A 92450-nucleotide genomic window follows, 5' to 3' on the forward strand; every position below is an offset into this window, starting at 1 on the left:
GGGAGTTCCAGGTGCATCGTTCGTTGTTGTATTAGCAACGTTAGGTTCGATGGGGCTACCACTAGAAGGTATCGCGTTAATTGCGGGAATTGACCGCATTTTAGATATGATTCGCTCATCTGTCAATGTATTAGGAAATGCATTAGCGGCCATTGTTATGTCGAAGTGGGAAGGCGAATTCGATAATGAGAAAGCAAAACAATATGTAGAAACAGTCAAAGAAACAAAAGCAGCATAAGAAATCGTTAAGGAGTGAATAATCATGGCAACATTAACTGAAGTTAAAAATGGTGTTCGAATTGAAAAAGATTTTTTAGGTGAAAAAGAAGTACCAAACTATGCATACTACGGCGTACAAACAATGCGTGCAGTTGAAAACTTCCCAATTACAGGATACAAAATCCATGAAGGCTTAATTAGAGCGTTCGCAATTGTAAAAAAAGCAGCAGCGCTTGCGAATACAGATGTAGGAAGATTGGAATTGAACAAGGGCGGTGCGATCGCAGAGGCTGCTCAAGAAATTCTTGATGGAAAATGGCATGATCATTTCATCGTAGATCCAATTCAGGGCGGAGCAGGTACTTCAATGAACATGAATGCAAATGAAGTCATTGCCAATCGTGCGCTTGAATTATTAGGGATGGAAAAGGGAGACTATCATTATATTAGTCCAAATAGTCATGTAAATATGGCCCAATCAACAAATGATGCATTCCCAACGGCGATTCATATCGCAACATTAAATGCATTAGAAGGCTTATTACAAACGATGGGTTATATGCATGATGTATTTGAATTAAAAGCAGAACAGTTTGACCATGTTATTAAAATGGGTCGTACACATTTACAAGATGCGGTGCCAATCCGTCTTGGACAAGAATTTAAAGCATACTCTCGCGTACTTGAACGTGATATGAAACGAATTCAACAATCGCGTCAACATTTATATGAAGTAAATATGGGGGCAACTGCAGTTGGTACAGGCTTAAATGCAGATCCAGAATATATTGAAGCAGTTGTAAAACATTTAGCTGCAATTAGTGAATTACCGCTTGTTGGTGCAGAAGATTTAGTAGATGCGACACAAAATACGGATGCTTATACTGAAGTATCTGCAGCGCTTAAAGTATGTATGATGAATATGTCTAAAATTGCAAATGACCTTCGCTTAATGGCATCAGGTCCACGTGTTGGTTTAGCGGAAATTATGTTACCAGCTCGTCAACCAGGTTCTTCTATTATGCCAGGGAAAGTAAACCCTGTTATGCCAGAAGTTATTAATCAAATTGCGTTCCAAGTAATAGGTAATGATCATACAATTTGCCTTGCTTCAGAAGCAGGACAATTAGAATTAAACGTGATGGAACCAGTACTTGTTTTCAACTTACTGCAATCGATTAGCATTATGAATAACGGTTTCCGTGCCTTTACAGATAATTGCTTAAAAGGAATTGAAGCGAATGAAGATCGCTTAAAAGAGTATGTTGAGAAAAGTGTAGGAATTATTACAGCCGTGAACCCTCATATCGGTTATGAAGCAGCAGCTCGCGTTGCGAAAGAAGCAATTGCAACAGGCCAATCCGTTCGAGAACTTTGTGTGAAAAATGGTGTATTGTCACAAGAAGACTTAGAGTTAATTCTAGATCCATTCGAGATGACACACCCAGGGATTGCAGGAGCAACTCTTTTAAAGAAAAATTAAAAGAAGAGGGGGACAATCCCCTCTTTTTTGTTTACAATATAGAAATGCTATATATGAATAGAGGTAGGGATGTTATGAGCAAGTTTACAGTAGCTTCTAATGGTGCATTAGAAACAACATTAAGAGGAGCAGAAGTATTATCAACACCACTTTTAAATAAAGGGGTAGCTTTCACACAAAATGAAAGAGAAGAGTTAGGTTTAAAAGGGTTATTACCGCCAGCGGTTTTAACGTTAGAAGAACAGGCACGCCGAGCATACGAACAATTTAGTTCTCAGCCGGATGATTTATTAAAGAATGTATACTTAACTGCGTTACATGATCGAAATGAAGTATTATTTTATCGTATATTAACAGATCATTTACGTGAAATGTTACCGATTGTATATACACCAACTGTCGGTGTAGCAATTCAAAGATATAGTCATGAATATCGTAAACCACGTGGTGTTTATTTATCAATTAACGATCCATCAGGTATCGAAGAAGCATTCACGAATATCGGTGCAACAGCTGAGAACATTGATTTAGTCGTTGTAACAGATGGAGAAGGCATATTAGGAATTGGTGACTGGGGCGTTGGTGGTATTAACATCGCAATCGGAAAATTAGCTGTTTACACTGCTGCAGTTGGAATCGATCCTAGTCGTGTATTACCAGTAATTTTAGATGTAGGTACAAACCGTGAGGAGCTATTAAACAATCCATTTTATATTGGAAATCGTCACCCTCGTATAACAGGTGAAGCTTACGATGAATTTATTGATACGTTTGTACAAGCGGTAAACAAACAATTCCCGAAAGCACTTTTACATTGGGAAGACTTTAGCTCTCGTAACGCACGAAAAATTTTAGATAAATACCGTCATGACGTTTGTACGTTTAATGATGATATTCAAGGTACAGGTGCAGTTTCACTTGCGGCAGTATTATCGGCAGTGAAAGCTTCTGGTGTACCGCTAAGTGAACACCGCGTTGTTGTATTTGGTGCTGGTACGGCTGGAATCGGTATCGCAGATCAAGTTAGAGATGCGATGGTCCGCGTAGGCGTATCTGAAGAAGAATCATATAAGCGTTTCTGGTGTATTGATCGTAACGGGTTAGTTACAGATAATATGGAAGATCTTCTTGATTTCCAAATTCAGTACGCAAGAAAAGAAGCAGAAGTAAGTGAGTGGAAAGAAAATGATGTGATCGGACTTGCTGAAGTTGTGAAACATGTAAAACCGACAATTTTAATTGGTACATCTACTGTTGCAGGTGCATTTAAAGAAGAGATTATTAAAGAAATGGCTTCTCACGTAGAAAGACCAATCATTTTACCAATGTCGAATCCAACGCCACTTGCTGAAGCAAAACCAGCAGATTTAATCGAGTGGACAGAAGGAAGAGCGTTAGTTGCAACAGGAAGTCCATTTGAACCAGTTACATATAACGGTGTAACGTATGTGATTGGACAATCAAATAATGCACTGATTTTCCCAGGTCTTGGTCTTGGAACAATTGTAGTACGAGCAAGTGTCATGACGGATGGAATGTTCGCAGCAGCAGCTGAAGCAGTTGCAAGTATGGTAGATACAAGTCAGCCAGGAGCACCTATTTTACCAGAGGTCGAAGAATTACGTAATATCTCAGAAATGGTTGCAATTGAAGTAGCTAAAGTTGCAGTTGCAGAAGGTGTTGCAAGAGTGAACTTAAGTGATAACGATATCAAGATGGCAGTGCAAGAAGCAATGTGGAAGCCAGAGTATCGCCAAATAAAAGCGGTAGAAAAGGTTAGAATATAGAAAAAAAGCCCGTTTATAACAATAAGCGGGCTTTCACTTTTACTACTGAAAAAAAGTATAGGAAGTGTCACCTTTGAATTGGAATCAATTATGGAAGAAAGATATGTCCCTTTTAATTATATTAATGGTCGTTGTTCCGATTGCTGGGGAGCTGAACTTTCATCCCTTTAATGATACGTTTCGAGTTAGCTTCGGTACACCGCTATTCTTCTTTTTATTATTATTTTTAAGAAGAGTACCAGCAGGAGTTGCAGGTATTCTTGTTGGTATATCTGTAGTCTTATTCCGAGTATGTCTTGACTGGATCATGCAAGGTTCATTTCATATGACAGAATCATTTTATTTGCGTTATCCTGTGTTCTTCTATTATTTTATTTATGGCAGTTTTTTTTCGCTTTGTAGGGTAAATAAGTTCCATCAGAAACCAATCATTATTGGATGCCTTGGAATTTCAATTGAAATTGTTGCAAGTATGTCAGAACTTGCGTTTTATCACATGTTAGTACTAGGTACAACAATAACGATTTCTGAAGTGAATAAACTTATTATTATTGCTATTTTTCGTAGTTTCTTTGCACTTGGTTTTTTAAATATGATGAATTTATATGAAACGAAATTAAAAGAATCGCAAGTTCGAAAAGAAAATGAAAATATGTTAATGCATCTTTCTAATTTATATGTGGAATCTGTTCATTTGAAAAAGACGTTACAAAATGCGGAGTTAATTACACAAGAAGCATATCAACTATATCGAAATTTACAAGTAAGCGCTGATTCAAGTAGTAAAACAGCATTGAAAATAGCGGGGGAAGTGCATGAAATAAAAAAGGATAATCAAAGGATATTTGCAGGATTATCTAAACTGTTATTAGATAAAAATGTGGCTGAATATGTAGAAGGACATGAGTTAGCAGAGATGATTGTTAGAATAAACGAGAAGTATGCTGAAATGCTAGAAAAGGATATACGTTTTTCTAAACATATAGAAGGTGAGCATGCTGCATACCACGTGTATACAGTGCTATCAATTTTTAATAACTTAGTTGCAAATGCAGTTGAAGCAATTGAAGATAAAGGTTTCGTTATTATTAAGCTATATAAAAGAAATCAGCATATATTTTTTGAAGTAATTGACGATGGGCCTGGTATTACACAAAAGTATAAGAAATTAGTATTTAAGCCAGGATTTACTTCCAAGTATGATCAAACGGGAACACCGTCAACTGGTATTGGGCTTTCTTACATAAATGAAATGGTAACAGAGCTAGGCGGAGAAGTGAAATTAGAAGACCGAGAAAATAAAAGAGGATGTAAGTTTATCGTTTGTTTACCAGAGGATAGTTTAAAGCAGGAAGGGGAATAGATTTGTTTTATTATATCGTAGACGATGATGAAGTTTTCCGTTCGATGCTTTCGCAAATTATTGAAGATGGAGATCTTGGAGAAGTAATTGGTGAGGCGGATGACGGAGCTTTTATTGAAGCGGATCAACTAAATTTTAAAAAAGTAGATATTTTATTTATTGATTTGTTGATGCCGATGAGGGACGGAATTGAAACAGTTCGTCACATTGCGTCAACTTTCACGGGGAAAATCATTATGATTTCTCAAGTGGAATCGAAGCAGCTTATAGGTGAGGCATATACACTTGGTGTAGAATATTATATTACAAAACCATTAAATAAAATCGAAGTTGTATCTGTTGTACGCAAAGTGATGGAGCGTATTAGATTGGAGCGTTCTATACATGATATTCAAAAATCATTGAATAACGTGTTTCAGTGGGAAAAACCGCAATTGCGTACTGAACCAGTGCAAGAAGGAAAAAAGATAGGGGATTTAGGACGCTTTTTACTATCAGAACTCGGTATTGCCGGAGAGAATGGAAGTAAAGATTTACTTAGTATGCTGGAATATTTATATGGTCAAGAAAAGGCACAGACATTTGAGTTTGGCTTTCCTGCGTTAAAAGAAATTTTTCATCATATTACGATAAGGAAATTAGGGGATCTAGCTTTAGGTGCGGATATTGATAAAGAGAAAAAAGCGTCTGAACAAAGAGTACGTCGAGCTATTTATCAGTCGTTAAATCAGTTGGCTTCTTTAGGACTAACAGACTTTTCAAATCCAAAATTTGAAAGCTATGCTCCAAAATTTTTCGATTTCACCGTAGTTAGAAAACGGATGACAGAAATGACGAAAGATGAACTCGCATCTTCTGGTCATACGCGAATTAATACGAAGAAGTTTATTCAAGTGTTGTATTTTGAGGCGAAGAGGTTGATGGAGATAGAGTGAAGAAGATGCTTATAAATAAGCATCTTTTTTTGTTAAATCAACATTTTATATTTTCTCGTGGAGCATGTAAAATGTTAAGTAAGAGAAAATGGTTTTATATTAAGGAAGTGTCAAAGCGATGAGTTTCACATTGAATAAATCGATTATTAAAGAAGTGTGCGGAGAGACCTCATATAAAAGAGGTGAAACCTATTATAAATCAAATAAAGTGATAATAGATCATTACGATGAAAATAAAGAAATTTGTGAGGCGACAGTAAAAGGGAACGAGGATTTCCATGTTACAGTAGCAAAAGCCAAAAAGGGTGATGTTGTTGCAAAATGTAGTTGTCCTTCATTAGCGTCTTTTCAAACGTACTGTCAACATGTTGCAGCAGTATTAATACAAATAAACTATAATCAACAAACAGGTGGAATGAGCTCCACTAGTAACAGAAATGATCAATTGACAAGTGGTATGTTTCAGCTGTTTGCAGACAAACCACTGAGGCCAAAAAGTAAACAACACCGTTTTGATACACGTGAAATATTAGATGTTGAGTTTATATGTACACCAGTAGCTACGAGAAGTGGTGGTGCTCTTCTTGGAATTCAATTGAAACTTGCCAAGGTGTATTTCATAAATCATATTAGAGAATTTCTTTCTAAGGTGGAGAAAAGAGAGTCTTTTCATTGTTCAAATGAATTTACATATACACCAGATGTACATAGTTTTAAACAAGAAACGGATGCAATTATTCAGCAGCTCATTAAAATGTATCATAACGAAAAAATGTATGAGGATGCGCTAGAAGTACATGCGAAACAAGATGAAAGTATGATATTTATACCACCAGCTTCATGGAAAGATATGCTCTGTTCACTTTCTAAAGTTGAATATGTACAGCTGAAACAAAATAAACAACTGTTTCAGGGATTACAAGTTTCAAAAGGTTTGTTGCCGTTACACTTTGAATTTACGAAGGGAAATAATGGCGGATTTACACTTCATATAGATGGTCTAAATCGTGTACAAGTTATGGATATGTATAACAATGCACTTTATGGTGGGAAATTATATCACTTACACATTGAAGATTGTATGCGACTTATTGAATTACAAAAGATGATGAGTCGCTCAAATAGTAATCAGTTTTATATTCCAGAAAGTAAGATGGAGCATTTCGTCGCGAAAGTTGTACCAGGATTAATGAAGCTCGGAACTGTACACATTGATGAAGTAATATCGGATCGTGTTGAAACACCTTCGCTAAAAGCGAAATTGTATTTAGACCGCGTGAAAAATCGCTTATTAGCAGGTCTTGAATTTCACTATGGGAACGTCATGATTAATCCGCTAGAAGAGGATGGACAGCCGTCTGTTTTTAATCGTGATGAGAAAAAAGAAAAAGAGATTTTAGACATTATGAGTGAAAGTGCCTTTGCAAAAACAGAAGGTGGTTACTTTATGCATAATGAAGAAGCTGAGTATAACTTTTTATATCACGTCGTGCCAACATTAAAAGGTTTAGTTGATATTTATGCGACGACAGCAATCAAATTGCGAATTAGTAAAGGGGATGCAGTTCCTCTTATTAGAGTGAGAAGAAAAGAAAGAATTGATTGGTTGTCATTTCGTTTTGATATAAAAGGAATACCAGAAGCAGAAATTAAAGGTGTATTAGCGGCCCTTGAAGAGAAACGTAAATATTATCGATTGGCGAACGGTTCGTTTTTGCCGCTAGAGAGTAAAGAGTTTAATGAAATTAATCAGTTTATAAAAGAATCAGGTATTCGGAAAGAATTTTTACATGGAGAAGAGGTAAATGTTCCGCTTATTCGGAGTGTAAAATGGATGAACGGACTTCACGAAGGCAATGTTTTAAGTTTGGATGATTCAGTTCAAGAGTTAGTAGAAAACATTCAAAACCCGAAAAAATTAAAGTTTGCTGTGCCAAATACTTTAAATGCAGAAATGAGAAAGTATCAAGTATATGGGTTCGAATGGATGAAAACACTTGCTCATTACCGTTTTGGCGGTATTTTAGCAGATGATATGGGACTTGGAAAAACGTTGCAAAGCATTGCTTTTATAGATTCTGTTTTGACTGAGATTCGAGAAAAGAAACTGCCAATATTAGTCGTTTCACCATCATCTCTTGTTTATAATTGGTTTAGTGAATTGAAAAAATTCGCCCCGCATATTAGAGCAGTTATTGCAGATGGAAACCAAGCAGAGCGCCGGAAAATTTTGAAAGATATAACGGAATTTGATGTCGTAATCACGTCATATCCATTACTGAGAAGAGATATAAGATTATATGCAAGGCCATTTCATACACTATTTCTTGATGAAGCACAGGCGTTTAAAAACCCTACAACGCAAACGGCAAGAGCTGTGAAAACAATTCAAGCTGAATACCGTTTCGGACTAACTGGTACACCTGTAGAAAATTCATTAGAAGAGCTATGGTCTATCTTCCATGTCGTCTTCCCGGAATTATTACCAGGAAGAAAAGAGTTCGGTGATTTAAGGCGTGAAGATATAGCGAAGCGAGTGAAACCATTCGTATTAAGACGATTAAAAGGAGACGTATTAAATGAGTTGCCAGAGAAAATAGAGCACTTACAATCATCGGAGTTATTACCCGATCAAAAGAGTCTCTATGCTGCTTATTTAGCGAAGTTAAGGGAAGAAACGTTAAAGCATTTAGACAAAGACACGTTACGTAAAAATAAAATTAGAATTTTAGCTGGTTTAACGAGATTGCGACAAATTTGTTGTCATCCCGCTTTATTTGTTGATGATTACAAAGGAAGTTCAGCTAAATTTGAACAACTGTTAGAGATTTTAGAGGAATGTAGAAGTACAGGGAAGAGAATATTAATTTTTTCTCAATTTACGAAGATGCTTTCCATTATTGGTCGTGAGTTAAATCGACAAGCAATTCCATACTTTTATTTAGACGGGAGTACACCAGCGCAGGATCGTGTAGAGCTGTGCGATCGGTTTAACGAAGGAGAAGGAGATCTATTTCTCATTTCTTTAAAAGCTGGTGGTACCGGACTTAATTTAACTGGTGCAGATACAGTAATATTATACGATTTATGGTGGAATCCAGCTGTTGAACAACAAGCGGCTGATAGAGCGTATCGAATGGGGCAAAAAAATACAGTACAAGTTATAAAGCTAGTAGCCCACGGTACAATCGAGGAGAAAATGCATGAACTGCAAGAAAGTAAGAAAAATTTAATCGCTGAAGTGATTGAGCCGGGAGAAGAGAAATTGTCCTCAATCACAGAGGAAGAAATTCGAGATATTTTAATGATTTAATATAAAAAAGCTATGTCTTCAAATGTATGAGGGCATAGCTTTTTTGTTGTAATAATTATATTTTGTTTTGTACAAAGTAAAGAAATCAAATGTTATTTAAATTACTTCTTTGTACCTTTACTTTTGTATGGTTTGGCAGCTGCCTTTTTCTTTGCACTTGATTGCCAACGGTTCCATCCTTTACTTCCTGTACCTTGTCCTACACCTTTTTTCGGTTTTGCTTTCGTTTTACTCATATGATCACTCCGTTATATAAAAATCTTATTTGATAATAGTCAATGATTTAGAAAATACTCTTTATAAATGACTATGATTGCTTTAAGTAAAAATAAACTGCTTGAATGCTATAGTATAACATGAATTTGCAAGTAAACTGAAAGGAATTATAAAGAAAATGAAAATAATAAGAAATACTGCAGATTCTATATTCCGAACGATCACATTAATTGTTGTGTATACGTTAGTTTCGGTCAGTGAAACATTTTTTGGATTGACGAGGCAGAAAAAGTAAAGATGTTAAATTAACAACAATCAATAAAGCCGTAAAATAAAGAATTGAAAAATATTTTAAAACTTTTTGTTGACTTTCTTTATTTTTTGTATAGAATAATCATTAATAAAATGTTTCAGAGATGTGACAACAAAACGACTATGAAAGGACGAGTAGTAGTAGGACGTAGTTTAAGCGAGTCAGGGGTGGTGTGAGCCTGATACGAAGCCTATTATGAAGAACCTCCTGGAGTTGCTAACCGAAATCCTTTATAGGAAAGTAGACTTAGCCGGGAACTTCGCCGTTACAAGAAGAACAGTATCGAGATATTCCATCTCCGTATTGTATAAGTGAGCAACCTCTGTTGCTAATTTGGGTGGTACCGCGGAACCAAAGCCTTTCGTCCCAGTTTTTTGGGAAAGAAGGGCTTTTTTTGTTGGCTTCTTTTCACAACATCCAAACATTTTAGGAGGAAACCACCATGTATCAATCATTAATGACAGTAAGAGAGACTCAAATCGCAATTAAGGAAGTTAAAACATTTTTCGAGGACCAATTAGCAAAACGCCTTGAACTATTCCGCGTATCTGCACCATTATTCGTAACGAAAAAATCAGGATTAAACGATCACCTAAACGGTGTAGAACGTCCAATTGAATTTGATATGTTACATTCAGGAGAAGAATTAGAAATTGTTCATTCACTAGCGAAATGGAAACGATTTGCATTACATGAATACGGATATGAAGCTGGTGAAGGTTTATATACAAACATGAACGCGATTCGTCGTGATGAAGAACTTGATGCAACGCATTCCATTTATGTTGACCAATGGGATTGGGAAAAAATCGTTCAAAAAGAATGGCGTACTGTTGAATACTTACAAAAAACCGTACAAACAATTTATGGAATATTCAAAGATTTAGAAGATCACTTATTTGAAAAATATCCGTTCCTTGGAAAGTATTTACCGGAAGAAATTGTTTTCGTTACTTCTCAAGAATTAGAAGATAAATATCCAGAATTAACACCGAAAGATCGTGAACATGCAATTGCAAAAGAACACGGTGCAGTCTTCATTATCGGAATTGGTGATGCACTTCGTTCAGGTGAAAAGCATGACGGACGCGCAGCTGATTATGACGATTGGAAATTAAACGGTGACATTTTATTCTGGCACCCAGTACTACAATCTTCATTTGAGTTATCATCAATGGGAATTCGGGTTGATAGTAAATCACTTGATGAGCAGTTAACGAAAACTGGTGAAGACTTCAAACGTGAGTATGATTTCCATAAAGGTATACTAGAAGACGTACTACCATTAACAATCGGCGGTGGCATTGGACAATCAAGAATGTGCATGTACTTCTTACGTAAAGCACATATCGGTGAAGTTCAATCTTCTGTATGGCCTGACGATTTACGTGAAGCTTGCAAGAAAGAAAACATTCATCTGTTTTAATAGAAGTAAGGGAATAGCTTAAATATAGAGCTATTCCCTCTTTTTTATAAAACATTACTTATTTATTACCGAGTTCTTCTGCTAAACCGATTAAAATTCCTTCGACTCCACGAATGTAGCAGAGACGATACGAGTTCTCGTACTGAACTACTTCGCCAACGAGCTCTGCACCATGCTTAGTGAGTCTCGATACCATTTCGTCAATATCCTCGACAGTGAACATGACGCGTAGATAACCGAGGGCGTTTACAGGAGCTGTTCGGTGATCTGCTATAGTAGGAGGGGTGAGAAATCGCGAAAGTTCAATTCGGCTGTGGCCATCTGGAGTGACCATCATAGCGATTTCTACGCACTGAGAACCGAGTCCAGTTACGCGACCAGCCCATTCACCTTCGACATTTGCTCGACCTTCGAGATTCAAGCCAATCTCCTCAAAGAAAGAGATTGCGTTATCAAGGGATTCTACAACGATGCTGACATTGTCCATTCGTAGTAATTTGTTTTTTGCCATAGTCTTATCTCCTTATGTATAAAAGTTTATTATTTAATTATCCTCATAATTATACTACTAAGTAGTTACAAATTCCTTTCAGTCAAAAACACCTTGTCACAGTATAGGAAAATGTGACAAGGTGTTTTTTAATATATCATATAGCATCTTGTTAACGAATAGCTTTTTATTTAATAGGAAGGAAGTAGATTGATATGTTTTTTTTATAAGCGTTACTAAACATATCAAATTAGCTCATTTGCACGAAAGGCTCAATTTTCGCCATAAATGATTGATGCAGCGCCTCAACGCCTGTTACTAAATGAAGGCGGTCAATAACGACAGACACTTTAATTTCTGATGTACTTACCATTTTAATATGAATATCTTCTTCTTTTAAAGTAGTGAACATATTTGCAGCGACACCTGGGTTAGATACCATGCCAGATCCTACGATTGATACTTTTGCTAAGTGATTTTCATGTTCTACAGATTCGTAGTGAAGAGTTTCTTGATTTTGTTCCAATACTTCTAATGTTTCTCTTAAATCATTCGAGTGAATGGAGAAGGAGAGATGAACAGTTCCTTCATTTGTAATACTTTGAATGATGATATCTACATTAATATGTGCCGCTGCTAATGTAGAGAAAACAGTTGAAAGTGAACCTTGTTCTAATCCTTTCACTGTGATGCGTGTAATATTATCTTCAAATGCAATACCTTTAACGATTGATTGTTGTTCCATGTTACATTCTCCTTTTACAATTGTTCCGTTTTCTTGTTCCATACTTGAGCGAACTTCTAAAACTACGTTATGATTTTTAGCAAACTCAACAGCACGCGGGTGTAATACGCCAGCACCGAGGTTTGCAAGTTCTAACATTTCGTCATAAGAAATTTCATCTAATTTATAAGCATCTTTTACAACTCGTGGATCCGTCGTATATACGCCGGTCACATCTGTGTAAATATCACATTTTTTTGCGTTTAGTGCAGCAGCTAATGCGACAGCAGTTGTATCAGAACCGCCTCGTCCAAGCGTTGTAATTTCAAAATCTTCACTGACTCCTTGGAAACCAGCTACAATAACAATCGTACCTTCAGCAAGATAAGATTGAATACGATCTGTATGAATGTCAGTAATCCGTGCACTACTATGTACAGATTCTGTCGTAATACCAGCTTGCCACCCTGTTAATGAAATTGCATGATAGCCTTTTGCTTGCAGTGCCATTGTTAATAATGAAATAGTTACTTGTTCTCCTGTAGATAGAAGCATATCCATTTCACGTTTACTTGGATTTTCTGTGATAGCGTTAGCGAGTGCGACAAGTTCATCTGTGCTTTTTCCCATTGCTGAAACGACAGAGACAATGCTATGACCTCGTTCATATTCTTCAATAATTAAATTTGCTACATGTTGAATGCGTTCGACGCTTCCGACAGAAGTGCCACCAAATTTTTGAACAATTGTTTCCATTACAAATTCCTTCTTTCGTCTATTTTTAAGAATAGATTAGGAAATATATAAATCCCCAATACTCCTGTAGTTACCAGAAAGACAAACAAAAAACACCATCTCAAATAAGTGAGGATGGTGCTGTTACAGGAAAAGGGAAACAGAAAACGGAGCTAATAAAAAAACCGCCAAAAAAGGAATATCATAAAAAAATGATATCTCTTTTTTGTAGATAGCTCTTCATACGTACACGTCTGTACATATGACAGTTCTGTTTCTATTCGAAAACAGCCCCAATTGATAAATGCAGAGAAATTTATCAATTTCGGCAATACTTCCTTTCATCTAATTCATAGACATCTCTGTGTCTCCATTAGAATACTCATAAGTATCGCAACCTCTATCTCACGTTTTAGGCGAGAGTGTTTGATTTATGAAGTTGTTGGTAACATTTGTTTTATAATAATTTAAATTTTTCGTGGAATCAAGTGTTTTATATATATTTTAAAAATTCTTTCTTTTTTCTGAGGAAGTTTGTGAAAAATGTAGCAAAATAAATTCATTGCATGTACATTAAAGTTATAGTGCATAGGAGGTGGGGAGAATGAAAAGGAAACAGCCTATTTATGTTGCGACAAAAATGAACACGACGATGGAAAAATTATGGGAATATACGCAAGAACCAGATATACATACAGAGTGGGATGCTCGCTTTACTGAAATTTCGTATTTAGAGAAAAAAGAAGGGGAACCACAGAAGTTTTTGTATAAAACAAAGATTGGATTTGGGCTTGAAATAGTTGGAGAAGGGGAATCAATAGGTGAAATAAGAAAAGATATTTTAATGCAGTTATGCAATTGGATGAAAACGAAAATGAAATTGTAGATTATTTTGGTGAACCACATTTACTCGTTTCTACACTGCATTTTCATATCGATGAGTTAGGGGCAATGCATATTTCTTCAAAGAAACAATGGTTTTATATGTTTGGAAGAAAAATGCCGTTACCAAAATTTTTGTATGGTGAGGCAAAAATTGTTGAAAGTTATGATGAAACACTTCAGTGTTTTCGAATCCATGTACAAGTACGAAACCCGTTAATTGGTTCGCTTTTTTCATATAAGGGAACATTTGTGGAAAGGGAATAAACGATATGAAAAATATAATATTTGGGCTTGCTTGTTATGTTATTTTTCTAATATGTGAGTGGTCAAATATAAATCCTGTTGAAGCAATTATATTATTATCTGTTTTATTATTTATACCAATGTCACTTTGTATTATTGATAAAAGAAAAAGAGATGGATCGCAATTATTATTTTATAAATCCGTATCATTTTTATATCCAATCGCAGCAATTTGTGCAATGCTAGCTTTCGTCACAAATCAATATGTATTTGCGCTAGTTTGGTTTGTATATACAGGAATTGTTGCGTTATTTGGTGTAAGTAGATTGCTAGAAAGAGGATGGAAGCCGTTAGAAGAGATCGCCATAGATAGTGCGTTTATTTATTTGTTTTTAGGTGGTTTTTGGTTTTCTGCTTCAGTAGCAAAACTTTCAATTATGCATTTTAGCTCTGACATTGTTTTACTCACAGCTGCACATTTTCATTATTCGGCGTTTCTATTGCCATTATCAGCTGGTTTAATAGGGAGAAAAAGAGAAAAAAGAAGTAAAGTGTATGATGTTATTATGTTTATCATCATGATTTCACCTATGACAGTTGCAATAGGAATTACATACTCAAGAATATTTGAATTTTTTGCAGTGTTCCTATATTTATGTGCAATTTATGGGTATGGATTTTACGTTTGGAGAGCAAAATTTAATGCTATCAGTGCAAAGATTCTTCTAATCGTTTCGTCTAGTACACTCATGGTTACAATTATGTTCTCGCTTATATATTCATACGGAAATTTGAAGCATGTAATGACGATTACAATTGCTCAAATGGTTTGGATTCATGGTGTTGTCAATGGAATTGGAGTAGCTTTACCGGCATTTATCGGCTGGGTGATTGAAAAGAGTGTTCCGAATTATAAATACTATGGGAAACCAATGAGTAAGTTAAGAGGAAATGTGGCAATTGGTGAGGCTTATTTATATAGCAGCAATTTAGTAGACAGTAAGGAATACAACGGTTTAGTCGATAAAGTAAATGACTTTCATAGTGAGGCATTTGATGTGACGAAGGTTCCTTTAAGTATGATTCATTTTTATGAAAATACAGCAGAGTATGAATTGCAATCGAATATTAAATGGACTCGTTGGTTCCGTCCGTTCGCACTTTGCTATGAGAAAATGAGTAAGCGTGTAGAACAAATACATTTAGGTATGGGCGGCAATTGGGAAACGATGCATGGCTCTATCATTAGTGTAATAGATGAGAAAGACGGAAGAGAGAATGTAAGGGCTTGGATAAGGAAAAATGAAGCAGGTGAATCTATTTTTGTAGCTCTTTATTCAAAGCATACAAATAAGAATGAGACATATATGAATATCGCCTTACCTTTACCTTATTCGAATATGACTGGTATTTTGAGGCTATGTAATGATAATCATGATTTAATCATTACTAGTAAGTTAAGAGAAAATGGTCAGGGAGATGAGGGGGTTTATTTACATACTCGGTTCTTAACAATCCGTTTACCGTTAGCAGAGACTTTCATCATTACAGAGGGTAAGGATAAAATGTTAACAGCTCATCATAGCATGTGGCTATTTGGACTTGAATTTTTACATATTCATTATAAGATTGAAAAAATTGCCCAGAAGTAAGAAAGGCTTGGATGGGTTTTCAAGCTTTTTTATGTATGGGTAATTGTCATAGAAATTTGTTTATTTAGCTCATTATCCCAAACACGTTGAATTTCAAAAGTGCCTGTTTCAAAAAATAATGGGAATCTTTCTTTAAACCAAGTTTGCATAGGTAGCTTTAGTGCTGTATCAATTGGCATCCATAATAATTCACCCTCAGGAGGGTTCAAAAGAAGTTCACCTTCAAATGAGTCTGTCCAATAGTTGAATACCATGTACCGAACATTCCCTTTCGGATTTACATATTCATCTAATCCTTTAAAAGTTAAATTGGAAACAAGTAGTCCAGTTTCTGCTTTTACTTCTCTTATAGCGGCTTGAACGATACTTTCGGGGAAATCTACTTTGCCGCCAGGAGCGATGTAGCCAGGGAAACCTCGATGGTTGGGGCGTTTTATGAGTAAAACTTCATTGTTACGTTGGATCATACACATTGTATAGATCTGGTGTTCGATGTTATGTGAATTTAGAGGCAGAATGATGTATTCTCCTTTATATTTTTTTGATAATTTTACCATAACATAATTGTTTCTTATATAATTAGAAATATAATATTATAAATTTTCAGTCATATATTATGTATTCTATAGTCATTTGAAAAGAGGAGAGAGACATGCAAGGGGAAATACAAAAGGAGAAAAGTTTAGGTTATATTGGAAAATTATTATTACCAGTTAAAGTATCAACGCACTTTAAGTTTTTATGGATTGGACAATTACTCTCGGCCCTAGGTAGTTCGATAACTATGGTCATACTTCCAGTTGTTGTGTATTCATTAACTGGTTCAACAGTTGTAATGGGGATGACGATGGCAATGTACATGCTACCTAATATTCTTGCTTTACCGTTTGCGGGTTTAATTGTAGACCGAATTGATCGGGTTAGGTTAATGTTATTTACGGATATAATCCGCTGTATATTAATGCTATTACTTGCATCGCTTATATTTATGGATTTATTAACAATTACGATTTTATATATTCTCGTTGCCATATACGGACTTATGGAAGGGATATTCCAACCAGCATATTCTGCTGTAAGGGCGAAAGTATTCGTCCCTGAAATTCGTAATGCAGCTAACGCACTCACTCAAATGAGTAATCAAGGTATACGATTAATTGGGCCAGCACTTGGTGGGTTAATCGTATCGGTTGCATCTGCAGGGATAGGTTTCGGACTAGATGCAGCAACGTACTTATTATCATTTTTATGTTTATTATTTTTAAAAGAAATTAAGTTTAAAAAAGTAAAACCCATTGAAAAGAGTAAGCTTAATTACAAACAAGAGTTTATGGAAGGTGTTTTCGTTTTAAAAAGTCATCCGTGGCTGTGGATTACAATTTTAGTTTTTTCTTTTATAAATATTTGTTATGCCGGCATTATCGTCGTATTAATTCCATGGTTATTTAATGTTCATCATCATTTTGAAGCTTACGTGTATGGACTTGGCATGGCCTTTTCTGGTGGTGGGGCTGTAATTGCCGCATTAATATTTGGTGGGAAAGAGCTGTGGCATAAGAGAGGATTACTGGCTTATGGAGGTGTTTTAATGAGTGGCATTGCTTTATTAATTATGCCATTCATTTCTTGGGCACCCGCTTTAATATTCTTAATGGCAATTGAAGGATTTGGCATGATGATATTTGGACTCATTTGGGAAACGAGTTTACAGGAGCTTGTACCAGAAGAAGCATTCGGAAGAGTGGCAAGCCTTGATATGTTGGGTTCTTTTGCTTTATTGCCATTAGGATACGTAGTTGTAGGCTGGTTAGCTACTGTCATAGGTGGCGAGATAACTATTATAACACTAGCTAGTTTAGTAATTTTAACAATTGGAATAGCATTGTCTGTACCGAGTATTCGTCGATTTAATTGATTATATGGGAAAATAGGGCTAGACCTATATAGAAAATAACTTAGCATATAATCAACTAGTATTAATAAAACATCTTTGTAATGAAAAGCCTTCCATACACATTTGGCACAAAAAAATTAGTATGGAAGCAACAAAATTAGAAATCACAAAAGAAGTGACGGAAGCGATACAAGCAGGTTTCAAAAAAGAAGACTAAGCCCTAAAGAAATTAGGACTTAGTCTTCATTAAATACAAATGTTTGTTTCATTTTTTTACCTTCATTTACCGGATGGCCGTTATAAGAGAAATTCTTTTCTTCCCAAGTGATTACAACTTTAAAATTATGACTATTAAAGTCTAATGGGAATACCATGTAGTCAAAGCTTGTATGACTTTTAGAAATATTTTCATTAGGTGTAGTAGGTTTAAAGGTAGCCTTAGAGGTAGGATTGTTATCAAGTATTTCCACAGATACATTTGATACATCATGACCGATGTTTTTTACGAGTAAACTATACGTATCAAATATACCTTGTTTTGGCTGAATTGCTTGCTTGTTTGAGTTATGAGATTTATCAATTTCGACATACCATTGTTTAGACTTTGACGCAATCGGCAGTGACTGAAATGTGTAAGCATTAGCTTGCATTGGTAGTGCTAAACATATAAGCATAAAGAGAGTTAATATTTTTCGTTTCATTTTTTGAGAGCTCCCATTCTTTAATGGATTTACTTGTTATTATCTTCTCTTTTTGAGATAATATACCATACGATTTTAGGGGAGGATATATTGAAAGAACTCATAAGTATGGGAAGCAGTATTTTTTTACAATTATTATTTTTGTATATATTTATTTCTGGTGTTTTATTAGAACTCAATCCATGGTATGCAGTAGTTGCTTATGTAACTATTGCTATAATAAGTCTTCTTCTGGGGGTATACTCGATGATTTTCTCTATGAAGAGAAGGCCGAATACCCTTTTTCTAACACTACCAGGTGGAATTATAATAACATTATTTTCAATTTTAATTATTGGCTTTACAGTATTCGCTTATTTTTTACCAGAAGGAGGTATTCCGCCTGTCATTCGTTTGTAGTATGAGTGAATTGATGGAGTTCCTATTTTTTATTGTTAATCTTTCTAATTAAGCGACATATATATTAAAAAAAGGAAGCTGTGTAGAGATTTTTTGCATAGTCTCCTTTTTTGTTTTTGTAATTAATAATAGATGTGCTTAAGGATGCTTAAAAGTATATCAGTAATATTAATTTATCGATATAAAGAAGAGGTGCGATTGTTTGTCAAAATAAATTTGGATTTGAAAAAAATCCCAATGGATATGTTAAAATAACATTGTCATACAACAAGGGGGATTTGTTTTATGGAAAATGGACATCTTGCTAAAGTAGACTTAACGAAAAAAATTGAATCAAAATCTAAGTACAATAAGAAATTAGAAAAATATCAAAGGCGCTTATTAGCATTACAGCAAATTTTGAAAGAAGAAAAAATCGCGGTTATGCTTGTTATGGAAGGATGGGATGCGGCTGGTAAAGGTGGGGCAATTAAGCGGGTGACGGAACATCTTGACCCGCGTGGGTTCCAAGTAAATCCAATTGGAGCGCCTGCACCTCATGAAAAACGTTACCATTATTTGCAACGTTTCTGGCGCAAAATTCCACAGTACGGGCAAATCACCATTTTTGATCGCTCATGGTACGGTCGTGTGTTAGTTGAGCGTGTTGAAGGATTTGCTACAAAGGAAGAGTGGATGAGAGCATATGATGAGATTAATGATTTTGAAAAACTACTAACAGATGACCATTACATAATAGGGAAGTTCTTCTACCATATAAGTAAAGAGGAACAGTTAAAGAGATTTAAAGATAGAGAGAAAAATCCTTTGAAAAGATGGAAAATTACAGACGAAGATTGGCGTAATCGTGAAAAATGGGATGAATATGTTGAAGCAATGGAAGACATGTTTGAAAAAACAAGTAAGCCAAATGCGAAGTGGCATATTATTGAAAGTAACGATAAATTGTATGCCCGTGTGAAAACGTTAAAAATCATTATTTCATTCATTGAGGATTATTTCTTAGAACATGGTATAGAATTGCCTTCTTATTATTATGAAATGAAAGAGGATATTGAAGTTTTGCAAGATGTAGGTGTGAAAGAGTAAAAAAGAAAATGGTCCTGTGAATTGGTGAAACCAAATTATGGGGCTTTTTTATTTAGAAACATTTTACAATTAACAGAATAAGGTAATCGACAATTATATTAACAATGTTAATATGATTGTTGATTATATACTATGTGGGGGTTTTACTTTGAAGGGAAGAGATGTTGTTTTAGGTTTATTAATGGAAAAGGAATTGTCTGGTTACGATATTAAAATTGTGTTTGAAGACGTATTTACTCATTTTTTTGATGGAAGTTTTGGAATGATTTATCCAACGTTACGACAATTGGAGAATGAAGGGAAAATAAAAAAAGAGGTTGTCATGCAAGAGGGGAAACCGAATAAGAAAATGTACTTTATTACAGATGAAGGACGTGAAGAATTTTATCAATACATGCAGACGCCTGTAGAGAAGGATGTTTTACGTTCGGATTTTTTAATGAGAATGTATTTTGGCAACTATAGTGATGATGTGACAATAAAAAAATGGATTAAAGATGAAATTGAAAGAAAAGAAGCGTACATTGCAGATCTTCGATTGAAATATGAAAAGTGGAGAGTAGGTATTACTTTCGTCGAAGAAATTTCACTAGATGTAGGTATTGCATCGTATAGTGCACAAGTGGAGACTTTGAAGAGAAAATTAGAAGAGTTAGAGGCAAAAGAAAACAATAAAACAGAAGAATGAAAAACGCATTCACAATAAATAAAGGGGTATATAAAGATGGAGCAATCAAAGGGTATTAAGATTGTCTTTTTAATGTGTCTAGGTATCTTTCTTTGTATGATTGATACGACAATTATGAATATAGCTTTACCGGCAATACAATCGAGTGTAAATACTTCATTAGAAAAGATGTCTTGGGTATTAAATGTTTATACAATGACGATTGCAGTACTTGCCATTCCGTTAGGGCGGATAGCTGATATTTTTGGAAAAGCAAAGATGTATATTCTTGGTCTGGTGATTTTTGGTGGTGGATCGGTACTTTGCGCTTTTGCTAATACAGGTGATTTTCTTATTTTTTCTCGTTTTATACAAAGTATTGGGGCAGCGATTTTATTTCCAACAAGTATGGTAATTGGTGTATCAGCTATGCCATTAGCTAAGAGGCATGTTGCGCTTGCGATTTTAGGAGTAACACAAGGATTGTCAGCTGCTATGGGACCAGTAATAGGTGGAATTATTACGCAAAATTTAGGATGGAGATGGGTGTTCTTCGTTAATGTTCCGGTTTGTATAATAGGAATCGTGTTATGTTGCATCATGCTACAAATAAAAAATGAAGAACGTATTATCTCAAAAATAGATTGGATAGGACTACTATTAAGTAGCACAGCAATTTTTTCATTTACTCTCATATTAGTAAAAGGTAATACATGGGGATGGCAAAGTAATATTGCTTTGTCTTGTTATGCAATTAGCACTATTTCTCTTATTCTATTTGTTTTAGTAGAACGAAAGATTCATAATCCAATGGTGAATTTAAAGTTATTTCAAGATCGAATGTTTGTCGGAGCGTCTATCGTTGTTATATTAAGTAATTTATTTTTAATTGGAGTTACTGTATTGCTTCCAACGTTCTTGACGAAACTACAAGGTCGAACGGAAATTGAAGCGGCTTTTTTAGTGACACCTATTTCAGCAATGATATTTTTTGTCTCACCAGTTGCAGCAACTTTAATTAAAAAACTCGGAAAAGTAACTATTATTTTGTCAGGATTTCTTATTATGGGGCTTTCCTACTATTGGTTGCAAATGATTGATGTTCATTCAACAAATATAGAAATTATTATTCCGTGTATGATATTAGGTGTCGGATATGGCTTAGTAGTGGGGCCAATTACAGTTTTAAGTGCGTCTTCGTTTGAAGGAGAATTATTAACTGCTTCTCAAAGTGTTGTATCAATGTTACGACAGGTTGGAATTGTATTGGCGGTCGCAATATTTGTCTCTAACTTAACTCATAATTTAACTGTAAATAAAGAAAAAGTATATCGTTATGCAGAAGAAAAGGTGCGGAATATTCATGTGAATAGTACTGAGCAAACTGAAATTTTACAAATGACTAAAGAAAAAATAGAGAATCAAAGTTTAGAGTCGAATATAAATAAGAAACAAAATGCAATGACAATGGGATTAAGTAAAGAGAAAAAGGAAGAATTGATTCGCGACAAGACGGATGAAATATTAAGAAAAGTTCCAGTAGAATATAGAGATGTAAAAAGAGAAGAAGTTATGAGGCAAGTAACAAAAGAAGTTGAAAAACATGAGGAAATTATAAAGAAAGAGGTACTCACATTTTCGAATGATGTGAATCATTATGCCAAGAATCAGATGGCAATGAGTTTTACAGATTTATATAAAGCAAGTGTGCCAATTATTTTAATTTGTGCTTTCGTAAGTTTGTTGTTTTGGGAAGGAAGAGCTTTGAGTAAAAAGAGCAGGGGAAGATTAGTAGAAGATGCGTAAAGAAAAACAGGCTGCTATTAGCCTGTTTTTTCATTGTTTTCTCCTTGCATATTGTGAATAGTAGTATTTTTAATATGGCATGGGATAAGTCGAGTATGATTAGAAAGTTTTTTAGAATGAAAGGGATGAATGGAAAATGCCATTGAATATGTAACGTTATACATAGTACATTAACAAGAGGGATTAATTTTAAAAGGAGGATGGGGAATTGCTAGATAAGGCAGGGGCTTTAATAGATAATCATGTGTACACAGAAGAAGAGCAACAAAAACTATACAAACGAACGTTAATAATCGTCAGCATTTCACAAATGTTTGGCGGTGCAGGACTAGCTGCTGGTATTACAGTAGGTGCACTTCTTGCGCAGCAAATGCTTGGAACAGATGCATTTGCAGGATTACCAACTGCTATGTTTACATTGGGATCGGCATTAGCAGCTTTCATAGTAGGGAAGCTTTCGCAACGATATGGACGCCGGATAGGTCTTGCAACAGGGTTTATAGTAGGCGGATTTGGAGCAATTGGTGTTGTAATGGCAGCTTTAACAAATAGTATTATTCTTTTACTTATTTCTTTACTTATATATGGTGCCGGTACAGCCACGAATCTACAAGCTCGTTATGCAGGTACAGATTTAGCAGATAAGAAGCAGAGAGCAACGGCTGTTAGTATTACGATGGTAATGACGACTTTCGGTGCAGTTGCAGGACCAAATTTAGTAGGGGTAATGGGAAGTTTTGCTCATTCAATTGGAGTTCCTAAACTTGCAGGTCCGTTCATACTATCGGCAGCAGCATTTATACTGGCGGGTCTAGTTCTTTTTGTTATGCTTCGCCCAGATCCTTTGATTATTGCTAACATAATAGAAAGATATAAACAGGAACATACATATAAAGGACAACCAATAACAGAAGAAGCGAAAGAAAATAAACGAGGTATTACAGTTGGAGCAATCGTAATGATACTTACGCAAATAGTGATGGTTGCGATTATGACGATGACGCCAGTTCATATGGGACACCATGGGCACGGTTTAAGTGCAGTAGGACTTGTGATAGGTTTTCATGTAGGTGCAATGTATCTTCCATCTCTCGTTACAGGAATGTTAATTGATAAAATTGGCCGAACTACAATGAGCATAGCTGGTGGAGTGATTTTACTTGCAGCGGGTGTCATAGCTGCGATAGCGCCAAGTGATTCTTTATTATTATTAATCGTTGCTCTGTCTTTACTTGGGCTAGGATGGAACCTCGGATTGATAAGTGGTACAGCACAAATCGTTGATTCCACAACACCGTCTACACGTGCTAAAACACAAGGGAAAATAGATGTTTTTATTGCGCTAGCTGGAGCTTCTGGTGGAGCAATGTCAGGTATGGTAGTAGCGAATTCAAGTTATGCGGCATTGTCATTGGCTGGAGGCGTGTTAGCGTTATTACTTATTCCTGTTGTGATATGGTCTCGAAAAGGGGCAAGAAATTAAATGAAAAAGAGGTTCTAGTTACTGACTAGAACCTCTTTTTATACACTTAAATTAAATTCCACTCTACAATAAGTCCTAAATGCGTAAGTCCGCCACCAAATCCGTATAGTAAAAGTGTGTCTCCGTTATTTAACCTTCCTTCTTTTATAGCTAAATTTAAAGCGAGTGGAATGGTGACTGAAGAGGTATTCCCCATATATTCCACGCTCGTTAATGTTTTTTGTATTGGAATTTGAGATTTTTCGCAAATAGATTCAATCATTCGTAAGTTAGCGCTGTGGGGTATGAACCAGTCTATATCATCTACTTGCATATTTGCGGTATGTATTAAATCTTTTATGCCTTTTGGCACTGTGCGTGTTGCCCATTTATATACTTCTCTTCCATTTTGAACGATTTTTTCATTTGTTTGCAGTGATGTGCCATTCATAGTAGTAGATAAGTTTGTTCTATATAGATGAATGCCGCCATCACCGTTTGTTCCCATGTGAGCAGCGATAAAGCTTGGGGTGTCTTCATCTCTTTCTAATAAAATAGCTCCAGCACCATCACCGAATAAAATACAGGTCGTTCTATCGCTATAATCAGTAACTTTAGATAATGTCTCTGTCGCTACGACAAGTACTTTTTCATGTGATCCAGAAGTGATTAAGCTATTACCGACGTGTAGTCCATATGTAAAACCAGCACAAGTTGCATTTAAATCAAAAGCTAGTGTATGAGGTATGTTGAAGTATTGTTGTATTTGGCAAGCAACACTAGGGAAAACGTAATCAGCAGTAGTAGTAGCGACAATGATACAGTCGACATCTTCTAAGTTTTTCTTATATGTTGTACATAAATTTTTAATTGCTTTAATGGCTAAGTTTGAGGAGTATTCTTCGTCACTAGCGATTCTTCTTTCCTTTATTCCTGTTCTTTGTACAATCCATTCATCATTCGTATGGACCATCTTTTCTAAATCGTTATTAGACAATATTTGATCTGGAACATAAGTACCAATTGCAGTAATACGAGATTTAGAATGCATAGGAACATCTCCTAACTTTTATTTTTTATAACCTGATACTAATATTAGGTTATAAAAATGTCAATAAAGATTTTTGTTGTATTAAAACGATAATACTTAACTTACTATGAAGGAATTTGGCGAGTGCTGTAAAAATAATATACGAGAAGTTTCTAAAATTGATAATGAAGGGAGTTGAGCTCCTTGAAAAGGATTTCACACATGTTTCCTGTTGTCGTCATTTGTAGCTTTATTCTTATTATTTTTCCAGAGAAATCTTATGCTTGTGATTGTATTAAAGTATCAACAGAAGATGCATTTCCAAAAAATGATGTAGTGTTTGAGGGGAAAGTAATTGAGATTGGAAGGAAAGAAGAGGTTGGCACTGAAGTGTTATTTGAGGTGAAGAAAATTTGGAAAGGGACAACTTCTTCACAAATTATTTTATATACAAATGGTGGTGATTGTATGTTTCGCTTTGTAGAAGGAGGAGAGTACTTAGTATTTTCTACTCAAAGAGGATCAGAAAAACAATTACACACAAATAGTTGTAGTGGAACGAAGAGATTGGATGAGGCAGGGGCGGACAAAGCGGCTTTAAGTCAAATTGCAAAAGTGTCTGTTCCGACGAAGAAAGTGGATTTAAAAGGTGAGATGGTGAGCGGTTTAAATTGGCGGCAAGTTGTTATTATTTCCATTGGTTTGTTATTGATGATTGTTTTTTTTATTTTTGTTGTGAGAAAAACTCGCAAAAAATGACGATTAAAGTAAAAATATAAAGATTTTCTTTCGTGTGATATAGGTTGTTAAACCTTGTGAAAGCGAATTACTTATGCTACACTTTATGTAACTTAAAATGAACGGAGGGGCTTCCTTTGATCTTAATCAGATTACGTCTCAATACTTTGTGCCAATAATTGAATAGCGCTCAAAGGCTCTGTCTGTGTACAGAGTGAACGGGATTGGTCTGCCTATTTTAAAGAAACCCTTTATTAAGCTTATATGTGAAAAAGAGGGAGGGACGAATACGCCCTCTTTTTGTTTTGCCTTTATAAATAGAATGGGATTGTATAGGTGAACGCTTATTGTGGATATGTATACAATCTTGGGACTTTTTGACTATAAAATAGGATGAAAGCATAGCTTTCTTCTATTTCTTTGGTGAACCCTTATCCGTTTACGAAAACACAGGCAGCGACCTGTGTTTTTTATTTTACGTAATCGAAATGGAGGAATAAATATATGGAAGAAGTATTACAAAGAGCAGTTTTAGTTGGAGTAAATGTAGGTAATGAAGATGATTTTGCGTATTCGATGGAAGAGTTAACAAATCTTGCGGAAGCCTGCGATGTAGAGGTAATTGGGCAAGTAACGCAAAATTTACAACGAGTAAATCCGTCGCATTATATCGGAAAAGGAAAGATTGAAGAAGTAGCAGCGTATGTACGCGAAATAGATGCGAATATGGTCATCTTTAATGATGAATTATCTCCTTCACAAATTCGAAATTTAGAAGAGGATTTAGATTGTAAGGTAATTGATCGTACCATTTTAATTTTAGATATTTTTGCGCAACGTGCGAAAACGAAAGAAGCACAGCTACAAGTAGAAGTAGCACATCTTCAGTACATGATGCCTCGTTTAATCGGTCTTCGTGAATCGTTAGGAAGACAGAGCGGCGGCGTTGGTACGAAAAATAAAGGTGTCGGTGAGAAAAAGTTAGAGTTAGATCGTCGTAAAATTGAAGAACAAATTTCAGTTTTAAATAAAGATTTAGAAGCGCTCGTTGCCCAGCGTCAAACACAGCGAAAGCAACGTAAGAAAAATGAAATACCTGTTGTAGCATTAGTAGGTTATACGAATGCAGGAAAGTCAACGACGATGAATGCAATGCTTGAAATTTATAATGGTACAGAAGAAAAGCAAGTATTTGAAAAAGATATGTTATTTGCGACGTTAGAAACATCTGTACGAAATATTGATTTGCCAGATAATAAATCATTTTTATTAACAGATACAGTTGGATTTGTAAGTAAATTACCACATCATCTTGTGAAGGCGTTCCGTTCAACGTTAGAAGAAGTAGCGGAAGCAGATTTACTTATTCACGTCGTAGATTACGCAAATCCAAATTATGAACAATTAATTGATATTACAAATGAAACGTTAAAGAAAATTGGAGTAGAAAATATTCCAACGATCTATGCTTATAACAAATCAGATGTGGTGGATGTTGAAATTCCGAAAGTACAAGAAGACCGCGTGTATTTATCTGCGAAGAAACATGTTGGAATGGAAGAGCTTGTAGAAATGATTCGTTCCCATATTTATAAAGAATATACGAAATGTGAAATGTTAATTCCGTATGATCAAGGACAGGTAGTTTCGTATTTCAATAATCATGCGCACGTTTTATCAACGAGTTATGAAAATGAAGGTACGAAACTAGAAGTGGAATGTAAGACGAGCGATTACGAGAAGTATAAGCGTTTTGCAATTTAATGTAAGAGGCAACCCAGTTTGTGATTGGGTTGCCTTTTTCTATAATGTTTTACTGCTGAAAGTTACAAGGATGCAAGTCAATGATGGGAGTTAAGTTATATTTCTGGAAAAAGAAATGAAAGCAGTATAGAATAGAAATGTTTCAAAAGTCAGAATTTATTACACCTACTGTAATAAATATATTTTTTGTACAGAAAGGAGCGATTCACATATGCAGGCAGTTTCGCAAAAAAACACAGTAGAAACACCGACAATATATCGAATATTATTTGCGATTAGCTTTGGACATTTTTTAAATGATTCGATGCAAGCAGTTGTGCCGGCGTTGTTTCCTATTTTGGAAAAAACGATGAATTTATCCTATATGCAAGTAGGGTGGATTGCGTTTGCGTTAAATATGACGTCATCGATTATGCAACCGGTGTTTGGTATGTATTCAGATAAGAAGCCGTCACCATTTTTATTACCACTCGGCATGTTTTCAAGTATGCTTGGAATGATTGGACTCGCGTTTGCACCAAACTTTATTATTGTTATTATTTCTGTTTTATTTATTGGTTTAGGTTCCGCAGTCTTTCATCCAGAAGGCGCTCGTGTTGCGTATATGGCGGCAGGTGCAAAACGAGGGTTAGCGCAAGCGATTTATCAAGTTGGGGGAAACACGGGGAATTCTTTAGCTCCTATTTTTACAGCGCTAATTTTCGTTCCACTCGGTCAAATTGGTTCATTGGGTTTTACAGCATTTGCAGCAGTAGGAATTGCATTATTAATTTTCGTATCGAATTGGTACAAAAATGAATTAGCAACCGGTGCTGTAAGAAGGAAGAAGAGGGCTGCACTTGAGGCGGAAAATGCAATTGTAAGTACACACATTAAATTCGTTATTATACTTCTTGTTTTTCTTACTTTTGTACGCTCTTGGTACGGTGCTGGCATCGGGAATTTCTATCAATTTTACTTAATAGAGCATTACGGTTTATCTATAAAAAATGCCCAGTATTTCGTATTCGCATTTATGATTGCTGGTGTGTTAGGCACTTTCTTCGGAGGACCGTTAGCAGATCGATTTGGTAAGAAAAATATCATCGTATTTTCAATGTTAGGTTCAGCGCCACTTGCACTGTTATTACCACATGTCTCACTTGTGTGGGTCGTACCGTTATTTTTATGTATCGGTTTTATTAGTTCAAGTAGTTTTAGTGTAATTGTTGTATATGCACAAGAGCTTGTGCCTGGAAAAGTGGGAATGGTGTCAGGATTAATCGTAGGTCTTGCATTTGGACTTGGAGCATTAGGTGCTGTAGTTCTTGGGAAATTAGCAGATGTATATAGCCTGCAATTTATTATGCTATTATGTAGTTGTCTACCATTAATTGGACTCACTTCATGGTTACTGCCAAGTGATAAGAAAACGATAGAATAGGGGATGCGCTATGAAATTGTGTGAAAACGTTACGGAATTAATAGGAGATACACCTGTCGTCCGATTATCTAAATTTATTCCGGAAGACGCAGCAGATGTGTATGTGAAACTAGAAATGTTTAATCCATCGCGCAGTGTGAAAGACCGTGCTGCTTATAATTTACTTCACGTTGCAGAAGAGAATGGTCTCATCAAACCAGGAGATACAATTATTGAACCGACAAGCGGGAATACAGGGATTGGTTTAGCGATGAATGCAGCAGCTAAAGGGTATAAAGCGATTTTAATTATGCCAGATAATATGTCAAAAGAGCGTATTAATTTATTGAAAGCATACGGAGCAGAAGTAGTTTTAACACCAGCAGAACAAAGAATGCCAGGAGCAATTGCGAAGGCGTTAGAACTGCAAAAACAAATACCGAATAGTTTTATCCCGCAACAATTTGAAAATCCAGCTAATCCGAATATTCACCGTTATACGACTGCACTTGAAATTTACGAACAAATGGATGGAGAGCTGGACGCTTTTGTTGCAACGGCAGGAACAGGCGGAACGATTACAGGGACTGGTGAAACGTTAAAAGAGAAATTACCAAACTTATATATTGCAGTAGTGGAACCGAAAGGATCTCCCGTTTTATCCGGTGGTGTACCAGGTCCTCATAAACTAGTAGGAACAAGCCCAGGATTTATTCCGAAAAACTTAAATACAGAAGTGTATAACGAAATTATTCAAATTGCAGATGAAGAGGCTTTAACGACAATGAGAAACTTAGCTAGACAAGAAGGATTATTAGTTGGGCCATCTTCTGGAGCATCTGTTTACGCTGCAATCATGATAGCGAAACGCCTAGGCGTTGGTAAAAAAGTTTTATGTATTGCGCCTGATACAGGTGAACGTTATTTGAGCATGGGGTTATTTGAATAAAAAGGATAGAAACACCTTAATAGTGAATAGCTGCTATTAAGGTGTTTGTTTTATGGAATGAAGAGGGGGAGAAGAACAATGAAACTATTAAAACCAATCCATGAATATAGTGAGCATATTACGGCGTATAGACGAGCGTTTTTACACTCAGGGGAACAACCACATGGAAGTAGTTCTTTACAAAACTTTGATTCTCTTGATGAATGGTTTGAAAAAGTGAGTAAACAAGAACTAGGAGAAAACTTACTAGCTAATCGAGTGTCATCTAGTCAGTTTTTAAGTTTTGAAAAAGGGGAACTTATAGGTTTTGTGAATATTAGACATAGATTAAATCCAGAATTATTACGGGAAAGTGGTCATATTGGATATAGTGTCCATCCGAATAAACGTCGCCACGGTTACGCTACGAAACAACTACAACTTGCATTAGCTGAAGCGCAAAAATTAGGATTGCAGAAAGTATTAATAACTTGCGATAAATCCAATATCGGTTCTGCTAAAACGATTCAAAAGGTTGGAGGTGTGTTAGAAAATGAAGTAGTTTCTTCTCGTACTGGTGAAGTTATTCAGCGCTATTGGATAGAAATATGATTAAGTAGGAATTTGAAAAGGTAATGCAAGCTGTAATATCGAAATAGATAAATGAAATATAGGGGATTACTGCAATTTTAGGGGGAAATGAAATGGGATTAAAAGAGAAAGCGATAGAGATGTCAGAGATTTATAGGAAAAATCCGAAAGTAGAAGCTATTATTTTAGCGGGTTCAGTAGCTAGAAGGCTTGAAGATGAACATTCAGATATAGAATTACATATTTTATGGTCAACACCGCCGGAAGATGAGGATCGTAGGGCCCCTATTTATCATATTGATGGGAAAATATTATCGTATCATCCGTATGAGGAAGAAGAATGGTCGGAAACGTATTTAACGAAAGAGGGAATTAAATTAGAGATTAGTAACTTTTTAACAGAGACAGTAGAGAAAGTGATTTCGGATGTGGTGGATCAATATGATATAAGTTATGAAAAACAATGTATTGTATCATCCATTCATGATGGTGTTAGTTTGTATGGAGAAGGGAAAGTGAATGAATTAAAAGAAAAAGTAGCGGCATATCCAGATGAACTAGCAAAACGGATGATTTCAGAAAATCTATGGTTAAGTAATCGTTGGCACAATCGAAAGGCGCTTTTAAAACGGAAAGATTGGCTTATGCTTTATGACGTTATTTGCGAAGTACAAAGGAACATATTGGGTGTTTTATTTGGTTTGAATAAAATGTACGTACATCATCCAGCGTTTAAATGGATGCCTAATAATGTGGAACGAATGACTATTAAACCTGAAAAATTATATGAACGTATGGCGGACACATTAATAGGGAATCCAGAAAAAAGTGTGCAGGAGTTAGAGTTGCTAATAGAAGAAGTGTTGCAACAAGTTCATACATACGCGCCAGGAGTAAATGTGGATGAGCAAGAAAAATCTATTTTTTATTTTGTGAAATAGAAAATAGTAATAAGGGGGAAGTTATGGGGTTTTTTAATAGGTTTTTTAAAAAAGTTGAAAAAGTAAATGAGCAAGAAGCTACTCTTCATGAATTAAGTGAAGAATTGTATGTTGAATCACCGGTAGAGGAAGCGACTAGTTACTGGGTATCAATGGCACAAAATATAATTGTTAATGCTGTAAAAGCGGCTGACAATGATGTGGAACGTGCCTTCGTGTTATTGAATTTGAAGAAAGGTGAGGCTTCATTTGATATTTTTTATCAAATAAATGGGCAATTGTATTTCTGGGATCAGCTAGAAAATGAGACGATAAGAAATAGAATTCAGAACGAGTTGTTACCGCAAGCTCCAGAAGTTTCAAATGCAGTAAATGAGCAATTTCGTGGAGCTGATCACCCTATAATTTCGTTCGCACAATTGCAGTTTGAATGGGAAACGAAAGCCTGGTTCTCACATATAATTTGGGAAGATAGCCTTGCTGCTCAATTGCCCAAAACTCAAATTCTAAATGAATGGTTTCGTGTAATTAAAGAAGAAACGAAAAATAGACCACTGGATAGTGATGCGAAATTTTCTTGGTATCCATCAAACTCTTAAAAAATGAATACAGAGAGACAGGTTATGTTTCTAGATGATTTGTATTATTGAATAAGTATCAATAATACGTAATTCTTTTTCTATTGCCTGTTAGAATTCGTTATGTACTAAGCTACTTGTTTTCTAAACTAAAACTTATATTTCGAATTTTCAAATAGATTGTAATACATAAAAATTCGAAATATAAGTTGACACTATTTTTAATGTGTGATAAAAATGATAGTAATCAATTCGGAAAATAATATTTGGGCAATGAAAGGGTATAGTAGTGAATATCTCCCTATTTCAGAGAGCTGATGGTTGGTGTGAATCAGTATATAGATTATTCATGAAGTTCGTCCTGGAGCATCTTTCATAAATCTCATATTTTGAGGAAATGAAAGACGGTAGTTTATACCGTTATCAAATAAAGTGGTGAAGATTTTTTCACAACTAGGGTGGTACCGCGATATTTATCGTCCCTACGTATTTACGTAGGGACGTTTTTTATTTAGGTCCTAACTTTGGTGTGGCTTCATAACTAGGGTGGTACCGCGATATTTTATCGTCCCTACGTTTTTGCGTAGGGGCGTTTTTATTTAGGTGGTTTCTTAGTGTTCTTCACAACTAGGGTGGTACCGCGATAATTTTGTCGTCCCTACGTATTTACGTAGGGGCGTTTTTTTATTATTAGGGAGGAAGTGAACGTATTAGAAAAGAGTATTGATAGAACAATATAAATACCGAATTGTAACAAAGAAAAAGAGATAGAGAGGAGATTAACAAATGAATTCACAGCAATGGACATCGAAATTAGGTTTCGTATTAGCTGCAGCAGGTTCGGCAATTGGTCTTGGGGCGATTTGGAAATTCCCATATATGGCCGGCATTGGAGGAGGCGGAGCGTTCTTCCTAATTTTCATCGGTTTCACATTATTAATTGGTTTACCGCTATTATTAGCTGAATTTGTTATTGGAAGAAGTACACAAAAAGAGGCTGTCGATGCATATAGAGAGATTGCTCCTAAAACGTTATGGCCTTGGTTAGGTAAATTAGGAATTGTAACATGTTTCATATTACTTTCTTTCTACAGTGTTGTAGGAGGCTGGATTTTATTATATTTATGGAATGCAATTACAGGTAGACTATGGGAAGGAAATGGAGCATACGAAGCTACGTTTGGTGAAATCATTTCCAATCCATATTTAGCAGTTGGATCACAGCTATTATTCATCCTTATTACTATTTTCATCGTAAGTAAAGGTGTACAAAATGGTGTTGAAAAAGTAAATAAATATTTCATGCCAGCATTATTCGTTTTATTCTTTGTATTAATCGTTCGTGCACTTACATTAGATGGTGCTGGAGAAGGCGTTCGTTTCTTCTTACAACCTGATTTCTCACATGTAACATCAGAAGTTATATTATACGCAATGGGGCAATCGTTCTTCTCATTATCTGTCGGGGTAGCCGTTATGGTAACGTATAGCTCATACTTACCGAAAGAAGAAAGCTTACCACGTTCAGCATTTTCTATCGTAGCCTTAACTCTTGTTATTACATTACTTGCAGGACTTGCAATTTTCCCAGTTGTGTTCGCATTTGGAATGGAACCATCTCAAGGGCCGGGACTATTATTTATCGTGTTGCCAGCTATTTTCAGTAAAATGGCGTTCGGAAAATTATTCTTCATTGTTTTCTTATTACTATTCTTCTTCGCTACGATTACATCAGCAATTTCGATGTTAGAAATTAGTGTTGCATCGTTAACATCAAAAGGTAAAGGGAAACGTGAAAAAATGGCCTTAATCGTAGGGTTATTAATCTTCGTTGTTGGGGTACCATCAGCATTATCATTCGGTATATTAAGTGATCTGAAGATTTTCGGGAAGACAGTCTTTGATTTAGCGGACTATGCAGTAAGTAACGTATTAATGCCACTTGGTGTATTATTAGTTTCTATCTTTGTTCCTTTAAAAATGAAGAAAGATGTATTAATGAAAGAGCTAGGTGTAAGTAAAAATAAAGGTTATAAACTATTCGTATTATGGTTATTCTTACTTCGTTATATCGCACCAATTGCGATTATTATCGTATTCTTAAATGTACTTGGCATTATATAAAAAGAAAGGTAGCGTATCATACAAAGATACGCTACCTTTTTATTTTGCTCTTTTTTGCAATTCATTTACTGTTACGAACTGATAGCCCTTCTTAGATAAAGAATCTAAAATACCTTCAATCGTTTGTAAATTTTCATTAGACTCATCATACATAGAGTGCAGTAAAATGATAGAACCTGGTTTTACATTTTTATTAACGTATTTAATTTTATCAGCCGCAGATTTATAAAAAGTATCGGGCTCAAGATCCCATGTGATTGTTCCGATATTGTTTTTATTTAAATAATATGGCAGCCCTATTAACTTCTTACCGTTAGGGGGCCTAAAATCAATTTCGCCTGTAAATCCTGTTTGGCGGATTAATGAATTCGTTTTTTCTATTTCACCTTTAATAAAAGAAGGTGTTTTGAAAACCATTCTATTATGAGAATATGTATGGTTTCCAAGTTGGTGCCCAGATTGCGCGATAGCTTCACCTAACGATAGATTTTTCTCTAATTCATTTCCAATTAAAAAGAAAGTAGCTTTAGCGTTGTATTTATCTAGTAGCGGTAATATTTGTTTTACATTGTTAGTAGGGCCATCATCAAAAGTTAAAGCGATCACTTTTTCATTTGTTTCTACACGTTGTGTTAAATATCCAAATAATTGAAAGCTTCTTGCGTTCATCAATTTGTATGTTCCGAATAATGCCGTGATAATAAAGAATAGTGTAACGATTGTAATGATAATTTTTTTCTTCATAATGTAACCTCACAATGATTTTTGATTCAATTAAAAAGTATTATATCAAACTAAGTAATTTCGTGCTTTAAGAAGGGTGTGGATGCAAGGAGAAGGAATTTATCATATAATAAAATACAAAAGGTATATTAGGAGGTGTTTATATGGCGATTATAATTCAATTGCCAGACACTGCAACGTCTCATGCAAAGCCAAGTATGGAAATGGCGATACTTTGCGTGAGGTAGACAAGTAATATACAATCGCCTATATGAGCTCGTATCATTTTTTATATTTGGCTTTGCACCTTATTGAAATGAACCATAAAAAATAAGGGGCGAGCAGAAATGAAATACGTAAAAGCTAATGCTGTTTTACCGGAGAGTTTAATTACTGAAATTCAAAAGTATATACAAGGTGAAACAATTTACATTCCGAAACAAGAAACGAAACATTATAAATGGGGTACACGATCTGGCGGAAGAAAACAACTAGATGAAAGAAATAAAGCAATTAAAGAAGCTTTTAAAAGTGGGATTGCTATTCATCAACTTGCAGAAGAATATTTTCTTTCTGGGGAAACGATTAAAAAGATTGTGTATTCTAAATAAGAGGAAAAGAGTCTGATTCATATATTACTTTGAATCAGACTCTTTTTGTTTTATATGTATTGGATATATGAGGTGTGAATGGGCATGATAATAGAAAAAATGTGCCGTTTTTTTATTAAATGGTATACAGAGCATTTGAAAAGTAGAAAGGTGAACATATATGAATCATATTGGACAAATAACGATAGAGCTTTTAGTTGGTTTTTTTGTTCTATTAATTGCTACAAAAATATTAGGGAAAACACAAATATCTCAGCTAACGCCATTTGATTTTATTTCTGCAATCGTCCTAGGTGAGCTCGTTGGAAATTCAATATATGATCCTAAAATTAAAGTATGGTCTATTTTATATTCAGTATTTGTTTGGGTAATTTTAATTTATACTATAGAAGTGATAACACAAAAAGTAAGAGGAACAAGAAGGTTTTTTGAAGGATATCCTTCAATTATTATTCGTAATGGAAAGATTGATCGTGAACAATTAAGCGTAAATCATTTGGATATAAACCAATTACAACAAATGCTTAGGCAACAAAAAGATATATTTTCAATCCGAGAAGTTGAATATATGATATTGGAACCGAACGGAAACATAAGCGTTCTGAAAAAAAGTAAATACGAATCTCCTACTATAAATGATTTAAGTTTAAAACATAAGCCTGTATACTTACCAATTTCATTAATTAGTGATGGAAAAGTAGTTAAGGATAATTTGAGGGAAGCGGGATTTGATGAAGGATGGCTTTATAAACAAATAAAGCAAAAAGGAATTACTAAATTTGAAGACGTATTATATGCGGAATGGAAAACAGATGATGGCTTCTTTTGTCAGGAAATGCAGCGGTAGAGAATAAGTGATATATGTAATGTTTGTTTCTAAGTTATCTTTTACATATCAAAAAACGTAATCATTGTATACAATAAAACTAGATCAACAATTTGTATGGAGTGATAAAGATGGAAGCGTTTATTAGAAGTGATCAATATAATTTTATAAAATCACAAGCTTATATTTTAGCAAACGGGCATGCAACGGCAAATGATAGAGGTGTAATTCAAGCGTTAAAATCGCTTGCGATTGAAAAGATAATACATGTATTTGAGAATTTAACGGATGAACAGAAAGAGTTAATTGATACGGTATTAACAGTTCAAAATAGAGAAGATGCAGAATCATTTTTAATGAAAATAAATCCGTATGTAATTCCGTTTCAAGAAGTTACAGCACAAACATTAAAAAAATTATTTCCTAAAGCGAAAAAGTTAAAACTTCCTGATATGGAAGAAATGGATATGAAAGAAATATCTTATTTAAGCTGGATTGATAAGGGGTCAAGCAGGAAATTTATTATAGCGAAAAATGATAAAAATAAATTTGTTGGTCTGCAAGGAACGTTCCAAAGTTTAAATAAAAAAAGCATTTGTTCGTTATGTCATGGACATGAAGAAGTAGGAATGTTTTTAGTTGAAATTAAAGGCGATGTACCAGGAACTTTCGTTAAAAAGGGAAACTACATTTGCAAAGATGGTGTAGCTTGCAATCAGAATATGAAATCGCTAGATAAATTGAACGATTTTATTGAACGCTTGAAGAAATAACGAGAAAACCTCTAGTATTTAAACTGGAGGTTTTTATTTTTTGAAGAAGTACAATAAGCTTTCTTTGTAAATGTAGATTTATAATGAAATTTGATAAAAATATCTATTATGATACAGTTGCTTATATGCAAGGAGGTAAAACATGGATTACCTTTTATCGAAAGAAAAAGTGAAGCGATGGCCCAAAGATATGATAGCGGCGGGGCGTTGTCATACAGTTGGCCTGAAATCGGATGGCACGGTAGTAGCGGTGGGCCGGAATAAAGAAGGGGAATGTAATGTAAGTGGCTGGCGAGATATTGAAGCAGTCGCAGTGGGCAATGTTCATATGGCAACGAACACGGGTAATGCTCATACAATCGGTCTTACATGTGACAGTACTGCGGTAGCAGTGGGTTGGAATAAGCATGAACAATGTGATGTAAACGATTGGCATAATATTGTAGCGGTTGCGGCAGGGTGGCGTCGTACTATTGGCCTGAAATCGGATGGCACGGTAGTAGCGGTGGGCCGAAATAAAGAAGGAGAATGCAATGTAAGCAGTTGGCAAGGTATTGTGGCAGTCACAGCGGGTGACTGGCATACAGTCGGTCTTAAATTGGACGGCACATTGACGACTGTGGGGAATAATCGATATGGTCAATGCAATGTAAGTAGCTGGCGAGGTATTGTAGCGGTCAAGGCTGGGTATCTTCATACTGTTGGTCTTAAACGAGACGGTACGGTGACAGCAGTGGGGAATGATAAACATAACCAGTGTGATGTAAGTGGCTGGCGAGATATTGTAGCAATAGCGGCTGGTACGAATCATACAATCGGACTTAAATCAAACGGTACCGTGGTGGCAGTGGGTTGGAATGAGTATGGTCAATGTAACGTAAGTGATTGGAGAGATATTGTAGCGATAGCGGCTGGTTGTGCACATACAGTCGGACTAAAATCAGACGGCACGGTGATCGCGGTAGGTAATAATGAATTTGGCCAATGCGATGTAGTTAGCTGGCGCGACATTCGGTTACCTGGCAAATAGTCAATTTACAATAAATCATTAGTAATATTATTCTATTTTAGGAGTAATTATGGAATAGGATATGTAGAAAATAATTAAACTTAAATCTGCTGAATAAGAATCTCTTTTGAAAAGGGATTCTTATTATTTTTCATAAAATGAGGGTGTAAATGGAATTTTTGAACAAATTTTATTTCAAAATTACAGTAGAAGATATAAATTAAAAAGTATAGAGGAGATAAAGGAATGCTTAAAAGGTTTTTACTTTCTTTACCGGATGTTTTACTTATATGTATCGTTCTCTACATAATGTACACAAATTCTTTTAGTTTTGGACAGATGCTAGTAATTTCCATTGCAATCGGAATTATTGGTGGTCTTGCTATTAGAATTTGTAAGGATGTATTCACGTATATAAGATGGACAATTAAACAAAGAAAAAATTGAATATGTTTAATAGTTATTAGGAGGGAATGAAATGACTAAGAAAAAGAATAGAGTGAAAAACGAGATAATACTTTGGTCACTAACAGCAATTGTTCTGTTAATTGTATGGTACTTTTATCAAAAATAAAAACGCAACGTACTAAAAAAGCACGATGCGTTTTTATTATTTTTTTTGCCAATTTTCTTTTATAAAGTCTTCACGCCCAGATTCTTTTTGCTCAGTAGCATATTTCTCTGGATTCTTTTTATAGAAATGTTGGTGGTATTCCTCTGCTTCGTAAAAAGGTGCAGCAGGACGAATTTCAGTCACGATTGGATCTTTAAACATACCGCTTTCTGCAAGAGCTTGTTTTGATTTTTCAGCAAGCCCTTTTTGTGTTTCGTTATGGTAAAAAATAGCGGTACGATAAGATGGACCACGGTCAAAAAATTGTCCGCCATCGTCAGTTGGATCGATTTGTGGCCAATATAAGTCTAGTAATTTCTGATAAGGAAAAATAGAAGGATCGAATGTAATTTGAACAACTTCTAAATGTCCAGATGTTCCAGCTTTTACTTGTTCATATGTTGGATTTTCTACATGACCTCCTGCATAGCCAGAAAGTACTTTATGAATACCAGGAAGTTCATCAAATGGTTTTACCATGCACCAAAAGCAACCGCCTGCGAAGGTTGCGAGTTCGTATGTTTTTTCGGACATTGCTGTAATCCTCCTAAATGTATATGTTTTATATAGTATTATATAAATTGTTTTATTGCGCAATAAAAAAGATTTGAAAATATATGTTTTTTATAAACAAGATCCTCCGCTCACATCAATTAATTGTCCAGTAACCCAGCGGCTGTCTGGAGAAGCAAGGAATGCAGCAGTATCGGCAATGTCTTCTACTTCACCTAAGCGATTGAAAGCGGAAATAGTAGTAGCGTACTGCTTCATCATTGGGTCGCTCAAGAGTTCTGCATTCATATCTGTTTTAATAAATCCTGGAAGTATTGCATTCACCGTTATTCCTCGTGCTCCAAGCTGTTTTGCTAGCGTAAAAGTCATTGTATTAATAGCGCCTTTCGTCATACTATATGCAACAAAATCAGGTGAAGAAATGCGGGTGGCAGCGGATGAAATATTAATAATTCGGCTATTGTCACGTAAACGTGGTAGTGCTAGTTGAATGATAAAGAATGGAGCTTTTGCATTTACTGAAACCATTCTATCAAAAAATTGTTCAGTCGTTTCTTCAATAAAAGCACCAGGACCAATGCCAGCATTGTTTATTAAAATATCAAATTGTGTTTCACCAGTGCGCATTTGTAATTCAGTATCTAAAGCGTTATAAAGGTTTTCTACACCGTGTAAGGATTCTAAATTTGCGCCGATAGAAAAAGCTTGGCCACCATCTGATCGAATTTCATGAACAGTTTCTTCAGCGTCATCTTTTCGATTACCGTAATGAACAGCAACCAATGCACCGTCATTTGCTAAACGTTTAGCGATTGCTCGTCCAATTCCTCGGCTTGCTCCTGTAACTAACGCTACTTTCCCTTTTAACATAGTTTCCTCATCTCCCCATAAACTTTATAAGTTTTTCTTTATGTAGTAATGCAAACATACTTAAGTAATATATGAGTGTATGTAAGTAATGCATTCCAATTTTGATTTGAGAAAAAATAAATAGAATGAATTTTGATTTTTTTGAAAAAACATGTTGACAAGGAAAAGAACAACGTCCTATAATACGTGTAACAAATAAAAGTTAATTAAGAATTTTCTAACTTTACATGTTGTATATGCAAAGAAGAGGAAAGTAGATGATTATGATCGTTTCAGAGAGCTACTCCAAGGCTGTGAGGGTAGTAACAATCGAATCATTGAAGATCACCTCGGAGCATCGCTTGCGAAAGGGAAACTGAGTAGAGGGCGGCGGCATCGTCTCCGGTAAAAGGACGGAGGTCTGATTGGACCTACAAAGCTTATATTTCGTGAGAAGTATAAGGAAGCTGAGTGGTAACGCGAAACTCTCGCCTCAGCAATCAAAGCTACTAAATTGTAGTAGTTGATTGCTGAGGCGAGAGTTTTTATTTTTAAAAATAGAAGAAGAGAATGCGTAGAAGAGGAGAGTAAATGATAAAGATTGTTTCAGAGAGCTGCCCCGAGGCTGTGAGGGTGGTAACAATTCACTCATTGAAAATCACCTTGGAGCACTACTTTTGAAAACTAGTAAAAAGTAGCGGGGTTGTTCCCGATAGAAAAACAAAAGTCTAATTGGACTTGCAGAGCTTATATTTCGTGAGAAGTATAAGGAAGCTGAGTGGTACCACGATTCCCTCGTCTCAGTAATGGATTGCTACAAGTATGTAAGTAATCGATTGTTGAGACGAGTATATTTTTAAGGTTTATATACTGAATATTCTGTTAAAAATACTCATCTCAGCAATCGATGTAGAAATAGATTGCAAAAAATAGAGAAAAAAAGAGGAGCGATGTGAGATGGGAAACCAGTACATTTACATGAATGGGGAATTTGTAGAAAAAGAAAAGGCAGTTGTTTCAGTATATGATCACGGTTTTTTATACGGAGACGGTGTATTTGAAGGGATTCGTAGTTACGGTGGAAATGTATTTTGTTTAAAAGAACATGTGAAACGATTGTATGAATCAGCGAAATCTATTTTACTAACAATTCCAATGACGGTAGAAGAAATGGAAGAAGCAGTTTTACATACACTCCAAAAAAACGAATATACTGATGCTTACATTCGCTTAATTGTCTCAAGAGGAAAAGGTGACTTAGGGCTCGATCCGAGAAGTTGTGTGAAGCCGAGCGTAATTATCATTGCAGAACAATTAAAGTTATTCCCACAAGAATTTTATGATAATGGGCTAAGCGTTGTATCTGTTGCATCAAGACGTAATACGCCAGATGCGTTAGATCCACGTATTAAGTCAATGAATTATTTAAATAACGTACTTGTAAAAATTGAAGCAGCACAAGCAGGAGTGTTAGAGGCTCTTATGTTAAATCAACAAGGATATGTTTGTGAAGGTTCTGGTGATAATGTTTTCGTTGTGAAAGATGGAAAAGTATTAACCCCGCCATCCTATTTAGGAGCATTAGAAGGTATTACGAGAAATAGTGTTATCGAGCTATGTGAGCGACTGAGTATTCCGTGTGAGGAAAGACCGTTCACTCGCCATGACGTATATGTAGCGGATGAAGTATTTTTAACAGGAACAGCAGCGGAGTTAATTCCAGTTGTAAAAGTTGATTCGAGAGAAATTGGAGATGGGAAACCAGGAAGTGTAACGAAACAATTGACCGAAGAATTTAAAAAATTAACGAGAGAAAGAGGAGTACGTGTTCCCGGGCTGACGGAAAGCTTAGCGTAAATAAGGAGAGGAGTTAATGGAAATGAAGCAGCAGTATACAGCGTATGAGAAGTTACAGTATGAAGAAATGACAGGCGCGGGGCACGTGATTCAATGTTTGAAGAAATTGGGTGTAACGACCGTTTTCGGCTATCCAGGCGGAGCGATTTTACCAGTATACGATGCGTTATACGAAAGTGGTTTGAAACATGTTTTAACTCGTCATGAGCAAGCTGCCATTCATGCGGCTGAAGGATATGCGAGAGCTTCTGGAAAGGTCGGGGTAGTCTTTGCTACCTCTGGCCCAGGGGCGACAAATTTAGTTACGGGCTTAGCAGACGCTTATATGGATTCGATTCCTTTAGTTGTCATTACCGGTCAAGTTGCGACGCCTTTAATTGGTAAAGATGGATTTCAAGAAGCGGATGTTGTCGGAATTACAGTACCTGTTACGAAGCATAATTACCAGGTTCGTGATGTGAATCATGTATCACGAATTGTGCAAGAAGCTTTTTACATCGCCAAAAGCGGGCGCCCGGGACCAGTATTAATTGATATTCCAAAAGATGTTCAAAATGCAAAAGTCACCAGTTTCTTTAATGAAGAAGTTGATATTCCGGGGTACAAACCAGAACTTGTACCAGACAGCATGAAACTTAGAGAGGTGGCTAAAGCAATTTCAAAATCTAAGCGTCCACTTCTTTATATTGGAGGAGGTGTCATTCATTCAGGTGGATCCGATGAACTCTTCGAATTCGCAAGGGAGAACCGTATTCCAGTCGTTTCAACTTTAATGGGACTTGGTGCATATCCACCGGATGATCCATTGTTTCTAGGGATGCTTGGTATGCATGGGACATACGCTGCTAATATGGCGGTAACAGAATGTGATTTACTACTTGCATTAGGTGTTCGCTTCGATGATCGTGTAACAGGAAAATTAGAACTTTTTTCTCCGCACTCGAAAAAAGTACATATTGATATTGATTCTTCTGAGTTTCATAAAAATGTAACTGTAGAACATCCGATTGTTGGTGATGTAAAAAAAGCGTTACACATGCTGTTACATATGTCTATTTATACACAAACAGACGAATGGCTTCAGAAAGTAAAGACATGGAAAGAAGAATATCCACTTTCTTATAAGCAAAAAGAATCTGAGTTAAAACCACAGCATGTGATCAACTTAGTAAGTGAATTAACGAATGGTGAAGCGATTGTCACAACAGAAGTAGGTCAGCATCAAATGTGGGCTGCTCACTTCTATAAAGCAAGAAAACCTCGGACGTTCCTTACCTCTGGAGGATTAGGAACAATGGGGTTTGGTTTTCCAGCGGCAATTGGTGCTCAGCTAGCTAAAAAAGAAGAACTTGTCATTTGTATTGCAGGTGACGCTTCTTTTCAAATGAACATTCAAGAACTACAAACAATTGCTGAAAATAACATCCCTGTAAAAGTATTTATCATAAATAACAAATTTTTAGGGATGGTAAGGCAATGGCAAGAAATGTTTTATGAAAATCGTTTATCAGAATCAAAAATTGGATCACCAGATTTTGTGAAAGTAGCAGAAGCTTATGGAGTAAAGGGATTAAGAGCAACAAATTCAACCGAGGCAAAACAAGTGATGTTAGAAGCATTTGCTCATGAAGGTCCTGTCGTAGTTGATTTTTGTGTAGAAGAAGGTGAAAACGTATTTCCGATGGTTCCGCCAAACAAAGGGAATAACGAAATGATTATGAAGAGGTGGGAAGAATGAGTCATACTTTTTCACTCGTTATTCATAACGAGCCAAGCGTCTTATTACGTATAAGTGGGATTTTTGCTCGGCGTGGTTATTATATTTCTTCTTTACATTTAAAAGAAAGAGATACTAGTGGTGTTTCTGAAATGAAACTCACAGCAGTTTGTACTGAAAATGAAGCGACATTACTTGTTAGTCAGTTGAAAAAATTAATTGATGTTCTGCAAGTAAATAAATTATAAGGAGTGTATGGAATATGAAAACATATTATGAAAAAGATGCAAATGTAGAGTTATTACAAGGAAAAACTGTTGCAGTAGTTGGTTATGGATCACAAGGTCATGCGCAAGCACAAAATTTACGTGATTCTGGTGTAGAGGTTGTAGTTGGTGTTCGTCCTGGTAAGTCGTATGAAGTAGCGAAAGCGGATGGATTTGAAGTAATGTCTGTTTCAGAAGCGGTTCGAACCGCACAAGTTGTACAAATGTTATTGCCAGATGAACAGCAAGCTCATGTGTATAAAGCAGAGGTAGAAGAGAATCTTCGTGAAGGACAAATGTTACTTTTCTCACATGGATTTAACATTCACTTCGGACAAATTAATCCGCCAAGTTACGTAGATGTAGCGATGGTCGCACCAAAAAGTCCAGGACATCTCGTTCGCCGTGTATTCCAAGAAGGAAATGGTGTTCCGGCATTAGTCGCAGTACATCAAGATGCTACGGGCACGGCATTAAGCGTAGCACTGGCGTATGCAAAAGGTGTAGGGTGTACACGTGCGGGGGTAATTGAAACGACATTCCAAGAAGAAACCGAAACGGATTTATTCGGTGAGCAAGCTGTACTTTGCGGCGGGGTAACTGCACTTGTGAAGGCCGGGTTCGAAACGTTAACGGAAGGTGGATATCGCCCTGAAATTGCATACTTTGAATGTTTGCATGAATTAAAGCTAATTGTTGACTTAATGTACGAAGGTGGATTAACGACTATGCGCCATTCTATTTCAGATACGGCAGAGTTTGGAGATTATGTAACAGGATCGAGAATTGTTACAGATGAAACGAAGAAGGAAATGAAGCGTGTTTTGACAGAAATTCAGCAAGGTGAATTTGCGAAGAAATGGATTTTAGAAAATCAAGCAGGGCGTCCGACGTATAACGCAATGAAAAAAGCAGAGAAAAATCATCAATTAGAAAAAGTGGGAGCAGAGCTTCGTGAAATGATGAGTTGGATTCATGCACCGAAAGAATTAGTAAAGAAATAGAGTAAGAGAGTATAAATGAAAAATATGTAAGAGGGGATTTGACAAGATGAGAAGTGACATGATTAAAAAAGGTTTTGATAAAGCGCCGCACCGTAGTTTATTAAAAGCAACTGGTTTGAAAGATGAAGATTTTGATAAACCTTTTATAGCGATTTGTAATTCTTTTATTGAAATTATTCCAGGGCATAAACACTTGAACGAGTTTGGGAAACTTGTAAAAGAGGCAGTTCGTGCGGCAGGTATGGTACCATTCGAATTCAATACAATTGGAGTTGACGATGGTATTGCGATGGGGCATATTGGTATGCGTTATTCTCTTCCGAGTCGTGAAATAATTGCAGATTCAGTAGAAACGGTTGTAAATGCACACTGGTTTGACGGCATGATTTGTATCCCAAACTGTGACAAAATTACACCAGGTATGATGATGGCTGCACTACGTATTAATATTCCGACTGTGTTTGTTTCAGGCGGCCCGATGGCAGCAGGAAAAACATCTAAAGGAGAAGTTGTTGATCTGAGTTCCGTTTTTGAAGGAGTAGGAGCTTATCAATCTGGGAAAATTTCAGAAGAAGAATTAAAAGATATTGAAGATCATGGCTGTCCATCTTGTGGATCTTGTTCGGGTATGTTTACCGCGAACTCTATGAATTGTTTATGTGAAGTGTTAGGTTTAGCTCTTCCTGGTAACGGGAGTATTTTAGCAATTGATCCAAGACGTGAAGAGTTAATTAAACAAGCAGCAGAGAAATTGAAAATTTTAATTGAAAGAGATATTAAACCAAGAGACATTGTAACGGAAGAAGCAATTGATGATGCGTTTGCGCTTGATATGGCGATGGGCGGTTCAACAAATACAGTGTTGCATACATTGGCGCTCGCGCAAGAGGCTGGATTAGATTACGATATGAACCGTATTGATGCCGTTTCAAGACGTGTACCACATTTATGTAAAGTAAGCCCTGCTTCCAATTGGCATATGGAAGATATTGATCGTGCGGGCGGGATTAGTGCAATTTTGAAAGAGATGAGCCGGAAAGAAGGAGTACTTCATCTTGATCGAATAACTGCTACGGGGCAAACATTAAGAGAAAATATTGCTGAGGCAGAGATTAAAGATAAGGAAGTTATTCACTCTCTTGAAAACCCTCATAGTGAGGAAGGAGGATTGCGTATATTAAAAGGCAACCTTGCGAAAGATGGAGCGGTTATTAAAAGCGGTGCAACAGAGGTAAAGCGTTTTGAAGGACCTTGCGTTATTTTTAATTCACAAGATGAGGCACTTGCTGGCATTATGCTTGGGAAAGTGAAAAAAGGAGATGTAGTTGTCATTCGTTATGAAGGACCAAGAGGTGGCCCTGGTATGCCAGAAATGTTAGCGCCAACATCAGCAATTGCTGGAATGGGATTAGGTGCTGAGGTTGCATTATTAACGGATGGACGTTTCTCTGGAGCTTCACGTGGAATTTCAGTAGGACATATTTCACCAGAAGCAGCAGCGGGCGGGATGATTGCACTTCTTGAACAAGGGGATATTGTATGTATTGATGTTGAAGAACGTTTGTTAGAAGTAAGAGTGAGTGATGAGGAATTAGAAAAGCGTAAAAAAGAATGGAAACGACCAGAACCGAAAGTGAAAACTGGCTGGCTTGGACGTTATGCACAAATGGTAACATCGGCGAATACAGGGGCTGTTCTGAAAATCCCAAATTTTGATTGAGCCAATTTAAAAGAGATAAGGATGATATATAATGGTGCAAAAGGTAAAGGAGAGAGTGAAAATTGAAGATATCTTAATGGCTCATAATTGCATGAAAGATATCGTTATTAAAACACCGTTACAACGTGATACAGTTTTATCTGAGAAATATGATTGTGACGTTTATGTAAAACGAGAAGACTTACAATTAATTCGCTCTTTCAAAATTCGTGGTGCATACAATTTGATTCAAAGTTTACCGAAAGAAAAGTTACAAAACGGTGTTGTTTGTGCAAGTGCTGGTAATCATGCGCAAGGAGTTGCTTATACATGTAATTTATTGAAGATTCCGTCGAAAATATTTATGCCCACAACAACACCGAAACAAAAAGTATCACAAGTACAATTTTTCGGTGGTGATTTCGCAGAGATTGTATTAGTTGGTGATACATTCGATAGCTCTTTCCAAGAAGCACAGTGTTATTGTGAAGAAAATAGAATGACATTTGTTCATCCGTTTGATAATCCGTATGTCGTTGCTGGTCAAGGGACAGTGGCAGTTGAAATTATGCATGATATGGAGAAACCGGTTGATTATATCTTTACAGCAATCGGTGGTGGTGGATTAGCATCAGGTGTTGGTACATATGTAAAAGGTGTTAGTCCTACTACAAAGGTTATTGGTGTAGAACCGATGGGAGCTGCATCTATGAAAGAGGCTTTTCTTCAAAATGATAATGTCGCATTAGAGAAAATAGATAGTTTTGTTGATGGGGCAGCGGTTAAAAAGGTAGGAAAGTTAACTTTTGAAACTTGTAAAGATGTAATTGATGACATTGTTTTAGTACCAGAGGGAAAAGTTTGTACGACGATTTTAGAACTGTATAAGAAAAATGCGATTGTAGCTGAACCGGCTGGTGCACTCTCTATTGCAGCACTTGATTTATACAGGGATGAAATAAAAGGTAAAACAGTTGTATGTACGCTAAGTGGTGGAAATAATGATATTGATAGAATGCAAGAAATGAAAGAGCGTTCGCTCATTTATGAAGGACTGAAACATTACTTTATCATTGAATTTCCGCAACGTTCAGGTGCGCTAAGAGAATTTCTTGATAAAGGATTAGGACCAGAAGATGACATTACGCGCTTTGAGTATATTAAGAAACATAATAAAGAAAATGGTCCAGCATTAGTCGGAGTAGAATTAAAACATAAAGAAGATTATGAGCAATTAATTACTCGCTTTAAAGAAAATAATATTCAATTTATGGAGCTTAATAAAAACCCTGTTTTGTTTGATTTGCTTATTTAATAGAAGGGAAGAGTTAGCATCTAAATAAAAAAGATAGATACAAGCGAGGAAATATAGTGCTTGTTCTATCTTTTTTATAGTTAAACTAGAACATAAAAGTAGAACTGCTATAGACATTTTATAAATATTCTCTAACAAACTTACATTTTCTAATAAGTCTTTCAGCATGTTTATCACCTATTCTGTAAAGTATATTACAGAGAAATAGATCTTGAACTGTCTAGTTTCGTTTGTTTTTTATTTTCCCTGTATCATCAATTTCTACATCAGTTGAAATTGTTTGTAAATATTGAAGAGCTTTTTTCTTTTCTTCCTCATTTACAGGGGAAACTTGGTTGTTGCGAATGATATAAGGATTGAATGACATTTGGACATCCTTTCCTTTAAAAGTTAAAGTTAATACGCCAGTTTCAGCGCTTTTCCCATTCACATAACTCGGGAATAAAAAGTTACCTAATGAGTAAGCGATAGGAACTTTATTATAATACTCAAATCCTTGTAACCAATGTGGGTGACTCCCGACAATCGCGTTAGCTCCTGCTTCAACCATTTTAGGTACATATTGCTTTTGGTATTCTACCGGACGGTTTGATTTTTCAACGCCCCAATGCATATAGACGATTAAATAGTCTGCATCTTTCTTTTGTTCTTTAATTGTTTTTGTTACAAGATTTAAATCATAGCCATTCGCAACGCCAGGTTTATTTTCACCAGCTACCCAATTAGAATCAGGCATAAATCGAACGAAGGAAAGAAATTTAAATTTTTTCCCTTTTACGGTCATTTCTCGTGCTGTATATGCATCTTTCGCATTTTTTCCGGCTCCAGTGTAAGGGAACTTTAATTTTTCTACGTGAGAAATCGTATCTAATAATCCATCTTGCCCATAATCAAGTGTGTGGTTATTCCCAATATTTACGATGTCATATCCAGTGTTTTTAATAGCTTGTAGTGTAGATGGATCACTTTTAATCCAAAACAGTTGTCCAGGTGCTTTCTTTTCTTTCGTTGTAAATGCCGACTCTAAATTCACAAAAGAAATATCAGCTTTTTTTATTTCTTCTTTTACATGTTGGAATGGGTAATCAGCCCCATTCTTTTCGATTATAGGACGTAATTGCCAATCAAACATTGTATCACCAGAGAAGGTGAGTGTGATTTCTTGGTCTTCTATTTTTTTTTCGCTTTTTGAAGCGGTTTTACTAGATTTGTTTTGTAAATCGGGTTTGTCTTTTGCTTTTGAAATAAAAGAGTAATTGATTAATAAAACAATCGGTGTAATGAAAAAGGCTATTAACAAAAATCGTTTTAGTAAAGTTTTCATGTATACCTTCCCTTTTAATATTATCCCGCAATTAAATTAACACTGAATCTATTAAAGGTAATTAAAGTTACAAAAAATAGCGGGTTATGCAGTGGAAAACATTTGTTAATATTCTCAATATTAAGTTAACATATAGATGACCTGTAAATCAATGTATAAACCAAAATATAGAAATAAAGAATTCGAAGGGTGAAGAATGAGAAATGGTTATATTAGGAGCAGTTGTAAATGGAATTTGTATTATATTTGGTACTTTACTTGGTAAATTATTTAGTAGGATTCCAGAAAGTATGAAAGGGACGATAATGCACGCAATCGGTTTAGCGGTTACTGTGCTTGGGCTTCAAATGGCATTAAAAAGTGAAAACTTTCTTGTTGTCATACTGAGTTTAGTGATTGGTACGGTAATTGGAGAATGGTTACAATTAGAAGAAAAGTTAAAACATTTAGGGGATTGGCTAGAAAATAAAGTTGGATCGAAAGGGAAAGGTAGCATATCAGAAGGTTTTGTAACAGCTACTTTAATTTTTGCAATTGGCGCGATGGGGATACTTGGTGCACTTGACAGTGGGATTCGCGGAAATCATGATATTTTATTTACAAAGGCGATTATCGATGGATTTATTTCTATTATATTAACGACAACTCTAGGAATTGGCGTAGTATTTTCGGCGATTCCAGTTGTTTTATATGAAGGTGGTATTGCAGTTTTTGCAACACAAATTAATAGTTTTGTCTCGAAAGAATTAATGAACCAATTTATAGTGGAGATGACGGCTACGGGCGGCATTATGATATCTGCTATTGGATTGAACTTGCTTAGTATTATTAAAATCAAGGTGGCAAATTTACTTCCAGGTATATTGGTAGTGGGTGTAATTGTTTCAATTATTTATGGTTACGGTTTGTTAGTAAATTAGTAGAGGATGGAAACACATATGGAGGAATTTCAATTTACAAAACGTGTGCATAAAATATTGGAGATTGCAGCAAAAGAGAGTGAGTATAACATAATTCACCCAGTCCATCTGTTTATAGGTATGTGTAAAGAAGGTACAGGAGTTTGCGCTGAGTTATTTATGTATTTGTTTCACAAAGTCGGTCCAGATTTTTTAGAAAAACTTTCGTTACGAAAACAATTCGATTTACATAATCAAGAGTATAAAAAAATAGGGCAATATAAACTATCTTATAAGGCGATAGAAATTTTACAAATAGCGAAGAAACGTATGGAACGCTTTCAGCAAGTAGTAGTAAATGAAGGACATGTTATGTATGCATTATTTCGTGTAGATACAAATATTGGTGGATTTATACATACACAAATGCAAAAAGATATATTACGTATTACAGCTGCACCGAGAGACTTAGCGGTTGATTTAAATCGTTTTAAAGCTATTTATAATACATTATTTTGTCATGTAAGAAGAGTTAGTCCTTCTGATTTTGATAAGTTATCACGATTTGTAGTGGATGAATTTGGTGAACGGTGGTTACAGTCGGTTGATTATGGATTTCGGACATATAACGAAAAGTTACCTATCTATATTGCACAGCAGGAGGAAGTAATAGTTGGTTTCGCCTGTTACGATGTAGTGAGAGGAAAGAAAGGCTTGTTTGGTCCAATGGGCATAGCGAAACAAAATCGTGTGAAAGGTGTAGGAAAAGAATTATTGCATCATTGTTTATATAATATGAAGCAAGATGGATATGAATATGCGATTATTGGACAAGCAGGTCCCATTGAGTTTTACGAGAGAAATTGTAATGCTCGTTTAATACCGATAGATAATAAGTAACCAACTTCATATAGAGGAGTTGGTTTTATTATGAAAATGATGTAGAGATGTATTGGTTTTTACTAGAAAATAGCGGGTTTTGTAGTAAATCTTGCATATAAAGCAAATTACTAAACTTTTTACAAGAAAGGGTGTAGAATGGGTATCTAAAGAAAGAAGGTGTGAAAATGGCCAGCTGGAAACGGAATTTAATGATTTGTTGGCTAGGTTGTTTTACCACTGCAGCCGGTATGAGTTTAGTAATTCCTTTCTTATCTTTTTATATTGAGGAATTAGGAGTAACTGGCACTTCAAGCATTGCACAGTGGTCGGGACTTGCATTTGGTGTAACATTTTTAATGGGTGCGATCGTATCGCCAATATGGGGAAAGCTTGGTGATATACATGGACGGAAATTGATGCTTATTCGTGCTAGCCTCGGTATGGCGATTATTATGACGCTTATGGGGTTTGTAACGGATGTGTATCAACTAGTCGCACTAAGATTTTTAATGGGAGCAGTATCTGGTTTCCTTTCAACAGCGATGACATTTATTGCAGCAGAAACTCCGAAAGAACATTCAGGTTGGGCGATTTCCACAATTTCAACTGGTGGTGTGAGCGGTTCGTTACTTGGCCCGTTACTTGGAGGTTATTTGTCTGAGTTAATTGGAATGCGTCATGTCTTTCTTGTTACAGGAGCTTTTTTATTCCTTTCCTTTCTCATCGTTTTTTTCTTCTTGCATGAAGAAAATCACTCTGCTCAAGCAAAAAAAACACAGCCGAAAAAAGTATGGACGATGGTCCCAGCGAAGCATTTAATTATTAGTTTATTTGTAACAACATTTATTATTCAACTTGCTAATATGTCAGTTCAACCAATTGTTACATTGTACGTGAAAAATTTAGTAGGTCCTCATACTGCACATATTGAAACAATTGCGGGTGCAGTTATGTCAGCGACAGGATTAGCAGTTATTTTGGCAGCACCAAGACTAGGAAGATTATCAGATCATATCGGTCCTCAAAAAACGTTAGTTGTAGCGTTGTTTGCAGCTGGAATTATTTTTATCCCGCAAGCATTTGTAACCTCAGCTTGGCAACTATTAATTCTTCGATTTTTATTAGGTATCGCACAAGCAGGATTATTGCCTTCCGTACAAACTCTACTAAAACAACATACACCAACCCATGTTACGGGACGAATATTTGGATATAATCAGTCGTTTCAGTTTTTAGGAAATATGATTGGGCCAGTGCTCGGGGGACAAATTGCAGCGCATGCAGGCTTCCAATATGTTTTCCTCTCTACATCATCACTATTATTTATTGCGTGTATTTGGGTTTATTTTCATAATAAGAACGAAGAAGTATCAGAGAAACAACGTTTGGAAGTTAGTTAACTAAGTGAATGAAAAAGAAAAAGGATGAAGCAACATGTGCTTCATCCTTTTCTTTAAAATCGAAGACAAAGATAACTTAATGTACCAAGCTCGTAACTACGGTGAATGACTTCACCGCTATTTTCACTACTTCCCATAGCGATAAATAAAGGAACAAAATGTTCTGCTCTTGGTACTGCTAATTGTGCATGAGGAGCATTTTTCTCCCAATTAAACAATGCATCTTTATCGTTATTCTGCATATGTTTAATAATCCAATCATCAAATTCAATTGCCCATTTTTCAGGTGTAGTTTGATTCCATTTCAGTGCTCGTAAATTATGAACGGTAACGCCACTCCCGATTACTAAAATATCTTCTTGTCCGAGTCCTTTAAGTGCTTCTCCAATTTCAAATTGTTCTTTTGCAGAAAGGAATGGATTGACTGATATTTGCACGACAGGAATATTTGCTTCTGGATACATGCGGTGCAGGAGTGTCCATGAACCATGATCTAAACCTCTCGTCATATTATGATGGACTGAAATACCTTTGTTCTTAAATTTTGTTTCTAAAATAGATGCAATATGAGAAGAGCCTTTCGCACGATATTTGATTTCGTATAACTCAGGGGGAAAACCTCCAAAATCATAAATTGTTTCATACTCGTTATCTGATGAGGAAATCGTTAATACTTCACTTTCCCAGTGAGCAGTGAAAATAACAATTGCTTTCGGTTTATATGTTTCTCCAAGTATTTTTAAAAATCGTGTATAGTCTGTATCTTGAATAGCGAGCATAGGCGAACCATGTGCTAAAAATAATGATGGCATCATAATAGTAGAAACCTCCTAAAAATTATATAATTACTTTATGTAAGTAACTATATAATTTTATTTTGAATTCGTCAAGAGATTAGTTTAAAAGCAAGTCTGAAAAATACATCATTTGTCATAATGAAAGCAATTACATATAATATAAAATAAGAAAAGTGAATGGATATTCATTTTCTTAAAGCTATACATAATAGAGTTGGGGGCTGACGAAATGAATGTACAGGAAAGTTTCGTTACGGCATTGGATGGATCGGAAATTTATTTGCGTAAATGGTTACCAGAAGGAGATCCGAGAGGAATTATTCAAATTGCACATGGCATGACAGAGCATGCAGGGGTGTATACAGAATTTGTAGATGCTTTATTGGAAGCAGGGTATGGTGTTTATGCGCATGATCATAAAGGACATGGGAAAACAGTAAAAAAAGAAGAAGATTATGGGCATTTTGAACCAAATATAGGGTGGAATCAAGTTGTATCGGATGTTATCTTTGTTTCAGAAAGGATAAAAGAAGAGCAGTCAAGTCCTTTGTTTTTACTTGGACATAGTATGGGTTCTTTTTTATCAAGACGTGCTGTACAACTTAGGGGTGAACTATACGATGGATTTCTGATTTCAGGAACAGGTGGAAATCCAGGGCTTTTAGGAGCTATTGGTCATAAAGTAGCAACAATCGAAATGAAATTGCGCGGGGCAAAAACGAGAAGTCCAATGTTAAACTTTTTATCTTTTGGAAACTTCAATTCGAACTTTAAGCCAAATCGTACAAAATTTGATTGGTTATCTTCAGATAATAATCAAGTTGATAAATATATTGCGGATCCGTTATGTGGTTTCATTTGTACGACGAGTTTTTACCGAGAATTATTTTCTGGAGTATTAGAAGTAAATAAACTAGAAGAATACAAGAAGACGCCAAAGAATCTTCCAATACATATATTCTCTGGTGATCGTGATCCTGTTGGCGATATGGGGAAAGGTGTAAAAGAAGTATATGAAAACTATAAAAAATGTGGTGTGAAAGACGTGACACTACGTTTATATGAAAATGGTAGACATGAAATGTTTCATGAAGTAAATAAGGATGAAGTATTTAAAGATTTAATTTCGTGGTTAGATGCGCATAATAAATGAGAAAGATAATCCCAAACTGTTTGTAATTTGGGATTATTTATTATACAGAAATAGGGGCAATAAATTCTTAAATTCACTTTACTTAATAAAAAATAAATCTTATTCTATAGTCGTTCAAAAAATAAAGAAATATTGTATGAGAGGAAACCTCACTTTTCTGAAGTGAGGTTTTTTGTAGTAACGAAGTAATAGTGAATAAAACTAATTTTAAAAGTAACCTAAAATCAAACTTTTTATAAAGCAACAGATGCTCGTTCATAATAGTAGTATAATAGTGAATGAGGTGTTAATAGAATGGAAGATAGAACATTAGGTTTATTACTAGATGTTGTTGGGGAATTATTTTCAGATGAAATTTCAATTGCTGTTTCGAATACGAAAGAATATATTTACTATCGGCCAAGTAAACGAATTGATTTAAAGATTAGTGTCGGGGATCCTATAAAGGAAGGAACGATTGCTCATAAAGCGATGGTGATGAATCAAAAAACATCTGAGTTTATGAATCGGGATGTTTTTGGTATTCCTTATCATGGAATGGCTGTACCATTTTCAAACAATGGAAAGCTTGAAGGGTGCGTAACGGCAATTTATCCAGCTTTAACGGATGGAAAGTCAGTCGTTACTTTAAAAACAACAGACGGCTGGATTCCGGTTCCTTTTTCAAAGGTTATGTATTTAGAGGCTAAAGATAAAAAGACGTACGTGAATTCAGAAGAGTTATCAGGAACACATAAATACTCTCTGCAAGAATTCGAATACTTGCTTCCGAAAGATTCATTTATTAGATGTCACCGTTCGTTTATTGTAAATGTTAATCATATTAAAGCGATTTATCCTGATACCCATTCTACTTTTGTACTTTCGATGGATAATGGTGAGAGAGTACCAGTTAGTCAATCATACGCTAGTTATTTCCGTAAGCTTCTAGGATTCTAAATTTTTCTGCTTTAGAACCTAGATTTGCTGTTCTGTCTGAATTTTCGGCATTGTATACTAAAATCCCTATTTTGATAGTGTTAATGTGTAAAATAATTATGAATATTCAATGAGAGAGGGATTACATATGGAGAATAATTTAGATAGAATCAGAGATCAACGTCTAAAAGATCGGGTAGTTACACCTGAAGAAGCAGCCTCCTGGATTCAAAGTGGAATGACTTTAGGCTTAAGTGGGTTTACACGTGCAGGTGATGTAAAAGCAGTCCCATTTGCGCTTGTAAACCGAGTTAAGAATGATGAATCTTTTAAAGTAAATGTTTATACTGGGGCTTCTTTAGGCTCGGATGTAGACAAATTATTTGCTGAGGCAGGAATTTTAGGGAAAAGATTACCTTTCCAAGCTGACGCGACTATGCGAAAAGGAATTAATAACGGAGACTTTTTATTTGTGGATCAACACTTGTCTCATACAGCAGAGTTACTCCGCGCTGACGTTCTGGATATAGATTTCGCTATTTTGGAAGCGGTTGCGATTACAGAGGACGGAATGATTATTCCAACCACTTCAATTGGAAATTCCTTAGCGTTTTCCTTAAATGCTAAGTCTATTATTATTGAAATGAATATGGCTCAATCCGCGCAATTAGAGGGGCTACATGATCTATATGAACCAGGTAAACAAGGGGAGAGGCTTCCAATTCCGCTTGTGAAAACAGATGACCGAATTGGAACAATCGGTATTCCAATTGATCCTGAAAAAGTAAAGGGAATTGTGTTTACGAATCAATTGGATTCGCCATCGACAATTGTTCCTCCGGATGAAGAAACTGTTATTATGGCACAGCATTTAATAGAATTCCTTCGAGAAGAAGTTAAAGTAGGCCGATTAACAAATCGTTTAGCGCCGTTACAATCAGGAATTGGTTCAGTGGCTAACGCCGTATTGCATGGAATGTTAGATTCAGAATTTGAAGATTTAGAAGTATATTCCGAGGTTTTACAAGATGCAGTTTTTGATCTTATGGATGCTGGAAAAGTCAATTTTGCTTCTTGTTGTTCTATCACGCTTTCTGAAGAGAAAATGCAACAAGTATTTTCTAACTTTGAAAAATATCGTGACAAATTAATGATGCGTCCGCAAGAGATTTCCAATCATCCTGAAATCATTCGTCGCCTTGGATTAATCTCAATTAATACTGCATTAGAATTAGATATATACGGAAATGTTAACTCTACTCACGTTTTAGGTACAAAAATGATGAATGGTATTGGTGGGTCTGGTGATTTTGCAAGAAATGCACGCTTAGCTATCTTTGTTACTAAATCGATTGCGAAAGGTGGTAACATTTCAAGTATTGTTCCTTTCGTTTCTCATGTAGACCATACTGAACATGATGTAGATGTTATCGTCACTGAACAGGGGTATGCCGACTTAAGGGGACTTGCGCCAAGAGAAAGAGTGGAACTTATTATTGAGAATTGCGCACATCCAATGTATCGTGATCAACTACGTGCTTATTACGAAGAAGCAAAAACAAGAGGTGGACAAACTCCTCATATTTTAGAAAAAGCTTTTTCTTGGCATACGAATTATGCTAAAAATGGAACAATGCTTGAAGCGGTAGTAGAAACTGTATAGGTTTGTATCGTACAAAATAGTAAAATGAATGAGTGAGTTTGAAGATTAAATTTTAGAAAAAGAGAACGCCAACTTTTAGGGATGGCGTTCTTTTTCTTTAAAAAAATTGTTGAAAATTGTACTGGTTATAATAAAGATTTATAAAAATAATCTCTAATTTATGAAAATAAAAGGTTTTTTGAAGTGCTTTCCGAATCAATTTAGTAGTTTACATATCGAAGGTGAGGAAAAAGAATCATGAAGATAAGAGAAGCGTTATTAAGTGAAGCAAATGAATTAAGTGAACTCGCACTACAATCAAAAGCAACGTGGGATTATAGTGAAGAATTCATACTTGCTTGTAAGGAAGATTTAACAATTACAGAAGAATACATAAAAAATAATTTTGTATATGTTTTAGAAAACGATAATGCGAAGATTGGTTTTTTCTCATTTTTACGTAATGATAAAGCTCTCGATTTCTTGTACATTCATCCTGATTACAAAGGAAAAGGTTACGGGAAAATACTTTGGGAGTATGTAATAGAAAAAGCCAATGAACTAGGATTAAAAAGTTTTACGATTGATAGTGATCCGAATGCAAAAGGATATTACTTGAAAATGGGAGCACAGTTAATAGGAGAGACACCATCAACTGTCTTTAAGGGTCGTGTACTGCCTCTTTTGAAATATGATGTGTAAAACTATTAATAGTAGGGGAAGATTAGAATGGATGATGTAAAGGAAAAAAGAATATATGAAGCACTAATAAAATCGTGGTCGATTGAAACAAGTTCAAAGTGGATAATTGAAAACCCAGCAAAGGGACAATGTGGTGTTACAGCTCTTGTCGTTCAAGACATATATGGAGGAGAAATTAAAAAGACAAAAGTAAGAGAGGTATGGCACTTTTATAACTTTATAGATGGGCAGAGATTTGATTTTACAGAGACTCAATTCAATGGGAAATTGAATTATATGGATGAAAAGTCAAATCGGGAAGAAGCATTTGCAGATACAAATGAAAAACAATATAGCATTTTGAAGGGAAAAATAACGAAAGAATTAAAATTATCTTTTGACTCTTAATCTTTAATAAGTTACTATAATGGTGGTAACTTATTAAAGGGAACTTCATAGAGTTGAAAGGGGAAATACTTTTGAAAACAACTTATGTAAACGCTACAATTGTAACGATGAATGAACAAAACGAAGTGATAGAAAATGGATATATCATTGTAGAAAATGATCAAATTATAGATGTAAAGAGCGGAGAATTCGCTAATGATTTTGAAGTAGATGAAGTAATTGACATGAAAGGAAAGTGGGTTTTACCAGGGCTTGTAAATACACATACACACGTTGTAATGAGTCTCCTAAGAGGTATTGGCGATGATATGTTATTACAGCCGTGGCTTGAGACGAGAATTTGGCCACTGGAAAGTCAATTTACTCCCCAAATTGCGGTCGCTAGTACGGAATTAGGATTACTTGAGATGGTGAAAAGTGGTACAACATCATTCTCTGACATGTTTAATCCAATTGGAGTAGATCAAGACGCAATTATGGAAACGGTATCAAGGAGCGGGATGCGAGCTGCTGTTTCAAGGACTTTATTTAGCTTCGGAACGAAAGACGATGAAAAGAAAGCGATTGAAGAAGCTGAGAAATATGTGAAGCGTTACTATAACGAAAGTGGCATGTTAACTACGATGGTTGCACCACATAGTCTATATACATGTAGTACAGAATTGTTAGAAGAGTGCGCACGGATTGCAGTAGAGAATCAAACAATGGTTCATATCCACCTTTCTGAAACAGAGCGTGAAGTACGTGATATTGAAGCACAGTACGGAAAACGTCCAGTAGAATATGCAGCGAGCTGCGGATTGTTTAAACGCCCAACAGTTATTGCACACGGTGTAGTATTAAATGATGATGAGCGTGCATTTTTAGCAGAACATGATGTTCGAGTAGCACATAACCCAAATAGTAATTTAAAACTAGGTTCTGGTATAGCGAATGTAAAAGCGATGCTAGAAGCAGGAATAAAAGTAGGAATTGCAACAGATAGTGTTGCATCTAACAATAATTTAGACATGTTTGAAGAAATGCGCATAGCGACTTTATTACAAAAAGGTATTCACCAAGATGCAACAGCATTACCAGTTGAAACAGCTCTTACACTTGCGACTAAAGGGGCTGCTGAAGTAATCGGGATGAAACAAACAGGGTCACTAGAAACTGGTAAGTGTGCTGATTTTATTACGATTGACCCGTCTAATAAGCCGCATTTACAACCAGCGGATGAAGTGTTATCACACCTTGTATATGCTGCTAGTGGAAAAGATATAAGCGATGTAATTATTAACGGAAAACGTGTCGTTTGGAATGGCGAATGTAAAACGTTAGATGAAGAGCGTATTATATTTGAAGCAAGTCGTTATAAACGAGGTCTGCAAAGATAGATAATTATGTGGCAGTTGAAAAAGCTATCCTTTTAAAAGGATAGCTTTTTTCTTGAACGAATAAATATTCAAAAGAATGTCGCATCTTTCTGTTAGTATTTCTGCTATAATATATTACGCTTTATAATATTTTATATTTAAGGAGAACAACTCATGAAGCGAAAAAAGAGCCATTTAATGGTAATGGCACTTGTTACATCTTTATTATTAACAGCTTGTAATAATAAAGCGGATAAAAGTGACATAGAGGTTAAAAAACAAGTGTTAAATGTAACAGTATCAGAAGAAATTCCTTCTCTGGACACTGTGAAAACAACAGATGGTACATCAGCACACATTATGCAGAATATATTTGAAGGGTTATATGTATTAAACGATCAAGATCAGCCTACTCCAGCCATAGCAAAATCGTTTAAAAGAAGTGAAGATGGTAAGAAATATACATTTGACTTGCGTAAAGATGCAAAATGGTCAAATGGGGATAATGTAACAGCAAATGATTTTATATTTGCTTGGAAACGTGCAATTAACCCTGAAACAGCTTCTCAATATGCGTCCATGCTCTTTTATGTAAAAAATGCGAAAGAGATCAATAAGGGAACAATGCCTCTTGATGCACTTGGGGTTAAAGCGATAAATAATTATACGTTAGAAGTTGAACTCGAACAGCCAGTTCCGTATTTTTTACAGTTGTTAGCACTACCTATATACTTACCACAGCATGAATCATTTTTGAAAGAACAAGGAAACAATTATGCATTGGAACCTAGTAATCTCATATATAACGGTCCATTTGTATTAGAAAAATGGAAGCATGAACAAGAGTTTCAATTAAAGAAAAATACTACATATTGGGATCGAAAGAAAGTGAAATTAGATGAAATAAACTTTCATATCCTAAAGGATACAATGACAGCTGTAAATTTATATGAAGCCGGAGATTTGGATCGAGTACCTATTAATTCGCAAGTTGTAGACAAGTATAAAGGGAATAAGGAATTACATATGTCGAGTGATCCTGGAATTGCTATGCTTCGTTTTAATGAAAAAAATAACGCGTTAGCAAATAAAAAGGTGCGTCAATCTATTTCATTAGCGTTAAATAAAGATGATTTCGTTGCTCACTTTATTAATAACGGAGCAAAACCTGCAAGTGGACTTGTACCAGTTGGTCATGTAAATGAAGTGACTGGTAAAGATTTTAGAAAAGAAAATGGAGATATTTCCTCATATGATTTGCAAAATGCGAAAAAACTTTGGGAAGAAGCGAAAAAAGAGCTTGGGGTAGAACAAGTAAACCTAGGGTTCTTAACGTTCGAACAAGATAACGCAATACGTATGGCAGAATATATAAAAGGTGATTTAGAGAAGAATTTGCAAGGACTCGCGATACAAATTAAACAACAGCCATTTAAGCAAAAATTACAGTTAGAACAAATAGGTGATTACGATATAACTATGGCAAATTGGGGACCTGACTATAAAGACCCAATTAGTTATTTAGAGTTATTTACGACAGGGAATCCGAATAATAAAATGAATTATTCTAATGTTCGTTACGATGAATTAATAAAGAAAGCGAAAACGGATTTTGTACTAGATACGGAAAAACGATGGGAAGCGTTGCGAGAAGCCGAGCAGGTATTATTAGAAGATGCTGCGGTGGCGCCGCTTTATCATATTGGCTCAGCATATGTACAAAAGGATTATGTAAAAGGAATTGAAAAGCATCAATTTGGTGGTATTTATACTTATAAGAATGCTTATATTGCTAATGAATAAATACAAAAAACCTTACTTTTTAAAAGTAAGGTTTTTTACACATAAATTCTATTAAACTGATTTTAATAAAGCGTAAAAATTCGTATCATATGGGATATCATCTTGATACATATAATTTTTTAGAACGCCTTCTTTTTCAAAACCTAATTTTAATAGTACTTTATTGGAAGCTTCATTTTCAAGAAATACAATTGCTCCAATCCGCTTTAAATGAATCGTATGGAAACCGTATGATATAACCTCAGAAACAGCTTCAGTCGCATATCCTTTTCCCCAGTGTTCAGGCAAAAAGGCATAACTTATATTGGCTCGTTTATGCTCAGAAGACCAATCGTGAAAACCAATGGTACCGATGAGTTCTTTCTTGTCTTTTAATTCGATTCCCCATTTTATACCGCTTCTTGCATTGTAACTCAACTTAAAGTTATGAATGATTTGTTTCACTTGATCAACATCTTGTAACGGTTTTTGGCCATAATAGCGCAGTACATTAGTATTAGAAAAGCATTGTAGTATACGCGGTGCATCTTCTTCGGTAAGTTCTCTTAAAATAAGTCTTTCAGTTTTTAATAAAGGAAACATATTTTCGCTCCTTTTCACATGAAAATAGAATGTATTTGTTATTATATAATTTAATCTGAAAATAAAGATTATTCAAGGTGTAAGGGTAGATTTGATTTATGATAAACTTAGATGTGGAATATATTTCAAAAAAGAGGTTTGGAAATGGAAAAAAATTCGATATTAATTGTAGATGACGATAAAGATATTATTCAATTTATTAATGTGAATTTAAAACAAGAAGGTTTTAAAGTTTTTAGTGCTCATAACGGAGAAGTGGCTTTAGAAATAATAAATAATAACAGTATTCAACTTGCTATTTTGGATATTATGATGCCTCAAATGGATGGTATAGAACTTTGTAGAAGGATTAGAGAGAAACATAGTTTACCAATTATGTTTTTAAGCGCGAAATCATCGGATGTAGATAAGGTAATTGGATTTAGTACTGGGGCAGATGATTATATTGTGAAGCCGTTCAGTACAATTGAATTTATAGCAAGAGTGAAAGCTCAATTAAGAAGGTATACATATTTCAATCAAAATGCTCCCCAAGTAATGGAAAAGAAAATAAATATTAGAGGTTTAGAAATAGATGAAGTGTCGAGAACAGTAATGTTATATGGAGAGAGAATCAATCTTACGAAAACTGAATATGATATTTTACACTTAATGGCAGCTGCAAGGAATCGTGTGTTCACAATTGAAGAAATATATGAGAGCGTTTGGAACGAAAGAGCCTATGAAAGTAATAATACAGTAATGGTTCATATTGCAAGATTGAGAAATAAAATTGAAGAGAATCCAAAAGAACCGAAGTTTATACAAAATGTTTGGGGAGTCGGATATAAAATTGAAGATTAAATCATTACAAGGCATTAGAGCTAAGTTTTTTATCGCATTCATATGTAGCATCTTGTTAGCGACTGTAAGTATAATAGTGTTTCAAATTTTGGTTGGAAATATATATAGTCAGGTTAATGTTTTAGAGGAAAAATATTCATTTTTATATTTTATAGTTTTTTTGATTTTTACTACAACATACTTTGCATTAATGACAAAAACACTGATGAAAAGGTTGTCTCAAATTAACAAGAACGTGAAGGAAATAAGTGACGGTAATTTTGAAATACATATACCTATTTTGAAAAATGACGAGATTGGTGAACTAGCGGCAAATGTTAATAGAATGGCGAAAAGTTTAAAAGAGTCTATCGAGAATGAAAAAAAATCACAGGAAATGAAAAATGAAATGATTAGTAATATTTCTCATGACTTACGAACGCCAGTAACATCTTTAATCGGTTATGCGGACCTGTTAGGAAATAAACTTCATTCGAATGGAGAAGAATGTGAACAGTATGTAAGTATATTAAAGCGAAAAAGTTATGAATTAAAAAATCAAGTAGATGATTTATTAGAATACTGTCAAATAAATTATAGAGAGATTGAATTACATAAAGATGAAGTAGATATGAAAGCATTAATTGAACAAATCATGATTGACTTTGTACCACAATTAGATGATGCCAATATGAGCTTTTATATTAAAAGTGATGAAGTGCTACATGTAGAAGTTGATGTGACACTTATAGTGAGACTATTTGAAAATGTAATAGGTAATAGTATTATGTACGGGAGAGATGGAAAGGGAATTGCAATTGAAATTTTCAATAAAACAATGAATGTTGAAGTAGAAATTAAAAATTTTGGACAATGCATTCCGAAAGAGGACCTTCCTTACATTTTTGAGAATTTTTATCGTAGTGAAAAATCACGTAGTTCTCATACGGGCGGTAAAGGAATAGGACTTGCAATTTCAAAAAGTATAGCCGAGCTCCATCAAGGGGATATCACTGTACGTAGTAATGATAAAGAAACAGTTTTTACTGTGAAATTACCGCAGTATAAAAAAGTAAGAAAGTCGTAAGTATTTCTTTTATATGTCGTAATTTTTACTTTGTATCATTGAGAAAAAGGATATGAGAGTAGGGATGCGACATGTGGAAGAAATTTTTATTAGTAATTATAGTTTCTTTTTTAATTATAAGTTGGATCTTAGTTTATGTAGCTAATGGTGTTACATCAGTCTTTGTTTGGTGGAGTATACAGGCTTTTAGTGTAATTTCCGTTTTTCTCTTAATAGGATCAATAATAATATTTTTTTGGAAAGGCATTTTTAGAAAGCGGATAGATAGAACGCTATTTTTAATCATTCTGTTTTCTATAATTGGAGCTTGGCCTTTCGGTTGGTTTGCTAATATAGGTAGAATTGCTTACCCAGCAGATATACAATCTATGAGTCCTAAAGTAGTAGTTCGTCTTCCTTTGAAGGAACGAGCATTAATCGGTTGGGGTGGTGATCGGTTAGAAACGAACTATCACGTTATAAAACCAAATGAAAGGTGGGCATATGATATTCTCATTCCACCTGCTGAAGTGAAAAGTAGTAAGTTAGAGGATTACGGAATATATGGAGCAAAAGTAATGGCGCCAGCTTCTGGGACGGTTGTATCAATTAATAATAATGAACAAGATTTAGTTCCGGGATCGGATAATTTTCAGTCAATGGCTGGTAATCATATTTATTTACGACTAGATGAAACGGGCACATTTTTGTTCCTTGGTCATTTAAAGAAAGGCTCAATTAAAGTAAAAGAAGGGCAACGTGTAAATGAAGGGGATATTCTTGCGCAAGTTGGTAACTCAGGAAGTTCAAGTGAGCCGCATTTACATATTCATCATCAAAGGCAAGATCCGTCCAAAGTAAGTATGTTTTTTGCGGAAGGATTGCCACTTTACTTTCGAACTGAAAATGGTGTGATGATGCCGGAAAGAGGGGCATACATAAGTGGTAACTAGAAGAAAATCATTTCATCCAAAAAGGGTATTCCAAATTAAAATTGGAATACCCTTTTTCATTACCCTACAAATGTTTGATACAGTAAGAAGATATTTAAAACGATAACGAGAGCAGCAATTATCCATGCGATAAATGTTGTTATGCGGTGGTTAACGAGTGCACCCATAATCTTTTTATTACTTGTAAACATAATAAGTGGCACTAATGCAAATGCAATACCGAATGATAAGACGACTTGGCTCATGACTAGAGCGTATGTTGGATTTACACCTAAAGCGATAATTACTAGTGGTGGAATCATTGTAATAAATCGGCGTAAATATAACGGAATATGCATGCGAATGAAACCTTGCATAATAATATCACCCGACATTGTACCGACAGAAGAGCTAGATAGTCCTGCTGATAAAAGTCCAATCCCAAATAATGCAGCCGATACAGGACCTACTAAATTGGTAAATTGAGTGTAAGCAACATCTAAATCTTCAACGTGCAAGCCATTTTTAAAAAATAGTGCAGCTGCTACAATTAACATACTTGCATTAATTGCTCCAGCAATAACCATTGCAATAATAATATCGATAAATTCGAAACGAAAAATCTTTTTCTTTTGTTCGTCAGTTGTTCCGACCACACGGCGTTGTGTTAATGCAGAATGCAAGTATATTGCATGCGGCATAACTGTCGCACCTAAAATCCCTGCTGCAAGTAATATACTGTCTACACCTTGGAATTTTGGAATAAATAGTCCTGAAAGAAGGGGACTTAATTCTGGTTTTGCATAAAAAACTTGAATCCCAAAAGCAATTACTACAATGAAAATCATTCCTGTAATAATAGCTTCTAGTGGACGAAATCCTCTACGTTGAAATTCAAGGATAATAAATGATCCGGCTGCTGTAATTAAAGCGGCAGGTAGCATGGGGATTCCAAATAGTAAGTAAAGCCCCAATGCAGCTCCAATAAATTCCGCTAAATCTGTAGCCATAATAACTAGTTCACCTTGTATCCATAAGCCGATAGACACAGGCTTTGGAAAGTTTTCACGAGCTATTTCGGGTAAATTGTTTCCTGTAGCAATTCCTAATTTAGCCGATAAAGTTTGGATTAATACAGCCATTAAGTTAGAAGCGAGTATAACCCATAATAGTAAATATCCATATTGTGAACCAGCTGCGATATTTGTAGCAAAGTTGCCAGGATCAATATAAGCAACGGACGCGATAAAAGCGGGCCCTAAAAATGGTAACAGTCTTTTCCAGCCTTTTGTTTCTCCACTTAAAGCTAAGTGAGCTGATTGTACGGTTGTACTTTCAGAAGGGAGATGTTCATCTTTTGTTATATCTTTATTCATAGTAGTTTTCCCCTCGTAGAATATAGTTTAGATCAGTATTTCTGCTTTCTAATTACCCTGATTTTAAAAAAAATAGATAACAAGATTCCTTACGGAATTTGTTTCGATATTATTGAATTTCCCAGATACAATGGATGTATGGAAAGGATCCATCGGGAATTTGCTCATTTCCCCTGTAGCTCTGTCTACGATAAAAAGTCTGTTACCCGAGCCATTGCTATCACTACCAACACACTAGCTGTTTCGATAACTGATTGGGCTTTTGGATAGTAGTTCAAAAGGTNACTTAGTTGAGGCTGCCAATTCAGTAAGAAGATATTTGCCTGAATATCAAGCATTTTATCAAAAGAAATACAAAGAAACACCCAAACATCAACACAAAAGAGCCATCGTCTTAACCGCAAGAAAATTTGTGCGTCTGGTGGATACGCTACTACGTAACCATCAACTCTACACGCCACCAAGGAGCGTGATAGAAAAATAACACTTTGTTATTGACGCAATCTTGGAAACGGCCCGAAAAAATTTCATTTTTGGTCGGGTCTATTTCCGTATGCTGAAAAAATCGCACCTAGAAAAAATCAGTCTTGTTTTACTCTTGACTTATTACCACTAGACTTTAAAATGTTAACTTGATGAAATTATTGTATTTATTCTTACTCATTATTTCAATACATTTAAATATGTTATATGATAATTTCATTTGAACACGAAAGTTTCCTTAATGCAAATTATATGCCTTTATGCAATAGATGGTGTGATAACGTAAAATAAATTGGGAGTTTATGGTGTGATGACGTGGGGAAACATAATAAATTAAAGGGTCAATTTTGAAATTTATGTGAACATAAAGCCGATAATCCAGCATATTAATTGATGGAATTGCATTTGTATGATATATAATATATTGGGATTACAACATAACCATAGTGTTTTGATGTGTAATCTTGTTTTTTATTTTTGTTAACTGATAGAAAATAGTATAAAGAAAAGAAAATGGGATTCATTTTCTTATTATATATGTTTTGATATGAACGTTAACTTATACATGATTTTAAAAATTAGATAGGTGGTAGAAATACATTGGCAACTACAAAACCATACAGAGTATTACTATATTACATGTACACAACAATTGAAAACCCAGAAGAATTCGCGGCAGAGCATTTAGAATTTTGTAATTCACTTGAATTAAAAGGAAGAATTCTTGTAGCGAAAGAAGGTATTAACGGAACTTGTTCTGGAACTGTAGAACAAACAGAGAAATACATGGAAGCAATGAACAATGATCCACGTTTTGACGGTATCGTATTTAAAATAGATGAAGCTGATGGTCATGCATTCAAGAAAATGCACGTGCGTCCTCGTCCAGAGTTAGTTACACTTCGTCTAGAAGATGACATTAACCCACACGAAATAACTGGCAAGTATTTAGAACCAAAAGATTTTTATGAAGCAATGAAACAAGAAGATACAGTTATCATTGATGCACGAAATGATTATGAGTTTGATTTAGGTCACTTCAAAGGTGCGATTAAACCTGATATCGAATCATTCCGTGAATTACCAGATTGGATTCGTGAAAATAAAGAAGTACTTGAAGGTAAAAAGATTTTAACTTATTGTACAGGCGGAATTCGTTGTGAGAAGTTTTCTGGTTGGTTAGTTCGTGAAGGCTATGAAGATGTAAGTCAGCTTCACGGCGGAATTGTAACGTACGGAAAAGACCCAGAGGTACAAGGTGAGCTTTGGGATGGACAATGTTACGTGTTCGATGAGCGTATTGCTGTACCAGTAAACCAAAAAGAACATGTTATCGTTGGTAAAGACCACTTTACAGGTGAACCTTGTGAGCGCTATGTAAACTGTTCAAATCCAGAATGTAATAAGAAAATTTTATGTTCTGAAGAAAACGAAGCGAAATATTTACGTGCATGTTCTCATGAATGTCGTGTAAGTCCACGTAACCGCTACGTAATACAACATGAATTAACGGAAGAGCAAGTAGCTGCTGCATTAGAGCAAATCGAAGCAGGGAAGTAAACTGAATTCGTATAATAAAAGGGGTACTCCAAGTTTAATTTTGGAGCACCCTTTTTTTATTATACGGTCCTGTTATTTGTCGGTAAGTCGATATATTAAAAAAATCGCTGATATATTTCGAGTTGCGCCGATATAATGGGAAAATCGCTGATAAAAATTCACTTACTGCAGCGGGCCAAGAATTTGAAAATAATCTTCTTTAATTTTTATCTTCTTTCTCTTTAACGGCAGAAAGTACAGTTTGTTTTACCCAAGCTTTTCTTCGTTTATGTTGTAGACCCCATTGGTATAAACTTTGGGCTCCTAAAATAAGTGAAATGACAATGCCGCTAATCGCAATTAATAGAGCGAAAAATTCAAGAGGTGACGATATTTTGTTTGAATCGGTGTTTCTTAAAAGGTCAATCATAGTAAACCCTAACATTTGGCCCACTACAGAGTAGAGCGTTAAAATTAATAATAAAAGGCTATCTTTTTTAGAGGCGACATTTTCTTGATATTTAAACAAACTATCAAGATTTTGTTTCGCGTTCGAGTATAGAACCTCAATATTAAAAAGTTTTCTTAAGCGGAAGAAAATATCTTCACTCTGTGATTGGGATACTAATTCTAAAGAAAAATAATTAGCAGTGAACGAATTGATCGAATAAATTAATTTCTCTATTTCATTAGTATCTTGTTCAATATTTAGCTCAGCATAGGCGTTCGCCATTTTTAATAAAACAATTTTATGGAATAGGTTTAATAATAAAGCGTAATAAAATTCCCCGTACATTTGACTAGCAAGTTTAGCGATTTCGCGTTCTCCTTCACTTGTTACACATGTAAAAATATGTTCTTCCATTATGAAATAACGATTTGGAGCCCATCTCTGGTAAGCGTGTTTTTTTAAATAGTCATGAATGTAAGGAAGGTTATTTGCACTCACATATGGCTTACCATCACTTGTTAATCCGGAAAGACTAGAAGTACGATAAACATCCACTTCATTAAGTTCCATACCTTCTTTTAGTGACAATAAAGTTTGGACGTACATTCTTTGGTCTTCGAAGAAAGGGAAGGTTTGAAAGTATGAACTTCTTAATCTCTTCTTTTCAAAGAAATCAGTTACACCATGAAATAAATAACCAAAAATGAATTTTTCCACTTGGGAATACTTTTTTCCGTTACATTCAATACAAATAGTCTCATTTGTATCATTTTTAGTTTCAAGTACACGGAAGCGAGCAGCGAATTCGATTGCTTCAGATAAAGTCATGTTTGGAGCAGTGTTTACTTCTGTTCGAATTGTTAAGAAGCCAAGTTCATAAGGACAAAGTGTTACATCAATAGAGTGTATCTTGAATGGGATTGAAATAAGGTTTGTTGTTAAATGTCCAGTTAAGTTAAGGTCCTTTGAATAACGTTGCAAGCCCTTTTGATGCTCTGAGTGAGGAAAGAGAATTTTATTGGTAAATGAAAGATAGTATGCTTCCATATTTTGATGTGAAACTTTAAACTCCCCATAATATGTATTTTCATCATCGAGATGATCGAGCCGAAAAGGACGAAAATCGTTTTTTTGTAAGAAAGGGAACATATTTTGTTCATATCCAGTTTTAAAAGAAAACGGGAATATAAATTGAAATATAGCTGTTGCTACATCTTTTTCCTCAATTGCTTGTATTGCCTCCATCTACATTGTTTCCTTTCCGTATATGCTATAGAAACAACATGCCCAAATTTATTTGAAAATAACCACTGTTTTATACCCGATTGAGAGTGGAAATTCAGCTTATTTAGCAGAGGACATGTATAATGTTATGTATACTAAAAGTTATAAAATTTTATTTTGAAAAGGGGGATGCTGTATGCGGATTTTAGTATTAGGCGCTGGTGGAGTCGGAGGATTTTTTGGTGGCAGATTAGTCGAAAAGGGAGAAGATGTTACATTTCTTGTTCGTAGTAAACGGAAAAAACAATTAGAGGAAAGAGGACTTGTAATCCGAAGTGTTAACGGGGATTTTTCCTTTCAACCGAAATTAATAACGAAAGAAGAGAGAACTTCTCCATTTGATGTCATTTTATTTTCAACAAAAGCGTATCACTTAAACGAGGCAATTCAAGATTTGAAGCCGTTTGTTGGCGAAAATACTGTAATCATTCCATTGTTAAATGGTATCGCTCATTTATCGCTATTACAAAAAGAATTCGGCGAAGAAAAAGTAATTGGCGGTTTATGCTTTATCGAGACGACGTTAAACGATCAAGGAGAAATTGTACAAACTAGCGCTGCCAACAGACTTGTGTTTGGAGAAATTAAGTCTCAAAATTCAGAGAGAGTAAAGCATATTTCTAAAGCATTTGCAGGTACGAAATCTAGTTTTGTTTTAAGTGAAAATATTACGCAAGATATGTGGCATAAATATTTATTTATTACTGTAATGTCCGGTGTGACAACGTTAATGCGTGCACCAATTGGACCAATCCGTGAAAGTGAAGGCGGCCGTGATTTTATCCGTAATGTATTTGAGGAATCTGTACAAATCATGAGAGTATTAGGAGCTCCCGTAAAGGAAAATATTGCCGAGGAACATATGAAAACAATTGATAAAATTTCGTATGATATGAAGTCATCAATGCAACGTGATATGGAAAAGGGTTCGTTTATTGAAGGGAAGCACTTGCAAGGATATTTACTGGATGTAGCAGAGCAATTTTCTATAGCGGCACCATTATTAGAATCTATATATCAAAATTTAAAGGTGTATGAAGAGATGACCTTTAACAAATCTGTAATAGAATTAGATGTATGAAAAAATAAAAAAGATAGCAATATATAAGTGTATTGCTATCTTTTTTATTTTTTTGTATGACAAATTATTTATTTCTTTTCGTTCTATCTGTCAAATTTATTTCCTGTTCACGTTTACCATATAACTGATTAATTTCATTTGCTACTGCATCTAAATATGAATCGGAAAAAATAGGCTTCTTTTCTTTAGACATATGGGTCTCCTTTGCGGATTTTTTAGTATTCATTATGTATATTTCTCAGTGGATTATGCACAATCATTTTAATTTTTTTCTTATTAAAAATTTTTGTTTACTTTTTGAAAATAAAGGAGTATTATAATCCACAGTTTCAATTTTCTAAATCGCTGAAACCGCATGGTACGGGGGACCCGTTTTTACGGATTAGTACATAATCCGATGGGGTGAATCCTTAAAAAAGGTAGGGCTACTCATAGGCCCGAATCCGACAGCTAACCTCGTAAGCGTTATATTGAGAAGGAAGGTGGAGCTTGTGCGACAAAAAAAATAATGTCTACAAGTCTATTTCGCTATGGCTTGTAGACATTTTTTGTTTTCTGAGGAAATAGTTTACTGGCTGTAACAAGCAGAAAAGTTCGTACAAAATTATTGGAGAGTGGACAGCATTGGTTTCATCTATTAAAAGATTTTTAATTGGAAGACCGTTAAAATCAACGGAGCTTGGAGAACAAAAGCTTAATAAAACGAAAGCTTTAGCTATTTTATCTTCTGACGCATTGTCATCAGTTGCTTACGGTCCAGAGCAAATTTTAATTGCTTTAGCAGGTGTTGGAGCGATCGCTTATTGGTATTCCATTCCGATCGCTGTTGGGGTATTAGTATTATTGACAGCCCTTATTTTATCTTATCGTCAAATTATTTTTGCTTATCCGCATGGCGGGGGAGCGTATGTTGTATCAAAAGAAAATTTAGGGATGAATCCAGGCTTAATTGCTGGAGGATCTTTATTAGTTGACTATATTTTAACTGTTGCGGTAAGTGTGTCCGCTGGTACAGATGCAATCACGTCTGCGTTTCCTAGCTTACATGCACACAACGTAATTATTGCGGTTATATTTGTTATATTAATTACGATATTAAATTTAAGGGGAGTAACGGAATCAGCTTCCGTTTTAGCATATCCTGTTTATTTATTCGTTTTAGCACTATTTATATTAATTGGTGTGGGCATATATAATATTTTAACTGGTCATGTTTCACCCACTTTACATGCGCCGATTGGTACACCAGTTGCAGGGATTAGTTTATTTTTATTACTAAGAGCATTTGCATCAGGTAGTTCTGCTTTAACAGGTGTTGAAGCAATTTCAAATGCAATTCCGAACTTTAAAGATCCTGCGCCAAACAATGCTGCAAAAACATTGCTTGCAATGGGTGCATTACTTGCTGTGTTATTTTCAGGAATTGTATTTTTAGCTTATTATTACGGAGTGACTCCGAGTAAAGAAGTAACAGTTGTTTCTCAAATTGCTGAACAAACATTTGGACGTAATTTCATGTACTATTTCATACAAGGTACAACAGCTTTAATATTAATTCTCGCTGCTAATACAGGTTATTCTGCATTTCCTTTATTAGCGGTTAACCTTGCAAAAGATAAATTCATACCGAGAATGTTTACGATTAGAGGAGACCGTCTAGGTTACTCAAACGGTATTATTATACTTGGAGTTGCTTCGATTATTTTAATTGTAGCTTTCCAAGGACAAACAGAACATTTAATTCCACTATATGCAGTAGGTGTATTTATTCCATTTACACTTTCTCAAACAGGGATGGTATTAAAATGGCTTCGCGAAAAGCCTGAAGGATGGGCTTTAAGATTAACGGTTAATTTAATTGGTGCAGTTATTAGTTTTATCGTAATGAGCATGTTCTTTTTAACTAAATTTGCACAAGTTTGGTCGATTCTTATTTTCTTACCAGTTATTATCTTCTTATTCCATCGAATTAAGAAGCATTATGATGCAGTGGGTGATCAATTAAGTTTAAAAACTTGCGAACCTCTTATTCCAATTGAGGGGAATGTAATTGTCGTTCCTGTAGCAGGTATGACCCATGTAGTAGAAAATTCATTGAACTATGCGAAATCCCTTTCGGCAGATCAAGTTATCGCAGTATATGTTGCTTTTGACAGAGAAGAGGAAAAGAAATTTGAAGAGAAATGGAAGAAGTGGCAACCTGAAGTAAGGCTTGTTACATTACATTCTCATTATAGAAGTATTATTCAGCCGCTAACGAAGTTTATCGATACAGTGCAATATAAGGCGAGTGAATCGAATTACCGTGTTACGGTCGTTATACCACAGTTTATTCCGAAAAAAGGTTGGCATAACATTCTTCATAATCAATCCAGTTTACTCATACGTGCGTATTTACTTTATAAAAGAAATGTTGTTATTACGACAGTTCCATATCATTTGAAAAAATAAGAAGATTTTTAAGGATAGCTTTGTGAAAATGAAGCTATCCTTTTTGTGTATATGCTATGCATAATTGCATACGGGCTTAAAAATTATACCAATATAATTTAATTGGTTATTTGAAAGTAGTGTTTTCTGTTGTGATATGTAGATATTTCAATCGATAAAGCGAATCGGATTATATTTTGAAATAAGGACATGAAAGCTTGAAAATAAAGGGAATGAAAATACTTCTTTACGATATATAAACAGCTGTGTTTAAATGACCTTACAGTACAAAACTTATATGAAAACAAAACGGGATTTCATATTTACTTACGTTATTAAGTTTAAAATGAATAATATTTTTATGTAATATATTCACTGTATCGATGTGGAAAATGAGGGTCGATAGAAAATTTATGCAACGTTATTCATACTAAGCACATATGAAAAGTTTTATAACAATAAGTAAGTACCGTAGCAATAACAGTTGGGAGAGATGGTTCGTACGTCAATCACGGTGAGTACGTCCTCTAGTTTAACCATCTTAAATTATATGCAAGAAAATAGAATAATAAAATGCGATAGTAATAGTTGCTAATACATAGGAGGAGTTAAAGTGAAAAAAACTTTAATTACAGGGTTATTGGTTACAGCAGTATCTACGAGTTGCCTCATTCATGTAAGCGCTTACGCTAAGGAGGGGCAAACAGAAGTGAAAACAGTATATGCGCAAAATGTAATTGCTCCAAATATATTATCCAATCCAATTAGAATGTTAGGATCACAATCACCGCTTATTCAAGCATACGGATTAATTATTTTGCAACAGCCAGACATTAAGGTAAATGCGATGAGTAGCTTAACGAATCATCAAAAGTTTGCAAAGGCGAATGTACGAGAGTGGGTTGATGAATATAATCCGAAGCTAATTGACTTAAATCAAGAGATGATGAGATACAGCACTAGATTCAATAGCTATTATAGTAAGCTCTATGAACTAGCAGGAAACGTAAATGAAGATCAGCAAGCAAAAACAGATTTTATGAGTGCATATGGAAAATTACAATTGCAAGTACAAAGCATCCAAGAGAGTATGGAGCAAGATTTATTAGAGTTAAATCGATTTAAAACAGTATTAGACAAAGATAGTAACAACTTATCAATTAAAGCCGATGAAGCAATAAAAACACTGCAAGGATCAAGTGGAGATATTGTGAAATTAAGAGAAGATATTAAAAGAATTCAAGGGGGAATTCAAGCTGAACTAACTACTATTTTGAATAGACCTCAAGAAATCATTAAAGGTTCTATTAATATCGGTAAACAAGTATTTACAATCACAAATCAAACTGCACAAACGAAAACAATCGATTTTGTTTCTATCGGTACTTTAAGTAATGAAATTGTAAATGCTGCAGATAGTCAAACGAGAGAAGCAGCTCTTCGCATTCAGCAAAAGCAAAAAGAGTTATTGCCACTTATTCAAAAGTTATCACAAACTGAAGCAGAGGCGACTCAAATTACATTCGTTGAAGATCAAGTAAATAGCTTTACAGAATTAATTGATCGTCAAATTACAACTTTAGAAACGTTATTAACGGATTGGAAAGTTGTAAATAATAATATGATCCAAATTCAAACAAATGTTGAAAAAGGCACGTATACAGACAGTAGTTTACTTCAAAAACATTTCAATCAAATTGGAAAAATAAGTGATGAAATGAATAAGCAAACAAATCAATTTGAAGATTACGTTACAAACGTTGAAGTACATTAAACAGAAAAATAATTAGCGATATAGGGAGAGAAGAAAAATGACAAAAAAACCTTATAAAGTAATGGCTCTATCAGCACTGATGGCAGTATTTGCAGCAGGAAATATTATGCCGGCTCATACGTATGCAGCTGAAAGTACAGTGAAACAAGCTCCAGTTCATGCGGTAGCAAAAGTTTATAATGACTATGAAGAATATTCATTAGGACCAGAAGGCTTGAAAGATGCAATGGAAAGAACAGGTTCAAATGCTTTAGTAATGGATCTGTATGCTTTAACAATTATTAAACAAGGTAATGTTAACTTTGGAAATGTATCGACTGTTGATGCAGCTTTAAAAGGAAAAGTGATTCAGCACCAAAATACAGCTAGAGGAAATGCGAAGCAATGGTTAGATGGATTAAAGCCACAGCTTATTTCAACAAATCAAAACATCATTAACTACAATACGAAATTCCAAAACTATTATGATACTTTAGTTGCTGCGGTAGATGCAAAAGATAAAGGGACTCTTACGAAAGGTTTAACTAGATTATCAAGTAGTATTAATGAAAATAAAGCGCAAGTGGATCAGTTAGTAGAAGACTTAAAGAAATTCCGAAATAAAATGACGTCGGATACGCAAAACTTCAAGGGTGATGCAAATCAAATTACATCTATATTAGCTAGTCAAGATGCAGGGATTCCACTTCTGCAAAATCAAATTACAACGCACAATGAAGCAATTAGTAAATATAACGCAATTATAATCGGTTCATCTGTTGCGACAGCTCTAGGACCAATTGCAATTATTGGTGGTGCAGTAGTTATTGCTACAGGTGCGAGAACGCCACTAGGAATCGCATTACTTGCAGGTGGTGCAACAGCAGTAGGCGGTGGGGCAGCTGGAATCGTATTAGCGAAGAAAGAACTTGATAGTGCACAAGCTGAAATTCAAAAAATAACTGGACAAATTACAACTGCTCAATTAGAAGTAGCCGGGTTAACGAATATTAAAACACAAACTGAGTATTTAACAAATACGATTGATACTGCAATTACAGCGTTGCAAAACATTTCAAACCAATGGTATACAATGGGATCAAAATACAATTCTTTACTTCAAAATGTGGATTCAATTAGTCCAAACGATCTTGTTTTCATTAAAGAAGATTTAAACATTGCGAAAGATAGCTGGAAAAATATTAAAGACTATGCAGAAAAGATTTATGCTGAAGATATTAAAGTAGTAGATACGAAAAAAGCATAATCGAATACGAATCGTTAGGGCGTTAAGTGTTGATGAATGATTTGAAGCTCCTGTTCAGTTGTGAGCAGGAGCTTTTGATATCCTTATAAAGAGAATAGGTGAAAAATATGCAGAAACGATTTTATAAAAAATGTCTTTTAGCGGTAATGATTGCTGGGGTGGCAACGAGTAACGCATTTCCTTTACATCCTTTTGCAGCAGAACAAAATGTAACGGTGCTACAAGAAAATGTGAAAAACTATTCTCTTGGACCAGCAGGATTCCAAGATGTAATGGCACAAACGACATCAAGCATATTTGCAATGGATTCATATGCAAAATTAATTCAAAATCAACAAGAGACGGATTTAAGTAAAATAAGTTCGATTAATAGTGAATTTAAAGGGAATATGATTCAGCATCAAAGAGATGCAAAAATTAATGCAGCATATTGGTTAAATAATATGAAGCCTCAAATTATGAAAACAGATCAAAATATTATAAATTACAATAATACTTTTCAATCGTATTATAATGACATGTTAATAGCGATTGATCAAAAGGATAGCGGGAAATTAAAAGCGGATTTAGAAAAGTTGTATGCGGATATTGTAAAGAATCAAAATGAGGTAGATGGATTATTAGGAAATTTGAAAGCTTTTCGCGATAGAATGGCGAAAGATACAAATAGTTTCAAAGAGGATACAAATCAGTTAACATCGATATTGGCAAGTACGAATGCTGGTATTCCAGCTCTAGAGCAACAAATAAATACATATAACGATTCGATTAAAAAGAGTAATGATATGGTCATTGCTGGTGGCGTACTTTGCGTAGCTCTAATAACATGTCTTGCTGGCGGGCCGATGATTGCGGTTGCGAAAAAAGATATCGCAAATGCAGAAAGAGAAATCGCCAATTTAAAAGATAGAATTTCAGGAGCACAAGCAGAAGTCGTAATTTTGACTGATGTAAAAAATAAAACAACAAACATGACAGAAACAATTGATGCAGCAATTACAGCACTACAAAACATATCAAATCAATGGTATACAGTAGGTGCAAAATATAATAATTTACTACAAAACGTAAAAGGAATTAGTCCGGAAGAGTTTACGTTTATAAAAGAAGATTTACATACAGCGAAAGATAGCTGGAAAGATGTAAAGGATTATACGGAAAAATTACATGAAGGTGTGGCAAAGTAAACAGTGGACTAGTTCTGCTGTTTATTTTTTTATCCTGTTTTTTGTGAGAGTTGAGCTTGCAATTATATATAAGTTTGTCATGTATTTTTATATTTTTTATAAATTCTAAAAGAACATTCCCTATTGTTGGTATGATAGACAGAAACTGTTTTTTTGGAACAGGAGACAATAAATAGGGAAAATAACATTAGGATTATTAGTTATATTTCTATTTATAATTATGTATATGTCTTTAGTAGGAGATGAGAATAAGGGTTCCTTAACTCCTAATCTGATTTCAAAGGTAAAATATTTAGAAACTGATTCTGTTGCTGGAGGTACATTTAGAGATTATGGTCAAGAAGCAGAAGCAGTGTTTGAAAAATTAAGTAGTCAGAAAAATGTTGAAACAAAAAAAGATTTTTGAGGAAGAAATTTTTGAAGAATCATTATAGACTTTTACTTTATTGGTATTAACTAAAACTTATTCACTTAATTTCCTATCAGAAATTATAAAGTGAAAACAGAACATGAAATACGCAAAAAATATCACAGGACAGATTCTCAAAATATTTCAAAATCCACCCTGTGATCATATACTCATTTACAAGTGAAAATAATTAATACCCTAAAATATCTACTTCAGCTGCTGAAGCAAATCCATTTTGTCCTTTCGTTACTTCCACTTTTACATACTTTGCAGTAACTGGGGTAAATGTTGCCGTTTTCTTATCACTATTATTTTCCCATGTTCCTGATGATATTTTGTCATACGTAATGCCGTCTACACTCGTATAAATATTGTAAGTTAAAATACGGCCATTTTCTGACCAATCTTGCCTTGGAAGATATGACAATTGTGAAATGGTACGTGTATCACCAAGTTCTAGTGTCAAATTGTAAGGATATTGATTTGGTGTCCAAGTACTATGCCAAAATGTATCGGTTTTTCCATCTATCGCCTTACTAGCTGAGCCCGTTGATTCCTCACTATTTGCACTTGCCTTCATTATTTTTTTTGACAATACAGCAAGTGGTTTAACAGGTTTAGCATCCGTCGCTTCCCATATAGGTGCAATTAATGTTGGGGTGTTTAAAGCTTCTACTTTTTGTCTCGTTTCTTGTGTTGCTTTCAATCCCCATTTATCAAAGAATGGCAGTACATTTTGTTTTGCTATTTTTGATGTATTGTAAATAAATGCCTGTATTTTATCCTCGTCTGTTTTGGGAAGTTGATCTTCAGGTATCTCACGATATAATTTGTGGAGATTTGGATAAAAATCATCCCCATATGCCAAATGAAGTTGCCAAAGCATAACAAGTTTTACAAACAGGTCGTCAATATTTTTATATTCTTTATTTGTTTGTTTTAAATACGTAAAAGCTCTATTATAATCTCCCTCTGTATCTAAACGTGTTGGTATATTTGGGTATATTTTCTTGAATGCAGCTAATGAATATAGATTATTAGTTACTTCACCCATACCTCTTAAATCATTCCACGTCCATGGATATTGTTGTCGTGCATGTCCCGCTTCGTGCATTTGTCCCCATCCAAACTCATTTACATTTAAAGTACTTTTGATAGCTTCACCAGCAGTCGTAAAGACGGCTCCATCCCAACTTGCATACATGCCCCAACTTTGTGCGTTAGGATTTTCTACAAAGGCCCAAATACGACGAGTTGAACGATGTAAAGGATTAGGATCCGTTTCAGATTGCCCTGCTAACTTGTCTTGTGCTCGAATCATATCATCATATTTATTTAATAGGGGCACAGGATCTTGATTTACAATATATTTATTGGCACTATCACGAGTTACAGTTAGTACGGCTCGTTCTGATTTCAATTGTACTGCATGTGCATTTGGAAAGTTGTTCATCATGGCAATCCAGTCTGCTTTTGTGTGTTTTCCTAATACAAAGAAAGGAATAGGACTACCGCCTTGCGTTACTTGCACCTTAACTGTTCCTGTGCTTTGAAAATTATCTAACCCTAATACGCCGCCGTTTGGTGAAGAGATAGTATTAGAGCCTGGAGAAAGATCAATTTCTTTTCCCCATTCTTTATCATATTGATGTGTCCCAATAATGGCTCTAATCTTTTGCGTTCCTGATACTGTAATTGTAACCTGTTCATTAGGTTTCACATATATGCCTGTTGGCATATAATTTTTTTGCTCACCTCTTTTTTCTCTTTTTGCTTCATCCCAAAAACTTCCTGTACCTGGCAGGTCAAACTCTCTTTGTTCAAATTGAGTTGCAGTTTGTGCAGTTTCAGCATGTACATCTAAATTGTTTGACATAATAGGTGTAAATAATGTGGTTGCTAAAATAGCGGATGTTGCAAACACCTTTATAGTTTTTTGTAATCTACAATTTTTTCTGCTGTTCATATAGATCAGTCCTTTCGTTCAAATTCATTAATTACTTACATACGAAATATCAGCTTTTTCATTAATGCCGAAAGTAGATTTTTTGAATTCGCACTTATTAAAAAATGTTGATGATATTTTTAGATGAGTAAAAAAAGCATAGTAACATTTCAAGTTCTATTCCTGATTAATTTAGAAACACATTACCTTCATTGATTTTTTTAATCACTCCTCCAAGTAAACATTTAAGATAAATGTCCTATCTTAAAGCTTCTTTCCTAATTTTGGGATTACGAATTAAGTATAATTCAAAAATAAAGTTATACAATTGAGAAAAATTAAAATGTTAAAAATTTACACTCTCGCAAAATTTTTAACATTTACTAAAAAATATTTGTTATAGAGAGGAGATTCATATACCCATCAAGCTAAACTTTTGAAATATCCCCAAAACTAAAATTCTATCTCTTCATAATTATTCATAAAAATCCGGTTCAGTTTTCCCGTTTTATGGCAACAATTAAACTCTTAACTTGATGGGCATGTGGTGTTACCTCTAGGAGATATCTTCATCTAGATAGGATAATATAAACATGAAAAAAGATTGGTAAAGTGGAAACATGTTTGTTTATTGGCAAAATGAATAAAAAGATAGCCCTCTTGCAGATAAATGTAGGGGGGTATTTTTGAGCGGTAATTTCGTATCCATGTGTGCGTAAAAATCTTTTCGTTATCGCTCCCTTTGATAGAATCCATGCTCATATAGTTTTTTTACCGAATTTTTTAAAAATTAAATTTTACGACTTGATAATTCGTTTAAAATGATTTAATCTTATGTCAAATGATATATTTATCTATCAAAAATACTTTTGTAAAGATAAAGGAGTGATTGAGAATGTTAAACGCCCCATTGATGGTAAGCCTTTAGGTGCAGCAGCATTGAAAAGATTGGGAAGAAATGAGTGAGCTTTCACAATAAAGAACTCTATAATTTGATGTAGTGTTTGATACCTTTGATTAGATTTTTTGAAAAACAAACCAATATTAATTGAATCAAAGTTTAGAAAGTATGGTATGAAAGCAGGTTAGTGAGGGGAATTCAAAACCAATTTGATAAAAGCGAGGTAAATAATATGACTTTTGAAGAAAAATTACAAGCATATGCAGAACTTACGGTGAAAATCGGTGTTAATATTCAACCAGGGCAATACTTATTAGTCAATACATCAGTAGATGCATTGGATTTCGCCCGTATAGTTGTCAAAGAGGCTTATAAGGCTGGGGCAGGGCGTGTTCATGTTAATTTTTCGGATGAAGAAATGGAACGTGCTTACTTTGATTATGCCTCAGATGAAGAATTTAATCGCTTCCCAGAGTGGATAGTCAAAATGAATGATGAGCTGATCGAACGTAAAGGAGCACTATTAATGATAGATGCTACAGATCCTGATAAATTTACAGGTATTTCATCTGAGCGTCTAGCTACCTATCAAAAGGTAGCAGGAGCTGCTCTGAGAAACAATCGCAACGCCGTAATGAAGGATTCAATAGCTTGGTCGATGGTAGCAGTTCCTTCACCAAAGTGGGCATCGAAGGTGTTCCCGGATTTAGCAGCTGAGGATCAAGTACCAGCATTATGGGAGGCTATTTTTAAAGCTGTTCGTATTGGTGAAGGCAGTGCTATTGAAAAATGGCGTGAACATGTAACAAATTTAGAATCTCGTGCGGTCCTACTGAACAATAAAAAATATATGAAGCTTCACTATACAGCGCCAGGTACTGATTTAACAATTGCATTAGCACCACAGTATAAATGGATTACTGGAGGTGGTAAAACTCCTGATGATACTATCTTCATGGCTAATATGCCGACAGAAGAGGTTTATACGTTACCGATGAAACAAGGTGTAAATGGCTATGTAAGCAATACAAAACCATTAGTTTATCAAGGAAATATTATCGATGGCTTTAAACTGACATTTGAAGAAGGAAAAATTGTTAAAGCAGAAGCACAGGTAGGACATGAATTATTACAGGAGCTTATTAATGTGGATGAAGGCTCTTGCTATTTAGGTGAAGTAGCACTTGTACCACATGAATCACCAATTTCAGCATCGGGAATTTTATATTTTAATACATTGTTTGATGAAAATGCATCGAACCATTTAGCGATTGGTAAAGCTTATCCAACTTGCTTAGAGGATGGAAGAGATTTAGAAAACGATCAGCTTGAAACGTTAGGGGCAAATATTTCAGTAACACATGAGGACTTTATGATTGGCAGCAGTGAGATGGACATTGACGGTATTCTACCAGATGGAACTGTAGAACCAATTTTCCGTAAAGGTAGCTGGGCATTTTAAGTTTTTAATTTGAATAAAGGAGTAGAATGAATGAAACGGTTACTAAGCATAATTGGTGCAACTATATAGGTGTTTCATCTGCTTTTGCTTAGGCTGAAAACTACCTCTTTAATTAGAAGTAAAATGCATGCAAAGGAGATAGGCCAATGAATTTCTGGGAAGTTCTTTTGATAGTAGTGAATTTTAGTCTATTGAGTTGGATACTGTTAATAGGCAGAGAAACGAAAAAGTGGTCTAAATTAGCTACTTTGATTGCCGTTGTAATGGTTACAGTTCAGTTATTGGCAGAAGGTTTTAGGTGGCAGATGATTCCGGCATATGTATCCCCAGTTATCTTAATTTTATGCTATTTATTAACTGGGCGGAAAAAGGGCTTTAGAAGTTCGGGTATATTCATAGTTAAGACTTCGTTACTATGTATCTATTTGTCTGTAGCAGTTGCGCTACCCTTACTTATGCCAGTATTTTCATTTGAAGAACCAACTGGTCCACATAGGGTCGGTACGAAGCTATATCATTGGGTTGATCATCAGAGAAATGAACCATATTCGAAAAATCCAAACGATCGGCGCGAACTGATGGTGCAAATTTGGTATCCTGCAGCTGAAAAAAGCAAGGGGGATCGAGAACCTTATATTCGTAACATAAATGAGCTCTCCAAGGGATTGGAAAAAACATTGTCCATTCCTGCATTTGCATTCAGCCACATGGAATTGGTAAAGTCTCATTCGTTTATGGATTTACAACTCTCAGACTCAGAGAATCACTATCCCATATTACTTTTCTCTCATGGTTTTAATGGTTTTCGTAATCAAAACACGTTTCAAGTTGAGGAGTTGGCTAGTCAAGGGTACATTGTTCTAAGTATCGATCATACCTTTGATGCTGCAGCTACCGTCTTTCCAGATGGTCGAACTGCTTACGTACAGCCCATCAATTTAACTGATGAAGGGGATAGCCACATAAAATTATGGGAGGAAGATGTCAGCTTTGTCCTTAGTCAGATAGAGAAACTTAACCAAAATGATGAGACCGGCTTCTTTACAGGAAGACTGGATACATCGCGAATTGGAATGTTTGGCCACTCTTACGGTGGAGCTACCGCAGCACAAATACTTGCAAAAGATTCTCGTGTCAAAGCAGCTATCAATATGGATGGTACATTGTATGGTGAAATCTTGCCTGAAAGTGGCATTGGAAAACCATTTCTGCTCATGAATGCAGAAGAGCCTGATGAAGCAGATCCCTTTGAAGTGAGGGAGCGATACGGACGCGGGTTAGCTGGCGGTGGTATGTCAATGGTCATTCCTCATACGGATCATACAAGCTTTACCGATTTACATTTGTTCTCACCTCTGTTGCAGAGCCCAGGTGAAAATCCAAAGGAAGTTCATCGTATTATTAACGAATTCAGCCTGGCATTTTTTGACCAGTATGTAAAACAGAAGGATGACGGCTCAACCCTTAAAAGGCTGATAACCCAATACCCGGAAGTGAATTTTAAAATAAACCGATAACTTTATGCAGAAAGTAACTCGTACCATTTCCTTTGGCTCTTGTATTTATTACATTAAAGAATTTAATTTCTTCATCGTTATCTAAATAATGAAATGCTAAAAATGAAACATTCAAAGTACTATCAGTTTCAGGAATATAATTCTTTTTGAAAAGCTACATTCAGCAGCTGGACACTTTATTTGAGATTGTTTATTATAATATCAAATGATATATTTATCTATCAAAAATGACGACTTTATACAGAAAAAGGGAGAGATTGACGATGAAGAAAGACTTGTCAGCGTTGAAGGAAGCGAGATTTAATGCAATTCTTGATTCAGCTACTATATTGCTTGTTGAAAATCCTACTGCTTCGATGAATGAAATTGCGGAATATGCGGGAATTGGAATTGCTACACTCCATCGCTACGTCGAAAGCAGGGAGAAATTGATGCTGTTCTTGGGCCATCGGGCTATACAACTGGTAAGTGATACTGTAAACCAGATTCCACTGGATGAGGAAAGAAGCGAAAACTATATCCCGGAACTTATTGAAGCGTTAATCCCTTTAGGTGACAAAATCTATTTTCTAGGTCATGATGCATCTGTATTTAACAACAAAGAATTAGGTGAAGCAGAAGAGAAGCTGAGGGAACCCTTAAGACGCGTTATTGAATTGCTACAACAAAGAGGTTACTTTCAGCAAACAGTTAGCAGTGAATGGATTTTGAATACGCTTTATGCTCTGCTTTTCCATACCTGGGAACAGGTACATGAAGGAAATGTGGCTAAAAAATCTGCTGCAGAGCTTGTTTTAAATACATTTTATTATGGTTTCAAAGCTAAGGATGAATTGAGAGGGAAGTGAACTGATTCAAATCCATGATAATTAATATTAATAATATAGAAAGTGAAAAGGAGCAATAGGATAATGAATAAAATCTCTATTGTAAAGGCTGTTCATCAATCCATGGTCGGCGCCCAGCTAAATGTAATGGCATTGGAATACATGGCGTTTCCACTTGCAGGATCTGAGGAGGAGAACACAGTCGATTGGACATTTTGTAAGCTATGGCGGCAGGAGAACAACCGTTTTAGTCATCAATACGCCTATGAAGCTCAAATGGACGGGAAAACTTTAGGGATGATTACTTGCTATCCCATACCCGTTTTAAATCGTCTTGCCTGGCCCACTTTTAAACAGCTGCTTTCGTTCCGAAAGCTGGGTTTTGTTGTTTATAATATTCTGAATATCAAAATGCTTTATTCCATGTTTACCTTGAAGGAGGGAGAAGATGACGAGTTTCACATCGGAACAATTGCCTTACTGCCCGAAAGTCGAGGACTAGGGATAGGTACCAGATTAATTGAGTTTGCTGAGGAACAAGCTTCGCTGCAAGGCTTTGCCAAATGCTCTCTGACGGTAAAGAAAGAGAACCAACTTGCCATTAAATTGTATCAGAGGATAGGCTACCAGATTACAGGTGAAATCAATAAACCAAAGTTATCGTTGTACAGAATGGTCAAAAACGTAGAACCTTACAACCATTTATAAAAAATTTGTACAGTATTAGAGGGTACCAGCACATGCCCATAAACTTAAGGATTCAAAATTACCCCAAAGTAAAAAATGTACATTTTTTACAAGTTAACACAAAATTTTAGCTTGATAGTGATGGGATGAGGCTTCTATATAAAAAAACACAGTTTACACTCAAACTTTGTTTTTTCGACATATAATGCTTTATCAACATCTCTTTTTATTCTTTAAAATCTGCAACAGAACCAGGATCTCCCCTCAAAGTATAAATTCCAAGGGGGGAGCCTGTTTTTTATTTACTTATATACGTACAGCTGTACCACTTACAGCAACCATTAACATTCCATCACGAACAACTTCGTAATCTACGTCAATGCCAACGATAGCGTTCGCACCTTTTTGTTTTGCGAGTTCTTTCATTTCGTCTATCGCAATATCACGGGCTTCTTTTAGCTTACTTTCATAAGCACCAGCACGGCCACCGACAACATCACGAACTGAGGCGAATACATCGCGTACAATGTTTGCACCCATAATAGCTTCACCATTTACAATATCAATATACTCAATAATCTCTTTACCTTGAATTCCAGAAGTCGTTGTTACAATCATGACTGACACTCTCCTAATATATTATAATTTTTGATTAGCTTTCTTAAGGCTTTATTATGCCGTAGAAAAAGTGGTTTTGTTGCCAAAAATACTCGATAAAAACATAGAGTATTTTTGTATCAAAACCTGTAATTACATATGTTTTCCTATGATATATGCAATTGAATAAAAGCAATAGAATTATTTAACACATGTATCGCCATAACATATGCAAGGGATCTGTTAGAAATAAGATAAGCTGCGGTAAGTATCACCGCGCCAGGTAAATAAAGAGCATAATCCGAAAGCTGGTTCGTATGAAGGAATGTAAAAATTAGAATCGAAATGATAGATGCAATAGCAGTACCAATATAATGTGAAAAACGATTTAATATTATATGACGAAATATAATTTCTTCAAGTATTGGACCGAGAATACCAAATACAAGTAATGTAAATATAAGAGGTATCTCCGCGCCCGTTTCAAGGAGCTGTTCTTGATTCTCTGGCTGACCAAGTGCGAGAAAACGCATAACAGTCTGTTCTACAATTACCGTAAATAAAACCACCAGAGGAACACTTACTATTTTCAAAATTGTCTTCTCTTTAAAATAAGCAAAACTCTCAATAATTTCTTTCTTAAATAAAATTATTCCTATAATAGCAGGTACAGTAAAAGCAATGGCACTAATAATAAATTCTGAGTCAGCTAAATTGCTGTTAGTTAAAAGTGATAGGCCAAATAATATGAACCAGCCAAATTGAAGTAGTGTAAAGATTGTAAAAACTAGTAGCATATTAATTTCTTTTTTATTGGTTTGTATAAAGTTCACTTTGTTACCTCCATAATTAAATTACTTAGAATCTTTGATTTTTCTTTCTGCATTATGTTCTCCTTCTAAAATATATTTATATAAACATCGAACCGGACCGTTCGGTTCGGAAACTAATGATACTATAAGTTTCTAGTTTTTTAAACCCCTTTTATAAATTATCAATAAAATAAAAATGGTAAACAACAAATATATTTATATCTCAGTTGCTTATTTACAATCAAATTTCAGTACTCATTAATTTTTGACAATTAGCTTTTTATAGAATGAAGTGATAAGGCTTTTAACTGCAAGGACTGCGGGAGATATCTTAATATACGAAGTGAAAGTGGGAGTAGTTCAAACACTTTAGCTAAACATATTAATAAAAATTATATATAATAATCATATGTCTATACGTTAAAATTAACTATATATTTTTACACCTCTACGATTTTAGGTAAAATTAGTTGTATAATATGACTGAATTAAACAATCGGTCATGTTATTTTAACAGAAAATTCACTTAAGTTATATGGATAATATAATTTGATTAACTTCTTTTCAAATTGTATTGTTTGAGGTTTCCATAAGATAGGGATTGATAAGATATTTCTGTTCCGAACTTATTTATACTTACAAAAAAATTAAGAAAATAGAGGGTAAACATTACCTAGAATATTAGGATCGTTTTCATTAGGAGGATTACAAAGCATGACTAAAGTTGATAAGGTAAAAGAAAAAATTATTGAAACATCATTATATTTATTTAATACTAATGGGATAACTCGCACATCCATTCAGGATATAATGACAGCTACTGAGTTACCTAAAGGATCTATTTATCGTAGATTTAAAAGTAAAGAAGAAATTGTCCTTGCTGCCTACGACAAAAGTGGTGAGATTATGTGGAGTCATTTTCATAAAGCAATGGAAAATAAAAAGAATGCAATCGATAAAATCCTTGCAATATTCCTTGTATATCAAGATGCAGCTAATAATCCTCCTATTGCTGGAGGCTGTCCATTACTTAATAGCGCAATCGAAAGTACCGGAGTATTTCCAGAATTACAAAAAGCAGCAGCAAAAGGTTATGATGATACAGTAATGTTAATGGCTTCTCTCATAAAGGAAGGAATAGAGAAACAAGAACTTAAAGAAGATATAGACATTATATCGCTCGCTTCTTTTCTTGCATCTTCAATGGAGGGAGCTATTATGGCAAGTCGAGTATCTAACGATAATATACACCATCATTATTTTATTGAACAAATAAAACATCATCTTTTCACTTATTCTAAATAAGTGAGAACTTGCATTGTTTCCATCCAATTTTTATAAAGTTAAATTGAATACATACCCCTTATAAACAGTATCTTCTGTTTATAAGGGGTATTTGAATAGTTTTTAGCAAAGGTAGTCTTTAGATGATGTTTCATGTTTCTTATTGAACGATTTCATTATATATAATAAGCGTAATAGAAGTTCAGTTAAATAAAATTCAGTAGTCGAATTTTTTTGCATAAAGCTGTATAATGCTTGTAACGAAAGGGAAATACAGGAAGGGATTTGTAATGAGTTACTATGGAAAAAGATAAACAACAATTAAGCGTTGAAGTTGCAAGATTATATTATCAATCAGATTATAGTCAGCAAGAAATTGCTAATAAATTAAATATTTCAAGACCGACGATTTCTAGATTGTTAAAGTACGCGAAAGAAAAAGGGTTTGTTCAAATTAGCATCGCTGATCCATTTGCTGATTTAGATAACGTCGGGAATTTACTGAAAGAAAAGTACAACTTGTTAGAGGCACATGTGGTATTTTCTCCAGTGCCGGAATATGCAACGATTACAGAGTATATAAGTAAATATGCTGCTGAGTATATGGAAAAGACGGTTAAAAACGGTGATATTGTTGGTGTAAGCTGGGGCATGACTATGTATGAAATCGCTAGAAAAATCGTACCGCAACATGTAAAAGGGGTAGAGGTTGTCCAGCTAAAAGGTGGTATTAGTCATTCAAGTGTAAATACATATGCGAATGAGACGATAGCTTTATTTGCAGATGCTTTTCAAACGACGCCAAGAAATCTACCTCTTCCGGTTATATTTGATAATGCAGTGACAAAAGAATTAGTGGAGCAGGATCGACATATTCATCACATTATCGAAATGGGAAAACAAGCGAATATTGCAATTTTTACTGTAGGAACAGTGCGAGACGAAGCGCTATTATTCCGATTAGGTTATTTCGATAAGGATGAAACAAATTTACTCAAAAAACAATCGGTCGGTGACATTTGTTCACGTTTCTTTGATGGAGACGGAAATATTAGTAGTGAAGAAATCAATAAGCGTACCATTGGAATTGAGTTAGAGGAACTGAAATTAAAGAAACGCTCTATTTTAGTTGCAGGTGGTAATAGAAAAATAAAAGCAATTGATGGTGCGTTACGTGGCGGGTATGCAAATGTATTAATTATCGATCAGCATACAGCAAAAGAATTGTTACATTATCAAAAAGATTAGAAATAAAGGGCGTTCTCAAGATGTTAATTTTGAGAATGCCTTTTATTTTGTTATGTATGAATGATAGGAGTCTTTTTTGAACACAAATTGCCTTTTTAAAAATAATTATGGATATGGAGATACATACTACCATTGTTAACATAAAAATTTTGATTATATATCTGAAGTGTTCTTTGTTAGAATGCGCTTTATTTGCTACAAGAAAATTACTTTTAAAAAAGAATGAACAAAATTTCAAAAGTATATTTACATTTGTTCAACTAAGAGTTAGAATGAAGTTGTTAAAAGATATGAGGAGTGAAGATAATGAACATTGCAAAGTTAATTGACCATACAATTTTAAAAGCTAATTCTACAAAAGAAGATGTTATGAAAGTAATCGAAGAAGCAAAGGAATATAAATTCGCTTCTGTTTGTATTAACCCAACATGGGTAAAATTAGCGGCTGATGAACTAGCTGGACATGATGTAGACGTTTGTACTGTAATCGGTTTCCCATTAGGAGCAAGTACGACTGAAACAAAAGCATTTGAAACAAAAGATGCTATCGCAAAAGGTGCAACTGAAGTTGATATGGTAATCAACGTAGGCGCTTTAAAAGATGGTGACAACGAACTTGTTGAAAAAGACATTTATGAAGTAGTACAAGCAGCAAAAGGAAAAGCTCTTGTAAAAGTAATCATTGAAACTTGTCTATTAACAGATGAAGAGAAAGTACGTGCTTGTGAATTATCAGTAAAAGCTGGTGCTGATTTCGTAAAAACTTCAACTGGATTCTCAACTGGCGGAGCAACTGCTGAAGATATCGCATTAATGCGTAAAACAGTAGGACCAAACGTTGGTGTAAAAGCATCTGGCGGTGTTCGTACACGTGAAGATGCAGACAAAATGGTAGCTGCTGGAGCTTCTCGCGTTGGAGCAAGTGCTAGTGTTGCAATCGTATTAAATGATGCAAAAGGTGCTACAGATAACTACTAATCGATAAAAGATTAAAGCAATAGATATACATTTAAAGTATATCTATTGCTTTAATAATTGAAAGAAATGTAAGCGGATACGAATGGGAGGAAACGGCTTATGAAATACTTAATCGGTGTTTTTGGCCTCGTATTGATTTTAGGTATCGCTTGGCTTGCTAGTAATGATAGAAAGAAAGTCAAATATCGCCCAATCATAACGATGGTTATATTACAATTCATTTTGGGGTTTCTATTATTAAATACAAGTGTAGGGAATATATTAATAAGCGGAATAGCAGATGGTTTTGGAGAGCTATTAAAATATGCTGCTGACGGTGTGAATTTCGTATTTGGTGGATTAGTAAATCAAAAAGAGTTTTCGTTCTTTTTAAGTGTATTAATGCCAATCGTATTTATATCAGCCTTAATAGGTATTTTGCAACATATTAAAGTATTACCTATTATTGTGAAATCTATCGGTCTAGCATTAAGTAAAGTAAATGGAATGGGGAAACTAGAATCATATAACGCTGTGGCATCAGCGATTTTAGGACAATCGGAAGTATTTATTTCAGTTAAGAAACAACTAGGGTTATTGCCAGAGAAAAGAATGTATACATTATGTGCATCAGCAATGTCTACAGTTTCTATGTCTATCGTTGGATCATATATGGTGTTATTAAAACCACAATATGTTGTAACCGCTTTAGTGCTTAACTTATTCGGTGGTTTCATCATTGCTTCTATCATTAACCCGTATGAAGTTACTGAGGAAGAAGATATGTTAGAAGTACAAGAAGAAGAGAAAAAGACTTTCTTTGAAGTATTAGTCTAGTGGTAATAAGTCAAGAGTAAAACAAGACTGATTTTTTCTAGGTGCGATTTTTTCAGCATACGGAAATAGACCCGACCAAAAATGAAATTTTTTCGGGCCGTTTCCAAGATTGCGTCAATAACAAAGTGTTATTTTTCTATCACGCTCCTTGGTGGCGTGTAGAGTTGATGGTTACGTAGTAGCGTATCCACCAGACGCACAAATTTTCTTGCGGTTAAGACGATGGCTCTTTTGTGTTGATGTTTGGGTGTTTCTTTGTATTTCTTTTGATAAAATGCTTGATATTCAGGCAAATATCTTCTTACTGAATTGGCAGCCTCAACTAAGTAATAGCGAAGATAACGATTGCCTTGTTTGGTTAAGGGCGTATTTTCAGACTGATAATTTCCAGATTGCTTGATTTTCCAGCTTAATCCGGCATATTTAGCTAGTTTCGTTTGGTCTTCAAATCGTTGGATTTGTCCGATCTCAGCTAGTAATCCAGCAGCATACACTTTTCCAACACCAGGAATACTCGTCAAGCATTGGTATTCTGGTAGGACCATTACGAGCTGTTCAATTGCCTTATCAAGGTCTTTGATACTGGCTTCGAGTGCACGAATTTCGCGAGCAAGAATACTCAGGATAATATTGATGGATTCTTGAGCGACTTCTCCTAAACGATAAGACATAGTAATGGCTCGTTGAATCGTTTTCGCTAATCCTTCTGGATTTTTAAACCGGCCGTTACCTTTTTCTTGAAGCAAAGAGGCGAAATCTGTTAAAGGCATTTGAGCTAATTCTTCTAACCCATAATCTTCTGTCATTAAAGCGATTAAGGTAGCTCCAAATACAGAAGAAGGAGTTTCGCTATTCTTTAACTCACGCGTGAGCGTGTTGCATTTGTAAGTTAAATTTTCGAGAAAATGTTGTTTCGTTTCTACAAGTTGTCCAATTAATTGGTAACGTGTGCGAGTTAAACGTTGAAGAGCCATATATTTCTCTTCTTTAATGGGAGACGTAGTGAATCTTTGGATTCTTAAAAAGTCAGCGATTCGCATCGCATCATTTTTATCTGTTTTATCTTCATCAAATATTCGACTGAATTGCTTGATGCGAAAAGGATTTTCGATGGTAACGACGGTATTTATACGCTTTAATTCTCGATCCTCATTAAAAAATGTAGCAGGATGAAAGCTGTACATAGAAGTTGACTCCATGCCTATGACGATTTGAGAAAACGAGTACACATTTTGAAATTCTAAAATTTTTTGTTTAATTTGATGAGCGCCTTTCACGTCATTTCCGAGACTCGCTTCAAGAAGAATTGTCAATTGGTTATCGTCTGATAAAAAGCACACATCTAGTTTCTCAGAGCTGACATCTAATCCGACAAATAAGTTCATTTGGAAGGACCTCCTTTCATTGGTTATTTGGAATATGCTTCGATACTATGGGATTTCCCAGAAGCTCATTGCGTAACCACAACCTCGCCTACGAGAATACAATGACAACTTTTGGGGGCTACCTTTTGAACTACTATCCAAAAGCCCAATCAGTTATCGAAACAGCTAGTGTGTTGGTAGTGATAGCAATGGCTCGGGTAACAGACTTTTTATCGTAGACAGAGCTACAGGGGAAATGAGCAAATTCCCGATGGATCCTTTCCATACATCCATTGTATCTGGGAAATTCAATAATATCGAAACAAATTCCGTAAGGAATCTTGTTATCTATTTTTTTTAAAATCAGGGTAATTAGAAAGCAGAAATACTGATCTAAACTATATTCTACGAG

80 protein-coding genes, 4 pseudogenes, 2 riboswitches and 4 other annotated features (1 of these 90 cut by a window edge) are annotated in these 92450 nt (G+C 35.1%); of the genes and pseudogenes, 64 read left to right on the forward strand and 20 right to left on the reverse strand.

What is annotated here, in order from left to right; genetic code table 11:
• The 6 genes from V6946_RS09085 to V6946_RS09110 form a co-directional block, all read left to right on the forward strand.
• Positions 1-238: the 3' end of a cation:dicarboxylate symporter family transporter gene (locus V6946_RS09085; RefSeq protein ID WP_000713293.1), read on the forward strand. 1034 nt of this gene lie to the left of the window's left edge; 238 of the gene's 1272 nt are visible here — the last part of the coding sequence; the start codon falls outside the window, past its left edge; the stop codon is at positions 236-238.
• Positions 239-262: 24 nt separating this feature from the next.
• Positions 263-1702, forward strand: a complete 1440-nt coding sequence (gene aspA / locus V6946_RS09090) for an aspartate ammonia-lyase (RefSeq protein ID WP_000224194.1) — start codon at positions 263-265, stop codon at positions 1700-1702.
• A 74-nt stretch (positions 1703-1776) separates the two neighbouring features.
• Positions 1777-3489, forward strand: a complete 1713-nt coding sequence (malS, locus tag V6946_RS09095; protein WP_006918516.1) for an oxaloacetate-decarboxylating malate dehydrogenase — start codon at positions 1777-1779, stop codon at positions 3487-3489.
• Between the two features lie 64 nt (positions 3490-3553).
• Positions 3554-4852, forward strand: a complete 1299-nt coding sequence (locus V6946_RS09100; protein ID WP_002023846.1) for a sensor histidine kinase — start codon at positions 3554-3556, stop codon at positions 4850-4852.
• Between the two features lie 2 nt (positions 4853-4854).
• Positions 4855-5787, forward strand: a complete 933-nt coding sequence (locus V6946_RS09105; protein WP_406622289.1) for a response regulator — start codon at positions 4855-4857, stop codon at positions 5785-5787.
• Positions 5788-5905: 118 nt separating this feature from the next.
• Positions 5906-9100, forward strand: coding sequence for a DEAD/DEAH box helicase (locus V6946_RS09110; RefSeq protein WP_006918522.1), 3195 nt, complete (start codon positions 5906-5908; stop codon positions 9098-9100).
• Positions 9101-9201: 101 nt separating this feature from the next.
• On the opposite strand, the gene V6946_RS09115 is transcribed toward V6946_RS09110, so the two are convergent.
• Positions 9202-9336, reverse strand: a complete 135-nt coding sequence (locus tag V6946_RS09115; protein WP_000047588.1) for a DUF3934 domain-containing protein — start codon at positions 9334-9336, stop codon at positions 9202-9204.
• A gap of 406 nt (positions 9337-9742) precedes the next feature.
• Positions 9743-10001 (forward strand) — a binding site (T-box leader).
• A 70-nt stretch (positions 10002-10071) separates the two neighbouring features.
• Here V6946_RS09115 and asnA point away from each other — a divergent pair.
• Positions 10072-11055 carry an aspartate--ammonia ligase gene (gene asnA, locus V6946_RS09120; protein ID WP_000284917.1) on the forward strand — a complete coding sequence of 328 codons (984 nt, stop codon included), beginning with the start codon at positions 10072-10074 and terminating at the stop codon, positions 11053-11055.
• Positions 11056-11113: 58 nt separating this feature from the next.
• Here the strand turns inward: asnA and V6946_RS09125 are convergent, their stop codons facing one another.
• Positions 11114-11566 carry a VOC family protein gene (locus V6946_RS09125; RefSeq protein ID WP_001107259.1) on the reverse strand — a complete coding sequence of 151 codons (453 nt, stop codon included), beginning with the start codon at positions 11564-11566 and terminating at the stop codon, positions 11114-11116.
• A gap of 229 nt (positions 11567-11795) precedes the next feature.
• Entirely contained in the window at positions 11796-13025 is a 1230-nt protein-coding gene (locus V6946_RS09130) for an aspartate kinase (protein WP_000448039.1), read from the reverse strand.
• Between the two features lie 204 nt (positions 13026-13229).
• Positions 13230-13415: riboswitch (Lysine riboswitch) on the reverse strand.
• Between the two features lie 193 nt (positions 13416-13608).
• On the opposite strand from V6946_RS09130, the pseudogene V6946_RS09135 reads away from it, so the two are divergent.
• The 3 genes and pseudogenes from V6946_RS09135 to V6946_RS09145 all read left to right on the forward strand — a co-directional run.
• Positions 13609-13842 (forward strand): annotated as a pseudogene (locus V6946_RS09135) (hypothetical protein); the annotation flags it as partial.
• Positions 13830-14153: pseudogene (locus V6946_RS09140) on the forward strand (DUF4166 domain-containing protein); the annotation flags it as partial. The pseudogenes V6946_RS09135 and V6946_RS09140, both read left to right, overlap by 13 nt.
• 5 nt (positions 14154-14158) lie before the next feature.
• Positions 14159-15784, forward strand: coding sequence for a YndJ family protein (locus tag V6946_RS09145; RefSeq protein WP_366982404.1), 1626 nt, complete (start codon positions 14159-14161; stop codon positions 15782-15784).
• Positions 15785-15813: 29 nt separating this feature from the next.
• Here V6946_RS09145 and V6946_RS09150 read toward each other — a convergent pair whose 3' ends face one another.
• Positions 15814-16299 (reverse strand): 8-oxo-dGTP diphosphatase, encoded by a 486-nt coding sequence (locus tag V6946_RS09150; RefSeq protein ID WP_033691779.1) that lies wholly within the window; start codon positions 16297-16299, stop codon positions 15814-15816.
• A 137-nt stretch (positions 16300-16436) separates the two neighbouring features.
• On the opposite strand from V6946_RS09150, the gene V6946_RS09155 reads away from it, so the two are divergent.
• Positions 16437-17699 carry an MFS transporter gene (locus V6946_RS09155; protein WP_001161162.1) on the forward strand — a complete coding sequence of 421 codons (1263 nt, stop codon included), beginning with the start codon at positions 16437-16439 and terminating at the stop codon, positions 17697-17699.
• 215 nt (positions 17700-17914) lie between these two features.
• Here the strand turns inward: V6946_RS09155 and V6946_RS09160 are convergent, their stop codons facing one another.
• On the reverse strand, positions 17915-18379 hold the full coding sequence (locus V6946_RS09160; RefSeq protein WP_006916939.1) for a hypothetical protein: 465 nt from the start codon (positions 18377-18379) through the stop codon (positions 17915-17917).
• A 90-nt stretch (positions 18380-18469) separates the two neighbouring features.
• Between V6946_RS09160 and V6946_RS09165 the strand changes: the two genes are divergently transcribed.
• The 5 genes from V6946_RS09165 (at position 18470) to V6946_RS09185 (ending at position 23823) form a co-directional block, all read left to right on the forward strand.
• The gene (locus tag V6946_RS09165) at positions 18470-18778 is read left to right on the forward strand and encodes a hypothetical protein (protein ID WP_033691776.1); all 309 of its coding nucleotides are present in this window, start codon (positions 18470-18472) and stop codon (positions 18776-18778) included.
• Positions 18779-19063: 285 nt separating this feature from the next.
• Complete coding sequence (locus V6946_RS09170; protein WP_000427319.1) at positions 19064-19867, forward strand: polyphosphate kinase 2 family protein; 804 nt, start codon at positions 19064-19066, stop codon at positions 19865-19867.
• Between the two features lie 148 nt (positions 19868-20015).
• On the forward strand, positions 20016-20555 hold the full coding sequence (locus V6946_RS09175) for a PadR family transcriptional regulator (RefSeq protein ID WP_006916931.1): 540 nt from the start codon (positions 20016-20018) through the stop codon (positions 20553-20555).
• Positions 20556-20591: 36 nt separating this feature from the next.
• Positions 20592-22340, forward strand: coding sequence for an MFS transporter (locus V6946_RS09180; RefSeq protein ID WP_006916929.1), 1749 nt, complete (start codon positions 20592-20594; stop codon positions 22338-22340).
• Between the two features lie 208 nt (positions 22341-22548).
• Entirely contained in the window at positions 22549-23823 is a 1275-nt protein-coding gene (locus tag V6946_RS09185; protein WP_000884513.1) for an MFS transporter, read from the forward strand.
• Between the two features lie 46 nt (positions 23824-23869).
• On the opposite strand, the gene V6946_RS09190 is transcribed toward V6946_RS09185, so the two are convergent.
• Positions 23870-24853, reverse strand: coding sequence for a ketoacyl-ACP synthase III (locus V6946_RS09190; protein ID WP_006916927.1), 984 nt, complete (start codon positions 24851-24853; stop codon positions 23870-23872).
• A 201-nt stretch (positions 24854-25054) separates the two neighbouring features.
• Here V6946_RS09190 and V6946_RS09195 point away from each other — a divergent pair, with 201 nt between their 5' ends.
• From V6946_RS09195 to V6946_RS09230, 8 genes are all read left to right on the forward strand, one after another.
• Complete coding sequence (locus tag V6946_RS09195; protein ID WP_006916925.1) at positions 25055-25591, forward strand: hypothetical protein; 537 nt, start codon at positions 25055-25057, stop codon at positions 25589-25591.
• Between the two features lie 483 nt (positions 25592-26074).
• Positions 26075-27334, forward strand: coding sequence for a GTPase HflX (gene hflX / locus V6946_RS09200; RefSeq protein WP_366981858.1), 1260 nt, complete (start codon positions 26075-26077; stop codon positions 27332-27334).
• A gap of 211 nt (positions 27335-27545) precedes the next feature.
• On the forward strand, positions 27546-28757 hold the full coding sequence (locus V6946_RS09205; RefSeq protein WP_001149413.1) for an MFS transporter: 1212 nt from the start codon (positions 27546-27548) through the stop codon (positions 28755-28757).
• A gap of 10 nt (positions 28758-28767) precedes the next feature.
• Positions 28768-29685 (forward strand): cysteine synthase A, encoded by a 918-nt coding sequence (cysK, locus tag V6946_RS09210; RefSeq protein WP_000762273.1) that lies wholly within the window; start codon positions 28768-28770, stop codon positions 29683-29685.
• A 78-nt stretch (positions 29686-29763) separates the two neighbouring features.
• The gene (locus V6946_RS09215) at positions 29764-30276 is read left to right on the forward strand and encodes a GNAT family N-acetyltransferase (protein ID WP_000771277.1); all 513 of its coding nucleotides are present in this window, start codon (positions 29764-29766) and stop codon (positions 30274-30276) included.
• A 92-nt stretch (positions 30277-30368) separates the two neighbouring features.
• Positions 30369-31196, forward strand: coding sequence for a DUF4037 domain-containing protein (locus V6946_RS09220; RefSeq protein WP_000523182.1), 828 nt, complete (start codon positions 30369-30371; stop codon positions 31194-31196).
• A 23-nt stretch (positions 31197-31219) separates the two neighbouring features.
• Positions 31220-31795 carry a hypothetical protein gene (locus tag V6946_RS09225; protein WP_000505545.1) on the forward strand — a complete coding sequence of 192 codons (576 nt, stop codon included), beginning with the start codon at positions 31220-31222 and terminating at the stop codon, positions 31793-31795.
• A 243-nt stretch (positions 31796-32038) separates the two neighbouring features.
• Positions 32039-32261, forward strand: a binding site (T-box leader).
• 299 nt (positions 32262-32560) lie between these two features.
• A complete protein-coding gene (locus tag V6946_RS09230) occupies positions 32561-33898 on the forward strand; it encodes a sodium-dependent transporter (RefSeq protein ID WP_001088187.1) in 1338 nt (445 codons plus the stop codon).
• 39 nt (positions 33899-33937) lie between these two features.
• Here V6946_RS09230 and V6946_RS09235 read toward each other — a convergent pair whose 3' ends face one another.
• Positions 33938-34642 (reverse strand): polysaccharide deacetylase family protein, encoded by a 705-nt coding sequence (locus V6946_RS09235; RefSeq protein ID WP_000726866.1) that lies wholly within the window; start codon positions 34640-34642, stop codon positions 33938-33940.
• A gap of 326 nt (positions 34643-34968) precedes the next feature.
• On the opposite strand from V6946_RS09235, the gene V6946_RS09240 reads away from it, so the two are divergent.
• From V6946_RS09240 to V6946_RS09260, 5 genes are all read left to right on the forward strand, one after another.
• Positions 34969-35232, forward strand: coding sequence for a CD3324 family protein (locus tag V6946_RS09240; RefSeq protein WP_000878325.1), 264 nt, complete (start codon positions 34969-34971; stop codon positions 35230-35232).
• Between the two features lie 160 nt (positions 35233-35392).
• Positions 35393-36079, forward strand: a complete 687-nt coding sequence (locus V6946_RS09245) for a DUF421 domain-containing protein (RefSeq protein ID WP_001015543.1) — start codon at positions 35393-35395, stop codon at positions 36077-36079.
• A gap of 110 nt (positions 36080-36189) precedes the next feature.
• Positions 36190-36831 (forward strand): FusB/FusC family EF-G-binding protein, encoded by a 642-nt coding sequence (locus V6946_RS09250; protein WP_000387074.1) that lies wholly within the window; start codon positions 36190-36192, stop codon positions 36829-36831.
• Positions 36832-36973: 142 nt separating this feature from the next.
• A complete protein-coding gene (locus tag V6946_RS09255) occupies positions 36974-37861 on the forward strand; it encodes a chromosome condensation regulator (protein WP_000385092.1) in 888 nt (295 codons plus the stop codon).
• A 225-nt stretch (positions 37862-38086) separates the two neighbouring features.
• Entirely contained in the window at positions 38087-38287 is a 201-nt protein-coding gene (locus V6946_RS09260; RefSeq protein WP_000919314.1) for a hypothetical protein, read from the forward strand.
• Positions 38288-38450: 163 nt separating this feature from the next.
• Here V6946_RS09260 and msrA read toward each other — a convergent pair whose 3' ends face one another.
• Both msrA and V6946_RS09270 read right to left on the reverse strand, forming a co-directional pair.
• Positions 38451-38987: a peptide-methionine (S)-S-oxide reductase MsrA gene (gene msrA, locus V6946_RS09265; RefSeq protein WP_001291883.1), complete on the reverse strand. Its 537-nt coding sequence runs from the start codon at positions 38985-38987 to the stop codon at positions 38451-38453.
• A 90-nt stretch (positions 38988-39077) separates the two neighbouring features.
• A complete protein-coding gene (locus V6946_RS09270; RefSeq protein ID WP_006924729.1) occupies positions 39078-39836 on the reverse strand; it encodes an SDR family oxidoreductase in 759 nt (252 codons plus the stop codon).
• Between the two features lie 232 nt (positions 39837-40068).
• Positions 40069-40314 (forward strand) — a binding site (T-box leader).
• Between the two features lie 67 nt (positions 40315-40381).
• Positions 40382-40621: a binding site (T-box leader), on the forward strand.
• A gap of 151 nt (positions 40622-40772) precedes the next feature.
• Between V6946_RS09270 and ilvE the strand changes: the two genes are divergently transcribed.
• Genes ilvE through ilvA form a run of 6 tightly spaced genes read left to right on the forward strand, consistent with a single transcriptional unit; the run spans position 40773 to position 47673 of the window.
• Positions 40773-41672, forward strand: coding sequence for a branched-chain-amino-acid transaminase (gene ilvE, locus V6946_RS09275; RefSeq protein ID WP_000528161.1), 900 nt, complete (start codon positions 40773-40775; stop codon positions 41670-41672).
• A gap of 22 nt (positions 41673-41694) precedes the next feature.
• Complete coding sequence (ilvB, locus tag V6946_RS09280; RefSeq protein WP_033691929.1) at positions 41695-43410, forward strand: acetolactate synthase large subunit; 1716 nt, start codon at positions 41695-41697, stop codon at positions 43408-43410.
• The gene (locus tag V6946_RS09285) at positions 43407-43637 is read left to right on the forward strand and encodes an ACT domain-containing protein (protein ID WP_000019909.1); all 231 of its coding nucleotides are present in this window, start codon (positions 43407-43409) and stop codon (positions 43635-43637) included. Before ilvB ends, V6946_RS09285 begins: the two co-directional genes overlap by 4 nt.
• A gap of 14 nt (positions 43638-43651) precedes the next feature.
• On the forward strand, positions 43652-44659 hold the full coding sequence (ilvC, locus tag V6946_RS09290) for a ketol-acid reductoisomerase (RefSeq protein WP_006918218.1): 1008 nt from the start codon (positions 43652-43654) through the stop codon (positions 44657-44659).
• A gap of 46 nt (positions 44660-44705) precedes the next feature.
• Positions 44706-46379 (forward strand): dihydroxy-acid dehydratase, encoded by a 1674-nt coding sequence (ilvD, locus tag V6946_RS09295; protein WP_001255815.1) that lies wholly within the window; start codon positions 44706-44708, stop codon positions 46377-46379.
• A gap of 31 nt (positions 46380-46410) precedes the next feature.
• Positions 46411-47673, forward strand: coding sequence for a threonine ammonia-lyase IlvA (gene ilvA, locus V6946_RS09300; RefSeq protein WP_006918220.1), 1263 nt, complete (start codon positions 46411-46413; stop codon positions 47671-47673).
• On the opposite strand, the gene V6946_RS09305 is transcribed toward ilvA, so the two are convergent.
• Positions 47593-47841, reverse strand: coding sequence for a hypothetical protein (locus V6946_RS09305; RefSeq protein WP_016122285.1), 249 nt, complete (start codon positions 47839-47841; stop codon positions 47593-47595). The two genes, ilvA and V6946_RS09305, sit on opposite strands and share 81 nt — an antisense overlap.
• 52 nt (positions 47842-47893) lie before the next feature.
• Complete coding sequence (locus tag V6946_RS09310; protein ID WP_006918222.1) at positions 47894-48997, reverse strand: CapA family protein; 1104 nt, start codon at positions 48995-48997, stop codon at positions 47894-47896.
• A 203-nt stretch (positions 48998-49200) separates the two neighbouring features.
• Between V6946_RS09310 and V6946_RS09315 the strand changes: the two genes are divergently transcribed.
• The 3 genes from V6946_RS09315 (at position 49201) to V6946_RS09325 (ending at position 52178) form a co-directional block, all read left to right on the forward strand.
• Complete coding sequence (locus tag V6946_RS09315; RefSeq protein ID WP_000236032.1) at positions 49201-49917, forward strand: DUF554 domain-containing protein; 717 nt, start codon at positions 49201-49203, stop codon at positions 49915-49917.
• An 18-nt stretch (positions 49918-49935) separates the two neighbouring features.
• Positions 49936-50796: a GNAT family N-acetyltransferase gene (locus V6946_RS09320; protein WP_000390856.1), complete on the forward strand. Its 861-nt coding sequence runs from the start codon at positions 49936-49938 to the stop codon at positions 50794-50796.
• 167 nt (positions 50797-50963) lie between these two features.
• Positions 50964-52178 (forward strand): multidrug efflux MFS transporter, encoded by a 1215-nt coding sequence (locus tag V6946_RS09325; RefSeq protein WP_000179302.1) that lies wholly within the window; start codon positions 50964-50966, stop codon positions 52176-52178.
• 53 nt (positions 52179-52231) lie between these two features.
• Here the strand turns inward: V6946_RS09325 and V6946_RS09330 are convergent, their stop codons facing one another.
• Positions 52232-52993, reverse strand: a complete 762-nt coding sequence (locus V6946_RS09330; protein ID WP_006918225.1) for a class III extradiol ring-cleavage dioxygenase — start codon at positions 52991-52993, stop codon at positions 52232-52234.
• 211 nt (positions 52994-53204) lie between these two features.
• Between V6946_RS09330 and V6946_RS09335 the strand changes: the two genes are divergently transcribed.
• The 7 genes from V6946_RS09335 to V6946_RS09365 all read left to right on the forward strand — a co-directional run bounded on the left by V6946_RS09335 (position 53205) and on the right by V6946_RS09365 (position 60938).
• Positions 53205-54128: an alpha/beta hydrolase gene (locus V6946_RS09335; protein ID WP_006918226.1), complete on the forward strand. Its 924-nt coding sequence runs from the start codon at positions 53205-53207 to the stop codon at positions 54126-54128.
• 294 nt (positions 54129-54422) lie between these two features.
• Positions 54423-55067: a LytTR family DNA-binding domain-containing protein gene (locus V6946_RS09340; RefSeq protein WP_000390211.1), complete on the forward strand. Its 645-nt coding sequence runs from the start codon at positions 54423-54425 to the stop codon at positions 55065-55067.
• Between the two features lie 127 nt (positions 55068-55194).
• On the forward strand, positions 55195-56709 hold the full coding sequence (locus tag V6946_RS09345) for an acetyl-CoA hydrolase/transferase family protein (RefSeq protein ID WP_000429811.1): 1515 nt from the start codon (positions 55195-55197) through the stop codon (positions 56707-56709).
• Between the two features lie 237 nt (positions 56710-56946).
• On the forward strand, positions 56947-57390 hold the full coding sequence (locus tag V6946_RS09350) for a GNAT family N-acetyltransferase (RefSeq protein ID WP_000701909.1): 444 nt from the start codon (positions 56947-56949) through the stop codon (positions 57388-57390).
• Positions 57391-57417: 27 nt separating this feature from the next.
• Complete coding sequence (locus tag V6946_RS09355) at positions 57418-57777, forward strand: hypothetical protein (RefSeq protein WP_000342902.1); 360 nt, start codon at positions 57418-57420, stop codon at positions 57775-57777.
• Between the two features lie 53 nt (positions 57778-57830).
• Positions 57831-59156, forward strand: coding sequence for a bifunctional S-methyl-5'-thioadenosine deaminase/S-adenosylhomocysteine deaminase (locus tag V6946_RS09360; RefSeq protein WP_366981855.1), 1326 nt, complete (start codon positions 57831-57833; stop codon positions 59154-59156).
• A 153-nt stretch (positions 59157-59309) separates the two neighbouring features.
• The gene (locus V6946_RS09365) at positions 59310-60938 is read left to right on the forward strand and encodes a peptide ABC transporter substrate-binding protein (protein ID WP_000823500.1); all 1629 of its coding nucleotides are present in this window, start codon (positions 59310-59312) and stop codon (positions 60936-60938) included.
• A gap of 51 nt (positions 60939-60989) precedes the next feature.
• Here the strand turns inward: V6946_RS09365 and V6946_RS09370 are convergent, their stop codons facing one another.
• Positions 60990-61520, reverse strand: a complete 531-nt coding sequence (locus V6946_RS09370) for a GNAT family N-acetyltransferase (RefSeq protein ID WP_000484225.1) — start codon at positions 61518-61520, stop codon at positions 60990-60992.
• A gap of 144 nt (positions 61521-61664) precedes the next feature.
• Between V6946_RS09370 and V6946_RS09375 the strand changes: the two genes are divergently transcribed.
• The 3 genes from V6946_RS09375 to V6946_RS09385 all read left to right on the forward strand — a co-directional run bounded on the left by V6946_RS09375 (position 61665) and on the right by V6946_RS09385 (position 64361).
• Complete coding sequence (locus V6946_RS09375) at positions 61665-62363, forward strand: response regulator transcription factor (RefSeq protein ID WP_006918228.1); 699 nt, start codon at positions 61665-61667, stop codon at positions 62361-62363.
• Positions 62329-63429: a HAMP domain-containing sensor histidine kinase gene (locus V6946_RS09380; protein WP_176397778.1), complete on the forward strand. Its 1101-nt coding sequence runs from the start codon at positions 62329-62331 to the stop codon at positions 63427-63429. The genes V6946_RS09375 and V6946_RS09380 overlap by 35 nt, the downstream gene beginning before the upstream one ends.
• Before the next feature lie 71 nt (positions 63430-63500).
• Positions 63501-64361 (forward strand): M23 family metallopeptidase, encoded by an 861-nt coding sequence (locus V6946_RS09385; RefSeq protein ID WP_033691928.1) that lies wholly within the window; start codon positions 63501-63503, stop codon positions 64359-64361.
• A 59-nt stretch (positions 64362-64420) separates the two neighbouring features.
• Here V6946_RS09385 and V6946_RS09390 read toward each other — a convergent pair whose 3' ends face one another.
• Positions 64421-65716, reverse strand: a complete 1296-nt coding sequence (locus V6946_RS09390) for an Nramp family divalent metal transporter (protein WP_001030679.1) — start codon at positions 65714-65716, stop codon at positions 64421-64423.
• A gap of 286 nt (positions 65717-66002) precedes the next feature.
• On the opposite strand from V6946_RS09390, the pseudogene V6946_RS09395 reads away from it, so the two are divergent.
• Positions 66003-66200: pseudogene (locus V6946_RS09395) on the forward strand (IS110 family transposase); the annotation flags it as partial.
• Positions 66201-66799: 599 nt separating this feature from the next.
• The gene (locus tag V6946_RS09400; protein WP_000246231.1) at positions 66800-67759 is read left to right on the forward strand and encodes a rhodanese-related sulfurtransferase; all 960 of its coding nucleotides are present in this window, start codon (positions 66800-66802) and stop codon (positions 67757-67759) included.
• 199 nt (positions 67760-67958) lie between these two features.
• Here V6946_RS09400 and V6946_RS09405 read toward each other — a convergent pair whose 3' ends face one another.
• Entirely contained in the window at positions 67959-69434 is a 1476-nt protein-coding gene (locus V6946_RS09405; RefSeq protein WP_006924489.1) for a hypothetical protein, read from the reverse strand.
• A 175-nt stretch (positions 69435-69609) separates the two neighbouring features.
• Here V6946_RS09405 and panE point away from each other — a divergent pair, with 175 nt between their 5' ends.
• Complete coding sequence (panE, locus tag V6946_RS09410) at positions 69610-70554, forward strand: 2-dehydropantoate 2-reductase (protein WP_006924488.1); 945 nt, start codon at positions 69610-69612, stop codon at positions 70552-70554.
• A gap of 64 nt (positions 70555-70618) precedes the next feature.
• Here panE and V6946_RS09415 read toward each other — a convergent pair whose 3' ends face one another.
• Complete coding sequence (locus V6946_RS09415; RefSeq protein ID WP_000031873.1) at positions 70619-70747, reverse strand: hypothetical protein; 129 nt, start codon at positions 70745-70747, stop codon at positions 70619-70621.
• A gap of 140 nt (positions 70748-70887) precedes the next feature.
• Positions 70888-71034, forward strand: a riboswitch (cyclic di-AMP (ydaO/yuaA leader).
• 144 nt (positions 71035-71178) lie between these two features.
• Between V6946_RS09415 and V6946_RS09420 the strand changes: the two genes are divergently transcribed.
• The 5 genes from V6946_RS09420 to V6946_RS09440 all read left to right on the forward strand — a co-directional run bounded on the left by V6946_RS09420 (position 71179) and on the right by V6946_RS09440 (position 77597).
• Positions 71179-73005, forward strand: coding sequence for an APC family permease (locus tag V6946_RS09420; RefSeq protein ID WP_000254887.1), 1827 nt, complete (start codon positions 71179-71181; stop codon positions 73003-73005).
• Between the two features lie 592 nt (positions 73006-73597).
• Entirely contained in the window at positions 73598-74758 is a 1161-nt protein-coding gene (gene nheA / locus V6946_RS09425) for a non-hemolytic enterotoxin NHE subunit A (RefSeq protein ID WP_406622291.1), read from the forward strand.
• A gap of 37 nt (positions 74759-74795) precedes the next feature.
• Complete coding sequence (nheB, locus tag V6946_RS09430) at positions 74796-76004, forward strand: non-hemolytic enterotoxin NHE subunit B (RefSeq protein WP_197229053.1); 1209 nt, start codon at positions 74796-74798, stop codon at positions 76002-76004.
• A 107-nt stretch (positions 76005-76111) separates the two neighbouring features.
• Positions 76112-77191 carry a non-hemolytic enterotoxin NHE subunit C gene (gene nheC, locus V6946_RS09435; RefSeq protein WP_001171992.1) on the forward strand — a complete coding sequence of 360 codons (1080 nt, stop codon included), beginning with the start codon at positions 76112-76114 and terminating at the stop codon, positions 77189-77191.
• A gap of 226 nt (positions 77192-77417) precedes the next feature.
• Positions 77418-77597, forward strand: a complete 180-nt coding sequence (locus tag V6946_RS09440; protein WP_000060531.1) for a hypothetical protein — start codon at positions 77418-77420, stop codon at positions 77595-77597.
• Positions 77598-77790: 193 nt separating this feature from the next.
• Here V6946_RS09440 and V6946_RS09445 read toward each other — a convergent pair whose 3' ends face one another.
• On the reverse strand, positions 77791-79566 hold the full coding sequence (locus V6946_RS09445; protein WP_006919968.1) for a M60 family metallopeptidase: 1776 nt from the start codon (positions 79564-79566) through the stop codon (positions 77791-77793).
• A gap of 1112 nt (positions 79567-80678) precedes the next feature.
• Here V6946_RS09445 and V6946_RS09450 point away from each other — a divergent pair.
• From V6946_RS09450 to V6946_RS09465, 4 genes are all read left to right on the forward strand, one after another.
• On the forward strand, positions 80679-81908 hold the full coding sequence (locus V6946_RS09450; RefSeq protein ID WP_149149508.1) for an aminopeptidase: 1230 nt from the start codon (positions 80679-80681) through the stop codon (positions 81906-81908).
• A 146-nt stretch (positions 81909-82054) separates the two neighbouring features.
• Positions 82055-83425 carry a carboxylic ester hydrolase gene (locus V6946_RS09455; protein WP_006919965.1) on the forward strand — a complete coding sequence of 457 codons (1371 nt, stop codon included), beginning with the start codon at positions 82055-82057 and terminating at the stop codon, positions 83423-83425.
• Positions 83426-83688: 263 nt separating this feature from the next.
• Positions 83689-84273: a TetR/AcrR family transcriptional regulator gene (locus V6946_RS09460; protein ID WP_000710981.1), complete on the forward strand. Its 585-nt coding sequence runs from the start codon at positions 83689-83691 to the stop codon at positions 84271-84273.
• A 63-nt stretch (positions 84274-84336) separates the two neighbouring features.
• Positions 84337-84960 carry an N-acetyltransferase gene (locus V6946_RS09465; RefSeq protein ID WP_006919961.1) on the forward strand — a complete coding sequence of 208 codons (624 nt, stop codon included), beginning with the start codon at positions 84337-84339 and terminating at the stop codon, positions 84958-84960.
• 285 nt (positions 84961-85245) lie between these two features.
• Here V6946_RS09465 and V6946_RS09470 read toward each other — a convergent pair whose 3' ends face one another.
• Together V6946_RS09470 and V6946_RS09475 are read right to left on the reverse strand one after the other, a co-directional pair.
• A complete protein-coding gene (locus V6946_RS09470; protein ID WP_006919958.1) occupies positions 85246-85557 on the reverse strand; it encodes a heavy metal-binding domain-containing protein in 312 nt (103 codons plus the stop codon).
• Positions 85558-85703: 146 nt separating this feature from the next.
• Positions 85704-86369, reverse strand: a complete 666-nt coding sequence (locus V6946_RS09475; RefSeq protein WP_406622292.1) for a lysostaphin resistance A-like protein — start codon at positions 86367-86369, stop codon at positions 85704-85706.
• Positions 86370-87062: 693 nt separating this feature from the next.
• Here V6946_RS09475 and V6946_RS09480 point away from each other — a divergent pair.
• From V6946_RS09480 to V6946_RS09495, 4 genes and pseudogenes are all read left to right on the forward strand, one after another.
• Complete coding sequence (locus V6946_RS09480) at positions 87063-87653, forward strand: TetR/AcrR family transcriptional regulator (RefSeq protein ID WP_000169644.1); 591 nt, start codon at positions 87063-87065, stop codon at positions 87651-87653.
• 279 nt (positions 87654-87932) lie between these two features.
• Complete coding sequence (locus tag V6946_RS09485; protein ID WP_000409780.1) at positions 87933-88880, forward strand: sugar-binding transcriptional regulator; 948 nt, start codon at positions 87933-87935, stop codon at positions 88878-88880.
• A 306-nt stretch (positions 88881-89186) separates the two neighbouring features.
• Complete coding sequence (gene deoC, locus V6946_RS09490; RefSeq protein WP_001017433.1) at positions 89187-89858, forward strand: deoxyribose-phosphate aldolase; 672 nt, start codon at positions 89187-89189, stop codon at positions 89856-89858.
• Between the two features lie 99 nt (positions 89859-89957).
• A pseudogene (locus tag V6946_RS09495) lies at positions 89958-90668 on the forward strand (Na+ dependent nucleoside transporter N-terminal domain-containing protein); the annotation flags it as partial.
• Positions 90669-90802: 134 nt separating this feature from the next.
• Here V6946_RS09495 and V6946_RS09500 read toward each other — a convergent pair.
• On the reverse strand, positions 90803-92059 hold the full coding sequence (locus V6946_RS09500; protein WP_256426878.1) for an IS110 family transposase: 1257 nt from the start codon (positions 92057-92059) through the stop codon (positions 90803-90805).
• Between the last annotated feature and the right edge of the window lie 391 nt (positions 92060-92450).

The organism is Bacillus sp. PPSBB_2 (assembly GCF_045291115.1).
Lineage (GTDB): Bacteria > Bacillota > Bacilli > Bacillales > Bacillaceae_G > Bacillus_A > Bacillus_A cereus.

What these genes read in the sequence shown, in the direction of transcription:
- V6946_RS09190 (WP_006916927.1), bottom strand. Translation starts at nt 24,853, where the DNA reads ATGCATTCTAAATCTCGTATTACTGCAATTGGTACTTATGTTCCAGAT.
- V6946_RS09455 (WP_006919965.1), top strand. Translation starts at nt 82,055, where the DNA reads ATGAATTTCTGGGAAGTTCTTTTGATAGTAGTGAATTTTAGTCTATTG.
- V6946_RS09440 (WP_000060531.1), top strand. Translation starts at nt 77,418, where the DNA reads ATGTCTTTAGTAGGAGATGAGAATAAGGGTTCCTTAACTCCTAATCTG.
- panE (WP_006924488.1), top strand. Translation starts at nt 69,610, where the DNA reads ATGCGGATTTTAGTATTAGGCGCTGGTGGAGTCGGAGGATTTTTTGGT.
- V6946_RS09390 (WP_001030679.1), bottom strand. Translation starts at nt 65,716, where the DNA reads ATGAATAAAGATATAACAAAAGATGAACATCTCCCTTCTGAAAGTACA.
- ilvC (WP_006918218.1), top strand. Translation starts at nt 43,652, where the DNA reads ATGAAAACATATTATGAAAAAGATGCAAATGTAGAGTTATTACAAGGA.
- V6946_RS09245 (WP_001015543.1), top strand. Translation starts at nt 35,393, where the DNA reads ATGAATCATATTGGACAAATAACGATAGAGCTTTTAGTTGGTTTTTTT.
- V6946_RS09485 (WP_000409780.1), top strand. Translation starts at nt 87,933, where the DNA reads ATGGAAAAAGATAAACAACAATTAAGCGTTGAAGTTGCAAGATTATAT.
- V6946_RS09220 (WP_000523182.1), top strand. Translation starts at nt 30,369, where the DNA reads ATGGGATTAAAAGAGAAAGCGATAGAGATGTCAGAGATTTATAGGAAA.
- ilvE (WP_000528161.1), top strand. Translation starts at nt 40,773, where the DNA reads ATGGGAAACCAGTACATTTACATGAATGGGGAATTTGTAGAAAAAGAA.
- V6946_RS09230 (WP_001088187.1), top strand. Translation starts at nt 32,561, where the DNA reads ATGAATTCACAGCAATGGACATCGAAATTAGGTTTCGTATTAGCTGCA.
- V6946_RS09345 (WP_000429811.1), top strand. Translation starts at nt 55,195, where the DNA reads ATGGAGAATAATTTAGATAGAATCAGAGATCAACGTCTAAAAGATCGG.
- malS (WP_006918516.1), top strand. Translation starts at nt 1,777, where the DNA reads ATGAGCAAGTTTACAGTAGCTTCTAATGGTGCATTAGAAACAACATTA.
- V6946_RS09225 (WP_000505545.1), top strand. Translation starts at nt 31,220, where the DNA reads ATGGGGTTTTTTAATAGGTTTTTTAAAAAAGTTGAAAAAGTAAATGAG.
- aspA (WP_000224194.1), top strand. Translation starts at nt 263, where the DNA reads ATGGCAACATTAACTGAAGTTAAAAATGGTGTTCGAATTGAAAAAGAT.
- ilvD (WP_001255815.1), top strand. Translation starts at nt 44,706, where the DNA reads ATGAGAAGTGACATGATTAAAAAAGGTTTTGATAAAGCGCCGCACCGT.
- V6946_RS09110 (WP_006918522.1), top strand. Translation starts at nt 5,906, where the DNA reads ATGAGTTTCACATTGAATAAATCGATTATTAAAGAAGTGTGCGGAGAG.
- V6946_RS09235 (WP_000726866.1), bottom strand. Translation starts at nt 34,642, where the DNA reads ATGAAGAAAAAAATTATCATTACAATCGTTACACTATTCTTTATTATC.
- V6946_RS09305 (WP_016122285.1), bottom strand. Translation starts at nt 47,841, where the DNA reads ATGCTGAAAGACTTATTAGAAAATGTAAGTTTGTTAGAGAATATTTAT.
- V6946_RS09255 (WP_000385092.1), top strand. Translation starts at nt 36,974, where the DNA reads ATGGATTACCTTTTATCGAAAGAAAAAGTGAAGCGATGGCCCAAAGAT.
- V6946_RS09465 (WP_006919961.1), top strand. Translation starts at nt 84,337, where the DNA reads ATGAATAAAATCTCTATTGTAAAGGCTGTTCATCAATCCATGGTCGGC.
- V6946_RS09260 (WP_000919314.1), top strand. Translation starts at nt 38,087, where the DNA reads ATGCTTAAAAGGTTTTTACTTTCTTTACCGGATGTTTTACTTATATGT.
- V6946_RS09470 (WP_006919958.1), bottom strand. Translation starts at nt 85,557, where the DNA reads ATGATTGTAACAACGACTTCTGGAATTCAAGGTAAAGAGATTATTGAG.
- V6946_RS09250 (WP_000387074.1), top strand. Translation starts at nt 36,190, where the DNA reads ATGGAAGCGTTTATTAGAAGTGATCAATATAATTTTATAAAATCACAA.
- nheC (WP_001171992.1), top strand. Translation starts at nt 76,112, where the DNA reads ATGCAGAAACGATTTTATAAAAAATGTCTTTTAGCGGTAATGATTGCT.
- V6946_RS09415 (WP_000031873.1), bottom strand. Translation starts at nt 70,747, where the DNA reads ATGTCTAAAGAAAAGAAGCCTATTTTTTCCGATTCATATTTAGATGCA.
- V6946_RS09125 (WP_001107259.1), bottom strand. Translation starts at nt 11,566, where the DNA reads ATGGCAAAAAACAAATTACTACGAATGGACAATGTCAGCATCGTTGTA.
- V6946_RS09145 (WP_366982404.1), top strand. Translation starts at nt 14,159, where the DNA reads ATGAAAAATATAATATTTGGGCTTGCTTGTTATGTTATTTTTCTAATA.
- V6946_RS09270 (WP_006924729.1), bottom strand. Translation starts at nt 39,836, where the DNA reads ATGTTAAAAGGGAAAGTAGCGTTAGTTACAGGAGCAAGCCGAGGAATT.
- V6946_RS09205 (WP_001149413.1), top strand. Translation starts at nt 27,546, where the DNA reads ATGCAGGCAGTTTCGCAAAAAAACACAGTAGAAACACCGACAATATAT.
- V6946_RS09450 (WP_149149508.1), top strand. Translation starts at nt 80,679, where the DNA reads ATGACTTTTGAAGAAAAATTACAAGCATATGCAGAACTTACGGTGAAA.
- V6946_RS09375 (WP_006918228.1), top strand. Translation starts at nt 61,665, where the DNA reads ATGGAAAAAAATTCGATATTAATTGTAGATGACGATAAAGATATTATT.
- V6946_RS09310 (WP_006918222.1), bottom strand. Translation starts at nt 48,997, where the DNA reads ATGAAAACTTTACTAAAACGATTTTTGTTAATAGCCTTTTTCATTACA.
- V6946_RS09195 (WP_006916925.1), top strand. Translation starts at nt 25,055, where the DNA reads ATGTTTCCTGTTGTCGTCATTTGTAGCTTTATTCTTATTATTTTTCCA.
- V6946_RS09350 (WP_000701909.1), top strand. Translation starts at nt 56,947, where the DNA reads ATGAAGATAAGAGAAGCGTTATTAAGTGAAGCAAATGAATTAAGTGAA.
- nheB (WP_197229053.1), top strand. Translation starts at nt 74,796, where the DNA reads ATGACAAAAAAACCTTATAAAGTAATGGCTCTATCAGCACTGATGGCA.
- asnA (WP_000284917.1), top strand. Translation starts at nt 10,072, where the DNA reads ATGTATCAATCATTAATGACAGTAAGAGAGACTCAAATCGCAATTAAG.
- V6946_RS09405 (WP_006924489.1), bottom strand. Translation starts at nt 69,434, where the DNA reads ATGGAGGCAATACAAGCAATTGAGGAAAAAGATGTAGCAACAGCTATA.
- V6946_RS09340 (WP_000390211.1), top strand. Translation starts at nt 54,423, where the DNA reads ATGGAAGATAGAACATTAGGTTTATTACTAGATGTTGTTGGGGAATTA.
- V6946_RS09480 (WP_000169644.1), top strand. Translation starts at nt 87,063, where the DNA reads ATGACTAAAGTTGATAAGGTAAAAGAAAAAATTATTGAAACATCATTA.
- ilvA (WP_006918220.1), top strand. Translation starts at nt 46,411, where the DNA reads ATGGTGCAAAAGGTAAAGGAGAGAGTGAAAATTGAAGATATCTTAATG.
- cysK (WP_000762273.1), top strand. Translation starts at nt 28,768, where the DNA reads ATGAAATTGTGTGAAAACGTTACGGAATTAATAGGAGATACACCTGTC.
- V6946_RS09445 (WP_006919968.1), bottom strand. Translation starts at nt 79,566, where the DNA reads ATGAACAGCAGAAAAAATTGTAGATTACAAAAAACTATAAAGGTGTTT.
- msrA (WP_001291883.1), bottom strand. Translation starts at nt 38,987, where the DNA reads ATGTCCGAAAAAACATACGAACTCGCAACCTTCGCAGGCGGTTGCTTT.
- V6946_RS09325 (WP_000179302.1), top strand. Translation starts at nt 50,964, where the DNA reads ATGGCCAGCTGGAAACGGAATTTAATGATTTGTTGGCTAGGTTGTTTT.
- V6946_RS09240 (WP_000878325.1), top strand. Translation starts at nt 34,969, where the DNA reads ATGAAATACGTAAAAGCTAATGCTGTTTTACCGGAGAGTTTAATTACT.
- V6946_RS09370 (WP_000484225.1), bottom strand. Translation starts at nt 61,520, where the DNA reads ATGTTTCCTTTATTAAAAACTGAAAGACTTATTTTAAGAGAACTTACC.
- V6946_RS09330 (WP_006918225.1), bottom strand. Translation starts at nt 52,993, where the DNA reads ATGATGCCATCATTATTTTTAGCACATGGTTCGCCTATGCTCGCTATT.
- V6946_RS09115 (WP_000047588.1), bottom strand. Translation starts at nt 9,336, where the DNA reads ATGAGTAAAACGAAAGCAAAACCGAAAAAAGGTGTAGGACAAGGTACA.
- V6946_RS09285 (WP_000019909.1), top strand. Translation starts at nt 43,407, where the DNA reads ATGAGTCATACTTTTTCACTCGTTATTCATAACGAGCCAAGCGTCTTA.
- V6946_RS09320 (WP_000390856.1), top strand. Translation starts at nt 49,936, where the DNA reads ATGGAGGAATTTCAATTTACAAAACGTGTGCATAAAATATTGGAGATT.
- V6946_RS09130 (WP_000448039.1), bottom strand. Translation starts at nt 13,025, where the DNA reads ATGGAAACAATTGTTCAAAAATTTGGTGGCACTTCTGTCGGAAGCGTC.
- V6946_RS09170 (WP_000427319.1), top strand. Translation starts at nt 19,064, where the DNA reads ATGGAAAATGGACATCTTGCTAAAGTAGACTTAACGAAAAAAATTGAA.
- V6946_RS09385 (WP_033691928.1), top strand. Translation starts at nt 63,501, where the DNA reads ATGTGGAAGAAATTTTTATTAGTAATTATAGTTTCTTTTTTAATTATA.
- ilvB (WP_033691929.1), top strand. Translation starts at nt 41,695, where the DNA reads ATGAAGCAGCAGTATACAGCGTATGAGAAGTTACAGTATGAAGAAATG.
- V6946_RS09180 (WP_006916929.1), top strand. Translation starts at nt 20,592, where the DNA reads ATGGAGCAATCAAAGGGTATTAAGATTGTCTTTTTAATGTGTCTAGGT.
- V6946_RS09380 (WP_176397778.1), top strand. Translation starts at nt 62,329, where the DNA reads ATGTTTGGGGAGTCGGATATAAAATTGAAGATTAAATCATTACAAGGC.
- V6946_RS09215 (WP_000771277.1), top strand. Translation starts at nt 29,764, where the DNA reads ATGAAACTATTAAAACCAATCCATGAATATAGTGAGCATATTACGGCG.
- V6946_RS09355 (WP_000342902.1), top strand. Translation starts at nt 57,418, where the DNA reads ATGGATGATGTAAAGGAAAAAAGAATATATGAAGCACTAATAAAATCG.
- V6946_RS09160 (WP_006916939.1), bottom strand. Translation starts at nt 18,379, where the DNA reads ATGAAACGAAAAATATTAACTCTCTTTATGCTTATATGTTTAGCACTA.
- V6946_RS09500 (WP_256426878.1), bottom strand. Translation starts at nt 92,059, where the DNA reads ATGAACTTATTTGTCGGATTAGATGTCAGCTCTGAGAAACTAGATGTG.
- deoC (WP_001017433.1), top strand. Translation starts at nt 89,187, where the DNA reads ATGAACATTGCAAAGTTAATTGACCATACAATTTTAAAAGCTAATTCT.
- V6946_RS09365 (WP_000823500.1), top strand. Translation starts at nt 59,310, where the DNA reads ATGAAGCGAAAAAAGAGCCATTTAATGGTAATGGCACTTGTTACATCT.
- V6946_RS09315 (WP_000236032.1), top strand. Translation starts at nt 49,201, where the DNA reads ATGGTTATATTAGGAGCAGTTGTAAATGGAATTTGTATTATATTTGGT.
- V6946_RS09155 (WP_001161162.1), top strand. Translation starts at nt 16,437, where the DNA reads ATGCAAGGGGAAATACAAAAGGAGAAAAGTTTAGGTTATATTGGAAAA.
- hflX (WP_366981858.1), top strand. Translation starts at nt 26,075, where the DNA reads ATGGAAGAAGTATTACAAAGAGCAGTTTTAGTTGGAGTAAATGTAGGT.
- V6946_RS09460 (WP_000710981.1), top strand. Translation starts at nt 83,689, where the DNA reads ATGAAGAAAGACTTGTCAGCGTTGAAGGAAGCGAGATTTAATGCAATT.
- V6946_RS09335 (WP_006918226.1), top strand. Translation starts at nt 53,205, where the DNA reads ATGAATGTACAGGAAAGTTTCGTTACGGCATTGGATGGATCGGAAATT.